Source organism: Pseudonocardia sp. GCM10023141 (genome assembly GCF_042653605.1).
Window position 1 is genome coordinate 112,678 of sequence record NZ_JBHSIR010000068.1, and the last position, 114,184, is coordinate 226,861.

At 72.9% G+C, this 114,184-nt stretch carries 104 protein-coding genes and 1 pseudogene (2 of these 105 running past the window's edge); 49 read left to right on the plus strand and 56 right to left on the minus strand.

The window, feature by feature from the left end; all coding sequences use genetic code 11:
* A protein-coding gene (locus tag ACFPFQ_RS39910; protein WP_379628447.1) for an amidohydrolase crosses the window boundary here: on the plus strand, positions 1-870 show its 3' portion. It extends 702 nt beyond the left edge of the window; only the last 870 of its 1,572 coding nucleotides appear in the window; the start codon falls outside the window, past its left edge; the stop codon is at positions 868-870.
* Positions 871-951: 81 nt separating this feature from the next.
* On the opposite strand, the gene ACFPFQ_RS39915 is transcribed toward ACFPFQ_RS39910, so the two are convergent.
* Positions 952-2,097, minus strand: coding sequence for a dipeptidase (locus ACFPFQ_RS39915; protein ID WP_379628448.1), 1,146 nt, complete (start codon positions 2,095-2,097; stop codon positions 952-954).
* 46 nt (positions 2,098-2,143) lie between these two features.
* Here ACFPFQ_RS39915 and ACFPFQ_RS39920 point away from each other — a divergent pair, with 46 nt between their 5' ends.
* A complete protein-coding gene (locus tag ACFPFQ_RS39920; RefSeq protein WP_379628449.1) occupies positions 2,144-2,626 on the plus strand; it encodes a DUF309 domain-containing protein in 483 nt (160 codons plus the stop codon).
* Here the strand turns inward: ACFPFQ_RS39920 and ACFPFQ_RS39925 are convergent.
* From ACFPFQ_RS39925 to ACFPFQ_RS39935, 3 genes are all read right to left on the minus strand, one after another.
* On the minus strand, positions 2,604-3,740 hold the full coding sequence (locus ACFPFQ_RS39925) for an aminotransferase class V-fold PLP-dependent enzyme (RefSeq protein ID WP_379628450.1): 1,137 nt from the start codon (positions 3,738-3,740) through the stop codon (positions 2,604-2,606). The genes ACFPFQ_RS39920 and ACFPFQ_RS39925 overlap by 23 nt on opposite strands.
* Positions 3,741-3,744: 4 nt before the next feature.
* On the minus strand, positions 3,745-4,533 hold the full coding sequence (locus tag ACFPFQ_RS39930) for a crotonase/enoyl-CoA hydratase family protein (RefSeq protein WP_379628451.1): 789 nt from the start codon (positions 4,531-4,533) through the stop codon (positions 3,745-3,747).
* A gap of 500 nt (positions 4,534-5,033) precedes the next feature.
* Positions 5,034-6,581: a UDP-N-acetylglucosamine 1-carboxyvinyltransferase gene (locus ACFPFQ_RS39935; protein WP_379628452.1), complete on the minus strand. Its 1,548-nt coding sequence runs from the start codon at positions 6,579-6,581 to the stop codon at positions 5,034-5,036.
* A gap of 140 nt (positions 6,582-6,721) precedes the next feature.
* Between ACFPFQ_RS39935 and ACFPFQ_RS39940 the strand changes: the two genes are divergently transcribed.
* Positions 6,722-7,855, plus strand: coding sequence for a GNAT family N-acetyltransferase (locus ACFPFQ_RS39940; RefSeq protein ID WP_379628453.1), 1,134 nt, complete (start codon positions 6,722-6,724; stop codon positions 7,853-7,855).
* 1 nt (position 7,856) lies between these two features.
* On the opposite strand, the gene ACFPFQ_RS39945 is transcribed toward ACFPFQ_RS39940, so the two are convergent.
* From ACFPFQ_RS39945 to ACFPFQ_RS39975, 7 genes are all read right to left on the minus strand, one after another.
* The gene (locus ACFPFQ_RS39945; RefSeq protein WP_379628454.1) at positions 7,857-9,074 is read right to left on the minus strand and encodes a M20 metallopeptidase family protein; all 1,218 of its coding nucleotides are present in this window, start codon (positions 9,072-9,074) and stop codon (positions 7,857-7,859) included.
* 54 nt (positions 9,075-9,128) lie between these two features.
* A complete protein-coding gene (locus ACFPFQ_RS39950; protein WP_379628455.1) occupies positions 9,129-10,292 on the minus strand; it encodes an ABC transporter substrate-binding protein in 1,164 nt (387 codons plus the stop codon).
* A 20-nt stretch (positions 10,293-10,312) separates the two neighbouring features.
* Positions 10,313-11,068 carry an ABC transporter permease gene (locus ACFPFQ_RS39955; RefSeq protein ID WP_379628456.1) on the minus strand — a complete coding sequence of 252 codons (756 nt, stop codon included), beginning with the start codon at positions 11,066-11,068 and terminating at the stop codon, positions 10,313-10,315.
* Positions 11,065-11,865, minus strand: coding sequence for an ABC transporter ATP-binding protein (locus tag ACFPFQ_RS39960; protein ID WP_379628457.1), 801 nt, complete (start codon positions 11,863-11,865; stop codon positions 11,065-11,067). Before ACFPFQ_RS39960 ends, ACFPFQ_RS39955 begins: the two co-directional genes overlap by 4 nt.
* Positions 11,862-12,731, minus strand: a complete 870-nt coding sequence (locus ACFPFQ_RS39965; RefSeq protein WP_379628458.1) for an ABC transporter permease subunit — start codon at positions 12,729-12,731, stop codon at positions 11,862-11,864. Before ACFPFQ_RS39965 ends, ACFPFQ_RS39960 begins: the two co-directional genes overlap by 4 nt.
* Before the next feature lie 650 nt (positions 12,732-13,381).
* Positions 13,382-14,119 (minus strand): SDR family NAD(P)-dependent oxidoreductase, encoded by a 738-nt coding sequence (locus ACFPFQ_RS39970; protein WP_379628459.1) that lies wholly within the window; start codon positions 14,117-14,119, stop codon positions 13,382-13,384.
* 90 nt (positions 14,120-14,209) lie between these two features.
* Entirely contained in the window at positions 14,210-15,439 is a 1,230-nt protein-coding gene (locus ACFPFQ_RS39975) for a PucR family transcriptional regulator (RefSeq protein WP_379628460.1), read from the minus strand.
* A 136-nt stretch (positions 15,440-15,575) separates the two neighbouring features.
* On the opposite strand from ACFPFQ_RS39975, the gene ACFPFQ_RS39980 reads away from it, so the two are divergent.
* Positions 15,576-16,442: an SGNH/GDSL hydrolase family protein gene (locus ACFPFQ_RS39980; RefSeq protein ID WP_379628461.1), complete on the plus strand. Its 867-nt coding sequence runs from the start codon at positions 15,576-15,578 to the stop codon at positions 16,440-16,442.
* Positions 16,443-16,451: 9 nt separating this feature from the next.
* Here ACFPFQ_RS39980 and ACFPFQ_RS39985 read toward each other — a convergent pair whose 3' ends face one another.
* Positions 16,452-17,036, minus strand: a complete 585-nt coding sequence (locus ACFPFQ_RS39985; RefSeq protein ID WP_379628462.1) for a hypothetical protein — start codon at positions 17,034-17,036, stop codon at positions 16,452-16,454.
* Between the two features lie 37 nt (positions 17,037-17,073).
* A complete protein-coding gene (locus ACFPFQ_RS39990; RefSeq protein ID WP_379628463.1) occupies positions 17,074-20,247 on the minus strand; it encodes an acetyl-CoA carboxylase family protein in 3,174 nt (1,057 codons plus the stop codon).
* 42 nt (positions 20,248-20,289) lie between these two features.
* On the opposite strand from ACFPFQ_RS39990, the gene ACFPFQ_RS39995 reads away from it, so the two are divergent.
* Positions 20,290-21,099 (plus strand): shikimate dehydrogenase, encoded by an 810-nt coding sequence (locus ACFPFQ_RS39995; RefSeq protein WP_379628464.1) that lies wholly within the window; start codon positions 20,290-20,292, stop codon positions 21,097-21,099.
* A 330-nt stretch (positions 21,100-21,429) separates the two neighbouring features.
* Here ACFPFQ_RS39995 and ACFPFQ_RS40000 read toward each other — a convergent pair whose 3' ends face one another.
* On the minus strand, positions 21,430-21,999 hold the full coding sequence (locus ACFPFQ_RS40000) for a class I SAM-dependent methyltransferase (protein WP_379628465.1): 570 nt from the start codon (positions 21,997-21,999) through the stop codon (positions 21,430-21,432).
* Between the two features lie 53 nt (positions 22,000-22,052).
* Here ACFPFQ_RS40000 and ACFPFQ_RS40005 point away from each other — a divergent pair, with 53 nt between their 5' ends.
* Positions 22,053-23,429 carry a PLP-dependent cysteine synthase family protein gene (locus ACFPFQ_RS40005; protein WP_379628466.1) on the plus strand — a complete coding sequence of 459 codons (1,377 nt, stop codon included), beginning with the start codon at positions 22,053-22,055 and terminating at the stop codon, positions 23,427-23,429.
* Between the two features lie 8 nt (positions 23,430-23,437).
* Positions 23,438-24,142 carry a DsbA family oxidoreductase gene (locus ACFPFQ_RS40010; protein ID WP_379628467.1) on the plus strand — a complete coding sequence of 235 codons (705 nt, stop codon included), beginning with the start codon at positions 23,438-23,440 and terminating at the stop codon, positions 24,140-24,142.
* Between the two features lie 445 nt (positions 24,143-24,587).
* Here the strand turns inward: ACFPFQ_RS40010 and ACFPFQ_RS40015 are convergent, their stop codons facing one another.
* The 3 genes from ACFPFQ_RS40015 to ACFPFQ_RS40025 are packed head-to-tail and all read right to left on the minus strand — an operon-like array spanning position 24,588 to position 28,134.
* The gene (locus ACFPFQ_RS40015; RefSeq protein WP_379628468.1) at positions 24,588-25,088 is read right to left on the minus strand and encodes a hypothetical protein; all 501 of its coding nucleotides are present in this window, start codon (positions 25,086-25,088) and stop codon (positions 24,588-24,590) included.
* A 23-nt stretch (positions 25,089-25,111) separates the two neighbouring features.
* Positions 25,112-26,797: a dihydroxy-acid dehydratase gene (ilvD, locus tag ACFPFQ_RS40020; protein WP_379628469.1), complete on the minus strand. Its 1,686-nt coding sequence runs from the start codon at positions 26,795-26,797 to the stop codon at positions 25,112-25,114.
* Positions 26,794-28,134, minus strand: coding sequence for an MFS transporter (locus tag ACFPFQ_RS40025; protein WP_379628470.1), 1,341 nt, complete (start codon positions 28,132-28,134; stop codon positions 26,794-26,796). The genes ilvD and ACFPFQ_RS40025 overlap by 4 nt, the downstream gene beginning before the upstream one ends.
* Before the next feature lie 87 nt (positions 28,135-28,221).
* On the opposite strand from ACFPFQ_RS40025, the gene ACFPFQ_RS40030 reads away from it, so the two are divergent.
* A complete protein-coding gene (locus ACFPFQ_RS40030) occupies positions 28,222-29,256 on the plus strand; it encodes a M48 family metallopeptidase (protein ID WP_379628471.1) in 1,035 nt (344 codons plus the stop codon).
* A 118-nt stretch (positions 29,257-29,374) separates the two neighbouring features.
* On the opposite strand, the gene ACFPFQ_RS40035 is transcribed toward ACFPFQ_RS40030, so the two are convergent.
* A complete protein-coding gene (locus ACFPFQ_RS40035; protein WP_379628472.1) occupies positions 29,375-31,168 on the minus strand; it encodes a DEAD/DEAH box helicase in 1,794 nt (597 codons plus the stop codon).
* A 230-nt stretch (positions 31,169-31,398) separates the two neighbouring features.
* Between ACFPFQ_RS40035 and ACFPFQ_RS40040 the strand changes: the two genes are divergently transcribed.
* On the plus strand, positions 31,399-32,091 hold the full coding sequence (locus tag ACFPFQ_RS40040) for a tyrosine-protein phosphatase (RefSeq protein WP_379628473.1): 693 nt from the start codon (positions 31,399-31,401) through the stop codon (positions 32,089-32,091).
* Between the two features lie 56 nt (positions 32,092-32,147).
* Here the strand turns inward: ACFPFQ_RS40040 and ACFPFQ_RS40045 are convergent, their stop codons facing one another.
* The 3 genes from ACFPFQ_RS40045 to ACFPFQ_RS40055 all read right to left on the minus strand — a co-directional run bounded on the left by ACFPFQ_RS40045 (position 32,148) and on the right by ACFPFQ_RS40055 (position 36,397).
* Positions 32,148-34,337 carry a hypothetical protein gene (locus tag ACFPFQ_RS40045; protein ID WP_379628474.1) on the minus strand — a complete coding sequence of 730 codons (2,190 nt, stop codon included), beginning with the start codon at positions 34,335-34,337 and terminating at the stop codon, positions 32,148-32,150.
* On the minus strand, positions 34,334-36,133 hold the full coding sequence (locus tag ACFPFQ_RS40050) for an HSP90 family protein (RefSeq protein ID WP_379628475.1): 1,800 nt from the start codon (positions 36,131-36,133) through the stop codon (positions 34,334-34,336). Before ACFPFQ_RS40050 ends, ACFPFQ_RS40045 begins: the two co-directional genes overlap by 4 nt.
* Positions 36,134-36,235: 102 nt before the next feature.
* A complete protein-coding gene (locus ACFPFQ_RS40055) occupies positions 36,236-36,397 on the minus strand; it encodes a hypothetical protein (RefSeq protein ID WP_379628476.1) in 162 nt (53 codons plus the stop codon).
* 142 nt (positions 36,398-36,539) lie between these two features.
* Here ACFPFQ_RS40055 and ACFPFQ_RS40060 point away from each other — a divergent pair, with 142 nt between their 5' ends.
* Positions 36,540-37,232 (plus strand): haloacid dehalogenase-like hydrolase, encoded by a 693-nt coding sequence (locus ACFPFQ_RS40060; RefSeq protein WP_379628477.1) that lies wholly within the window; start codon positions 36,540-36,542, stop codon positions 37,230-37,232.
* Here the strand turns inward: ACFPFQ_RS40060 and ACFPFQ_RS40065 are convergent.
* The 4 genes from ACFPFQ_RS40065 to ACFPFQ_RS40080 form a co-directional block, all read right to left on the minus strand.
* Positions 37,222-39,402 carry an FUSC family protein gene (locus tag ACFPFQ_RS40065; protein WP_379628478.1) on the minus strand — a complete coding sequence of 727 codons (2,181 nt, stop codon included), beginning with the start codon at positions 39,400-39,402 and terminating at the stop codon, positions 37,222-37,224. The two genes, ACFPFQ_RS40060 and ACFPFQ_RS40065, sit on opposite strands and share 11 nt — an antisense overlap.
* Positions 39,399-40,634 (minus strand): M23 family metallopeptidase, encoded by a 1,236-nt coding sequence (locus ACFPFQ_RS40070; protein WP_379628479.1) that lies wholly within the window; start codon positions 40,632-40,634, stop codon positions 39,399-39,401. Before ACFPFQ_RS40070 ends, ACFPFQ_RS40065 begins: the two co-directional genes overlap by 4 nt.
* A 151-nt stretch (positions 40,635-40,785) precedes the next feature.
* Positions 40,786-43,269 (minus strand): Tex family protein, encoded by a 2,484-nt coding sequence (locus tag ACFPFQ_RS40075; RefSeq protein WP_379628480.1) that lies wholly within the window; start codon positions 43,267-43,269, stop codon positions 40,786-40,788.
* A complete protein-coding gene (locus ACFPFQ_RS40080) occupies positions 43,266-43,571 on the minus strand; it encodes a hypothetical protein (RefSeq protein WP_379628481.1) in 306 nt (101 codons plus the stop codon). Before ACFPFQ_RS40080 ends, ACFPFQ_RS40075 begins: the two co-directional genes overlap by 4 nt.
* 20 nt (positions 43,572-43,591) lie before the next feature.
* Between ACFPFQ_RS40080 and ACFPFQ_RS40085 the strand changes: the two genes are divergently transcribed.
* Together ACFPFQ_RS40085 and ACFPFQ_RS40090 are read left to right on the plus strand one after the other, a co-directional pair.
* Positions 43,592-44,497 (plus strand): glycosyltransferase, encoded by a 906-nt coding sequence (locus tag ACFPFQ_RS40085; RefSeq protein ID WP_379628482.1) that lies wholly within the window; start codon positions 43,592-43,594, stop codon positions 44,495-44,497.
* Positions 44,498-44,839: 342 nt separating this feature from the next.
* Positions 44,840-45,058, plus strand: coding sequence for a hypothetical protein (locus ACFPFQ_RS40090; protein WP_379628483.1), 219 nt, complete (start codon positions 44,840-44,842; stop codon positions 45,056-45,058).
* A gap of 306 nt (positions 45,059-45,364) precedes the next feature.
* Here ACFPFQ_RS40090 and ACFPFQ_RS40095 read toward each other — a convergent pair whose 3' ends face one another.
* From ACFPFQ_RS40095 to ACFPFQ_RS40110, 4 genes are all read right to left on the minus strand, one after another.
* On the minus strand, positions 45,365-45,967 hold the full coding sequence (locus ACFPFQ_RS40095) for a PadR family transcriptional regulator (protein ID WP_379628484.1): 603 nt from the start codon (positions 45,965-45,967) through the stop codon (positions 45,365-45,367).
* A gap of 68 nt (positions 45,968-46,035) precedes the next feature.
* Positions 46,036-46,884: an FAS1-like dehydratase domain-containing protein gene (locus ACFPFQ_RS40100; protein ID WP_379628485.1), complete on the minus strand. Its 849-nt coding sequence runs from the start codon at positions 46,882-46,884 to the stop codon at positions 46,036-46,038.
* 85 nt (positions 46,885-46,969) lie between these two features.
* Complete coding sequence (locus ACFPFQ_RS40105) at positions 46,970-48,172, minus strand: class I SAM-dependent RNA methyltransferase (RefSeq protein WP_379628486.1); 1,203 nt, start codon at positions 48,170-48,172, stop codon at positions 46,970-46,972.
* A gap of 11 nt (positions 48,173-48,183) precedes the next feature.
* Positions 48,184-50,241, minus strand: a complete 2,058-nt coding sequence (locus ACFPFQ_RS40110; protein ID WP_379628487.1) for an APC family permease — start codon at positions 50,239-50,241, stop codon at positions 48,184-48,186.
* A 134-nt stretch (positions 50,242-50,375) separates the two neighbouring features.
* Here ACFPFQ_RS40110 and ACFPFQ_RS40115 point away from each other — a divergent pair, with 134 nt between their 5' ends.
* Together ACFPFQ_RS40115 and ACFPFQ_RS40120 are read left to right on the plus strand one after the other, a co-directional pair.
* Entirely contained in the window at positions 50,376-51,038 is a 663-nt protein-coding gene (locus tag ACFPFQ_RS40115) for a potassium channel family protein (protein ID WP_379628488.1), read from the plus strand.
* Positions 51,039-51,043: 5 nt separating this feature from the next.
* On the plus strand, positions 51,044-51,700 hold the full coding sequence (locus tag ACFPFQ_RS40120; protein ID WP_379628489.1) for a potassium channel family protein: 657 nt from the start codon (positions 51,044-51,046) through the stop codon (positions 51,698-51,700).
* A gap of 161 nt (positions 51,701-51,861) precedes the next feature.
* Here the strand turns inward: ACFPFQ_RS40120 and ACFPFQ_RS40125 are convergent, their stop codons facing one another.
* Together ACFPFQ_RS40125 and ACFPFQ_RS40130 are read right to left on the minus strand one after the other, a co-directional pair.
* Positions 51,862-52,551, minus strand: a complete 690-nt coding sequence (locus ACFPFQ_RS40125; protein WP_379628631.1) for a DUF3159 domain-containing protein — start codon at positions 52,549-52,551, stop codon at positions 51,862-51,864.
* 68 nt (positions 52,552-52,619) lie between these two features.
* Positions 52,620-52,997, minus strand: a complete 378-nt coding sequence (locus ACFPFQ_RS40130) for an OB-fold nucleic acid binding domain-containing protein (protein WP_379628490.1) — start codon at positions 52,995-52,997, stop codon at positions 52,620-52,622.
* A gap of 276 nt (positions 52,998-53,273) precedes the next feature.
* On the opposite strand from ACFPFQ_RS40130, the gene ACFPFQ_RS40135 reads away from it, so the two are divergent.
* Complete coding sequence (locus ACFPFQ_RS40135; protein WP_379628491.1) at positions 53,274-53,903, plus strand: alpha/beta hydrolase; 630 nt, start codon at positions 53,274-53,276, stop codon at positions 53,901-53,903.
* Here the strand turns inward: ACFPFQ_RS40135 and ACFPFQ_RS40140 are convergent.
* Together ACFPFQ_RS40140 and dut are read right to left on the minus strand one after the other, a co-directional pair.
* Complete coding sequence (locus ACFPFQ_RS40140; RefSeq protein WP_379628492.1) at positions 53,888-56,359, minus strand: DUF3710 domain-containing protein; 2,472 nt, start codon at positions 56,357-56,359, stop codon at positions 53,888-53,890. The two genes, ACFPFQ_RS40135 and ACFPFQ_RS40140, sit on opposite strands and share 16 nt — an antisense overlap.
* Entirely contained in the window at positions 56,359-56,814 is a 456-nt protein-coding gene (gene dut / locus ACFPFQ_RS40145; RefSeq protein ID WP_379628632.1) for a dUTP diphosphatase, read from the minus strand. Before dut ends, ACFPFQ_RS40140 begins: the two co-directional genes overlap by 1 nt.
* Positions 56,815-56,921: 107 nt before the next feature.
* On the opposite strand from dut, the gene ACFPFQ_RS40150 reads away from it, so the two are divergent.
* Positions 56,922-57,401, plus strand: a complete 480-nt coding sequence (locus ACFPFQ_RS40150; protein WP_379628493.1) for a DUF3093 domain-containing protein — start codon at positions 56,922-56,924, stop codon at positions 57,399-57,401.
* A gap of 94 nt (positions 57,402-57,495) precedes the next feature.
* On the opposite strand, the gene ACFPFQ_RS40155 is transcribed toward ACFPFQ_RS40150, so the two are convergent.
* Positions 57,496-57,798, minus strand: coding sequence for a DUF4193 domain-containing protein (locus ACFPFQ_RS40155; RefSeq protein ID WP_379628494.1), 303 nt, complete (start codon positions 57,796-57,798; stop codon positions 57,496-57,498).
* Between the two features lie 242 nt (positions 57,799-58,040).
* Between ACFPFQ_RS40155 and ACFPFQ_RS40160 the strand changes: the two genes are divergently transcribed.
* On the plus strand, positions 58,041-59,177 hold the full coding sequence (locus ACFPFQ_RS40160; protein WP_379628495.1) for a phosphotransferase family protein: 1,137 nt from the start codon (positions 58,041-58,043) through the stop codon (positions 59,175-59,177).
* A complete protein-coding gene (cei, locus tag ACFPFQ_RS40165; protein ID WP_379628496.1) occupies positions 59,177-59,836 on the plus strand; it encodes an envelope integrity protein Cei in 660 nt (219 codons plus the stop codon). Before ACFPFQ_RS40160 ends, cei begins: the two co-directional genes overlap by 1 nt.
* 76 nt (positions 59,837-59,912) lie before the next feature.
* On the opposite strand, the gene ACFPFQ_RS40170 is transcribed toward cei, so the two are convergent.
* Complete coding sequence (locus ACFPFQ_RS40170) at positions 59,913-60,779, minus strand: inositol monophosphatase family protein (RefSeq protein WP_379628497.1); 867 nt, start codon at positions 60,777-60,779, stop codon at positions 59,913-59,915.
* A gap of 348 nt (positions 60,780-61,127) precedes the next feature.
* Between ACFPFQ_RS40170 and ACFPFQ_RS40175 the strand changes: the two genes are divergently transcribed.
* Positions 61,128-62,549, plus strand: a complete 1,422-nt coding sequence (locus ACFPFQ_RS40175; RefSeq protein WP_379628498.1) for an RNA polymerase sigma factor — start codon at positions 61,128-61,130, stop codon at positions 62,547-62,549.
* 89 nt (positions 62,550-62,638) lie between these two features.
* Here the strand turns inward: ACFPFQ_RS40175 and ACFPFQ_RS40180 are convergent, their stop codons facing one another.
* On the minus strand, positions 62,639-63,298 hold the full coding sequence (locus ACFPFQ_RS40180) for a TetR/AcrR family transcriptional regulator (protein WP_379628499.1): 660 nt from the start codon (positions 63,296-63,298) through the stop codon (positions 62,639-62,641).
* 106 nt (positions 63,299-63,404) lie between these two features.
* On the opposite strand from ACFPFQ_RS40180, the gene ACFPFQ_RS40185 reads away from it, so the two are divergent.
* From ACFPFQ_RS40185 to ACFPFQ_RS40200, 4 genes are read left to right on the plus strand one after another with little or no spacing between them, the layout of a single operon-like run.
* Positions 63,405-64,382, plus strand: coding sequence for an MBL fold metallo-hydrolase (locus ACFPFQ_RS40185; protein ID WP_379628500.1), 978 nt, complete (start codon positions 63,405-63,407; stop codon positions 64,380-64,382).
* A gap of 1 nt (position 64,383) precedes the next feature.
* Positions 64,384-65,931 carry an MFS transporter gene (locus ACFPFQ_RS40190; protein ID WP_379628501.1) on the plus strand — a complete coding sequence of 516 codons (1,548 nt, stop codon included), beginning with the start codon at positions 64,384-64,386 and terminating at the stop codon, positions 65,929-65,931.
* Positions 65,932-65,957: 26 nt separating this feature from the next.
* On the plus strand, positions 65,958-66,392 hold the full coding sequence (locus ACFPFQ_RS40195) for a hypothetical protein (protein ID WP_379628502.1): 435 nt from the start codon (positions 65,958-65,960) through the stop codon (positions 66,390-66,392).
* Positions 66,389-67,336, plus strand: coding sequence for a fumarylacetoacetate hydrolase family protein (locus ACFPFQ_RS40200; RefSeq protein WP_379628503.1), 948 nt, complete (start codon positions 66,389-66,391; stop codon positions 67,334-67,336). The genes ACFPFQ_RS40195 and ACFPFQ_RS40200 overlap by 4 nt, the downstream gene beginning before the upstream one ends.
* Before the next feature lie 54 nt (positions 67,337-67,390).
* On the opposite strand, the gene ACFPFQ_RS40205 is transcribed toward ACFPFQ_RS40200, so the two are convergent.
* Positions 67,391-67,978 (minus strand): TetR/AcrR family transcriptional regulator, encoded by a 588-nt coding sequence (locus tag ACFPFQ_RS40205; protein WP_379628504.1) that lies wholly within the window; start codon positions 67,976-67,978, stop codon positions 67,391-67,393.
* An 89-nt stretch (positions 67,979-68,067) separates the two neighbouring features.
* On the opposite strand from ACFPFQ_RS40205, the gene ACFPFQ_RS40210 reads away from it, so the two are divergent.
* The gene (locus tag ACFPFQ_RS40210; RefSeq protein ID WP_379628505.1) at positions 68,068-68,961 is read left to right on the plus strand and encodes an alpha/beta fold hydrolase; all 894 of its coding nucleotides are present in this window, start codon (positions 68,068-68,070) and stop codon (positions 68,959-68,961) included.
* 3 nt (positions 68,962-68,964) lie between these two features.
* On the opposite strand, the gene ACFPFQ_RS40215 is transcribed toward ACFPFQ_RS40210, so the two are convergent.
* Positions 68,965-69,816 carry a helix-turn-helix domain-containing protein gene (locus ACFPFQ_RS40215; protein ID WP_379628506.1) on the minus strand — a complete coding sequence of 284 codons (852 nt, stop codon included), beginning with the start codon at positions 69,814-69,816 and terminating at the stop codon, positions 68,965-68,967.
* Between the two features lie 124 nt (positions 69,817-69,940).
* On the opposite strand from ACFPFQ_RS40215, the gene ACFPFQ_RS40220 reads away from it, so the two are divergent.
* Both ACFPFQ_RS40220 and ACFPFQ_RS40225 read left to right on the plus strand, forming a co-directional pair.
* Positions 69,941-70,837 (plus strand): MBL fold metallo-hydrolase, encoded by an 897-nt coding sequence (locus ACFPFQ_RS40220; RefSeq protein ID WP_379628507.1) that lies wholly within the window; start codon positions 69,941-69,943, stop codon positions 70,835-70,837.
* Positions 70,834-72,336, plus strand: coding sequence for a carboxylesterase/lipase family protein (locus ACFPFQ_RS40225; protein ID WP_379628508.1), 1,503 nt, complete (start codon positions 70,834-70,836; stop codon positions 72,334-72,336). Before ACFPFQ_RS40220 ends, ACFPFQ_RS40225 begins: the two co-directional genes overlap by 4 nt.
* On the opposite strand, the gene ACFPFQ_RS40230 is transcribed toward ACFPFQ_RS40225, so the two are convergent.
* The 6 genes from ACFPFQ_RS40230 to ACFPFQ_RS40255 form a co-directional block, all read right to left on the minus strand.
* Positions 72,323-72,784 (minus strand): anthrone oxygenase family protein, encoded by a 462-nt coding sequence (locus ACFPFQ_RS40230; protein ID WP_379628509.1) that lies wholly within the window; start codon positions 72,782-72,784, stop codon positions 72,323-72,325. The genes ACFPFQ_RS40225 and ACFPFQ_RS40230 overlap by 14 nt on opposite strands.
* Positions 72,785-73,018: 234 nt before the next feature.
* Positions 73,019-74,182, minus strand: coding sequence for a PLP-dependent aminotransferase family protein (locus ACFPFQ_RS40235; protein WP_379628510.1), 1,164 nt, complete (start codon positions 74,180-74,182; stop codon positions 73,019-73,021).
* A 237-nt stretch (positions 74,183-74,419) separates the two neighbouring features.
* Positions 74,420-74,812, minus strand: coding sequence for a nuclear transport factor 2 family protein (locus tag ACFPFQ_RS40240; RefSeq protein WP_379628511.1), 393 nt, complete (start codon positions 74,810-74,812; stop codon positions 74,420-74,422).
* 214 nt (positions 74,813-75,026) lie between these two features.
* Positions 75,027-75,413 carry a hypothetical protein gene (locus ACFPFQ_RS40245; protein ID WP_379628512.1) on the minus strand — a complete coding sequence of 129 codons (387 nt, stop codon included), beginning with the start codon at positions 75,411-75,413 and terminating at the stop codon, positions 75,027-75,029.
* Between the two features lie 156 nt (positions 75,414-75,569).
* Entirely contained in the window at positions 75,570-76,205 is a 636-nt protein-coding gene (locus ACFPFQ_RS40250) for a hypothetical protein (RefSeq protein WP_379628513.1), read from the minus strand.
* Positions 76,206-76,291: 86 nt separating this feature from the next.
* A complete protein-coding gene (locus ACFPFQ_RS40255) occupies positions 76,292-77,269 on the minus strand; it encodes a D-2-hydroxyacid dehydrogenase (RefSeq protein WP_379628514.1) in 978 nt (325 codons plus the stop codon).
* A 129-nt stretch (positions 77,270-77,398) separates the two neighbouring features.
* Here ACFPFQ_RS40255 and ACFPFQ_RS40260 point away from each other — a divergent pair, with 129 nt between their 5' ends.
* The 7 genes from ACFPFQ_RS40260 (at position 77,399) to ACFPFQ_RS40290 (ending at position 82,307) form a co-directional block, all read left to right on the plus strand.
* Positions 77,399-77,890 carry a DUF3830 family protein gene (locus ACFPFQ_RS40260; RefSeq protein ID WP_379628515.1) on the plus strand — a complete coding sequence of 164 codons (492 nt, stop codon included), beginning with the start codon at positions 77,399-77,401 and terminating at the stop codon, positions 77,888-77,890.
* A gap of 5 nt (positions 77,891-77,895) precedes the next feature.
* Complete coding sequence (locus ACFPFQ_RS40265) at positions 77,896-78,693, plus strand: Asp/Glu racemase (protein ID WP_379628516.1); 798 nt, start codon at positions 77,896-77,898, stop codon at positions 78,691-78,693.
* A complete protein-coding gene (locus ACFPFQ_RS40270) occupies positions 78,690-79,418 on the plus strand; it encodes a maleate cis-trans isomerase (RefSeq protein ID WP_379628517.1) in 729 nt (242 codons plus the stop codon). Before ACFPFQ_RS40265 ends, ACFPFQ_RS40270 begins: the two co-directional genes overlap by 4 nt.
* Positions 79,409-80,104 (plus strand): GntR family transcriptional regulator, encoded by a 696-nt coding sequence (locus tag ACFPFQ_RS40275; RefSeq protein WP_379628518.1) that lies wholly within the window; start codon positions 79,409-79,411, stop codon positions 80,102-80,104. The genes ACFPFQ_RS40270 and ACFPFQ_RS40275 overlap by 10 nt, the downstream gene beginning before the upstream one ends.
* An 87-nt stretch (positions 80,105-80,191) precedes the next feature.
* Positions 80,192-80,515 (plus strand): putative quinol monooxygenase, encoded by a 324-nt coding sequence (locus ACFPFQ_RS40280; protein ID WP_379628519.1) that lies wholly within the window; start codon positions 80,192-80,194, stop codon positions 80,513-80,515.
* Positions 80,516-80,558: 43 nt separating this feature from the next.
* Complete coding sequence (locus tag ACFPFQ_RS40285) at positions 80,559-81,815, plus strand: MFS transporter (RefSeq protein ID WP_379628520.1); 1,257 nt, start codon at positions 80,559-80,561, stop codon at positions 81,813-81,815.
* 126 nt (positions 81,816-81,941) lie between these two features.
* Positions 81,942-82,307, plus strand: coding sequence for a hypothetical protein (locus tag ACFPFQ_RS40290; RefSeq protein WP_379628521.1), 366 nt, complete (start codon positions 81,942-81,944; stop codon positions 82,305-82,307).
* 24 nt (positions 82,308-82,331) lie between these two features.
* Here the strand turns inward: ACFPFQ_RS40290 and ACFPFQ_RS40295 are convergent, their stop codons facing one another.
* A complete protein-coding gene (locus ACFPFQ_RS40295) occupies positions 82,332-82,931 on the minus strand; it encodes a TetR/AcrR family transcriptional regulator (RefSeq protein WP_379628522.1) in 600 nt (199 codons plus the stop codon).
* A gap of 105 nt (positions 82,932-83,036) precedes the next feature.
* Here ACFPFQ_RS40295 and ACFPFQ_RS40300 point away from each other — a divergent pair, with 105 nt between their 5' ends.
* On the plus strand, positions 83,037-83,999 hold the full coding sequence (locus tag ACFPFQ_RS40300) for a zinc-binding dehydrogenase (RefSeq protein ID WP_379628523.1): 963 nt from the start codon (positions 83,037-83,039) through the stop codon (positions 83,997-83,999).
* Between the two features lie 14 nt (positions 84,000-84,013).
* Here the strand turns inward: ACFPFQ_RS40300 and ACFPFQ_RS40305 are convergent, their stop codons facing one another.
* From ACFPFQ_RS40305 to ACFPFQ_RS40315, 3 genes are read right to left on the minus strand one after another with little or no spacing between them, the layout of a single operon-like run.
* On the minus strand, positions 84,014-85,207 hold the full coding sequence (locus tag ACFPFQ_RS40305; protein ID WP_379628524.1) for an acyl-CoA dehydrogenase family protein: 1,194 nt from the start codon (positions 85,205-85,207) through the stop codon (positions 84,014-84,016).
* 57 nt (positions 85,208-85,264) lie between these two features.
* Positions 85,265-85,936, minus strand: coding sequence for a hypothetical protein (locus ACFPFQ_RS40310; RefSeq protein ID WP_379628525.1), 672 nt, complete (start codon positions 85,934-85,936; stop codon positions 85,265-85,267).
* Positions 85,936-86,499, minus strand: a complete 564-nt coding sequence (locus tag ACFPFQ_RS40315) for a TetR-like C-terminal domain-containing protein (protein ID WP_379628526.1) — start codon at positions 86,497-86,499, stop codon at positions 85,936-85,938. The genes ACFPFQ_RS40310 and ACFPFQ_RS40315 overlap by 1 nt, the downstream gene beginning before the upstream one ends.
* 102 nt (positions 86,500-86,601) lie before the next feature.
* Here ACFPFQ_RS40315 and ACFPFQ_RS40320 point away from each other — a divergent pair, with 102 nt between their 5' ends.
* Positions 86,602-88,836, plus strand: a complete 2,235-nt coding sequence (locus ACFPFQ_RS40320) for an FUSC family protein (protein ID WP_379628527.1) — start codon at positions 86,602-86,604, stop codon at positions 88,834-88,836.
* A gap of 27 nt (positions 88,837-88,863) precedes the next feature.
* Here ACFPFQ_RS40320 and ACFPFQ_RS40325 read toward each other — a convergent pair whose 3' ends face one another.
* The 3 genes from ACFPFQ_RS40325 to ACFPFQ_RS40335 form a co-directional block, all read right to left on the minus strand.
* Positions 88,864-89,649, minus strand: a complete 786-nt coding sequence (locus ACFPFQ_RS40325; RefSeq protein ID WP_379628528.1) for a FadR/GntR family transcriptional regulator — start codon at positions 89,647-89,649, stop codon at positions 88,864-88,866.
* Between the two features lie 81 nt (positions 89,650-89,730).
* Positions 89,731-90,681 (minus strand): hypothetical protein, encoded by a 951-nt coding sequence (locus ACFPFQ_RS40330; protein WP_379628529.1) that lies wholly within the window; start codon positions 90,679-90,681, stop codon positions 89,731-89,733.
* 341 nt (positions 90,682-91,022) lie between these two features.
* Positions 91,023-92,387, minus strand: coding sequence for an aldehyde dehydrogenase family protein (locus tag ACFPFQ_RS40335; protein WP_379628530.1), 1,365 nt, complete (start codon positions 92,385-92,387; stop codon positions 91,023-91,025).
* A gap of 22 nt (positions 92,388-92,409) precedes the next feature.
* Here ACFPFQ_RS40335 and ACFPFQ_RS40340 point away from each other — a divergent pair, with 22 nt between their 5' ends.
* The gene (locus ACFPFQ_RS40340; protein ID WP_379628531.1) at positions 92,410-93,831 is read left to right on the plus strand and encodes an amidase; all 1,422 of its coding nucleotides are present in this window, start codon (positions 92,410-92,412) and stop codon (positions 93,829-93,831) included.
* A gap of 23 nt (positions 93,832-93,854) precedes the next feature.
* Here the strand turns inward: ACFPFQ_RS40340 and ACFPFQ_RS40345 are convergent, their stop codons facing one another.
* Both ACFPFQ_RS40345 and ACFPFQ_RS40350 read right to left on the minus strand, forming a co-directional pair.
* On the minus strand, positions 93,855-94,598 hold the full coding sequence (locus ACFPFQ_RS40345) for a Clp protease N-terminal domain-containing protein (RefSeq protein ID WP_379628532.1): 744 nt from the start codon (positions 94,596-94,598) through the stop codon (positions 93,855-93,857).
* Between the two features lie 64 nt (positions 94,599-94,662).
* Complete coding sequence (locus tag ACFPFQ_RS40350) at positions 94,663-95,079, minus strand: VOC family protein (RefSeq protein ID WP_379628533.1); 417 nt, start codon at positions 95,077-95,079, stop codon at positions 94,663-94,665.
* Positions 95,080-95,101: 22 nt separating this feature from the next.
* On the opposite strand from ACFPFQ_RS40350, the gene ACFPFQ_RS40355 reads away from it, so the two are divergent.
* The 4 genes and pseudogenes from ACFPFQ_RS40355 to ACFPFQ_RS40370 form a co-directional block, all read left to right on the plus strand.
* Positions 95,102-95,770: a GntR family transcriptional regulator gene (locus ACFPFQ_RS40355; RefSeq protein WP_379628534.1), complete on the plus strand. Its 669-nt coding sequence runs from the start codon at positions 95,102-95,104 to the stop codon at positions 95,768-95,770.
* Positions 95,771-95,823: 53 nt separating this feature from the next.
* Positions 95,824-96,516 carry a dienelactone hydrolase family protein gene (locus ACFPFQ_RS40360; protein WP_379628535.1) on the plus strand — a complete coding sequence of 231 codons (693 nt, stop codon included), beginning with the start codon at positions 95,824-95,826 and terminating at the stop codon, positions 96,514-96,516.
* Positions 96,517-96,570: 54 nt separating this feature from the next.
* Entirely contained in the window at positions 96,571-96,744 is a 174-nt protein-coding gene (locus ACFPFQ_RS40365) for a hypothetical protein (protein ID WP_379628536.1), read from the plus strand.
* Positions 96,714-96,989, plus strand: a pseudogene (locus tag ACFPFQ_RS40370) (FAD-dependent oxidoreductase); the annotation flags it as partial. The gene ACFPFQ_RS40365 and the pseudogene ACFPFQ_RS40370, both read left to right, overlap by 31 nt.
* A gap of 126 nt (positions 96,990-97,115) precedes the next feature.
* Here the strand turns inward: ACFPFQ_RS40370 and mftD are convergent.
* Entirely contained in the window at positions 97,116-98,288 is a 1,173-nt protein-coding gene (gene mftD / locus ACFPFQ_RS40375; RefSeq protein ID WP_379628537.1) for a pre-mycofactocin synthase MftD, read from the minus strand.
* 1,057 nt (positions 98,289-99,345) lie between these two features.
* Here mftD and ACFPFQ_RS40380 point away from each other — a divergent pair.
* From ACFPFQ_RS40380 to ACFPFQ_RS40415, 8 genes are all read left to right on the plus strand, one after another.
* Positions 99,346-102,285, plus strand: coding sequence for a ribonucleoside-diphosphate reductase subunit alpha (locus ACFPFQ_RS40380; RefSeq protein ID WP_379628538.1), 2,940 nt, complete (start codon positions 99,346-99,348; stop codon positions 102,283-102,285).
* A 5-nt stretch (positions 102,286-102,290) separates the two neighbouring features.
* Entirely contained in the window at positions 102,291-103,388 is a 1,098-nt protein-coding gene (locus tag ACFPFQ_RS40385; protein ID WP_379628633.1) for a ribonucleotide-diphosphate reductase subunit beta, read from the plus strand.
* A 254-nt stretch (positions 103,389-103,642) separates the two neighbouring features.
* Positions 103,643-104,131, plus strand: coding sequence for a hypothetical protein (locus tag ACFPFQ_RS40390; RefSeq protein ID WP_379628539.1), 489 nt, complete (start codon positions 103,643-103,645; stop codon positions 104,129-104,131).
* Positions 104,131-105,543: a hypothetical protein gene (locus tag ACFPFQ_RS40395; protein WP_379628540.1), complete on the plus strand. Its 1,413-nt coding sequence runs from the start codon at positions 104,131-104,133 to the stop codon at positions 105,541-105,543. The genes ACFPFQ_RS40390 and ACFPFQ_RS40395 overlap by 1 nt, the downstream gene beginning before the upstream one ends.
* A 26-nt stretch (positions 105,544-105,569) precedes the next feature.
* The gene (locus ACFPFQ_RS40400) at positions 105,570-106,820 is read left to right on the plus strand and encodes a vWA domain-containing protein (RefSeq protein ID WP_379628541.1); all 1,251 of its coding nucleotides are present in this window, start codon (positions 105,570-105,572) and stop codon (positions 106,818-106,820) included.
* Between the two features lie 7 nt (positions 106,821-106,827).
* Positions 106,828-107,946: an ATP-binding protein gene (locus ACFPFQ_RS40405; RefSeq protein WP_379628542.1), complete on the plus strand. Its 1,119-nt coding sequence runs from the start codon at positions 106,828-106,830 to the stop codon at positions 107,944-107,946.
* Complete coding sequence (locus ACFPFQ_RS40410) at positions 107,943-110,702, plus strand: hypothetical protein (protein WP_379628543.1); 2,760 nt, start codon at positions 107,943-107,945, stop codon at positions 110,700-110,702. The genes ACFPFQ_RS40405 and ACFPFQ_RS40410 overlap by 4 nt, the downstream gene beginning before the upstream one ends.
* Before the next feature lie 33 nt (positions 110,703-110,735).
* Positions 110,736-111,269, plus strand: a complete 534-nt coding sequence (locus ACFPFQ_RS40415; RefSeq protein WP_379628544.1) for a hypothetical protein — start codon at positions 110,736-110,738, stop codon at positions 111,267-111,269.
* Between the two features lie 485 nt (positions 111,270-111,754).
* Here the strand turns inward: ACFPFQ_RS40415 and ACFPFQ_RS40420 are convergent, their stop codons facing one another.
* Positions 111,755-112,375: a histidine phosphatase family protein gene (locus tag ACFPFQ_RS40420; RefSeq protein ID WP_379628545.1), complete on the minus strand. Its 621-nt coding sequence runs from the start codon at positions 112,373-112,375 to the stop codon at positions 111,755-111,757.
* Positions 112,372-113,793, minus strand: coding sequence for an FGGY-family carbohydrate kinase (locus ACFPFQ_RS40425; RefSeq protein ID WP_379628546.1), 1,422 nt, complete (start codon positions 113,791-113,793; stop codon positions 112,372-112,374). The genes ACFPFQ_RS40420 and ACFPFQ_RS40425 overlap by 4 nt, the downstream gene beginning before the upstream one ends.
* A 149-nt stretch (positions 113,794-113,942) precedes the next feature.
* On the opposite strand from ACFPFQ_RS40425, the gene ACFPFQ_RS40430 reads away from it, so the two are divergent.
* On the plus strand, positions 113,943-114,184 hold the start of the coding sequence (locus ACFPFQ_RS40430) for a class II aldolase/adducin family protein (protein ID WP_379628547.1). 406 nt of this gene lie beyond the right edge of the window; only the first 242 of its 648 coding nucleotides appear in the window; it begins with the start codon at positions 113,943-113,945; its stop codon lies beyond the right edge, outside the window.

Here is a 114,184-nt window from a genome sequence, read left to right on the forward strand (position 1 = left end):
ACCGCGGCGCGTGATGCGGGCGTGCTGACACCGCGGGTGAGCGCGCTGCTGTGGCACACCTACTACGACGCGGCGACGTGGCCCGCCGAGCAACCGGACGCGGCGCGGCTGCAGCTGGCCGGCGTCAAGATGATGCTCGACGGCGCGTTCTCCGGCGGCACCTGCCTGTGCCGGCACCCCTATGCCAGCGCCACCGGCGGCGACAACGGCCTGCAGGTGCTCTCGGACGCCGACTTCACCGCGAGGGTCCGCGACATCGACGCCGCCGGGATCCGCGTGGCGGTGCACGCCAACGGGGACCTCGCGATCGCGAAGGTGCTCGACGCGCTGGAGTCACTCCCTGCGCGGGCCGGGCGCCCCAACCACCGGATCGAGCACTGCAGCATCGTCGACGAGTCGCTGATCGGGAGGATCAAGGCCACCGGCGTCACGCCGGTGCCGTTCGGGCCGTTCATCGCGCTGTTCGGGGAGGCCGTCACGGGCTTCTACGGAGCCGAGCGGGCCGGGATGGCGTGCGCGCACCGATCGCTGCTGGACGCGGGTGTCACGGTCGGCGGGTCGTCGGACTTCCCGATCGTCCCCATCGACCCGCTGATCGCGCTGCAGAGCCTCGTGACGCGGCGCACCGCGGCCGGTCTGGTGGTCGGCGAGCACCAGCGGCTCGACGTGGAGCGGGCGCTGGGCGTCTACACGGCGGGATCGGCGCACGCCACGGGCGAATCCGCGATCAAGGGGACACTGGCGCCGGGGATGCTGGCAGACTTCGTGGTGCTCGACGCCGACCTGACCGAGGTCGCGCCCGACGAGATCGCCGGGGTCGGCGTGCGCTCGACCTGGGTGGGTGGGGAGCAGGTGTGGGCGGCGGGGTGATGCCCTCCCCCACGTCCGGCCCGGGTTGCAGGGGCGCCGGGCGATGCGGCCCCACGGTGACCCGTTGCAGGGCCCGCCGAGCTACCCCGCCGCAACGTCGTCCGACGCCCGCAGCACCCGCAGGGCGTTGCGCCCGGCCAGCTTGATGCAGTCCTGCTCGCTCCAGCCCCGTTCCAGCAGCGCGGTGAAGAGCACCGGGTAGCGCGAGACGTCCTGCAGACCCACCGGGAGCCGGTCGACGCCGTCGTAGTCGCCACCGATGCCGATGTGGTCGATGCCCGCCACCTCGCGCACGTGCTCGACGTGCGCGATCACGTCGTCGAGGGTGGCCTCCGGGCGGGGTGGTCCGTCCCAGGTGGCGAGGAACTCGTCACGGACCCCGCCGTCCTTGCCGTCCCGACCCGATGCGGTGATCGCGTCCTGCACCTGCGACGCCCAGCCCTGCACCGCCGCGGAGACGAAGTACGGCACGAACGTCACCATGCAGACGCCGCCGTTGGCCGGCAGCGCGGCGAGGACGTCGTCGGGCACGTTGCGCGGGTGGTCGGTGACGGCGCGGCTCGACGAGTGCGTGAACATCACCGGCGCGCTGGTGGTGGCCAGCGCGTCCCGCATCGTCGACGGCGCCACGTGCGAGAGGTCGACGAGCATGCCGATGCGGTTCATCTCGCGCACCACGTCGCGCCCGAAGTCGGTGAGGCCGCCGTGCACGGGCTCGTCGGTGGCGGAATCGGCCCAGTCGGTGTTGTCGTTGTGCGTCAACGTCATGTAGCGGACGCCGAGGCGCCGTAGCGCGCGCAGCGTGCCCAGCGAGTTGCCGATGCTGTGCCCGCCCTCCGCCCCGAGCAGCGACGCGACCTTGCCTGCGGCGAACGCCGCCTCCGCGGCGTCGGCGGTGAGCGCGAGGCCGAGGTCGTCTGGGTAGCGCTCCGTGAGCTGGTGCACGAGCTCCACCTGCTCGAACACCGACGTCACGGCGTCGACGGGAGACAGGGTGCTCGGCACGTAGACCGACCAGAACTGCGCGCCGACGTGTCCCTGGCGCAGCCGCGGGATGTCGGTGTGCAGCCCGGGCACGTCGTGGGTGAGGTCGGCGCCGCCGACGGCCGCGCTGGGGTCGGGGCCGGCCAGCTTGCGCAGCGCCCATGGCAGGTCGTTGTGGCCGTCGACCAGCGGGTTGGCCGCCAACAACGCTTCGGCCCGGTCGTGTGCTGTGAGGGTTTCCACCCTGCCATCCTCACCCGCGGGCACCGGCCGTGGCACGGTGGATGCCATGGCGTCTCCCCCGCGCGACCGCGATCCAGCCGGCCGGGCCCGCAACGCCCGCCCCCGCGACGCCGCGGGCCGTCCACTTCCCCGCGGCGCCGCGAGCGGGCTCGAGCGGGTTCCGGACGATCTCGTGCTCACCGCCGACGAGTCGGTCACCGAGGCCCAGCGCCTGCTCGACACCGATCTGCCGTTCTCCGCGCACGAGGTGCTGGAGGGTGCCTGGAAGGCCGCGCCCGAGTACGACAAGCCGTGCTGGCGGGCGCTGGCGCAGCTCGCCGTCGGCCTGACCCACGCCCAGCGCGGCAACGCGCGCGGCGCCGTCTCGCTCCTGGAGCGCGCCGCCGACGGGCTGCGCCGCTGGGCGGGTGACTACCCGGCGGGCGTGGACGGGGTGGCGGTCGCGAACGCCGCCGACGCGCTCGTGGCGCGGATCGCGGACGGCGGCACGCTCGATGCGGCGGACCTCAGGGTGCGGCTACGCCCCTGAGCGCGGTGCGCAGCCGCTCGATGTCGTCCTCGTGGTTGTAGACGTGCACGGCGAGCCGCAGGTTGCCGTCGCGGGCCGCGGCCACGATCCCCCGCTCGGCCAGCTCCCCGAGCAGTGCCGCCGGTTCGTGTCGGCCCAGCGGGACGCTCACGATCGTGCTGCGCTGCGACGCGGGCAGCTCGACGGGATGCCAGCCGGCATCGTCGAGCGCGGTGCGGAGCAGGGCGGCGAGGTCGCGGTTGCGCGCGTAGGCGGCGGCCGCGCCGAGCTCGTCGAAGAGGCTCAGCGCCGCGCGGTTGCCGATCGCCGCGAACCAGCTGATCGAGTTGTCGAACCGCGACGCCGTGCTCGACAGCGCCATCTCGGGGCCGAAGAAGCTGTCCAGCGGCACCGCACCCGCCTTCCAGCCCGCGTTGATCGGCGTGAACCGCTCCTGCGCCGTCGCGGACAGGTAGCAATAACCCATGCCCCGTCCCGCGTTGAGCAGGAACTTGTGGTCCGGCACCACCAGCACGTCGACGTGTTCCAGCTCCGGTGCCACGGGCAGTGCGCCGACCAGCTGCGACCCGTCGACGAACACCAGCGCGCCCACCGCGCGGGCCGACCGGCCGATCGCGGCGATGTCGCAGCGGTGCCCGGTGGCCGTCTGGACGGCGCTGAACGCCACCAGCCGGGTGCCCGCGTCGATGTGCGCGCCGACGTCACCCGCGTCGAGGCCGCCGCCGCGGAACGGGACCTGCCGGACGTCGTAGCCCTTCCCGGCCAGCTGCCGCCACGGGAAGTGGTTGGAGCTGTACTCACGCTCGCCGATCACGACGTTCGCGCCCGGTTCGGCGGTGTCGAACTGGGCCGCGACGAGGCCGGCGGCCGCCGATACCGACGGGATCAGCGCGACGTCCGCCGCCGCGGCCCCGATCAGCCGGGCGACGGCCGAGCGGGCGTCGTCGGCCGCCTGCTCCCCGATCCGGAAGTCGAACCCGGACGCCTCCCAGTCCGCGATCGCGCTCCGGTAGGCGTCGGCGACCCGAACGCTCGCCAGCCCCACCGCCGCGGTGTTGAAGTAGGCCCGCCCGGTCGTGGCCGGGAAGAGGCGGCGCACCTCGCGGATGTCCATCGGGTCAGGCCTCCACGGCGGGCGTCTCGGCCGCGCCGTGGCGCCCTGCCCCTGCCGCGAACCGCGCCGCCCCGGCCAGCGCGTCGGCGCCCAGCGACACCAGCCCGTGCTCGTACTCGGCCGCCAGCGCCGCGGTCTCGTCCAGCCCCTCCTGCTCCAGCACCGCGAGCCGGTCCTGGCGCAGGCAGGTCTGCGGCAGCGCGGCGAGGTCGGTGGCGAGCGCCTGCGCCGCGGCCAGCGCCTCCCCGGCCGGGACGACGCGGTTGGCCAGCCCGATCGCGAGCGCCTCGGCCGCATCGACGGCCCGCCCGGTCAGGATGAGGTCCATCGCCCGGCTCGCACCGATCAGCCGCGGCAGCCGGACCGTGCCGCCGTCGATCAAGGGGACGCCCCAACGCCTACAGAACACCCCGAACACCGCCGTGTCACCGGCCACGCGCAGGTCGCACCACAGCGCGAGCTCCAGCCCGCCTGCCACGGCCGGGCCCTCGATCGCGGCGATCACCGGCTTGGACAGCCGCATGCGGGTGGGGCCCATCGGCCCGTCGCCGTCGGGCGCGACCCGGTTGCCGCGCTCGGTGCCGACGGCCGTCAGGTCGGCTCCCGCACAGAACACCCCGCCCGCACCGTGCAGCACGGCGACGGCCGCCGCGTCATCGGCGTCGAAGGCGCGGAAGGCGTCGGCAAGTGCCGCGGCGGTGGCCCCGTCGACGGCGTTGCGCCGCGCCGGGCGCGACAGCAGGACGGTGGTGACGGGCCCGGCCCGCTCGACCCGGACGGCGGAGGTGGTCATTGCCCCAGCCTAGGGAGCCTGCGGAACGTGCCGAACGCCGTTGCAGAGAGTCCGTCATGGCCTGCGGCCGCCATGAGCAATGAGAATCCGGGCTGTCGGCTGCGGTTGCGGAGCATGCCCCGGTTCTACGGCGCCCTCGCCGGGCGGCCAGATCAGCAGGAAGGGTTCGTGCCCTCCGGCGTGCGCGGCTCGGCAGGCCCGTGACGGCTCGGGTAGGGGTGCGGCGCGGATTCTCCGGTCGAGCCGCACGCCACAGCCCTGCCGGGGGCGTTGTGGTGCGGCTCGCGCGGATCTTGAGCACCGAGCCGCACGGCAGGGCCCCAGTCGGGGCGGTGGTGTGCGGTTCGCGGCCGCTCGGGGTCCGGCGCTCTCTGCGGCCATAGGGCGCCACCGCACGCGCCGATGGCAGGAAAGCCACTTTCCCGCAACCACGTTGCGGGAAAGTGGCTTTCCTGCAACCTCCGCGCGAACTGTCGGGCCGGCCGTCGCGGCACCGAGCCCTACAGGTCCCGGAACGTCTCGATCCGGGCGCCGAGCAGGTTGAGCCGCTGCGCGAGCTGCTCGTAGCCGCGGTCGATCACGTAGACGTTGCGCAGCACGGACGTTCCCTTCGCCGCGAGCATCGCCAGCAGCACCACCACGGCGGGGCGCAGCGCGGGCGGGCAGATGACCTCGGCACCCGACCAGTGCGTCGGGCCCTGCACGTAGACGCGGTGCGGGTCCATCAACGTGACGCTCGCGCCCAGTTTCGTGAGCTCGGTCAGGTACAGCGCGCGGTTCTCGTAGACCCAGTCGTGGATCAGCGTGGAACCGGCCGCCGTCGCCGCGATGAGCGCGAAGAACGGCAGGTTGTCGATGTTCAGCCCGGGGAACGGCATCGGGTGGATCTTGTCGCGCGGCGCCCGCAGCGCGCTGGGCCGCACCGTCAGGTCCACCAGCCGCGTGCGCCCGTTGACGGCCGGGTACTCCGGGGTGCGGTCGTGGTCGAGTCCCATCTCCTCGAGCAGGGCGAGCTCGATCTCCAGGAACTCGATCGGGCAGCGCTCGATGGTGATCTCCGACCCGGTGACGATGGCGGCGGTGAGCAGGCTCATCGCCTCGATCGGGTCCTCCGACGGCGCGTAGTCCACGGAGCGGTGCAGGTCGGGCACACCGTGCACGGACAGCGTGGTGGTGCCGATGCCGTCGATCCGCACGCCCAGCTCGACGAGGAAGAAGCACAGGTCCTGCACCATGTAGTTCGGGCTGGCGTTGCGGATCACCGTGACGCCCGCGCAGCGCGCGGCCGCGAGCAGGGCGTTCTCGGTGACGGTGTCGCCGCGCTCGGTCAGCACGATCGGCCGCGTGGGGCGCACCGACCGGTCCACGTGCACGTGGTAGCGCCCGTCGGCGGCCTTCACCTCGAGCCCGAACGGTCGCAGCGCGCTCAGGTGGGGCTCCACCGTGCGGGTGCCGAGCGCGCAGCCGCCGGCGTAGGGCAGCTCGAACGTGTCCTCGGAGTGCAGCAGCGGGCCGAGGAACATGATGATGCTGCGGGTGCGCCGGGCGGCCTCGACGTCCATCGACGCCAGGTCCAGCCGGGCCGGCGTGATGATCTCCAGGTCGTTGTCGGCGTTGAGCCAGCGGGTGCGCACGCCGATGCTGTGCAGGACCTCGAGGATGCGGTTGACCTCCTCGATGCGCGCCACCTTGCGCAGCACCGTGCGCCCGGCGTTGAGCAGCGACGCGCACAGCAGCGCCACGCCCGCGTTCTTGCTCGTCTTGACGGTGACGGTGCCCGCGAGCCGCGAGCCGCCCACCACCCGCAGGTGCATGGGGCCCGACCGTCCGAGCGAGACGATCTCGGAGTCCAGTGCCGTGCTGATCCGCGTCAGCAGCTCCATGCTCAGGTTCTGGTTGCCCTGCTCGATCCGGTTGATCGCGCTCTGGCTGGTGCCGACGGCGTCGGCCAGCTGCGACTGCGTCCAGCGGTGGTGCTTGCGGGCGTCGCGGACCAGTCCCCCGATGCGGCGCAGCGACCCGGTCAGCAGTTCCGTTCCGTCAGCCATGACGGGAACGCTATCTCACGTGTGACGTCACACTGGCCGTGGACACCGATGGTTCAGCTCGGGAAGCTTCTTCCACCCGCTCCGTGGTGTCGCACGAAATCCCTCTCGACCGCAGGCCACAGCACCCGAGATCATGCCTCATGGCCCTCTCCACCCCGGTCCTCACCGACGGCGTCGTGACGCTGCGCACCCACACCCCCCACGACGTCGACGACATGATCGCGATGGGCACCGATCCCGAGACCGTCCGGTGGACCACCGTCCCGACGCCCTACGAGCGGTCCCATGCCCTCGACTGGGTCGAGCTCTCCGCCGGCGAGCGCCCGAGGGACGCCACCGCGCACCGCTGGGCCATCGAGGCGGCCGACGGCTCGACCCCGCGGTTCGCGGGCAACATCGACCTGCGCCTCGACGGCGCTCCCGACCTCGGCTACGCGCTCGCCCCATGGGCCCGTGGCCGGGGACTCATGCAGCGGGCCGTCCGGCTCGTCACCGCCTGGGCCTTCGACGCGCTCGGCCTGCCGGTCGTGCACTGGTCGGCCCACGCCGGCAACTTCGCGTCCTGGCGGGTCGCGCACGCCTGCGGGTTCACCTACCAGGGCGCCGTGCCGCTGAGCCAGCCGCAGCGCGGCACGCTGCACGACGGCTGGTTCGCCACGCTGCGGCCCGACGACGACACGTCGATCCCGCGCACCACCTGGTGGCCGGTGCCGGTGCTGGAGAACGAACGGGTGCGGCTGCGTCCCTTCACCGACGCCGACGTCCCGCGCATCGTCGAGGCGTGCTCCGACGAGCGGACACGCCGCTGGCTCACGCTGATCCCGCACCCCTACACCGAGGAGTCGGCGCGCGCGTTCATCCGCACCAACGAGCTGGAGGGCTCACTCGGCAAGAAGGTGAGCTGGGCCGTCGTCGACCCGGCCGACGACCTGCTGCTGGCCAACGTCGGCATCTTCCGGCTCGACGGCCCGTTCAACCCGACCGGCGCCGAGATCGGCTACTGGGCGCACCCGCAGGCGCGCGGCCGCGGCGTGGTCAGCACGGCCGTCCAGCTCGTGCTCGACCACGCGTTCACGCCCGTCGAGAAGGCCGGGCTCGGTCGCAGCCGGGTGGTGGTCGGCGCGTCGTGGACCAACACGGCGAGCAGGCGGGTGGCCGAGGCCAATGGGTTCACGCTCTACGCGCACACCCGTATGGAGGGCCTGATCGGGCTGGGCGACGACATGGAGCTCGACGACGGCGCCTGGTACGAGCTGCTCGCCGTCGACCACTGAGTCACCCTGCGCACCGGCTCGCGAGCGCCGCCAGCTTGTGGCTCGCCAGCTCCGCGAGCACCGCGGCGCCGTCACCGAGCACGGCGTCGTCGAACAGGGCCAGCGGCGAGTGGTTGTTGGCGGCTCGGCCCCAGTCGAGGTCGGCGGGGACGGCTCCGAGCGCGAGGAACGCGCCGGGCACCTCGTCGAGCACGCGGGAGAAGTCCTCCGAGGCCGGGATCGGGTTGGCCGCCCACGCGACACGCTGCTCGCCGAGCACCTCGGTGACGACGTCGACGGCGAACTCCGCCTCCGCGGCGTCGTTGACCGTGACCGGGTACAGGTCGGTGTACTCGACGTCGACCGCGACGCCGTGCGCTGCCCCGACACCCTGGCAGACCTGCACGAACCCGTCCCGGACCGCCGCGTGGGACTCCCGGGAGAACGACCGGACCGTCGCCTCGAACACCGCCTCGTCGGGGATGATGTTGAACTGCGTGCCGGCGTGGAACGTCCCGACGGTGACGACGACGGGGTCGAAGACGTCGAACCGGCGCGTGACGTAGGTCTGCAGCGCCGTGACCATCTCCGCCGCCGCGGCGATCGGGTCCTTCGCCCGGTGCGGCATGGAACCGTGCCCACCCGCGCCGCGCACCACGACCCGGACCGTGTCCGCGGCGGCGAGGATCGGCCCCCGCCGCGTCACGAACACCCCCGGCGGCATCCCGGCCGACATCACGTGCAACCCGTAGGCATGGTCGACGCGCGGTCCCGCCGCGTCCAGGACCCCTTCGGCCAGCATCGCCGCGGCGCCGTCGAAACCCTCCTCGCCGGGCTGGAACATGAACACGACCTGCCCCGCCAGCTGCTCCCGGCGGGCGGCCAGCAGCTGGGCGGCGCCGACGAGCATCGACGTGTGCAGGTCGTGGCCGCAGGCGTGCATCGTGTCGCCCGTCTGCGACGCGTAGTCGAGGCCGCTGCGCTCGGCCAGCGGTAGCGCGTCCATGTCGCCGCGCAGCAGCACCGTCGCGCCGGGACGGCCGCCCCGCAGGACGGCCGTCACCGACGTCAGCCCGGTACCGGTCGCGATCTCCAGCGGCAGCCCGTCGAGCGCGTGCAGCACCTTCTCCTGGGTGCGGGGCAGCTGCAGCCCGAGCTCGGGCTCGGCGTGCAGGCGACGCCGCAGCTGCACCAGCTCGGGGTGCAGGCTGCCGGCGTCGTCGACGATACCGCTGGTCATGCGGGAACTCCCTGGGTCGGCGGGCGGGGCTCCCCAGCATGCGCCTCGGGCGGGTCAGTTGCCGCCCGCGGTGAGGGTGACGTCGATGGGCTTGAAGCCCGCTCCGACGACGTCGACGTTCTGGCCCTTGAGCAGCGCGATCGCCTTCGTCACGTAGTCGTTGGTGTAGGCCGTGGCGTCGGGATCCTTGGTGATCACCGTCTGGCCGTCGGCGTTGACGGCGGTGCGGGCGACCTTGACCGTCTGCGCCCACAGCGCCGGGTCGATCGTGCCGGCACCCGCGGCAGGTGACGGCCAGATCAGCTTGTTCACCTCGTTGACCTGCCAGAGCTGGTGGCTCGCGCCGAGCTTCGACCCGGCCTTGACGACGAGGTCACGGCAGGCCGAGGCGTTGTCGCGACAGTAGGCCCAGCCCTTGAGCGACGCGGCGATGAACTTCACCGTCGTGTCCTGGTAGGCGGGGTCGGACAGCTTCTGGGTGTTGGCCCAGATCGCGTCCTGCAGCATCGCCGTACCGGCGGTGTTCCAGTCGATGATGTTGAAGTCCGACGGCTTGTAGAGCTGGCCGGTGGCCGGGTTCTTGGCCTCGAGCACCTGCGCGTACTCGTTGTAGGCCATGGCCTGCGCGGCGTCGATGTCACCGGAGAGCAGCGCCTGCATGTCGAACTGCTGCTGCACGAGCGTCACCCCGGTCGACGGCTTGATCCCGGCCGCCGTCATGCCCGCGAACAGCTCGAACTCGTTGCCGAAGCCCCAGTTGCCGACCTTCTTGCCGGCCAGATCGGCCGGCTTGGTGATGTTCTTGTTCGCGAACGACACCTGGTAGGTGCCGGAGCGCTGGAAGACCTGCGCGACGTCGGTGATGCCCGCGCCCTGCTCGCGGGAGGCGAGCGCCTTGGGCACCCACGCGATCGCGTAGTCGGCCTGGCCCTGCGCCAGCACTGTCTGCGGCACGATGTCGACGCCGCCCTCCTTGATCGTGACGTCGAGGCCCTGCTCCTTGTAGAAGCCCTGGTCGCGGGCCGCGATGTAGCCGGCGAACTGGCCCTGGGTGAACCACTGCAGCTGCAGCGTCACCTTCGTGGTCGCGCCGGCGGCACCGGTGGCGTCCCCGGGCGCGGTGGTGCCGCTGGGGTTCGTCGAGCAGGCCGTGGCGAGTGCGGCCGTGACGGCGGCCGCGATCGCGAGGACACGCAGGCGGCGTGGAGATCGACTCATGGGGTACCTCCGGGGGATTTTCATGTGCGACCGCGGGTGGCCAGCCGCTCGGCGAGCAGCCCGACCAGGTAGAACACCAGCCCCAGTGCGATCGAGGCGGCGACGAAGGCCCACGCACGGGCGTAGGCGGTGTTGGCCGCGGCAGCGGTGATGCGGCTGCCGAGGCCGTTCTGCAGTCCCCCGAAGTACTCCGCGACGATCGCGGCGATCACGGCCGCGGGTGCGGCGAGCCGCAGCCCCGTCATGATGAACGGCACCGCACCCGGCAGCCGGACGAACCGGGCGAACTGCCACGGCGACGCGGCCAGCGCCGACATCAGCTCGGCGTGCACGGGCAGGACCTGTCGCAGCCCGCGCGCCGTCGAGACGAAGACCGGCACGACGACGACCACGGTCACGACCAGGCGCCGCGGGATCTCGGTGGCGGAGCCGAACATGGTGGTGAACACGGGTGCGAGCGCGACGATCGGCACGGCGCTGGCGGCCAGCACCACGGGCGTCGCGAGCTCCTGCACCAGTCGCGACGCCGCCGCGAGCAGCGCCAGCAGCACGCCGAGCAGGAACCCCGCGACGAGCCCGACCAGCGCGTTACCGCCGGTCACGGCCGTGGTGCTGAGCAGCACCGGGAACTGCGCGCCGATCTGGGCGCCGATCGCGCTGGGCGCCGGCAGCAGGAACGCGGGCACGCCGGCGAGCCCGACGACGGCCTCCCAGACCACGAGCAGCGCGATCCCGAACACGACCGGCGGACCGATCGCACGCAGCCGGGCGGTCACAGCTCGTGCCCCTTGCGCAGGGCCTCGCGCACCGCGGTGATGGCGGCGAAGAACGCGCCGGACTCGCGCACGTCGTCGACCTCGTCGGGGTCCAGATCCGCGGCGGCCGCGGCACCGGGACGGCGGCCCGCCACGATCTCCGTGATCCGCCCCGGGCGTGGCGACATGATCACCACGCGGTCGGCGAGCACCACGGCCTCCGGGATCGAGTGCGTCACGAACAGCACGGCGGCGCCGGTCTCGCGGGCGATGCGCAGCAGCTCGGCCTGCATCCGCTCGCGCGTCATCTCGTCGAGGGCGCCGAACGGCTCGTCCATCAGCAGCAGCCGGGGGCTCGGCGCGAGCGCGCGGGCGATCGCGACGCGCTGCTGCATGCCACCGGAGAGCTGGCTCGGCCGGGAGGCGGCGAAGTCGGCCAGGCCGACGAGCTCCAGCAGCTCCGCGGCGCGCGCCCGGCGCTGCACCTTGTCGACGCCGTGCACGTGCAGCGGGAGCTCGACGTTCTCCGCGACAGTGCGCCACTCCAGCAGGCCCGCCTGCTGGAAGGCGATGCCGTAGTCCTGGTCGAGCCGGGCCTGGTGCGGCGACTTGCCGCCGATCGCGACGGTGCCCGCGGTGGGCTGCTCCAGGTCGGCCACGACGCGCAGCAGCGTCGACTTCCCGCAGCCCGACGGCCCGATCATGCTGACGAACTCGCCCGCGCCGATCGTGAGATCGATACCGGACAGGGCGTGGACGTCGCCGAAGGTCTTCTCGACCCCGGCCAGCTCCACCGCGGCCGCGGTGCTGGTGCTCATCGGACACTCCCCCGGTAACGACGCAGCCCGACGTCGAGCAGGCCGACCGCGGCGGCGGCCACCAGCCCGAGCACGGCGGCGCCCAGAATCGCGGTGTACAGCTTCGACGGATCGCCGGTGGCCTGCTGGGCGTACTCGATGATCAGCCGCCCGATGCCGCCGCGGGTGCCCGTCGAGATCTCCGCGACGATGGCGCCCACCACGGCGGCGGCCGCGGCCAGCCGGGCGGCGGGCAGCAGGTGCGGCACCGCGGCCGGCAGCCGCAGGCGCAGCAGCGTGGTCCACCAGCCGGCGGCCAGCGTGCGGAACAGCTCGACGTCGGCCTTGAGCGGTGAGGTCAGCCCGCGCAGCATGCCGACTGCCACCGGGAAGAACGCCAGGTAAGAGGCGATCACCATGACGCTGGCCCACGGCTGCCAGGCCCAGCCGGCGATCACGATCTTGCCGCCCCAGCCGGCTACGAGCGGCGCGATCGCGATCAGCGGCACCGTCTGCGACGCGACGACGTAGGGCAGCGCGGCCCGTTCCAGCAGGCCGAAGCGCTGCATGAGCAGGGCCAGCAGCACCCCGAGCACGCCGCCGAGCACCAGCCCGCCCAGCGAGAGACCGAGCGTGAACAGCGCGGCGGATGCCACCGCGGCCCCGACGGACCGGGTGTCGGCGGCACCGGCGACCTCCGGGTCGCCCAGGCGCGAGAGCACCGTCCAGACGTGCGGCATCGCGGCGTCGTCGGTGCGCGGGAGCAACCGCACGTCACCGACCGTGACGCCCGCAGCGGGCAGGACGAGCTTGGCGAGCTCCCACAGCACGATGAGCAGCACGAACGCCGCGACAGCGGTGAGCACCGTCCGCGATCTGCGCACCATGCGTCGGGCCCCTCTCCTCGGGTGAAAGGCGGATCTTGCAAGCGGGAGATGACCGTAGCGTTACCGGCGGGTATCAGCGCAATAGCGAGAACGCCATCCCGCTCTCCCCGCGGCTCAGCGTCACCGACCTGGCACAGCCAAAGACACGCGCGGCGCCGAATCCGACCAATTCGCAATGGCAGGGCGTAACGAGATATCAACGCAGCGCGATCGCAGGGGGCAGTCTCCCCTCGACAGCCAGGATGGCGCAGATGATCACGAACACCCCGCTTGAGCCACGACCCGAAACACTTCAGGCCGAACCAGCGGGGTCGCCCACCGGCGCACGTCCGGACGCCCGGCGGGTGGCGTGGTGGCCGATATGTCTGGCAGGTCTCGTCGGGCTTCTCATCGGCGCGGGTGGCGTGGCTGCGGCGTTCTTGACCGTCGTGAACCATGCGGGCGGCGGCAGCGTGGGTGTCGGAACCGTCCCGGCGACCGCTCCCCTGCGGCCGTACCCGCCGAGATCGTCGGACTCGCGCAGTTCTTCGGCTGCGACGTCGTCGACTTCTGCACGGCAACGAGAGAATCGACGCGTGCGCCGATACCCTGCTGGCAGCGCCTCTGCCGGCGCGTAGCCCATAGGACAATCCACCGCGGGAATGGCGCACTCAGCGCGGCATCCGGCGCCACAGCCTGCGCGGAGCGTGGCCGAGCACCGCGAAGATCGGCTGCAGCACCGCGGGCACCCAGACCACGCCGCGGCCAGCCGCGAGCGCGCGCACGGTCGCGTCGGCAACCTGCTCGGGGGTGGACGAGAACGGCGCGGGCGCCATGCCCTCGGTCATGCGCCCGATCACGAACCCCGGGCGCACCAGCAGCAGCCGCACCCCGGAGCCGTGCAGGGCGTCGGCGAGGCCGCTGGCGAAGCCGTCGAGGCCGGCCTTCGCCGAGCCGTAGACGTAGTTGGCGCGCCGGACCCGCGCACCCGCGACCGAGGAGTAGACGACCAGGTCACCGCCGCCCTGACCGCGCAGGATCGTGGCCAGCCGGGTGAGCAGCGCGACGTGCGCGACGTAGTCGGTGTGCACGATCTGCACGGCGTGCTCCGGCTCGGCCTCGGCCCTGGCCTGGTCGCCGAGCAGCCCGAAGGCGATGACGGCGACGTCGAGGCGGCCGTGGCGGTCGACGAGGTCCTGCAGGACCGCGGCGTGCGAGGCGAGGTCGTCGGCGTCGAACTCGACGCGGTCGACGGCCGCCGCACCGGCATCGCGGAGCGACTTCTCCTCGGCGTCCAGGTCGGTGCTGCGGCGGGCGGCCAGCACGACCGTCGCCCCGGGGGCGAGGCGCTGCGCCACCGCCACCCCGATCTCGCTGCGGCCGCCGAAGATCACCACTGTGCGTGTCACGGCGGGGAGCGTGGCATGGGTGGTGGGGGTAGAGCGCGCCACCCCCTCGTGCCGCGACGTCAGGAAGGGCGTCCCTGCTGACGTCCAACGTCAGGAGGGCGTCCTTCCTGACGTCCGCGAGGCCGCCGCCCCCATCGCCCGCGCCGCCAGCCCCACCTCGATCCGCGTGACGTCGGCGGCTCGCGTCGGGTCCAGCCCGGTGATCGCCGCGACGCGGCGCAGCCGGTAGTCGACCGTGTTGGGGTGCACGTGCAGCGCGGTGGCCGTCTGGCGGCGGTTCTGCCCGGTCCGCAGGTAGGCCGCGAGGGTGGCCAGGAGGTCCGGCTGGTCGTCCAGCGGCGCGAGCAGCGCGGCCAGGCGGGCGGACGCCGCGGTCGGCCGGCTGAGCTGGTACTCCAGCAGCACGTCGTCGAGCCGCCACAGCCCGGGGCCCCGGCCGAACGCGACGGCGACGGCGCGTACCTCGCCGGCGAGCGCCGCGGCGGCAGCCACCCCGGTGGGTTCGGCGGCGACGGCTCCGACCGTGACGTCGGCGCCCGCCGCACGTGCCATCGCCTCGACGACCGCGGCGAGGCGCTGCCAGTGCTGGTCGGTCAGGGCGTCGGACGCCACGTCGGCCGGGACGAGCACGGTGCCCCCGGTCGCCGACAGCGCGGTGAGCACGGGCTCGCGGGCATGCCGGTCGAGCTCGGTGCGCACCCGCCGCAGCTTGCGGCGCTGCGCCACCGTCGCGTCGACACCCGGCGCGGTCTCGTCGGGATGCGGCCCGATCGCGACGTCGAGCACGAGGTAGGCGCGCGGGAGCCGGAACCGGGCGCGCTGCGCCGCCTCCTCGGCGGGCTCGCCGTCGAGCAGCGCCATCAGCAGGGCGTGCCGGACGGCGTGCTCGTCGCCGAACATGATCTGGCGTTCCTCGAGGTAGCCGCCCGCCACGGCCGTGGTCACCTGCTGCAGGAAGCCCAGCATGAGGCGGCTGCAGGCCATGAGGTCGGCGTGGTCGGCGGCGGTGGCCAGCGCCGCGACGTGGCTCCAGACCGCCTGCACGCCCACGTGGTAGGCCGTGAGCACCGCCTCGACGGGCACGCCCTCCTCCGCCCGGCGCGCCGCGGAGTCGCGCAGCGCCGCCAGCTGCTCGGGGCCGGGCAGGCGACCGGCCCGCAGCGCGTCGACGAACAGGGCGAGGCCGGTCTCGATGGCGCGGGCGATGTCGCCGGTGAGCTCCTCGGCGGGCAACTGGCCGTAGGCAGGCACCGTGACAGGCAGCGCCGCGATCAGGGAGCGCACGAGCACGGCGCGATCCCGGACCAGGAGCCGGTCCACCGGCTGTCCACCAATGGTCAACTTGTGCTCTGTCACAACCGATCCCGCGGATTGTGGGAGTACTCCCAGGACACCGTCCGGGGCACGTGCTCCATCATGTCATCCATCACCTACTCGCCGGTAGCCGGAGGATGCAATGACGCACCGCAGGAATCGCCTGATCGCCGCGGGCGTGGGTGCAGCGCTGGCGCTGTCTCTCGCCGTGCCGGGCGTGGCGTCCGCGACCGCCGGCGGGCCCGTCTACGTCGCACTGGGCGACTCGTCGGCGGCCGGACCGCTCATCCCGCTGCAGAACGACGTGGCCTGCCTGCGGTCCGACCACAACTGGCCGCGGGTCGTCGCGGCGGCGCTCGGGGCGACGATCAAGGATGTGACCTGCTCCGGGGCCAAGGTCGCTGACCTGCCCGGGCGGCAGTTCGGGATCGTCGCGCCGCAGTACGACGCCGTGACCACCGACGCCGACCTCGTCACGATCGCCATCGGGGCCAACGACCTCGACCTCGGCGTCGTCGTGCCCACCTGCGCCAACCCGCTGCCCGAGCCTGCAGGCATCTCGTGCAAGGCCCGGCTGACCGCCGGTGGCACCGATCCGCTCGCGGCGAAGATCGACGCGCTGGCGCCGAGGATCGGCGCGGCGCTCGTCGAGATCCACCGGCGCGCACCGCACGCCCGGGTCGTCGTCGTCGGCTACGGCACCTACTGGAAGCCCGGGGGCTGCTGGCCTGCCGACCCGATCTGGGGCCGCGACGCCGACTACCTGCAGGCCACGTTCGACCGGCTGATGACGATGCTCGCGAACCAGGCCGCGGCCCACGACGCCGGCTACGCCGACATCCGGACGCCGAGCGCCGACCACGGCGTCTGCGCGCCCGTCGGGCAGCGGTGGATGGAGGGCCTGGTGCCGACAGCGGCCGCGGCGCCCTACCACCCGAACGGGACCGGCATGCAGCACGCGGGTGCGGTGGTGGCAGCCGCGGCGGGATCGTCGTCGGGACGGGACTGAGAGAGGCGATCAGGCCCGCTCGAGCCAGGGCCGCAGGTGGTCGAGCACGGCGGGCGTCGGGTCCGGGATGAGGGCGAGCATGCGGCGGACGCGTTCGGAAGCGTCGCGGGTGAGGCGGAAGTCCTCGTCGCGCGACAGCGGGTGCTCGGGGCTGAACTGCTGGGCCGAGGTCACGATCCGGGGCGCGAACGCGCGGAGGTCGTCGGCATCGGCCTCGGCGATGCGCGGATCGAGCCCGGCGCCGATGAGCAGCTTCTCGACGTTCTCCAACTGCTGTGTGAGCCACGTCCACGGGTCGGCCGTGAGCGCGGCGGACCACACGCGGTCGGAGGGCTCCACGCCGTCGAACCGCGGGTGGAAGTGAGCGGCCGAGAAGGAGTCGCTGGGCCGGTCGAGGCGGTTGAACAGGTCTGCACGCCAGAACGGCTGATCGACCACGGTCTGCTGCGCCGCGGACTCGGTTCCGCGGTGCGGCTGCGGTGCCAGCAGGGCGAGCTCGATGCGGGCGCCATGCTCCATCACAGCCTCGGGGGACACCTCGAACCATCGCCGCACGCTCACGGCGACGCCGGTGAAGCTGTAGACGATCAGCACGGTGCGGGATCCTTTCCGGAGGTGCTGGTGGCTGCAATCACCAGGTGTCGATGAACGGCCGCCGGCCTGCCGGCACCACCGCGGCCGCGCTCAGCGCGGCGTCGATCACCTGTCTGGTCCCGGCCGGGTCGATGACGTCGTCGATCTCCATCACCGTGGCCGTGCTCAGCGCCTTGCCCCGCTCGTAGAGCTGCGCCACCAGTTCACGGTAGTGCCGTTCGCGGGCACTGTCATCGGGAAGCGCGTCCAGCTCGGCGCGGTAGCCGAGCCGGACCGCACCCTCCAGCCCCATGCCGCCGAACTCCCCGGTCGGCCAGGCCACGGTGATCACCGGTTCGGTGAAGCCGCCACCGGCCATCGCCATCGCGCCCAGCCCGTAGCCCTTGCGCAGCACGACACAGACCAGCGGCACCGCGGCGTTGGCGGCGGCCACGAACAGCCGCGAGAAGTGCCGGACCGTCGCGGTGCGCTCCGAGGCCGGGCCGACCATGAAGCCGGGGGTGTCGCACAGCGAGACGATCCCGAGGCCGTGGGCGTCGCAGAGCTGCACGAACCGGGCGGCCTTGTCGGCGGCGTCGGCGTCGATCGCACCGCCGAGGTGGCGCGGGTCGTTGGCCATGATCCCGACGGCCCGCCCGGAGATCCGCGCCAGCACCGTCCGGATCCCGACGCCGAATGCCGGGCGCAGCTCCAACACGCTCCCGGAGTCGGCGAGCGTCTCGATCACCGTGGCGACGTCGTAGGCGCGCAGCCGGTTCTCCGGTACCAGGTGGCGCAGCGCGCGCTGGTCGGCGCACGCGCCGTCGCCGGGGGTGCCGGTCACGAGCCCGAGGTAGCGCTTCGCGGCGGCGACCGCCGCAGCCTCGTCGGGCACCAGCACGTCGACCACGCCGTTGCGGGACTGGACGTCCATCGGGCCGACCTCGCCGGGCGGGAAGACCCCCAGCCCGCCACCCTCGATCATCGCGGGGCCGCCCATGCCGAGGCTCGAACCCTCCGTCGCGATGATCACGTCGGCGCAGCCCGCCAGCGCGGCGTTGCCCGCGAAGCAGTAGCCCGAGACGATCGCGACCACCGGCACGGTGCCCGACAGCCGCGCGAAGCCGGCGAACGTCGTCAGCTCCAGCCCGGAGATCGTGGAGTGGTCGGTGTCGCCTGGGCGCCCGCCACCACCCTCGGCGAACAGCACGAACGGCAGCTTCTGCCGGTGGGCGAGCTCGATGAGCCGGTCGGTCTTGCGGTGGTTCTGCATGCCCTGCGTACCCGCGAGCACCGTGTAGTCGTAGGACGCGACGACGCAGCGGCGGCCGTCGATCGCGCCGATACCGCCGACCAGCCCGTCGGCCGGGGTGCGGGCGATGAGGTCCTCGACGCTGCGGCGACGGCGCTGCCCGGCGATGAGCAGCGCGCCGAACTCGGTGAACGTGCCCGGGTCGCACAGGTCGTCGATGTTCTCCCGTGCCGTGCGCTGCCCGGTGCGGCGGCGGCGCGCCACGGCGTCGGGGCGGGCGGCGTCGCGCGTGCCCGCGCGGCGGTCCAGCACCTCGGCGAGGTCGGGGCGGATGTGGCCGAGGTCGACGTCCGCGGCGGCCGCGGCGTCGGCCTCGGTACCCGGCTCGAGCACCGCCAGCACGTCCCCCTCGGCCACGACGTCGCCGACGGCGACGCGCAGCTGGAGCACGCGGCCGGCCCCGGTGACGGGGTGCTCCATCTTCATGGACTCCAGCACGGCGACCACACCGGGCTCGGAGCCGACGGCGACCACACCGGGCTCGGAGCCGACGGCGACCACGACGCCCGCGAGCGGGGCGCGGACGGCGACGGCGCCCTCCGGGATCGCAGGATGGTGGCCATCCTGCGATCCAACGCTTGGATGGCCACCATCCTGCGATCCGGGCGAGGCACCCAGCAGGGCCTCACGATGCTCGTCCACGAACGTGGTCGTCGCCTCCCCCGCCGTGAAGGTCGGGTGCGCGAGGATCGCCGCCAGCAGGTCCCGGTTCGTCGCCACCCCGGCCACGTCGAACCCCGCGAGCGCCCGGACGGCGTGCGCGATCGTCGCGGCCCGGTCGGCGCCGGTGATGATCAGCTTGGCCAGCAGCGAGTCGAAGCGCGGGTCGACCACCGCACCGACCGCGGCGGCCGTGTCCACCCGCACCCCGCGCCCGGTCGGCGGGGCGAAGCGCTCCAGCGTGCCCGCGCCCGGTCGCAGCGAGCCGTCGGCGGCGAGCGTCTCGGCGTTGACCCGCAGCTGGATCGACGTGCCACGCGGCGGCACCGGGGCGACGTCGAGCGGGGCACCCCCGGCCAGCCGCAGCTGCAGCGCCACGAGGTCGAGACCGGTCACCTCCTCGGTGACCGTGTGCTCCACCTGGATGCGCGGGTTGACCTCGAGGAACACGAAGCCCGCCGCGTCCACCAGGAACTCGGCGGTCGCGACACCCCGCAGCCCGGCGGTCAGCCGCACCGCCGCGGCGTGCAGCGCCGAACGGGCCCCGTCGGCGAGCGCGGCGGGCGCGATCTCCACGAGCTTCTGGTGGCGCCGCTGCACGCTGCAGTCCCGGTCGCCGAGCGCGACCACCCGCGACCCGTCGCCGGCCAGCTGCACCTCGATGTGCCGGGCCCCGGTGCGCAGCTCCTCGACGTAGAGCGTGCCGTCGCCGAACGCCGCGACGGCCTCGGAACGGCAGCGCTCGAACGCCGCGGCGAGGTCGTCTCCCCGTCCGACGACCCGCATCCCACGCCCACCGCCGCCGGCCACCGCCTTGATCAGCACCGGCCCGCCCGTGGTCGCCGCGAACTTCAGGGCGCCCTCCACGTCGACGGCGCCGTCGGTGCCGGCCGGCACGGGGACGTCGCAGCGCATCGCGTGCGCGCGGGCCGCGGCCTTGTCGCCGAACAGGGCCAGCAGCTCGGGTGTCGGCCCGACCCAGACCAGGCCCGCATCGAGGCAGGCCGTGGCGAACGTCGCGCTCTCGGAGAGGAAGCCGTAGCCGGGATGCACGGCGTCGCAGCCGGTGCGGCGGGCCACGGCGATCAGCGCGGCCCCGTCGAGGTAGGCGGTGGGACCGCGACCCGGGAGCGGCTCGGCGTCGCCGGGCTCGTCGGCGGCGCGCACCCGGACGGCTTCGACCCGCTGCTCGGCGGCCGCATCGGCGATGCGCAGGGCGATCTCGCCGCGGTTGGCCACGAGTACTCGGGAGACCGGCATGCCTACGGATACTGCCCCACGGGCGGCGGACATACTCGCGTGATGCACGCCGCCGTCCTCGGTTCCCCGGTCGCCCATTCGCTCTCCCCGGTGCTCCACACGGCCGCCTACCGGGCGTTGGGCCTCGACGACTGGACCTACGACCGCCACGAGTGCGACGAGGCCGGGCTCCCGGCCTTCGTCGACGGCCTCGGCTCCGACTGGGCGGGCCTGTCGCTGACGATGCCGCTCAAGCGCGTCGCGTTGGAGGTGGCCGAGGAGGTCGCGCCGCTCGCTGCCGCCACCGGCGCCGCCAACACGCTCGTGCTCACCAGGGGGCGGCGGCGGGCCGAGAACACCGACGTCGCCGGGATCATCGCGGCGCTGCGGGGAGCGCGCGGTCGCGCCGTCGTGCTGGGAGCGGGCGGCACCGCGCAGGCGGCCCTGGCCGCGTTGCGGGAGCTGGGGATCGACGACGTCACGGTCCTCGTGCGGAGCCTGGGGCGCACCGGCGAGCTGCGCGACGCCGCCGAGCGACTCGGGGTGACACCGCAGATCAGCGATGCGCTGGTCGACCCCGCCCGCGCCGCGACCGCCCTGACCGGCGCCGACGTGGTGATCTCGACGCTGCCCGCCGGCGCCCCCGACGCGCTGACGGGCATCGGGGCGGCAGCGGTGCTGCTCGACGTCGTCTACGCGCCGTGGCCCACACCCTTCGCCGCCACCGCCGCGGCGGCCGGCGCGCGGGTGGTGAGCGGGCTGGAGATGCTGCTGCACCAGGCCGCGGCGCAGGTGGAGCTGATGACCGGACGGCCCGGGCCGGTGGCGGCGATGCGGGCGGCCCTGGATGCTGCGGTGGCGGCGCGGGCGTGAGGGGGCGGCAGGCGCTCGGGTTGCAGGAAGGCCACCTTCGCGGGGCCATTGCAGGAAGGTCTTTCATGGCCTGCGCAACCACCGGCGTGCTCGCCGAGGCGCACAGCAGGGCCCGGCGTGGGCCGTGGGTGCGGTTGGGTGATCAACGCCTACTGGTTCGGTGGTGACCATGAGCCAGTGGGCGTTGATCTTCGTGCCGGTGGCCGAGCGCGCACTGGCTCATGATCGAACCGGAACCTGTGGGCGTTGATCACTCGCCCGGCGGCTCTCGCTAGGTCTCCGCTGGCAGGGCCACCTTCGCGGGGCCATTGGGAGCGGGACCCACCACCCTCACCCCGCCCGATGCACCGACACCGCGTAGTCCCCACCCGCGTAGGGCGACCGGTCCCAGGTCGCGTACCGCGCCTCCAGCGCGAGCCCGGCGCACCAGCCGTCGTAGTCGGCGAGCGTCGGCCAGCCGGCCTGCAGCTGGAACCCCGTCACCAGCACCCCGGACGGGGCCAGGTGCCGTGCGCACGCCGCGACCATCTCGGCGCGGCGGCTCGCGTAGGGCACCACGTTGCCGGCGAGCACCACGACGTCGAAGCGGTCGGGGTGGTCCAGGTCGGCCAGATCCGCGCACACCCACTCCAGCTCCGGGGCCTTGGCCCGGGCCGCGGCGATCATGTCGGCGTCGGCGTCCACCCCCAGCACCGTGACGCCCCGGCGGGCCAGCTCGATCCCGACCCGCCCGGTGCCGCAGCCACCGTCGAGCACGCTGCGCGGCGCGAACGTCATCACGAGGTCGACCTCGCCGTGCGGGTTCTCCCCCGCCGCCGCGAGCTGCTTCCAGCGCTCGTCGTAGCGATCGAGGTCGACGTCCGCACGCCACTGCGACCAGTCCTCGGGAAGTGTGCCCATCGCGCCAGGCTACGGATGCAGCGAAGCCGGAGACGGTGAGGCACGATCGACTTGTGAACGTCTTCGAGTCCGTCCTCGACGCCGTCGGCGCCACTCCCCTGATCCGCCTGCGCCGGGTGACCGCCGGGCTGACCGCGCAGGTGTGGGTGAAGGTCGAGTTCGCCAACCCCGGCGGGAGCGTGAAGGACCGCGCGGCGCTGGCGATGGTGCGGGCGGCCGAGGAGCTGGGTGAGCTGCAGCCCGGCGGCACGATCGTCGAGGGCTCTTCGGGCAACACCGGGGTCGGGCTGGCCATGGTGGCTGCCCAGTGCGGCTACACGGCGGTCGTCGTCGTGCCCAACACGATCGCCCACGAGAAGGTCGCGCTCCTGCAGGCCTACGGCGCGCGAGTCGTCGCCACGGAGGGCAAGCTGCCGCGCGAGCACCCCGAGCACGTCAACAACCTCGCCCGGCGCATCGCCGAGGAGACCGACGGCGGCTGGTACGCCAACCAGTACGACAACCCGGCCAACCCGCGCATCCACGAGCTCACCACCGGCCCGGAGATCTGGGAGCAGACCGGTGGGCGGGTCACGCACCTCGTCGCCGGCATCGGCACCGGCGGCACGATCAGCGGCACCGGCCGGTTCCTCAAGCGCCACGGCGTGACGGTGGTGGGCACCGACCCCGAGGCGTCGGTGTACGCGGGCGGCGACGGCAGCCCGTACTTCGTGGAGAGCGTCGGCCACTACCTGCACCCCGACACCGTCGAGGACACCTGGCCCACCGCCTACGACCGGGCGATCGTCGACCGCTTCGAGCGCATCCCCGACGGCGAGTCGCTGCGGGTCGCCCGCCGGCTCGCCGCCGAGGAGGGCCTGCTGGTCGGCGGCTCGGCCGGCACGGCGGTGGCCGGCGCGCTGCGCGTGGCCGCCGGGCTGGGGCCCGAGCACGTCGTGGTCGCGGTGCTGCCGGACTCGGGTCGCAACTACCTGTCGAAGTACTTCGACGACCGCTGGATGACCGGCATGGGCTTCCTCGACGCCACCGAGGGCCCGTTCGTCCGCGACGTCGTGCCGCAGCGGGGCCTGGCCGTGGTGCCTGCCACCGACACCGTCGCGGCCGTGCTGGCCCGCCATGGGTCCGGACCGGTCGCCGTGGTCGTCCCCCGGACGTCGGACGCCCCGACCCGATCGGCGCCGGAGGTCATCGGCAGCGTCGATCCCGCCGAGCTGCGCGCACTGGTCGCGGCCGATCCCGAACGGGCCGCCGACAGCGTCACCCGCCATGCCGGCAGCGCCCCGGCCGCGGTCGGGCACGGTGAGAACGCCGCGGCCGCCACGGCGCGCATCGACGGCGGCAAGGGACCGGTGCTCCTGCTCATCGACGGGCGTGCCGTCGCACTGGTGCCCCGCGCCGTGTTGGAACAACGGCACGAGACGACGGGTTGAACCCACACATGCAGGTGGAGATCTGGTCCGATGTCGTGTGCCCGTGGTGCGCGATCGGCAAGCGACGGTTCGAGAAGGCGCTGGCGCAGTTCGCGCACCGCGACGACGTGCAGGTGCGCTACCGCAGCTTCGAGCTCGACCCGGACGCCCCGCAGGAGCGCACCGAGGACCTCGGCGAGCACCTCGCGGCCAAGTACGGCATCACCACCGAGCGGGCCGAGCAGATGCACGCCCAGATGACGCAGACCGCCGCGGCCGACGGCTGGGACTTCCACTTCGAGCACGCGAAGAGCGGCAACACCTTCGACGCGCACCGGCTGCTGCACCTGGCCGCCGAGCGCGGCGTGCAGGACGCGGTGAAGGAGCGCCTGTTCAGCGCCTACCTCGTGGAGGGTGAGCGCATCGGCGACCCCGAGACGCTGGTGCGCATCGGCGCGGAGGCCGGCCTGGACGCCGACGAGGCACGCTCGGTGCTCGCCGGGCTGCGCTACGGCGACGAGGTGCGCGCCGACGAGCACCAGGCCAGGGCGTACGGCATCAGCGGCGTCCCGTTCTACGTGATCGACCAGAAGTACGGCGTGTCCGGGGCCCAGCCGCCGGAGGCGCTGCTGGAGGTGCTCACCACGGCCTGGGCCGACGCCCACCCGGTGTCGGTGCTCACCCCCGCGGGCGCCGACGGCGACGCGTGCGCCGACGGGAGCTGCGCGGTCTGACGGGCACGCCGCGAACCACGGCAGGAGCGTCGGCAACGCGCGGAGTGCCACCTCGCCGTGCCCGGCACCCGGGATCGGCAGTCGCGTCACGGCGGTGCCGATGGCGCACTCGTGGTCGGCGAACTGCCAGTTCAGAGCGGGTTTGACCAGGGTGTCGGCGTCGCCATGCGCCACCAGCAGCGGCACCGGGAGGCGCACGGCGCCAGGGTGTTCTGCTGCAGCAGCGTCGCCCACGGGCACGTCGCGGTACACGGCGTCGAACGCGTCGAACGCGTAGGCCCCGGCGGTCCAGCACGCGGGAGGGACACCTGCCGCGGCAGGCCGCCTGCAGACCATGCCGACTTCGCACACCGTCACCAGTCCTCGCACACGATCCAACCCGTGCGAAGACGGGAAACGGTGTGCGAGGTCGCTGGTGGCCGGGAGTGACCGGCCACACCGGGGTTCAGGAGGCGTCGTAGTCCACTCCGACGAGCGCGGCCAGCCACCCGACGTCACCCTCGGCGTCCGCCGCGACGACCCCGGCGAGCAGCCACACGAGCGAGGGCAGGAAGTCGTCACCGAGCGCATCGCGGTACTGCAGGATCTCGGTGGCGCCCTCCTCGCTCTGCAGCACCGGCGCGGTGTAGCGCGCCCGGGCCCGGTACCGCTTGCCCAGCGCCTCCTCGACCCAGCCCAGCGCGCGCTCGACGCGATCCGGCTCGTCGTCGAGCTTCGCCCTGGCCACACTCAGCCAGCGGATGAGGATGAGCGTGACCATCAGCCGGGTGGTGCGCCCGTCGCCCTCGGGCTCGGCGGCCCGGCCGATCGCCAGCGTGGCGCTCACCCGCTCCCGGCCCGGCTCCGGCGAGCGCTGCGCGAGCGTCTCCGCCACGGCCGAGATGAGGCGGTCGGCCAGCTGCGCCGCCATCTCCTCGACGTTGTGCTGATCGCTTCTCGTGGCCATCCCGCGAGGATAGGCGGCACCCGCTAGGAGCAGACGGCCCCCTGCGCCGCCGAGCCGACGAGCTTGCGGTACTTGCCCAGCACCCCGGTGCGCAGCGCCGGCTCCCTGGGCTCCCAGCCCTCGCGGCGTCGCTCCAGCTCTGCGGCGTCGACGAGCACGTCGAGCGTCCGGGCGTCCATGTCCAGCCGGATCCGGTCGCCGTCGCGCACGAACGCGATGGGCCCGCCGTCCACGGCCTCGGGTGCGACGTGCCCGACGCACAGCCCGGTGGTGGCGCCGGAGAACCGGCCGTCGGTGAGCAGCAGCACGTCCTTGCCGAGACCCGCGCCCTTGATCGCCCCGGTGACGGCGAGCATCTCGCGCATGCCCGGGCCGCCCTTGGGGCCCTCGTAGCGGATCACCACGACGTCCCCGGCCTGCAGCGTGCCGTCGGACACGGCGTCCATCGCGCCCTGCTCGCCGTCGAAGACCCGGGCGGTGCCCTCGAACGTGGCCGAGTCGAAGCCGGCGCTCTTGACGACCGCGCCGTCGGGAGCGAGCGAGCCGCGCAGGATCGTGAGCCCGCCGGTGGGGTGGATCGGGTTGTCCAGTGCGCGCAGGATCTCCCCGTCCAGGTGCGGCGGGTCGATCGCGGCGAGGTTCTCCGCCACCGTCAGCCCGGTGACGGTGAGCGCGTCACCGTGCAGCAGCCCGGCGTCGAGCAGCGCCTTCATGACGACGGGCACGCCGCCGACCTTGTCGACGGTCGACATGACGTGCGCCCCGAACGGCTTGACGTCGGCCAGGTGCGGCACGCGGTCGCCGATCCGGTTGAAGTCGTCGAGCTCCAGCGGCACCCCCGCCTCCCACGCGATGGCGAGCAGGTGCAGCACCGCGTTCGTCGAGCCGCCGAACGCCATGACCACCGCGATCGCGTTCTCGAACGCCTCGCGGGTGAGGATCTGCCGGGCCGTGATGCCCCGGCGGATCATGCCGATCACGGCCTCGCCGGACGCGCGGGCGATGCCGTCGCGGCGCCGGTCGACGGCGGGCGGGCTGGCCGACCCGGGCATCGCCATGCCGAGCGCCTCGGCCGCGCTGGCCATCGTGTTGGCGGTGTACATGCCGCCGCAGGCACCCTCACCGGGGCAGATGGCGCGCTCGATGGCGTCGACCTCCTCGCGGGTGATCAGCCCGCGCGCACACGCGCCGACGGCCTCGAACGCGTCGGCGATCGTGACCTCCTTCTCCCCCACGTAGCCGGGCAGGATCGAGCCCGCGTAGAGGAACACCGCGGCCAGGTCCAGCCGGGCCGCCGCCATCAGCATGCCGGGCAGGCTCTTGTCGCAGCCGGCGAGCAGCACCGTGCCGTCGAGCCGCTCGGCCTGCACCACCGTCTCGACGGAGTCGGCGATGATCTCGCGGCTGACCAGCGAGTAGTGCATGCCGACGTGGCCCATCGAGATGCCGTCCGACACCGAGATGGTGCCGAACTCCATCGGGAACCCGCCCGCGCGGTGCACCCCCTCCTTCGCCGCGAGACCGAGCCGCTGCAGCGAGAGGTTGCAGGGCGTGATCTCGTTCCAGCTCGACGCGATGCCGATCTGCGGCTTGTGGAAGTCCTCGTCGCGCATGCCGACGGCCCGGAGCATGCCGCGCGCGGCGGTGCGCTCCAGCCCGTCGGTGACGTCGCGGGAACGGGGCTTGAGGTCGTGCTCGGTGTCGCTCATGGAGCTCCTGTCGTGGTGTTGGGTCCACCCTCTCGCGCCGCGACGCCGCGGCGGAGCAGCAACACGACCACACCCGAGAGCACCATGAACCCGGCGACGACGAACATGCCGGCCTTGTTGTTGCCCGTGAGGTCCTGCAGCCAGCCGGTGACGTACGGACCGACGAAGCCGCTGAGGTTGCCGAAGCTGTTGATCAGGGCGATGCCACCGGCCGCGGCGACGCCGGTGAGGAACGTGCTGGGCAGTTGCCAGATCACCGGGATGGCGGCGAACACCCCGCAGGCGCAGACCGTGACGGCCGCGATGATGAGGAACGGGGAGTTCAGGAACAGCGCCACGGCCACCCCGACCGCCCCCACGAACGCCGGGATCGCGACGTGCAGCCGCCGCTCCCCCGTCCGGTCGGAGTGACGCGCGTTGAGCACCATCACGATCGACGCCACGACGTAGGGCGCCGCGGTGATCAGCCCGATGTCGAACAGCGAGAACGTCACGCCGAACTGCCTCTGCAGGTCCGAGATCACCTGCGGCAGGAAGAACGCGAGCACGTAGAGGCCGAACACCACGCCGAAGTAGACGATCGACAGCGCGACGACGCGGCGGTCGGCCAGCGCGGCACGCAGCGTCGGCTCCTTCGCCACCTGGGCGCTGTCCTCGGCCGCGATGCGCTCCTCCAGCGCCACCGCGGCGTCCCGGGCGAGCCAGCGCGCCTTCGTGGGCCGGTCGGGCAGCAGGAACAGCACCAGCACGCCGACGAGCAGCGCCGGGATGCCCTCGACGAAGAACATGAACCGCCAGCCCGCCGCGAAGCCGAGCAGGCCGTCGCCGTTCTGGATCAGCAGCGTGGAGATCGGTGCGCCGAACACCGTGGACAGCGGCACGGCCAGGAAGAACAGCGCGACGACCTTGGCCCGCTGCGCCCGGGGGAACCAGTAGGTCAGGTACAGGATGATGCCGGGGAAGAAGCCCGCCTCGGCCACGCCGAGCACGAACCGCACGATGTAGAAGCTGATCTCCCCGGCGACGAACGCCGTGGCCGACGCCACGATCCCCCAGGTGATCATGATGCGGGCGATCCAGATGCGGGCTCCGACCTTGTGCAGGATGACGTTGCTCGGGACCTCGAAGACGAAGTAGCCGATGAAGAACAGCCCGGCGCCCAGGCCGTACGCGGCAGCCGACAGGCCGAGGTCCGGGTTCATCTTCAGCGACGCGAACCCGACGTTGACCCGGTCCACGTAGTTGAGCAGGTAGCACAACCCCAGTAGCGGGATCAGCCGCCACATCCCGCTCCGGACGGCACCTCTGACGAGTCGGTCCTCGGTCTCTGCAGCCATGGCTCCCCCTCGAGCGCTCAAGGTCCACTTCCTAGCCGCTCAGCGGGCGCGGAACAAGGGGGGCGTCCGCTGTGGCAACCTCGGGTCATGGATGACAGCCGCGCGCTGGTGCCGATGCCGTCGAACCGGGTGCGGTTCCCGGGGATCAGCCCGCGCGCCTACGAGCACCCGGCCGACCGCGGCGCGCTGGCGGCGCTGCGAGCCGTGCCCGGTGGCGCGTCGGTCCTCAAGACGGTGGCCGGGATGTGGAGCGAGCGGGCCGAGCGGCTCGACGCGCTGGCGTCGTCGATCCGGGTCGGGCCCAAGCAGTATCCGACGTTGCACCGGCTGCGCGATGACTGCGTCGAGACGCTGGACCTGCCCACGGCGCCCGACATGTTCGTGTCGCGCCACCCGGTCGCCAACGCCTACACGATCGGCATCGAGCGGCCGTTCATCGTGCTGACGACCGGGCTCGTCGAGGCGCTCGACACCGAGGGGCTGCGCTTCGCGATCGGCCACGAGGTGGGCCATGTCCTGTCCGAGCACGCCGCGATGCGCACGCTGCTGATCCGGCTGCTGACGCTGCAGTCGTCGGTGAGCTGGGTGCCGATCGGGGCGCTCGGGCTGCGCGCGGTGGTGGCCGCGCTGATGGAGTGGTTCCGCAAGGCCGAGCTGACGAGCGACCGCGCCGGGCTGCTGTGCAGCCAGGACCCGGCGGCCGTGCTGCGCGCGCAGCTGTACATGGCGGGCGGCACCAGCACCGACGAGATCGACATCCCGACGTTCCTGCAGCAGGCGCGGGAGTACGAGGAGGTCGACGACGTGCGCGACAGCCTGCTCAAGATCATGAGCTCCGAGGGGATGAGCCACCCGTTCGCGGTGGTGCGCGCGGCGCAGCTGCAGCGGTGGGCGGCGTCGTCGGAGTACCGGGCGATCCTGGCGGGCGACTACCCGCGCCGCGGTGCCGAGGCGCCGACCTCCACGCTGCTCGACGACGTGCGGTCGGCGGCGCGGTCCTACCGCGACACGGTGGCCGGCTCGGCCGACCCCCTGGCGAAGGTCCTCAGCGAGGTGGGTTCGGCGGTGTCCGGTGCGGCCGGGAAGGTGTGGGGGAAGCTCAGCGGGGAGGCGAAGGACTGACGCCGGCTCCGCCGGTTGCAGCCCGCCACCGAGCCAACTGCAGAGACCAGGAAGGCCACCTTGCCGCAAGAATCTTGCGGCAAGGTGGCCTTCCTGCAATGCGTTACCGAGGGGACGGTCAGTCCCGGCGGCTCCGAGCGGGTGCCGCAGCGACCAGCCCGCGGTCGCGGCGCACGTTGGCGCGGCGGCCCTTCAGCGTGGTGGTGCCGCGCAGGCTGCGCAGCACGTCATCGGCGACGTGCTCGGGGATCTCCACCAGCGCGTGGCGCTCGTGGATCTGGATGGCGCCGATGTCGCGGCCGGTGAGGTTGGACTCGTTGGCCAGCGCACCCACGATGTCCTGGGGACGCACACCGCTCGCGCGGCCGGCGTTGACGAACAGCCGGACGCTGCCGGCCTTCGGCGGCCGGATGCCTGCGGCGCCGCCACGGCCGCGGCTCTCGCCCCGGCCCTCGCTGCTGCGGCCCTCGCGGTCGCGGAACGACCCCGTGGCACGACCCGCGGCGACGACGGGGATGTCCTCGCTGTCATCGGGCGCACCCGCGGCCTCCTGCATGAGCCGGATGGCAGCGGCCGCGACGTCGACGGCGCCGAAGTCGGTGGCGAGCTCCACGAGCATGTCGCGGACCCCGTCCGCGACGGTCTCACCGGCGAGCTGCTCGGCCTCGAGCGTCTCGCGCAGCGCGACGGCCGTGCGCTGCAGGCGCGCTGCCCGCAGGTCGGCGGCCGTGGGCACCGGCGCGAACGCGATGGACTGCCCGGTGAGCCGCTCGACGGCACGCAGGGCGTGCACCTTCGACGGCGGCACCAGCGTGATGGCCACACCCTCGCGCCCGGCCCGGCCGACACGACCGATGCGGTGGACGTAGGCCTCCGACGACTGCGGGACGTCGTGGTTGACCACGTGCGTCAGCAGGTCGATGTCCAGGCCGCGGGCCGCGACGTCGGTGGCGACGAGCAGCTCGGTGCGCCCGCTGCGCAGCCGCTCGACCACGCGCGTGCGGTGTTCCTGGTCCATGCCGCCGTGCAGCGCCTCGGCGCGCAGGCCGCGGCCGGTGAGCGTCTCGGTGACGGCGTCGACGTCGAGGCGGGTGCGGCAGAAGACGATGGCGGCCTTGGGCCGCTCGGCCTCCAGCACGCGACCCAGCGCGGCGGTGGTGTGGGTGCGGGGCACGATGTAGGCGGTCTGGCGGACCTTGGGGGCCTCGCCGTCGGGCACGGCCTCGCGGCGGATGCGGATCGTGACCGGCTCACGCAGGTACTTCTGCGCCAGCAGCTCGATGCGCCGCGGCATGGTGGCGCTGAACAGCACCGCCTGGCGGGTGTCGGGCGTGGCGTCGAGCAGCGTCTCGATGTCCTCGACGAAGCCCATGTCGAGCATCTCGTCGGCCTCGTCGAGCACGACGGTCTCGAGCTCGGTCATCCGCAGCGCGCCGCGGTTCATCAGGTCGATGGCGCGGCCCGGGGTGGCCACGACGACGTCGACGCCCTGGTACAGCGACTTGAGCTGCGGACCGACGGGCGCGCCGCCGTAGACGGTGAGCACGCGGGCGTTGACGCCGCGGCCGTAGCGGGTGACCGCCTCCGACACCTGGAGCGCGAGCTCGCGGGTGGGGGCGAGTACCAGCGCGAACGGTGCGTCGCCGCGGTTGCGCGTGGTGCGCTGCTCCGCGAGGCGCTGCAGGATCGGCAGTGCGAAAGCCGCGGTCTTGCCGGTGCCCGTGGCGGCCTGCCCGAGCAGGTCGCGGCCGTCGACCAGCGGGCCGATGGACTCCGCCTGGATCGGGCTGGGGTGGGTGTAGCCGAGCTCCTCCACCACGGCGAGCAGCTCGGCACGCAGCGGGAGGTCGGCGAAGGTGATCTGGTCGGTGGTCAGGTCGAGGTCGTTCGAGGTCCCGGACGGGAGCGTCACAGTCAGTCTTTCGTCGCAGCAAGCGAGAGCACGGATGCGTGCTCCCACGGCGAGCCCGCGGGCCCTCTGCACGAAATCTGCCTGGCCGGTGCGGTCTCTGGTGACGGTTCAACGCATCACCCGACTCATATACTCCCAGGTGACGGTGCTCACGTGCACACCGGGGATCATATTGAGACGGCCGGCACACCGGGCTCCCCCCGTTCACCTGCACCGATCATGCTGATCCGGTGACCTCCGCACCTCCCCCGGCGAACCTGCGCGACGTGGGCGGCCTGCGCTCCGACGATGGGCGCACCGTCCGCAGCGGCGTGCTCTACCGCAGCGAGCTCCCGCACTACGCCGGGCAGCCCGACCTGTTGCCGGTGTGGCCGCCTGCTGCCGTCATCGACCTCCGGCTGCCCTTCGAGCGGCACAGCCGCCACCCGCTGGCCGGCGCGGACACGGTGGTGCACACGGCGATCGTCGGCATCCCGGCCGCGGCTCCGGGCACGAGCCGGGCGACGGACCCCGACCTCACCTGGATCCTCCTGCACCTGCTCCCGTCGGTCGGCGACGAGATCGCCCGGATCGTGCGGATCGTCGCCGACGCACCCGGCCCGGTGCTGGTGCACTGCACGGTCGGCAAGGACCGCACGGGCATCGTCGTCGCGCTGCTGCTGCGCGCGGCCGGGGTGCGCCACGACGACGTGCTCGCCGACTACCTGCGCACCGGCGACGACCTGCCGCGGCTGTGGAACACGCTCCGCACGGCGGGTGTCGGGCCACCGCACAACCCCGGCATGGCCGGCGTGCAGCGCGAGGCGATCGAGGCGGTGCTGGCCGAGGTCGAGGGCGCACCCGGCGGGCTCGCTGGATGGCTGGCGAGCCGCGGGGTGTCCACCGCGGACCTGCGCCGGCTCACCGACCGGCTGGTGGCGTGACCCACGGCTCGCCCATTGCAGGAAGGCAATCCGATCTGGGGCTCGGCGCCGTGCGCTCAGCAGTCGTCTTCGTCGAACCCGTACTCCACGCGCACGGCGGCGGCGTCGACGTCGCGGCCCAGCGCGGCGAGGGCGCGGACCAGCCGCCAAGCCGCCAGGTAGCGGTCGTCGGCGTCGCGGGGCAAGCCCGCGATGGCTGCGCGCAGCATCGGCTCGGCGTCCTCGGGACGGTCCAGGTCGAGCAGGATGTCGGTGTAGAGCAGCTCCGACTCCACGGCCTCGCCGAACGCCTCGATCGACCGCAGGATCCCTGGCACCTCGACGATGCGCAGCAGCGCCTCCACCGGCCGGTCCATGTCGAGCAGCGACCGCGCGGCCTCGTGGCCGAGGTAGGCCACCTCCCAGCGCGCTGCGGGTTCGGCGGCGACGTCCGGGGGCAGCGCGTCGGCCACGCGATCGGCGTCGGCGATGGTGGCCAGCACCGACTCCGGCTCGTCGGCCCACCGCCACGCCACGACGGCCCGGCGCAGCGCGCGCAGCTCGTCGACGCGCAGATCGGCCCGCTGGAAGGCCGCCGCGGCCATCGTGAACCGCAGCGCACCGGCCGCGTCGTCGTTGCGGTGGTAGAGCAGCTCACCGGCGGTCTCGTGGGCGCGCGCGAGCCGCACCAGATCGCCCGTGACGGCGACCGCGGCCACCACCTCGTCGAGCTGGCCGAGCGCGGCGTCGATCTCGTCGAGGTTGCGGTAGACCTCCGACAGCAGCAGGCGACAGCGCAGCACGTCGGCATCCGCGCCGTGGCGCTGCAGCAGCGGCAGCGCCTCCTCCCCTGCCTCCGCGGCGGCCAGCCAGCGGTGGGCGCCCCGGTAGGCCTCGGCGAGGTCGAGTCGCAAGTGGGCGCCCTGTGCGGTGCGTCCCTGCTCGGCGCACAGCGCCACGGCCTCGACGTAGTGGGTGACGGCGTCGCCGAACGTGCCGGCCGCGGCCGCCTCCCTGGCCTGCTCGACGCGGGCCCGCACCGCGTCGACACCGGGGTGATCATCGGGGTGTGAGCGGGCGCCTGCAGCCGTCGCGACCGCCGATCCGATCGGAACCGGCGCCACCACCCGGCGCTGGACGGTGGCCGAGAGCGGCAGGTGCTCGACCAGCGGTTCGGCCGCGAGCACGCCGGCCACCACCGCGCTGCGATGTGCCGTGCCGTTGCGCGCGTCGAACCGGGCCGCGAGGCCCGTGGCCATGGCGGCCAGCTCCGCGGCGAGCTCGGCGACACCGACCTCGGCGACGGCGCGCTCCCCGAAGGCCGGCCTGCGCACCCTCAGCTCGCTGTGCGCGGCGGCGAGGCGGCGCAGGACGAGCGCTCCCGCCGCGGCGAACTCCATCGCGGCGTCGGGGGTGGGGGCCCGGTCGAGCCAGTGCAGGTGCCGCTCGAGGATCTCCAGTCCGCGCACCTCGTTGCCGGTGCGCGCGCAGAACGCGATGTGCTCGGCGATGTCGGCGAGGTCGGCCAGGTTGACGCGCAGCCGCCGGTAGGCCCGCCGGTGCGCCTCGGCCGCCTGCTCGAGGCGGCCGGTGCGGACGTAGGGCACGAGCAGCGCCGTGAGCACACCCTGCGGCTGCTCGGAGCAGCCCAGCTGCCCGGCGAGCACGGGCTCGGCCAGCGCTACGGCCTCCTCGTCGCGCCCCTGCTCGGCGAGGTAGGCCACCTGCGTGGACGGATCGCACCCCGCACAGTCGGACAGGTCGTCGCGCGGAGCGGTGACCCAGCGGCGGTACCAGTGCTCGGCAGCCGCGGTGTCGCCGACGCAGCGCGCGACCATGTGGCGGGACTTGTGCACCGCCGCCAGGCTGTGACCGGCCTCCCGGAAGCGGCGCTCCATGTCGTCGAGAACCGTGCAGGTGCGATCGAGCGGCACGTCGGGGAACGACACCAGCGACCCGATCATCGTCTTGAAGTGCCACATCAGCGAATGTGTGTAGTGCTCGTGGTAGGCCGACGGTGAGCGGTCGAAGTCGGCAAGGCACCACGAGAACGTGACGAACGACTTGCCGCGCTCCCCACCCCACACGTAGGCGACCGTGCCGAGCATGCGGGCCGCGAACCGCAGGTGCGCGTCGCCGGTGGCGTCGGCCCGCCGGATGATCTGCTCGGCCGCCGCGATCTGCCCGGCACCGTAGGGCATGGCGTGGGCCTCGCCCATGGCGCGCCAGAGCTCGTCGGCGCCGCTCCCGTCCCGGTGCCCGGTCACGCGTCGGCCTGCCCCGGGACGGCCCGGCCGAGCAGGCCGAGGAACGAGTTGTTGAGCAGGGCGGCGTCGGCCGGGCGCAACGGATGGTGCCCGTGCAGCAGCGCCTGCCCGTAGAGCGCCTCGACGGCGAGGGTCTCCAGCTCGACGTCGGCGAGCGTGGTGATGCGGCGCACCAGCGGGTTGCGGTGGTTGAGCACCAGTTGCGGGCGTTCCGGTGGTCCGGACGCGGCGAGGGACCCGAGCACGTCGGCCCAGACGTCGTCGACCTGCTCGCCGGTGGTGGCCAGCGCCTCGGCGAACAGCGTCTCGCGGCTGACCAGGTACAGCGCGGGCAGCGACACCGGGTCGTAGGCCCGCAGCACCACCTCGCACCCCAGCCGGTCGAGCACCCGCTGCGCCTGCAGGAGGAACGGCCGCAGCGCCAGCTCGATGCCGGGGTCGACGGAGTCGAACCGCGTGGTCAGGTCGCTGGGCTCGAGCCGCTCGATGAGCACACCCGCGTCGAGGCCGGGCAGGCGCTCGATGAGCTCGGTGTCGTAGGTGTAGCCGCCGTTGATCACCGGCAGGCTCTGCGCGGCCGCGACGCCCGCGAGCTGGCGGAACTCGTCGCTGCTCGTGACGTAGCGCAGCACGCCGTGGCGCTCGCGGAACTCGGCGAGCGTCATGCGCCCGGTGTTGGTCTCCATCGGCCACCACTGCTCGACGAGGCGCAGCATCTCGTCGTCGTGCAGCGCGAGCGCCTGCACGCCCAGGTGGTGGACGCGCAGGAAGTCGGTCAGCCCGGTGTGATCACCCTCGGCCAGCCGCATGAGCCAGCCGCGCAGCTGGTCGCCCAGCGCCTCGCGGGTGGCGGCGAGCAGGTCGTCGGCGTAGAGCGCCTCCCGGCTCGCGGTGGGGCGCAGCTCGGTGGTGTCGACGACACACCGCGCGAAGAACGCCCACTCGGGCAGCAGCCCGTCCACGCCCTCGGCCAGCAGCATCCGCTTGAGGTAGACACGGTGCCCTGGCCGCGACGCCGGGTTGACCGGCGCCGGCAGCACGAACGCGGCGCCGGTGAGCCCCGCCTCCGGCACCGACAGCTCGATGACGTCGAACGGGATGAACCCCAGGTGCTCGCGGGCATAGGCGATCAGGCCCGCGCGCCGGGCCGCCGGGCTCTCCCCGGCCGCGGGCGACCACGGCGGCGGCCCGGACGTGGTGCGCTCGCCCGCCACCGTGACGTCGACGGGCAGCAGCCCGCCGTAGAGGCGGGCGAGCTCGGTGACCGGGCCCGTGCCCAGCCAGTGCTCGGCGCCGGGCCGGGGCACCAGCGTGACGGTGGTGCCGGGCTCGGACCGCTGCTGCGCCGCCGATGTGACGGTGTAGCGGCCGTCGGCGAACCCGGTCCACGACACGGTGGGCCCGTCGCCGTGGCGGGTGTGCACCCGGATCTCGTCGGCCACCAGGAAGCACGAGAGCAACCCGATGCCGAACTGCCCCAGGAACTCGCTGCGGGCGAAGCCCAGCTCGTCGCGCTTGGAGCTGCGACCGATCGTGGCGAGCAGCTCGTGGACCTGCGCCTCGGTGAGCCCGATGCCCGTGTCGTGCACCCGCAGCGTGCCGTCGCCGGTGACCTCGCTGGGCTCGATGTGCACCGCATCGGGTCGCGCCGCATCCGGTTCGGCGGCCCGCCGCGCCGTGATCGCATCGGCGGCGTTCTGCAGCAGCTCGCGCACGTACACCCGCGGGCTGCCGTACAGATGGTGGCTGAGCAGATCCACCACGCCACGTAGATCGACCTGGAAAGTGCGGTTCACCGGCTGTCCGTCCCCCCGACGAAGCGTCCCCCGAGACGGTAACGACCCGGGAAGACGATCAGTCGGGCGGGTGGCGCGTCGACGCTCAGTGCGCGCGGGGACTCAGTGCGCGCGGGCGAACCGCGTCAGCGTCTGGCGCACGTCGCGCAGGTCGTCACCGATCCGACGCCGAGCACCTGAGTGACCTGTGCGGCTGTCCGTGCCGTAGCGCGGCGCCGCAGCGGCCACGACCAGCAGCACCACCAGGATGATCCATCCGACCATGACCCCTCCTCTTTCCGTTGTTGTGTCCACTCACAGTGGACGTAAGGGACAACACGCCACATGAGGCATTCACGTCCCTCGAACGCCCGAAGGAGACCGGAATCTCGCCGATGCTGAGGGGGTGACAGGGCAGGATCGCGGGGTGACCCGAACCCGGCTGCTCATGTGGGACGTCGACCGCACGCTCCTGTGGGGCGGTGGGATCGGCGTGGAGGCCTACGCCGCGGCGTTCACCGCCGTCACCGGGGTGGCGTGGTCCGGGGTGCTCGTCGCGGCCGGGCGCACCGACCTCTCGATCACCCCGGAGCTGTTCGCCCACCACGGCATCGACGACGCCGACCCGCACCTCGAAGCCTTCTTCAACCGGTACGCCGGCGAGTTCGCCACCCGCCACGACCAGTTCGCCACCCAGGGCAGGCTGCTACCCGGGGTCGCCGAGGTGCTGACGGCGCTCGCGGAGCGGCCGGGCGTCGTGCAGACGCTCGTCACGGGCAACATCGCCGCCGTCGGGATCGGCAAGGTGGCGGCGCTGGGGCTGGACCGGTTCTTCGACACCACCATCGGCGGGTACGGCGACGACCACGCGGTGCGCAGCAAGCTCGTGCTGCGCTCCCGCGAGCGGGCCGAGGCCGTGCACGGGCCCATCGCGGACACCGATGTGCTGGTCATCGGCGACACCGTGCACGACGTGGCGGCCGCGCTCGGGGCCGGGGTGGTGGCCGTCGGGGTGGCCACCGGGCCGGCCACGGCGGCGGAGCTGGCGGCCGCGGGCGCCCACCACACGTTCGACGACCTCAGCGACGTCGCCGCCGCCGTCGCCGTGCTCACCGGCTGACGAGGGCTCGTTCCACGTTCTCCAGGTCGGTCACCAGGCTGAACAGCCAGGCCCAGACATCGAACGCGCGCAGCGCCTCTTCCGGTGCCGCGGCGAACTCGCCGCTGAGCCGCTGCGCCGCGATCGCGGCGCGGGCACCGGCGGCGGCGCCGTCCGGAACGACGCCACCGGACACGGCGACGGCCGCCGAGCGGAAGGCCCCGGCGAGCACGACCGCTGCGGCGCGCACGCGGTCGGCGAGCTCCGGCCACGGCAGCGCGTCGGCCTGCGGGTGCTCGGCGCGCAGTACCGCGGAGTCCGTGACGACCCGGCGCACGACCCCGACCAGCACCAGCCAGTCCGGGTCGGCTCCCGGACCGGCGGGCTCGGACCGGTACTGCGCATAGGTGTGGTCGAACAGGTCCGCGAGGCGCCCCAGCTCCGGCGCCGGCGGGCCCGGGGCGTCGGGGCCGGTGAGGAACGCCGCGGTCGCGCCGATCTCGGCGGCGGCGGCGTGCAGCGCGGCGGCGGCCACCCGGCGGACCTCACCGCGGCCGCCACGGGGCCAGACCGCGGCGCCGATCAGCGCCCCGACGAGCCCGCCGACGACGACGTCGAGCAGCCGCGTCTCGGCCAGCCGCCACGTCGCGGGCGCCACCTGGGCGAAGATGACCGCCACCACCACGGTGAAGCCGGCCTGGCCGGCGGCGACGCCGAACAGCGGGCCCGCGGCGAAGGCGACGACCATCAACAGCGGCGCGAGCGCCGCGTAGACCGGGACGTCCGTGCCGAGCAGCGTCAGCACGCCCCCGGCCACGGCCGCGCCCACCACGGTCCCGGCGAACGCCGGCACCAGCGCCGAGCGGCTCGCCACCGCCGACGTCCGCATCAGGCTCAGGGTGGCCAGCAGCACCCAGAACCCGTGCGAGAGGTCGAACGCGCCCGCCACGGCCCTGGCGGCTGCGAGGCCGAGCGCCAGCCGCATGGCGTTCTGCAGGTACACCGAGCGCACGGTGAGGTGCACCCGCAGCCGTCGACGCCACAGCCCGGCCGTCGTGGCGTGCAGGAACCACAGGCCCGCGGGCGTGGCGGCCGCGGCAGGCGGCGGCTGACCCTCGGCGCCGCGGACGGCTAGCACGAGCGTGCGCGTGGACTCGGTGATCGCGGCGACGGCGAGCGCTGCCATCAGCCGGGGCGGTGGGCCGATCCCGCCGGCGAGCCGCTGACCACGCCGTTCGAGGTAACGGTCGAAGGCGGTGTCCAGGTCGGCCGTGTCCAGCGACGCCGTTCCACCCTCGAGCACCCCAGCCTCGAGCACCGCAGCCACCCGCTCCAGCGCCTCCGCGACGGCGCCCACCACGGCGGCCGCCTCCGCGGAGGCCGGGGCGACGTCCGGGGCGCCCAGCAGGTCGGCGTAGCTGCCCAACCGGGCCGTGAGCAGCCGCACCGCGGTCGCCGCCGCCGTCAGGCTCCGGTCGTGCAGCCCGGGACCGGAGGGCCGCATCGGCGTCGGCACCGCGGCCAAGCGCAGCTGCGCCGCGACGTCGTGAGCATCGGCCCGCAGCGCGCCCAGCGACGCCCCGTCCGGCGCGGCACCCGCGAGCAGTGCCCCCTGCAGCGCATGTGCGTAACCGGCGGCTGCGGCCGCGGAGCGGGCGATGCGGGGCACGACGTCGGCGGGGGTCGGGGGCGGCAGCATCACCCGATCGGCCAGCGCGAGCAGTCCCACGCCCAGCGCGAGCCCGATCAGCCGCGCGTCGAGCGTGTCGGGGGCGTACGGCGGGAAGCAGGGCAGCACGTAGAACAGCTGCAGCCCGTTGGCGATCCCGGCCGGTCGCGGCCCACCGATCCCGGCGTACGCCACCGCGAACCCGACCACCAGCATCCCGACCGACGCCGCAACGGTGTCCACCGCCAGCAGCGTCCCGATGGTGACGAGCACGAGCCCGGCGAGCAGTGCGGCCAGGTAGGTACGGGTGCGGGCCGCGGGCGTACCGCTGACGTCGGAGAGCACCCCCATCGCGATCGCCCCGAACAGCGCGTACAGGGCCGCCGTGGCGTCCCCGATGCCGTACCGGCACACCGCGAAGCCGACGGTGGCAGCGACCGTCACGCGCACGGCGCGCCGCACGACGGTGAGGTCCGGGTCGCGGCGCCGCAGCCCTGCCGTCGCGCGCTGCGCGACCGTCATCCGAAGTCGACGACCTGCAGGTTCAGCGGGAGCTGGCGGTGATGTGCCCCGGCCAGCGCGGCCGGATCCACGGCCACGGTGGCGGCGACGGGAGCGAACGGCGGAGCGAGCGCCTCCTCGCCGGTGGCGCGGCCCTGCCCGGTGAACGCGGTGAACACGTAGGGCAGGCTGTTGCTGAGCAGCGGCGACGGGCCGTCCATCACGTGGAAGTGCAGGTGCGGGGCGTCGGTGTTGCCGGTGTTGCCCAGCTTGCCGAGCACATCGCCGGTGCGGACGTGATCGCCCGGGTGCACGGTGAGCGAACCGGGCTGCAGGTGGGCGTAGAAGGCGAACCGGCCGTCGCCGATGTCGACGACGACGTTGTTGCCGCCCGCCGTCTGCACCGTCTGGCCCGCGGGGAGGGCTCCGGGTACCTGCTCGGGCTGACCGTCCTGGGTGCTGACGACCGTGCCGTCGGCCACCGACAGGATGTCGTCACCGAAGTAGGGCCATGACGCGGTGGCGGCCGGATCGCCGGTGTAGAGGTGCCCCGCGGCGTCGACCTGCACGAAGTCGATGGCGAAGCGCTCGGCGACGTGCACGGTGCCGTCGATGGACAGCGTGGCGCCGCGGTGCGCGTTGAGCACGCAGCACCCGTTGCCCACGATCCAGCCCCCGCCCCGCAGCGGTGGTGCGACCTCGACGGCCTCCTGTGGCGACACCGTCACCGGCACGCCGCCGAACGCGACCTGCTGCGCCGCACCCGAACCCGTCAGCGTCATGGCGAAGTGGTGGCGCAGGCCGGTGGGCACCGGCGCGTCGGCGGCCAGCGTGGCGTCGAGGAAGAGGTAGCCCGAACCGCCGGGCGCCAGCGCGGTGCCGGTGCCCGGTCCGGACGGGCGCAGCGCGGCGGCCAGCGCCGGGCCCTCGACGGTGGTGACGACGGCGTCGCCGTGGCCGGCGTCGAGGGTGGACACGCTGGTCAGCGTCACGGTGCTGGCGCTCTGGTTGGCGATCACCAGCTCGTAGGCCAGGTGCACGAGGTTGTCGGCGCCGAGCACGGGTGCCGCGGGAGCGAGCGGGAACACGGCGATCGGGCTCAGCACCGCGGCGGCGTCGTTCCCGGCTGCCGGGGCGGCCGTCGCCGGGGCGGGGGTGGCGGCGGCGGCCACCGAGCAGCCGGTCAGGCCCAGCGCGGCGGCGGCGACGGCCGCCAGCGCACGTCGTCGGGGTGCCCGCGATGGCGTCGGCATGTGAGCTCCTCACGCAGCGCCACCCGGTGTGGCGGACGCCGAGGACTCGCCGGGCGGGACCGGGGTGTTACCCCGCACACACCGCAGGTGCACCGCACACACCGTGCATGGTGTGTGCGGGCACCCGGAGGTGTGTGCGAGCAGCGTCCGCCTACTTGTCCTTGGCCAGTCCGGCCCGGCGCAGCGCGTCGGCCATGGCGCTGTTGCCGAGACCGCCGCCCCCACCGGTGGAGCCGCCGCCCGGTCGCCCACCGCCGCCGCCGCCGCGGCTGTCGCGCCGGTCGCCACCGCGGTTGTCGCCACCCCGCTTGTCGCCCGCCTTGGCGTCGGGACGGCCACCCTTGCCGCCGCGCTTGTCGCCGCCGCGGCCCGGCTGCTCGCCGCCCCGGTTCTCCCGGGGCGCGCCGCCGCGGTCCTGCCGCGGCTGCTTGCCGGCGCCGGGCTCGTCGTCGAGGCGCAGCGTGAGCGAGATGCGCTTGCGGGCCTCGTCGACCTCCATCACCTTGACGCGCACGACGTCGCCGGACTTGACGACCTCGCGGGGGTCGGAGACGAACTGCTTGGACATCGCCGAGACGTGCACGAGCCCGTCCTGGTGCACGCCCACGTCGACGAACGCACCGAACGCGGCCACGTTGGTGACCTGCCCCTCCAGGAGCATGCCCGGCTGCAGGTCGGAGATCTTGTGGACGCCCTCGGCGAACGTGGCGGTGCGGAAGGCCGGGCGCGGGTCGCGGCCGGGCTTCTCCAGCTCGGTGAGGATGTCGGTGACGGTGGGCAGCCCGAACTGCTCGGTGACGAACTGCTTGGGCTGCAGCGACTTCAGCTTCGGCGCGTTGCCGATGAGCGCGGAGATGTCGACCTTGGCGGCGCCCAGGATCTTGCGGACCACCGGGTAGGCCTCGGGGTGCACGCCGGAGACGTCGAGGGGGTCGTCGCCGCCGCGGATGCGCAGGAAGCCCGCGCACTGCTCGAACGCCTTCGGGCCCAGCCGCGGCACGTCGGCCAGCGCCGTGCGGGTGCGGAACGGGCCGTTGGTGTCGCGGTGCAGCACGATCTGCGTGGCCAGGCCCTCGGTGATGCCCGAGACGCGGCGCAGCAGCGGCACCGAGGCGGTGTTGACGTCGACGCCGACGGCGTTCACGCAGTCCTCGACCACGGCGTCGAGCGAGCGCGAGAGCGCCGACTCGGCGAGGTCGTGCTGGTACTGGCCCACGCCGATGGACTTGGGGTCGATCTTCACCAGCTCGGCGAGCGGATCCTGCAGGCGCCGCGCGATGGAGACGGCGCCGCGGATGGTGACGTCGAGGTCGGGCAGCTCGGCCGATGCGTACGCCGAGGCCGAGTACACCGACGCCCCCGCCTCGCTGACGACGACCGGCACCAGCTTGAGCGCGGGGTTCTTGGCCGCGAGCTCGCGGGCGAGCTGGTCGGTCTCGCGCGACGCCGTGCCGTTGCCGATGGCGATCAGCTCGACGTTGTGGGTGGCCGCCAGCCTCGTGAGCGTGGCGAGCGCGGCGTCCCACGCCTTGCGCGGCTCGTGCGGGTAGATCGTGTCCTTGGCAACGACCTTGCCGGTGGCGTCGACGATGGCGACCTTCACACCAGTGCGCAGGCCGGGGTCCAGCCCCATCGTGGGGCGGCTGCCGGCGGGCGCGGCCAGCAGCAGATCGCGCAGGTTGGTGGCGAAGACGCCGATGGCGCCCTCCTCCGCGACCGTGCGCAGCCGCACCCGGATGTCGATGCCCAGGTGCAGCAGGATCCGGGTGCGCCAGGCCCAGCGGACGACCTCGCCGAGCCACTTGTCGGCCGGGCGGCCCTGGTCGGCGATGCCGAAGGCCATGGCGATCGTGCGCTCGAACTCGGTCGGGATGGCGGGCTCCGCGGGCGCGTCGGACGGCTCGAGCGCGACGTCGAGGATCTCCTCCTTCTCCCCGCGGAACGCCGCGAGGATCCGGTGGCTCGGCAGCTTGGTGAACGGCTCGGAGAAGTCGAAGTAGTCGGCGAACTTGGCGCCCTCGGTCTCCTTGCCCTCGCGCACCTTCGTGACCAGGCGGCCCTTCGTCCACATCCGCTCGCGGAGGCCGCCGATCAGATCGGCGTCCTCACCGAAGCGCTCGACGAGGATCGCGCGGGCGCCCTCGAGCGCGGCGGCGACGTCGGCGATCGTCTCGTTGAGGTAGCCGGCGGCCACAGCGGCGGGATCCTGCGCCGGATCGGCCAGCAGCGTGTCGGCCAGCGGCTCCAGCCCGGCCTCGCGGGCGGCCATCGCCTTGGTGCGGCGCTTGGGCTTGAACGGCAGGTAGATGTCCTCCAGCCGGGCCTTCGACTCCGCCGCGAGGATGCGCTCCTCCAGCTCGGGGTCGAGCTTGCCCTGCTTGCGGATCTCCTCGAGCACCGCGGTGCGGCGCTCCTCCAGCTCGCGCAGGTAGGTGAGCCGTTCCTCGAGCGTGCGCAGCTGCGCGTCGTCGAGGGTGCCGGTGGCCTCCTTGCGGTACCGGGCGATGAACGGCACCGTCGCGCCGCCGTCGAGGAGCTCGACGGCCGCTTCGACCTGGTTCGGCCGGACGCCGAGCTCGTCGGCGATGCGCTGCTGGACGGTGAACTTCGTGCGGGGCGCCGTGCTGCTGGTCACGGGTACATGTTGACGGGTGGGACCGACGGAATCACCCCCGGGCCGCCACTTGGGGCCGGATGGCCGCTGACTAACATCCGCGGCGTGCCCCGCAGCGGCCGTCCCCCGTCGTGGGAGACCGCTGTGCGCCCGGCCGTCTCGGTGATCATGCCGGTCCGCGACACCCCGCCGGGGCTGATCCTGCGGGCCGTGCGCAGCGCGATGGTGCAGGACTGCGCGGAGCCGATCGAGGTCGTGGTCTGGGACGACGGGTCCACCGACGCGGCCACCATCGCGTGCGTCAGCGGCCTGACGCGGCTCAACGGCATCCCGACCCGGATCGGTGCGGGCCTTCCGCGACGGGCGCAACCGCGGCATCTCCGCGCCGCGCAACGCCGCGTGCGACCAGGCCACCGGCACCTGGTTCATCTGGCTCGACAGCGACGACGAGCTGCCGGTGTCGTCGATCCGGACGCTGCTGGCCGCCACGCGCTCGGGGGCCCGGTTCGTGCTCGGGCAGTGCGAGGTGCACCGGCTCGACGGCAGCAGGGTCTCCCACCGCAACGACACGTTCATCCACTACTGGCGGCAGCTGCACCGCGTGGTCGGTGATCCGTTGTTCAGCACGGTGTTCGCCGTGCACGGTGCCATCGTCCACCGCGATCTCTTCGGGAAGGTCGACGGTTTCGACCCGCGCGTCCGCTATGCCGAACTCACCGATTGGTTCCTGCGCGTGATGGGCTGGTTACAGCCCGACGACGTCGCTGTGGTCAGCACCGAGACCTACCGCTCTTTCAAGCGCCCCGACTCGCATTCCGCCGATCGCGAGCAGCTCGAATACCACCGGTGCGCCGCATTGCGCCGCTACGGCGAGACGTGGGGCTACTTCACGCTCCCGACCGTGCAATTCGGCCGGCACTGCCCGCTCACGGGCGCCCGGCGGTACAACGTGCTCGCCGCCGACGGCACGGTGCTCGTGTCGGCCATGGACGAGTTCGCGGTGCACGCCGCTACCGCGATCATGGCCCCGTCAGCGATCATGGTCCCCTCAGCCCAGCTGCGTGACCGTGAAGGCCGACATCGGGATGCGGGCCAGCGGTTCCCGGCCCTGCTGCAGGTCGTCGAACCGATCACCCCAGTCCTGCATCCGCGGCCCGAAGTGCCGGTGCCGCAGGCTCGACGTCGAGCGCCTTGTGCCGCGCCTCCGGCGGCGCGCTGCGGCTGCGTTCCTCGACCGGCACCTCGATGAACAACGGATCCGGCCCGAGCCGCTTGTATTCCGGTGGCACCCGATCGCGCCATTTCAGACCGAGAGTGCGCCAGAGCCCTTCGGTCACGACTTCGCAGCGAAGGTAGCGCCGCCGTTCGGCCGTCGGCATTTCCTCGAGGATCGAGGTGGACGGCCGCCGCGTGCTCTCCGAGCATGGCTAACCATATCACGCAGAAATCACACGATGTCCAGTTCGAGTACGGATCCGTACCCCGAATGGACATACCGCCACCAATGTCTGAGAACCGGCCGGAACTGTATCGCGCGCGGTATTGGCCGAACCCCCGGAGACATGTCCCACTGGTCACATCACGAAAGGGTGTGGTGGAGATGCTGAGAAGTGTGGCCAAGGTTCTCGCGACGCTGATCGCTGTCGCGTTCCTGCTGGGACTCGTCCTCGGGCTCTACCGGGGCTTCAGGGCGGGCGCAGCGATGCCCTCGACGACCGCCGTCGGCATGGCCTGGTCCGGCCGGTCCGCACGCCGGTGCGCGCCCGTCGAGAACGACGTTACCGTGATCAACAGGCCCTTTCGATCATGACAACGTCGTTCTCGACGGTCGATCGGGTCAGCTGGTTCCGGCGCTTCGGTGTTGCTCGATCCGCCTCGCCAGGTCGTCGACGCCCCGCTGCAGCCCGGCCCGGCTCACGAGTGCGCCCGCGCGTTCTGGAACGCGCCGATCCGGCACTGGAGCGCATCGGGGATCGAGAGGGTCATGGTGATCCTTTCGTGGACAGGGCCGCGTTAGGCTCACCGGTGCAATCCCGAGCCGTGCCGCGCGGCCACTGGTTTCGTGGTGTGGTTCCGGTCCGGAGCGGCGCGCCAACGCCGCCCCGGACCGTCTTGCTCACTCCGGAGGTGCCACCTCCGGCGTCATCAGGTCGGCGAGGTCGGCCGGCCAGCTCAGGCGCCCGTCCGTCAGCTCGGCCACCACCGACGCCACCCAGTCCCGCTCGGCCGAGACCCTGGCCAGCTCGCACTCGACCTCGAGCAGCACCACGCGCGGCACGGGCGTCTCCGCGAGCGTGCGCTCCATGGCCACGGCGCTCGTCGCGAGCGCGTCGTGGCGGGCCTGCAGCGCCGTCGCCGCGTCGGCCGGGGCGAGGCACCCGACGAACGACAGCGCCGCCACCAGCAGCGTCGCGTCCGCATCGGGCGTGGCCAGCAGCCTCTGCACGCGAGCCACCAGCTCGACCCGGCCGGCGGCGGTCAGCGCGTAGACGATCCGTTCCGGACGGGTGCCGTCGCGGATCGTGTCGGCGATGCCGATCAGCTCATCGCGCAGTAGTCGCTCGACGGAGTGGTACATGCTCCGCGGCAGGCCCGTGACGAAGTCCTTGTGCGTGTCGATCATCATGCGGTGCATCTCGTAGGTGTGCCGCGGGCCGGTCAGCAGCAGCGCGAGCACGGTGAGCCCGGGCAGGTCCCGATCCGCGCGGCGCAGCGTCATCCACGGCGTCCCTGATGCATGCTGCACTAGGGCATGTTGCCATAGTCGCCGCAACGGCCGCCCTGCATTCAGCGGTACGTGACGCTCCCCGTCACCGACGGCGCCCGGCCCGGGGCCCCGGCACTGAGCGGCCCGTCGGGTTCGGCGGCGGCGAGGATCGGCGTGCCCGCGAACGCGGGCCGTTGCAGCCGGTAGGAGAACTCCGCGACCTCCCGCTCCGGCGCGAACCGCCGGGGCAGCTCCAGCAGGAGCAGCGCCAGCAGCGGCCCGTGCACCACCAGCCCGGGATAGCCCTCCACCCCGGTGACGTAGGGCTGGTCGTAGTGGATGCGGTGGGTGTTGTAGGTGAGCGCGCTGAAGCGGAACAGCACCGGCGCGTCGGGTTGCAGCACCACCTGCCAGGGCAGCGCGGTGGGCGCCACCGCGGGCACTTCGACCGGCTGGGCGGCCGTCGGGAGACCGCGCTCGACACCGGCGGGCTGGCTGCGATAGGCGAAGTCCTGCTCCTCGTCGAGCACGACGTCGCCCCCCACCAGGTACTCGTGGCGCAGCTTCACGAACACCATCGACCCGCTGCGCCCGGTCTTCGGCGTCGCCGACACCAGCGACGACCGGCGCGTGACCTCGTCGCCCACCCGCAACGGGGCGTGGATCCGCAGCAGCCCGCCTGCGAACATCCGGCGCCGGTCGGGCAGTGGCGGCAGGAACCGGCCGTGCGCCGGGTGGCCGTCGTCGCCGAGCTCGGCCTGCGCGGGGTGCTCGAGCAGGTGGAACCAGTGCCACATCGGCGGCAGGACGTCACCCGGTGCGGGCTGGTCCAGCAGCCCGGCGAACGCCTCGCCGGGCCAGGCGTCGATGCGGGCGACGGTCTCGACGGGCGCTGGCGCCCATCCGGTCAGGTACGTGCCGAGGTCCACGCCCCCATCCTCGCAAACTCCCGTCGAGAACGTGGTTGCTGTGATCCACAGGACCTGTTGATCACAGCAACCACGTTCTCGACGGTCAGGTGCGGACCAGCAGGGCCACGGACTCGAAGTGATGCGTCATCGGGAAGGCGTCGAACGCGCGCAGCTCGGCGAGCTCGTAGCCCTGCGCCGAGAACCCCGCGACGTCACGGGCCAGCGCCGCCGGGTCGCACGCCACGTAGACGATGCGGGCGGGTGCCCGCAGGCTCAGCGCGTCGACCAGCTCGCGACCCAGGCCGCGGCGGGGCGGGTCGGCCACGATGACGTCGGGGCGCCCGACGAGGCCGCCCAGCACGTTCTCGACGCGCCCGATGCGCCAGTCCACCTGGGGCAGGTCGGCCAGCGCCGCCCGCCCGTCGGCCACGGCCTGGCGCGCCGACTCGACGACCGTGACGGAGCCTTCCGGACCGACCTGACCGGCCAGCACCGCCGCGAACAACCCGACGCCACCGTAGAGATCCCACGCGACACCACCCGCCGGGGCGGCCGCCCACTCCCCCACCACCGCGGCCAGCGCGTCCGGCAGCGCCGGATGCACCTGCCAGAAGACGCCGGGCGAGAGCAGCCACTCGCGGCCGGCGGCGCGCTGCACGGCGGGGCTGCCGTCGTCGGCGTGCACCACACCGTCCACGTCGACGGTGACCTCGACCTCGTCACCGGGTGCGAACTCGTGGTCGAGCACCGGAGCGAGCGTGCCCGCCGGAGCGAGCGAGCAGTCGGCGATCGGGAGCACGTCGTGGCTGCGGTGGGCGCGCAGGCCCGCGCGCCCCTCCTCGTCGACGGCCAGCCGAACCCGGCTGCGCCAGCCGAGCGGGCCGCCCGGCAGCTCCTCCACCACGACGGGCCATGCGACGTCGGCGAGGCGTTGCAGCTGCTCGGCGAGCACCGCGGCCTTGAGGTCGCGCTGGGCCTCGGGGGTGGCGTGCTGCAGGTCGCAGCCGCCGCACCCCCCGGCCCGGGCCCAGGCGCACGGCGCCGAGACCCGCTGCGGTGAGGGCGTGAGCACGGCGACGGCGTCGGCCCGGCAGAACGCGCCGCCGCCGTCCTCGGTGACGACGGCGCGCACGCGCTCACCCGGCAGCGCGTGCCGGACGAACACGACGCGGCCGGGCCCGCTGGGGTCGTCCTCGGGGTGGGCGCGGGCGACGCAGTGGCCGCCGTGCGCGACGGGGCCGACCTCGAGCTCGAGGATGCGGTCGGTCCAGTCGACTGGCGGCCGGACGATCGGGGTGGCTGGCATGGCGATTCCTGTCACGGACTGCGCTTCACGGGCTCGGATTTCACGGGTTCGGCGGGTACGGGCGCCGACGCGGCGCCGACGGGTTTGGTGGCTTCGTAGCCGCGTCGCACCGAGCCGGGCGCGAGCTCCGGACGGCGGGCGGCAGCACGTTCGGACGACTCGAGCTGCCACGGAACGCTCGTGACCATGACACCCGGCTGGAACAGCAGCCTGCCCTTGAGGCGCAGCGCGCTCTGGTTGTGCAGGATCTGCTCCCACCAGTGGCCCACCACGTACTCCGGGATGAACACGGTGACCACGTCGCGCGGGTTGCTCGAGCGGATCCGCTTCACGTAGTCCAGCACCGGCTTGGTGATCTCGCGATAGGGCGATTCGATGACCTTGAGCGTGACCGGGATCTTGCGCTTCTCCCACTCGAGCATGAGCTTCTTCGTGTCGGCCTCGTCGACGTTGACGGTGACCGCCTCGAGCTGGTCGGGCCGGGTGGCACGGGCGTAGGCGACGGCCCGCAGCGTGGGCTTGTGCAGCGTGGACACGAGCACGATCGCGTGGTTGCGCGACGGCAGCACCCCGTCGCCCTCGCCGGCGACGAGCTCGGCGGACACCCGGTCGTAGTGCTTGCGGATGGCCTGCATGAGGACGTAGAAGACCACCATGCCGGCGATGGCGATCCAGGCCCCGCGGGTGAACTTGGTGATCAACACGATCACCAGCACCACACCGGTCATGATCGCGCCGAAACCGTTGATGATCTGGGAACGCCGCATCCGGCGGCGGGCGCCCGGCTCGGTCTCCACGGCGAGCAGCCGGTGCCAGTGGCGCAGCATGCCGCTCTGGCTGAGCGTGAACGAGGTGAACACGCCAACGGTGTAGAGCGCGATCAGCCGCGTGACGTCGGCCTGGAACCCGACGACCAGCACGACCGCGACGCCGGCCAGCACCAGGATGCCGTTGGAGAAGGCGAGGCGATCACCGCGGGTGTGCAGCTGGCGGGGCAGGTACCGGTCCTGCGACAGGATCGAGCCGAGCACCGGGAAGCCGTTGTAGGCGGTGTTGGCCGCCAGCACGAGGATCAGGGCGGTGAACACGATGACGAAGAAGAAGCCGGGCCGGAAGTTGCTGAACACCGCGTCGGCCAGCTGCGCCACCAACGTCTGCTGGACGTAGCCGGCAGGTGCGCCGACGAGCTGGCCGGCCGGGTCCTCCGCCATCTTCGCGCCGGTGATCAGCGCCAGCGTGACGAGCCCGGAGAACATGACCACCGAGATGCCGCCCAGCATGAGCAGCGTGGCGGCGGCGTTGCGCGACTTCGGCTTGCGGAACGCCGGCACGCCGTTGCTGATCGCCTCGACCCCGGTGAGCGCCGCGGCGCCCTGGGTGAACGACCGCAGCACCAGCAGCACGAGCAGGATCCCCGTGTGGTCCTCGCCGTCGGGCGCGAGCTGGAAACCCGCGCTCTCGGCCAGGATGTGGTCACCCAGCAGGATGCGGGTGAAGCCCCAGATGATCATCGCGGCGATCCCGGCGATGAACGCGTACGTCGGGATCGCGAACGCGACACCCGACTCGCGGATGCCCCGCAGGTTCACGGCGGTGAGCACCACGATGGCGCCCACCGCGAACTCGACCTTGTGATCGGCCACCCACGGGATCAGCGCGCCGATGTTGGCAGCGGCCGACGAGATCGAGACGGCGACGGTCAGCGTGTAGTCCACGAGCAGCGCGCTCGCGACCGTCAGCCCCGCCCGCGGCCCGAGGTTGACCGTGGCCACCTCGTAGTCGCCCCCACCGGACGGGTAGGCGTGGACGTTCTGGCGGTAGCTGGTGACCACCGTGAGCATCACGACCACGATGGCGAGACCGACCCACGGCGAGTAGACGTACGCCCCGATCCCGCCTGCCGACAGCGTCAGGAAGATCTCCTCGGGCGCGTAGGCCACCGAGGACATGGCGTCGGATGCGAACACCGGCAGCGCGACACGCTTGGGCAGCAGGTTGTGAGACAGTCGATCACTGCGCTGGGGACGCCCCACCAGTATGCGTTTGACGGCGACGCCGAGCTTGGGCACAGCAGAAGCCTATGCGGTGGGCCGCAGGTCAACGCGATAGCGTTCCCTTTGCGGCGCGCAGGGGTGTGGTGTGCGCCGGGATTGTGCGTACCGTCCGGAATGCGCATCGGACCCATGAGGTGGGAAGGGCCACGATGTACGTCGTGATCATGGGATGTGGGCGGGTCGGCTCGTCCCTGTCCGCAGGGCTCGAACGGCTGGGCCACGAGGTCGCCGTGATCGACAAGGACCCCCAGGCGTTCCGCAGGCTGAGCCCGGAGTTCCGGGGTCGTCAGGTCGTCGGGCAGGGCTTCCACCGCGAGGTCCTCATCGAGGCCGGGGTCGAGAAGGCGCAGGCCTTCGCCGCCGTCTCGAGCGGGGACAACTCCAACATCATCTCCGCGCGGGTGGCGCGCGAGACGTTCGGCATCGAACGGGTCGTCGCCCGCATCTACGACGCCAAGCGCGCCGCGGTGTACGAGCGTCTGGGCATCCCCACCGTCGCCACCGTCCCGTGGAGCACCGACCGCCTGATGCGGATGCTGCTGCCCGACGGCGTGGCGTCGGCGTGGCGCGAGCCCACCGGCACCGTCGCGATCCTGCCGCTGCCGGTGCACGAGCTGTGGGCCGGACGCCCCGTGCGCGAGCTCGAGGCCGCCACCGGCAGCCGCGTCGCGTTCATCGTCCGGTTCGGCACCGGCGTGCTCCCCAAGCCCGACACGGCCGTCCAGGCCGAGGACGTCGTCTACGTCGCGGCCGTGTCCGGCACGGTCAGCGACGTCACCGCAGCTGCCGCCGCCCCGCCGCAGGAAGGCTGATCCGCATGCGCGTCGCGATCGCAGGGGCCGGTGCCGTCGGCCGGTCCATCGCACTGGAGCTGGTGGAGAACAAGCACCAGGTCATGCTCATCGAGCGGGAGCTGTCCCACATCGAGCCCGAGGCCGTCGAGCAGGCCGAGTGGGTGCACGCCGACGCCTGCGAGCTCGCGTCGCTGGAGGAGGCCGGCGTCGAGAGCTGCGATGTCGTCATCGCCGCCACCGGCGACGACAAGGTCAACCTCGTGGTCTCGCTGCTCGCGAAGACGGAGTTCGCGGTGCGCCGCGTCGTCGCGCGCGTGAACGACCCCCGCAACGAGTGGCTCTTCGGCGAGAACTGGGGCGTCGACGTCGCGGTGTCCACCCCCCGGCTGCTCGCCGCGCTCGTGGAGGAGGCCGTGGCCGTCGGAGACCTGGTGCGACTGATGACGTTCCGGCAGGGTCAGGCCAACCTCGTCGAGGTCACGCTTCCCGCCGACACCCCGCTCGCGGGCCGTCCGGTGCGCTCGATCAAGCTCCCCGTCGACTCGGCGCTCGTCGTGATCCTGCGTGGCGGCCGCGTGATCGTGCCGCAGTCCGACGATGCGCTGGAGCCCGGCGACGAGCTGCTGTTCGTGGCCACGTCGGCCGTCGAGCAGGACATCCGGGCGGCGCTGGAGGCCTGAACGACCGCGCCAACCCGTTGGGCACCGCGCCGATGTCGAGACGTTGGCGCGGTGGCCACGGGGTTGGCGCGGTGGGCCCCGGCGGAGCCCCGCCGGGGCCCTCAGCGCGGCCGCGCCAACCAAATCGCCACCGCGCCGATGTCGGGACGTCGGCGCCGTGGCTACTGGGTTGGCGCGGTGGGGTGCGGGGTGCGGTTGGCGCGGTTGACGGCCACCACGGTGCCCAGCAGCGCCAGCCCGAACAGCGGGTAGCCCATGGCCAGGCGCGCGATGCCCAGCAGCGTCTCGGCGTCGGCGTTGTACAGGAATCCCTGCACCACCAGGCGCAGCGCGAACACGATGGTCCAACCCACGCTCGCCCACATGTAGGCGCGCAGCATGCGGGGGTTCTCCCGCCACGACTGCCCCTCGCCCTTGATGCCGTGCCACACCACGCCGGCCAGCGGCCAGCGCACGATCACGGACACGAGGAACGCGAGGCCGAGCGCGGCGCTGGTGATGAGCCCCGGCAGGTAGAAGCCGCGCGCCTCACCGGTCTTGTACGCGATGAACGCCGCCACCCCGACGGCGAACAGGCCGCCGATCGCGGGCTGCAGCGGCTGCCTGCGGACGATGCGGTAGATCGCGACGGCCACGCCGGTGGCCAGCGACGCGATCAGCGCGGGCTGCAGCGACGCGACGATGTTGACCACGACGAACACGGCGACCGGGATGGTGGAGACCACCATGCCCTCGATGCCGCCCATCTGCTCGAGGATCGTCGGGAACTCCCGCTCGGCGGGCTCGTCGACGGGCGCGATCTCCTCCGTGCGCGGCTCCGCGTCGCCGGTGGCCGGCGGCACGGCACGCATCTCCACGGTAGGGGGATCGGCCGGGCGGAGCTCCGTCGAGCGGGGATCCGGTGCGGGTGAACCTGCCGTCACTGGGCCTGGCAGATCTCGTAGAACGGGTTGTAGAGCACCTTGCGCCCATCGCGGATGGCGAGGCGCCCGCGCACCCGCATCGTGCGCCCGGGCTCGATACCCGGGATTCGGCGTCGTCCCAGCCAGATCAGCGTGACTCCCTCGGTTCCGTCGAAAAGCTCGGCCTCCAGGGACGCATCCGCGTCCTGAGGTCCGAACTCCACGCTGCGTAACCTACCGAACACGGTGACTTCCTGGCCGCAGGCACACTCGGCGGCGCGCTGGGCGCCCTCCTGTACAGCGTCTTCGGAGAGGTCATCGGCGTCGAGAACCTCGACGTCGCTCGTCAGCTTGCGCAGCATGCGACGGAACGTGCCGCCCTCGGTGCCGCCCATCTCTCTCCCAAGTCGCTGCGAGCCCCGAACCGGGCCCGATACATTCCCAATGTAACCCGCCGGAAACCTCCCCCGCTGACCCTGGCAGGCACCGATCGCACCGATCGGGTCATGGTTGCCACGTCGTGCGCCGAACGGTCGTTTACCACCATGATCAGTGCTGTTGTCCTGCCCGGTTCCGCATCGGACGAGGTTTTTGTCCGATCCGCGTTCCGGGGCCCGTTGGGCGCGGTCGGGATCACATTGCAAGCTCCGTCACCCCGGCACGGCGCCGATGTGGTCGACGGTTACCGGGCAGCTCTCGACGCGGCGCTGGAGCGGGCGGTCACCCATGGTGAGCGGTTCGTCGCGGGCGGGGTCTCGCTGGGGGCTCACGTCGCGGCGACGTGGGCGGCGCAGCGCCGCCACGACGCGGGCGAGCACCTCGCCGGGCTGCTGCTCGCGCTCCCGGCATGGTCGGGCCCCGCTGCCGGCGCACCCGCCGCGCAGGCCGCCAGAGCCACCGCCGACCTCGTGCGCGCCGGTGGTGTCGAGGCGGCGCTGGCTGCCGCCCGCACCGGGTCACCGCCCTGGCTGGCCGCCGAGCTGAGCCGGGCGTGGCCGGGCTACGGGTCGGGGCTCGCGGCCGCGCTGGACGCCGCGGCCGCCGAGCCGGGACCGCGACCGGCCGCGCTGGCGTCGCTGGCCGTGCCGACCGGGCTCGCCGCGCTCGTCGACGACCCGGTGCACCCGCTGGCCGAGGCGCGGCACTGGCTGTCGCTGCTGCCGCGCGCCGTGCTCCACACCGCGACGCTGGCGGCGTTCGGTGCCGATCCCGAGGTGCTCGGCCGGGCGACCGTGCTGGGCTGGCTGCAGGCCGGGCAGCTCCGCGACGGTCCCCCGCCGGGGCGTCACTCCGGCCGGTAGTGCCGCCCCCTGGGCGGCGGCGCGTGCTCCCGCACCAGCGCAGCCACCGGGGACTCGGACCCGTCCGGCCCGCTGTCGGCCGCGCGGCGGTGGTGCGACCGCTCCCGCACGAACTCGGGCTCCCGTACCGGCCGGACCGCGGGCCAGTCGCCCGTCGAATGGTCGGCGGCGACGGTGCCGTGGCGCCCGAGCGACAGCGTGTACGCCGGCGCCGGCATCGTCTCGGACGTGCGCCCGAACCGGCCACCGTCCTCCTCAGGCTCGGCACCGAACAGGGCGAGCCCCGACAGGCCCGGATCCCGCCGCTGCGAGACATCGGGGTCGGGAGGTGCGTGCCGGGGCGCAGCGAGCGGGGACGGCGACACCGAGTACGGGAGTGCGGCCGCGATCTCGGTGTCGACGGCATGCTCCTCGGCTCGGCGCCGGTTGCGCCGCGGGAGCGCCGCACCCTCCGGGTCCGAACGGACCTCGATGACCGGGGCCGGGGTCGGATCCGGCTCGGCCGCGCGGCGCCGCGACCGGCGGGAGGTGTCGACGGCGAGTCGCTCGGCGAGTGCGAAGACCGACGTGGTGTCGGTACCCGGCGTCGCATGACGGCGGCCGCGGCCGGGCGCGAGCACCGGGAAGGGCTCGGTCCGCGCGTCGCCCCCGACCGGATCGACGGGCGTCGGCTCGATGACGAGGTGCCGCCCGGAACGGCTGCTCACCGGCTCCGGTTCCACCTCCACCGGAGCCTCGACGGGAGGGGCCTCGACGGGAGGGGCCTGCGGAGTGGGCGGCACCGCGAGGTGCCGGGCGGAGCGGGTGGCCTCGGGATCCGCAGCGGCCCGACGGCGACGGCGGGGCGCGGCTGCGGCCGGTTCCTCAGGTTCCGGGGACGTCCCGCTCAGGAGCGCGACCGCGGGCACGGACGGGTCGGCGAGGTGGCGGCGTCCCGTGCTCGACAGAGCGGCCGCGCCCGCGTGCCGGCCGGGCCGGAAGGTGCCGGGCGTTTCGGGGGCGGGCGTGTCGGTGCCGGGCGTTCCGGGGGCGGGCGTGTCGGTGCCGGGCGTTCCGGGGGCGGCGCCCACCGCGAGGTGCCGTCCCGAACCGGTCACCGCCGGCTCCGCGACCGGTGCCGGGGGCGCAGCGGGCGCGGGAGCGGCCCGCAGATGGCGACCCGGAGTCGGGTCGAACGACCAGGGCTGGGTGGCCACCGGCTCCGCACGCAGGCGCCGCCGCCCGGCCCGCGGGGTCGAGTCGGTGGTGACGACGGGCGTCGGCACCGTCGGGAGCTCCGCCTCGGGCACCGCCGGGGACTCGGGGAGTGGCGGCGCGGCGGGTGGGGCCGGTGCGAGGTTGTCGGGGTCGACGTCGAGGTCGAACACCGACGGGTCCTCGACATCCGCGATGACCTGCAGCGGATCGGCCCAGAGCGCGCCGACGTCGGCCTTCTCGAGGTCGACGTCGTCCCGGTCCGGTGTGGGGGCCGGCGCGGCCGGTACCGGCGGCGAGACGGGTGGCCGCAACGGCTCGGGGACCGCGGCGTTCGCCGGGGCGGGTGTGATCGGGATGACCCGGCCGGGAACCTGCCGCACGCGGCCGTTGCGGCCCGACGGGAACAGCTGCGGCCACAGCTCCTGGGTCTCCCCGTCGGCGTCCGCGCCGGCCGGGCGGCCGAAGCCGTTGCGCGGCGCCACCACGTTGGTCGGGACGGCGGCGGTGTCGTCGCTCGGGGCGTACCGCGCCGGCGGGGGCGGCGGGGGTGGTGCCGGCTGTGCCCTCGTGGGTGGGGCAACGGCCTGGGCCGCCGCGGCCTCGGCGACTTCTGCGGCGGCCGCTGCGGCTGCCTCGTTCGCGGCGGCCTCCGCGAGGTGTTCCGGGGTCGTCAGCGGCAGGACCGTGCGCACCGGGTACGGGGCCTTGCCCCGCACGACGACGGTGGCGCTCAACATCCGGCGCAGCTCCACGTCGAGCGGTCCGGCGTCGCGGGTGGGCCCGGTGGCCACGCCGTAGAGCATCCAGCGGGGCCCGTCGACACCGACGAAGACCGACGTGGCGGCGCCGGTGGTGGCGTGCAGCTCGCGGCCCCAGTCACCGGTGAACGTGCGGACCCGGGCGCCGCCCTCGCGCAGGGAGACCTCGATCTCCTTGACCAGCTCCGGCCACAGCGCCGACGACTTCGGGGCGGCCAGCGCGCTCACCGACAGGCGACCCTCCGGCAGGGAGACGTGCACGGCCTGCATCCGCCCGCCCTCGGCGGGCTCGAGCGCGACGGTGCCGCGGGTGGGGACCGCCACGCGGACGGCCCCGAAATCGACAATGCCAGTGGCGTCGGTGGCCTCGGGGTCGATGTCGTCGACGTCGTAGGGTCCGCGCCCGGTGGAGACGTCGTCACCGGGCAGGTACTCCTGGGCCTGGGTGTCGTCGTCCAGCACCGGGTCGACCTGCAGTGCGGCCTGCCGCCGTGCCGCCACTAGGCAGGCCCCTGAGACGCCAGCCGCTCGTGCCCCCCGGTGGAGCCGTGCCCGCCGGCCCCCCGCTCCGACGGCGGCAGGTCGGCGATCTCGACGAACGACGCCCGCTCGACGCGCTGCACCACCAGCTGGGCGATCCGGTCTCCGCGCTGCAGCCGGATCTCCTGGCGCGGGTCGAGGTTGACCAGGCACACGCGGATCTCGCCGCGGTAGCCGGAGTCGACCGTGCCGGGGGCGTTGACGATCGACAGCCCCGCCTTCGCCGCCAGGCCAGAGCGAGGGTGGACGAAGCCGGCGTAGCCGGTGGGGAGCGCGATGGCCACGCCGGTGCCGACGAGCTGCCGCTCCCCCGGCGCGAGCACGACGTCGGACGTGCAGTGCAGGTCGGCGCCTGCGTCACCGTCGCGCGCATAGGCCGGGATCGGCAGCCCGGCATCGAGACGGGTCAGGAGCACCTCGACCGGCCGTTCTGTCGCTGGCGCGACGAGCGGTGCGGCGGGCGGCGCGTACGGGGGAGCATCGACGGGGCCGGGCACGACGGGCGACGCTACCCTCGACCACCGTGACCGAACATCCTTCGCCGCTCCCCGGAGCGACGTCCGGCAGCTCCGGGTTCGACGAGCGGTTGTCGGTGCCGTGGTGGTGGTACTTGCCGGTCATCGGAGTGGCCGTGCTGCTGGGCGCCGAGATTCACATGGGGTACCCGGGTGTCCGGTCCTGGATCGGCTACGCCATCTGCATCCCGGTGTTCGTCGGCGCGCTGTTCTGGCTGGGCCGCACCCGCATCCGGGTGGCCGACGGCGAGCTGCAGGTGGGGCCCGCGCGGGTGCCGCTGCGCCACCTGGGCCGCGCCGAGGTGGTGGCCAAGGCCGACAAGCAGCAGGCGTTGGGCCCCGACCTCGATCCGGCCGCCTACCTGATGCATCGCGCCTGGGTGGGGCCGGTGCTGCGGGTGGAGATCCTCGACCCGGCCGACAGCACGCCCTACTGGATCTTCAGTGTGAAGGACCCCGAGCGGCTGCTGACCGTGCTCGGGCACTGACCCCGGAAAGCGCATCGGGCAGCACGAAGCCCCGGATCGGTGAACCGGTCCGGGGTCGTACCGAGCTTCGGCCGTTCAGAGCAGCAGGTGCTGCTCAGGCCGCACAGTCGCGGCAGATGAACTGCGTGCCGTTGGTCTCGGCGAGCCTGCTGCGGTGGTGCACCAGGAAACAGCTGGCGCACGTGAACTCGTCGGCCTGCTTCGGCAGGACCTTGACGGTGAGCTCCTCACCGGAGAGGTCGGCACCGGGCAGCTCGAAGCTCTCCGCGGTGTCGGTCTCGTCGACATCGACCACGGACGACTGTGCCTCGTTGCGACGGGCCTTCAGCTCGTCGAGCGAGTCCTCGGCCATGTCGTCGGTCTCGTTGCGCCTCGGCGCGTCGTAGTCGGTTGCCATCGTTCCCACCCTCTTACACGTGCACCCAAAATTGCATACGGTCGTCGTCGTGCGGCTGGACAACGTCACAGCACCGGTGTTTGTGCCCGGCGCCGGAGTGACGCGGGTCTCAGCTTCTTGCCTGCCCGGAAGTGGATCTGTATTCGAGCCGGCAGCCCCCTGGCCGCGCAGAGGGTAGCTCAGCGTCGTACGCGCCGCCCGCCGCCCCGGCCGAAGACCACCCGGCCGTTACTGTTCCGGGCGTGGCCGTCACTTCCGAGCCGGGTTCCGCCGGCGCCAGCAGTACCGTCGAACCCGGCGCCGCTGAACATGCCGCCGAGCATCCGGGCGCCGACCCCGGCGCCGTCGGCTCCTGGCTCGCCGAGCGTCTCGACGACCCGCGGTGGCGAGCCAGCACGTTGAGCCCGATCGGCGCCGGGCGGTCGAACCTGACCTATCGCGTGCAGAGCGAGGCGGGTGCGGTCGTGCTGCGCCGCCCGCCGGTCGGGGAGGTCGCGGCCACCGCGCACGACATGGGCCGGGAGCGGCGCGTCATCACCGCACTGGCCGGCACGCCGGTACCGGTGCCGCGGGTGCTGGCGTGGTCGGACGGCGGCCCGCCCGTGGACGCTCCCTGCTTCGTGATGGAACTCGTCGAGGGCGTCGTGCCGCTCGGGGAGCTGCCGCCGGGCTGGGCCACCACCGAGGCGGAGCGCGGCCGCGCCGCCACCGCGCTGATCACCACGCTGGCGCAGCTGCACGCCGTCGACCCGGCTGCGGTCGGGCTCGCCGACTTCGGCAGGCCCGACGGGTTCATGGCCCGGCAGGTCCGGCGCTGGAGCACGAACTGGGAGATGGCGCGCTCCGCGGGGCTCGACTTCGACGACGCCACCATCGCGGATCTCACCCGGCTGGCCGAGTCGCTCGCCGCCGACGTGCCCACCAGCCAGCGCGACACGATCGTGCACGGCGACTACCGCATCGACAACTGCCTGTTCGACCGCGCCGACCCCGGTCGCGTCACGGCGGTGCTCGACTGGGAGATGTCCACCCTCGGCGACCCCATGGCCGATCTCGGGCTGATGCTCGTCTACTGGCACCAGGCCGTCGAGACACCGGCCTGGGAGGCGGCGAGCTACATCGCCACCCCCACGGCGCTGCCCGGTTTCCCGACCCGCGCGGAGGTCGTCGAGGCCTACGCGGCGAGCACCGGGCTCGACATGGCACCGCTGCCTTGGTACGTCGCGTTCGGTGCGTTCAAGCTGGCCGTCGTGCTGGCCGGGATCCTCGCCAGGGTCCGGGCCGGCATGGTGCCCGCGTCGATGGCAGCCGGGCTGGAGGGCAGCGCCGCACCGCTCGTCACGCTCGGGCTGCACGTGCTCACGGAAGGACTGGCCTGATGGGCACCCCCACCCGGCCCTACCAGCGCCGCAGGCGGCGGCCGGTGGCGATCCTCGTCGCGGTGCTGGCCGTGCTGGCCGTCGCCACCTGGACGGTGGTGCTCGTCGCGGCGTCCGGCTCGTCGGGTGCGGGCAAGTGCCCGGTCCCCGTCGCGGGACCCGCCGTCGGGGAGGCGCTCGCGCGGGACGCGCTCACCGCGGTGGCCCCCACCGCGCCGTCCAGCGTGCCGGTGCTGGTGATCAACGGTGGCGGGCAGCGGGGCCAGGCCAACCTGGTGGCCGCGCAGCTCGGGGATCTGGGCTTCGCGCAGTCGGCGCCGCCCGGCAACGACCCCTTCTTCGCCGACGGCACCCTCAAGTGCGTCGGGCAGATCCGCTTCGGCAAGGCCGGTGCGGCCGGGGCCAGCACGCTGGCGCTCGTGGTGCCGTGCGCCGAGCTGATGCGCGACGGCCGCGCCGACACCACGGTGGACCTGGCCGTCGGCACGAGCTTCCGCGACCTCAACCCGACCAAGGCGGTGCGCGACGCGCTCAGCCACCTGACCGTGCCCGGCGGCGGCAGCGACGGGGCCGGCAACGCCGATCCCGGCGCCGCCGACAACCCGCAGGCGGGCATCGATCCCGCCACCCTGGCGACGCTCCGCGCGACCACCTGCTGACCTCGCACACCCTCACGGGTCGTCGCACGGGCTCCACGGTGTGCGACGACCGGTGAACCTGTGCGAGGTCACCGGTCTAGACGCCGGCGGCCCCGTGCTGTCTCGCCAGCTCCGCTAGCTCTGCTGCGACACCGGGGGCGGCGGCGAACAGCGCGTCGTCGCCCAACCCGTCGGCGGGCGGGACGCTGCCTGCAGGTCCCGGGACGCGCACGACGGCCCCGGCCTCGGACGCCACGAGCGCGGCGGCCGCCCAGTCCCACCAGTTGCAGCCGTGTTCGAGGTAGGCGTCGGTCCAGCCGGCCGCCACGGCGCACAGGTCCAGCGCGGCCGACCCGGTGCGGCGCACGTCACGCACCAGCGGCAGCAGCGCACCGACGAGCCGGGCCTGGCGGACGCGACGCTCCGGGCTGTAGCCGAACCCGGTGCCCAGCAGCGACATCGCCGCCTCCGACACGCTCGAGACCCGCAGCGGCTTCCCGTCGAGCGTGGCACCCTCGCCGGCTGCGGCGCTCCACAGGCGCCCGGACGCCGGCTCCACCACGGCGCCTGCCAGCGACTGCCCGTCGCGGGCCGCCGCCACCGACACCGCGTACCAGGGCAGGCCGTAGAGGAAGTTGACGGTGCCGTCGATCGGGTCGAGCACCCAGTGGATCCCATGACCGGACGCGACGCCGCCGTGCTCCTCCCCCACGACGACGTCGCCGGGGCGCAGCTCGGCGAGCCGGGCGCGCAGCAGCGTCTCGACGGAGTGGTCGGATGCCGTGACGACGTCGGTGCGCGTGCTCTTGGTGGCCACGCCGTCGCCCGGTTCGCCGTCCCACGGGCGGGGCAGCCCCCGCAGGTGCTCGGCGGCTTCGAGCGCCACCTGCTCGGCGATCGCCCGCAGTGCCTGCGGGCTGTCAGCTGCGGAAGCGGCTGCGGCGCCGCTGCCGGCCGCGATCACCGGTTCGTCCGTGCCGGGCGGCCGGGGCGGCGGCTGGACCCGCCGGTGGACCCGACGATCATGGGATTGCGCATGTGGCCATTGTGCCGCCGCCCGGCTCGGAGCTGGGACGACCCCATGCAAGCAGTCGCTTACATCCATCGTGGAGGGGCTCGCGTGACGCGCGGAGAAGCCAAGGCGCGTACAGATCCGAACACGCAGTTACAATGGCTCGGTACACCGCACCCGGATCACCTCCGTCGAGCACGAACGGACGGCGATCGGGCGGGATACTCGAACCGATCTCGACCGACAGCCGGTTGTTTGCGTCCCGGCTCCCGGCAGAGCGCACCGTAGCGAGAGGGCCTAGTGGCAGCCGCAGACTCCGCAAGCCGCAACGACACGACCGTCGACCCGATGGACGTTGCACCAGCGCGCCGACCTCGGCCGCGCACAGCAGCGGCCGCGGCGACGAAGACCGTCTCCAAGGCGGCCACCCGGCCCCGCGCCGGAGCCGCCGCCAAGGGAGCTCCGGCCACCAAGGGCAAGGGCGGTGACGACGCCGTCGACCTCGATGGTGGCGATGCCGACCTCGAAGGCGCCCCCGAGGTCGGCGACCTCGAGGAGGTCGACGTCGAGCTCGAGGCCGACCTCGTCGTCGACACCGCAGAGGTCGTCGTCACCGATGGTGCCGACGATGACGATGACGACGACGATGACGACGACGAAGAGGTGGCCAACACCGGCGCCAACCGTCGCAGCCCGTCGGCGCGCGAGCGCTCCTCCACGCCGCAGAAGTCCGGCGACTTCGTCTGGGACGAGGAGGAGTCCGAGGCGCTGCGGCAGGCCCGCAAGGACGCCGAGCTCACCGCCTCGGCCGACTCGGTCCGCGCGTACCTGAAGCAGATCGGCAAGGTCGCGCTGCTCAACGCGGAGGAGGAGGTCGAGCTCGCCAAACGGATCGAGGCCGGCCTCTACGCCGCGGAGCGGATGCGCCGCTCGATCGACGCGGGCGAGAAGGTGTCCCCGCAGCTGCGCCGTGACCTGCGCTGGATCGTCCGCGACGGCGAGCGCGCCAAGAACCACCTGCTCGAGGCCAACCTGCGCCTCGTCGTCTCGCTGGCCAAGCGCTACACCGGCCGCGGCATGGCGTTCCTGGACCTGATCCAGGAAGGCAACCTGGGCCTGATCCGTGCGGTCGAGAAGTTCGACTACACCAAGGGCTACAAGTTCTCGACCTACGCCACGTGGTGGATCCGGCAGGCCATCACCCGCGCGATGGCCGACCAGGCCCGCACCATCCGCATCCCGGTGCACATGGTCGAGGTCATCAACAAGCTGGGTCGCATCCAGCGCGAGCTGCTCCAGGACCTGGGCCGTGAGCCCACCCCGGAGGAGCTCGCCAAGGAAATGGACATCACCCCGGAGAAGGTGCTGGAGATCCAGCAGTACGCCCGGGAGCCCATCTCGCTGGATCAGACCATCGGCGACGAGGGCGACAGCCAGCTCGGCGACTTCATCGAGGACAGCGAGGCCGTCGTTGCGGTCGACGCGGTGAGCTTCACGCTGCTGCAGGACCAGCTGCAGTCCGTGCTGGCCACGCTGTCCGAGCGCGAGGCCGGCGTCGTCCGGCTGCGGTTCGGCCTCACCGACGGCCAGCCGCGCACGCTCGACGAGATCGGCCAGGTCTACGGGGTCACCCGCGAGCGGATCCGGCAGATCGAGTCGAAGACGATGTCGAAGCTGCGCCACCCGTCGCGCTCGCAGGTCCTGCGCGACTACCTCGACTGAGATCCGATTCCGCAAAAGACCTCTGAGCTGCGCAGGCGCGGCTCAGAGGTCTTTTGTTTGCGCTGCACAGCGCTCGCCGGACCTTCCGGTCAGCCGATCAGCAGCCCACGCATGACGATGTCGAGCATCTCCTCGAGCGCCGTCGACAGCTCGAACGGCGCCGGATCCGCGGAGATCCAGCGCAACACCGTCGCGAAGTAGCCCGCAGCCAGCAGCGCTCCGACCTGCACAGCATCGGGCTCGGGCCGCAGCTCGCCCTGCTCCTGCCCGTCCCGAACCACGGCGGTCAGGTCGACGTCGAGCGCCGGGTTGCGCAGCAGCCCACCGAAGCGCACGGACGCGTCCATCAGAACGACCGACTCGTGGCGCGACCCGGTGTTGAGCAACGCCATCTCGTGCAGGTAACAGCTCAGGCGGCGAGTGGCCGGCAGCTCCGCGGCACCTGCCGCAGCCAACGACTCGGCAACGGCGGCACGCCGCCGACGCCCCCATTCCTCCAGGAACGTCACCTTCTGCGGGAAGTGGTTGAACACCGTCGCCCTGGCGAAGTCGGCGCGTTGGGCGATGTCGTTCATGGTCGTGGCCTCGAAGCCGCGTTCGAGATACAGCTCGACGGCGGCCTGGTACAGGCGGTCCCGCGCCTCCTCCCGCTTGCGCTCCCGGCGGCTGGGCTCAGCGCTGCCCGGCGCCCCGCTGCCCGACGCCCCGCTGATCGACGCCCCGCTGATCGACGCTGGCGACTGGCTCATGTCCGCAGTGAAGCAGACGGTTGACCGCCGCGCCGATTGCCCCTACATTACCGTCCATGTTTGGACTTGAGTCCAGATATGGACCAACGTCCAAGTGAGGTGGCGGATGACGACATCGTCGGCGATCGCGGAGGTCCACGACCTGGGGCGGGGATGCCATGCCTGGCTGCAACGCCGGCCGGGCTGGGGCCGCAGCAACACCGGACTGATCGTCGGCCACGGCGAGTCGCTGCTGGTCGACACCCTGTTCGACATCCCGCTCACGACCCGGATGCTCGATGACGTCGCACCGCTGCTCGCCTCGGCCCCGCTCACCGTGGCCGTCAACACCCACGGCAACGGCGATCACTGGTTCGGCAACCGGGCGCTCGCCGACGTCGAGATCGTGGCAGCGACGGCGACGGTGGCCGACATGCGTGCGGTCGGGCCGGCCGAGGTGACCGGCCTGATGAGCCTGCCGACCGCCGCGGGCCGCTTCGCCGGTTCGATCTTCGCCCCGTTCGACATCGCCGGCGTCGCCGAGCTCGGGGTGGCGTACCCGACCCGCACGTTCGACGGCGAGCTGGACCTGGTCGTCGGCGGTGTCGACGTGCAGCTGATCGACGTCGGACCCGCGCACACCGGCGGCGACACCATCGTCCACGTCCCGGATGCCCGGACCGTGTACGCGGGCGACATCGTCTTCGCAGGAGCGACGCCGATCGCGTGGAACGGTCCGATCGCCAACTGGATCGCCGCCTGCCGCCGGATCGTCGCGCTGGCGCCGCAGCGCGTCGTGCCCGGGCACGGACCGGTGATCGCGCCGGGACAGCTGCAGGCCGTCGTCGAGTACCTGGAGTTCGTCACCGAGCAGGCGACGGTCGGATTCCGAGCCGGCTGGTCGTTCGAGGAGACCGCCGCACGGATCGACCTCGGCCGGTACACCTGGCTCCCGGAGCGGGAGCGGCTCGCCGTCAACGTGCACACCGTCTACCGAGAGCTCGACCCCACATTGCCCGCACTGGCGGGCCCCGAACTCTTCGGCTGCATGGCCGCGCTCGACACCGCATTCGAATCCGTGCCAACCCCCGATCAGGAGCGCTGACATGTCATCGACGACAGCACGCCCTTCCACCATCCCCAGCGGCCGCCTACCGGTCGCCACCCTCGTCGCCGGTTGCGCCGCCGTCTTCCTCGCCCAGATCGGCCTGGTCTGGCCGGCCGCGATCAACGGGGTCATCCAGGTGGCTTTCCGTGCCAGCGGCGCGCAGCTGAGCTGGGTCAGCGACGCGTTCCTGGTGCCGATCGCGATGACGAGCCTGACGTTCGGAGTGCTCGGCGACCGCTACGGCCGCAAGAAGATGCTGGTCGGCGGCGCGATCGCGATGGCACTGGGCTACCTCGTCTCCGCACTGGCCGGCACGGTCCAGTTGCTGTGGGTCGGCCAGGCCATCTGCGGTGTGGGAGCCGCGGCGCTGTTCGCGTCGTCCCTGACGATGATCACCGCAGCGACCCCGGAGCCCGGCAGGCGGGCACGTGCACTCGCCGCCTGGACGACAGCGCTGTCCACCGGGGCGCTGGCGGCGCCGGTGCTGTCGGGCGCGGTCGTGGAGATCACGTCGATCAGCTGGGCATTCGCCTTCGTCGGGGTGATCGCGCTCGTCATCGCAGTGCTCTGTGCGGTGCTGGCGCGCGAGTCGAGCGCTCCCGAGGGGCGCGCATTGGACTGGCCGGGGCAGATCAGCATCGCGCTCGCCCTGCTGGCCCTGCTCTTCGCGGTGATCGAGGGCCCCGCACTCGGCTGGGGCTCGCCGCTCGTCATCGCGTCATTCGTGCTCGCCGTGCTGCTGCTGGTCGCGTTCGTCCGGATCGAGCAGCGGTCCCCGGCGCCGATGCTGCGGCTGGGCCTGTTCCGGATTCCCGCGTTCTCCGCGTCCGCCGCCGTCGCCGTCGTGGGCATGTTCGGGTTCCTCGGCGGCGCCTACGTGCTGAGCATCCGGCTCGGCGTCATCGCGCACCTGAGCCCGCTGGCGGCCGCGGTGCCGTTCGTCATCGTGCAAGGCGTCACACCGTTCATCTGGCCGGTACTGGCCCGGCTGCTGCAGCGATTCGGACCACGTCCCATGCTGGTCACGGGGCTGGTGAGCCTCGCCGTGTCGCACCTGTGGCTGCGGGCACTGCCCGCCACCGACACCGCGCTGCCGCCGATGCTGCCGTCGCTCGTTCTGATGGGGCTCGGCTTCGGCCTGGTCGTCTGTGCCCTCACCGCCGCAGCGGTCAACGCCGTCCCCGTGAGCCACGCCGGGATGGCCAGCGGCACGACCAACATGGTCCGCGACCTGGGACAGACGCTCGGGCCGGCCATCATCGGCACCGTCGCGCTGAGCCAGGCAGGCACCCTGCTGGGTGGCAGCCTGGCCGTGTCCGGGCTGCCGGCCGCCCAGCTGGGGGTCGCCCAGGGCGTCCTGGCCGCAGGCGGCCCGCTCGCGCTGGCCACTGCGCCATTGGGACCGCTCTCGACCACCGTTGCTCCGCTCGCCCGTACGGCACTCACCTCCGGCTACGACGCCGGCCTGCTCGTGACGGCCATCGCGTGCCTCGCGGCCGCCGTGATCGCGGCCGTCCTCGTCCGCGGTGGCCAGACCCCCGCGTGAGACCAACCACCATGGAGGTACCTACCGTGAACCAGTACCGGCCGAGCACGACCGTTCGATGGACGGGCGCCGCGCTGCTGGTCGCCGCCGCGATCATCCACGTCGTGCTGATCCCGCAGTACCCGATCCCGGCTCTGCAGATCCTGTTCGTGTTGTCGGCGCTCGGCCTGACGGTCGGCGCCGTTCTACTGGCGGTGGGCGCGCCGACGCTGGGCTGGGTCCTCGGGGGCGGCACGGCACTGCTGACGGCGATCGGGTACGTCGTGCGCAGCACGCTCGGGATTCCCGGTGTCCTGCCCTTCGCGTTCCCGTTCTTCAGCCCGCCGACCGGCCCCATCAGCGTGCTGCTGGAACTGATCGCCGTCGGCCTGGCCGCCAGGGCACTGCGCGGCTCGGCCCGGCCGATCCGGGCCGCCGTGATCGCCGAGATGCAGGACCGCGTCCGCAGCCGGGCATCATGAAGTTCGCCACGGTCGAGGAGGCCGACGGCAGCGTCCGGTGCGGAGTGGTGGACGGCGCGACGCTGCGCCGGCTCCCGGTCGGCACCACCGTGCTCGGGCTGCTGCGCTCGGGCACCCTGCATGAGGCGGGCGCCGCGGCAGGCGACCCGATCGCACTGGCAGGGCTGCGCCTGCTACCGCCGCTGGAGGTTCCGACGGTGCGCGACTTCGTCGCCTTCGAAGAACACATCGAAGCGATGGCCGGCACCACACCGGAGGCCTGGTACGACGCACCCACCTTCTACTTCGGCAACCCGTACGCCATGATCGGCGCCCACGACGACGTCGCCGCGCCGCCGGGTTGCACGTTGCTCGACTTCGAGCTCGAGGTCGCCGCCGTCGTCGGCCGCGCCGGTACCGACCTCACCCCCGACGCCGCGCGCGAGCACATCGCCGGCTACACGATCTTCAACGACTGGTCGGCGCGAGACCTGCAACGGCGCGAGATGCAGGTCAACCTCGGCCCCTGCAAGGGCAAGGACTTCGCCACCACGCTCGGCCCGATGCTCGTCACGGCCGACGAGCTGGAGCACCGTCGCGACGCCGACGGCTTCCTGCGCCTCGCCATGAGCGTGTCGGTCAACGGTGTCGAGGTCGGCCGCGACCTGCTGTCCAACATGGCCTGGCGCTTCGAGGACCTCGTCGCCCACGCCAGCCGTGGCGCCCAGGTCCGACCCGGTGACGTGCTCGGCTCGGGCACCTGCGGCAACGGTGGTTGCCTCGCCGAGCTGTGGGGGCGCTCCGGGGAGCAGCAGCCGCCTGCGCTGCAACCCGGGGACGTCGTCACGATGGCCGTCGAGGGCATCGGCACGATCACCAATCGCGTCGTCGCAGGCAACGGTAGTGCGGTCACGACCGCGCGAGGCCGAAGAGGCGCAGCACGATCAGGCCACCCACGAAGCTGACACCCTCCACGAAGCCGGCATCCACCGCCTCGACCTCATCCCTCCCCCGCCGTTTCACGGCTGCAGCACCCGGTCGAGCAGGTCGTCCAGCGCGTCCTCGGCGCCGGCGAGGGCAGCAGCGGGATCCGCGGCCCTGGCGATCATCACTGCCAGCTCGTTCACCACGGCCAGCAGTGCGTGGGCGAACACGTCGACGTGGCCGCTGCCGAGCACGCCCTGCGCGGCTGCCTCGGTGAGCGCCCCGCGCAGGGCGCCCAGCACGCTGGTCTCGTCGCGCTCGCGCCAGCGCTGCCAGCCGAGCACCGCGGGCGCGTCGATGAGCATGATCTGCTGCACGACCGGGTCGACGGCCTGGCGGACCCAGGCCACGCAGCCGACCCTGATGAGCTCGACCGGCGTGGTCACGCCCACCGCCGCCCGGGCCAGCCCGGCCTCGATCCGCAGCGTGACGTGGTCGAGCACGGCCTCGAACAGCGCGTCCTTGCCGGGGAAGTGGTGGTACAGGCTGCCCTTGCTGACGCCTGCCGCGCGCATCACCGCATCGATCGAGGTGCCGTCGTAGCCCGCGGCCGCGAACAGCTCGGTGGCCACCTCGACGATGTGCTCGCGGGTGGCCCGGCCACGGATCGCGTTCTGGTTCACGGGCACTCCTCCGTTGACAAACAGACGGACGGTCGGTCTACTTGGCCATAGACCGACCGTCGGTCTGCCAATGCTAACGGGGACATCGCATGGCTCTCACGACCCTCGCCGAGTTCGACCGCCGTCGCCACCTGATCGACACCGCCTCCGGACCCACCAGCTACGTCGACGTCGGCAACGGCCCGCCTGCCGTGTTCGTGCACGGGGTCGGCACCAGCAGCTACCTGTGGCGCCGGGTCATCGACCGGGTGTCCGCCCGTCGCCGCTGCATCGCCGTCGACCTGCCGGCGCACGGGTTCACCCCGGCCGCACCGCAGCAGGACCTCCGGCTCGGCGCGCTGGCCCGCTTCGTCGCCGACGTCTGCACGGCCCTGGACCTCGGCAGGCTGGATCTGGTGGCCAACGACACCGGCGGCGCCGTCGCGCAGATCGTCGCCGCCCGCGATCCGGCGCGGCTGCGCAGCCTGACGCTGACCGACTGCGATTCCCACGACCGCGTCCCGCCCAAGGCGTTCCGGCCCACGGTGCTGCTGGCCAGGGCGGGCCTGCTCGCGCCGCTCGGCCGGTTCGCCCACCGGTGGCTGACCGCGGACCGCCTCCGCACGCGGCTCTACGGCACGACCTACCAGGACCCCGGCGTCCTCCCCGACGACCAACTCCGGGTCTGGACGCAGAGCCTGGCGAGCGCAGCGGGGGCCCGGCAGTTCCAGCGCTTCGTGGCCGGCCTGCGCCCCGACGACCTGCTGGCCGTCGAGCCGCAGCTCGCCGCGATGGAGGTCCCGACCCTGCTGGTGTGGGGCACCGACGACGTCTTCTTCCCGATCAGCGACGCTCGCTGGCTGCTCGACACGATCCCCGGCGCCGAGGAGATCGTGGAGATCGACGGCGGCCGGCTCTTCTTCCCCGACGAGCGGCCCGACGAGCTCGCCACCGCGTTGCTGCGCCACTGGGCGGCGCACAGCCCGACCCGCCGGCAGGGCTGACGCTCAGGGTTGGGACAGCAGCCGCAGTGCCGCGGCCGAGGACGTGCCCTTCGGCGCGCTGCAGATCACGAGCGTCTGGCCGGGTGCCTGCACCGACGTGAGCAGCTGCTGGGTGACCGTGAGGCGGCCGACGACCGGATGCCGCATCCGGTAGACCGCCGACTGCGACGGCCGGATCGTGTTGGCCGCCCAGAGGGAGGCGAACTCGGCGCTCTCGACGGCCAGCTGCCCGATCAACGCCAGCAGGCGCGCGTCGTCCGGGAACTGCGCGGCGAGTATCCGCAGGTGCCCGACGCTGGCCAGCGCCTTCTCCTGCCAGTCGAGGTAGAGCTCGCGGGTGTGCGGGTCGAGGAAGACGAGCTCGGTGGCGTTGGGCCGCGTCGCGGGCACCTCGACCGCGCGGGGGTCGAGATGGCCGGCGAGCAGCGCGTGCCCGGCCGCGTTCCACGCGAGGATGTCGCGGCGGCGTCCGAACACCATCGCCGGTGCGTCCCCGACGGTGTCGAGCAGCTCGGCCAGCCCGGCGTCGACCGTCTCGAGAGCGGGCTCGACGGGCGCGGGTCGCCGGTGAGCGGCGCTCGCCAGCAGGTGCAGGTGCTCGCGTTCGGCGTCGGACAGCCGCAGCGCCCGCGACAGCGCGTCGATGACCTGGGCGGACGCGTTGAGCGCCTGGCCCTGCTCGAGCCGCGTGTAGTAGGAGGCGCTGACGCCGGCCAGCATCGCGATCTCCTCGCGGCGCAGGCCGGGCACCCGGCGCGGTCGGTGATCACCGAGGCCGACGTCCGAGGGCGTGAGGCGGGCGCGGCTCGCGTGCAGGAACCCGCCGAGGGTGCCGAGCTCCGACACGGGTGGCATGGCCCCGATCCTCGCAGGTCGCGCGCGGTGGTGCCTGCCACTGGCAGGGGTACCCAACGCGCGGTCTGGTTGCCGGGTGCGGCGGCGGAGATGCTGGTGGAGCCCCATGACCAGAGGAGCACGCATGCACGAGGTCGTACTCGGTGACGTCAGCATCACCCGCATCGAGGAGATGCACGGGCCGATCCTGCCCCCGAAGGTGTTCTTCCCGACCATCCCCGAGAGCGCTTGGGACGAGCACCGGGACATGCTCGTGCCCGACCACCTCGACGCGGACGGTGAGATGGTTCAGGTCGCCATGCAGACCTGGCTCCTGCGCAGCGGCGGTGCCACGATCCTCGTCGACACCGGGGTCGGCAATGACAAGGCACGACCCGCGGTCGAGGTCTGGGACCACCTTCACCTCGACTTCCTCGGCGCGCTCGCCGCGGCGGGCGTCCGCCCGGAGGGCGTCGACCTGGTCGTCAACACGCACCTCCACGTCGACCACGTCGGCTGGAACACCGTTCTGCGCGACGGCGAGTGGGTGCCGACGTTCCCCAACGCGACCTACCTGATGCCCCGCGCCGACTTCGAGTTCTGGAACCCGGCCAACAACGCGAACATCGTGGGCGGGGTCAACGAGAACGTCTTCGAGGACAGCGTGGCACCGGTGCACGCGGCGGGTCAGGTGCAGCTGTGGGAGGGCAGCCACGTCATCGACGCGGCGTTGCGTCTGGAGGCGGCGCCGGGCCACACCCCGGGCTCGAGCGTGCTGAAGCTCGTCTCCGGGTCCGAGCACGCGCTGTTCGCGGGCGACCTGATGCACACGCCGCTGCAGATCATCGAGGTCGACCACGAGAGCTGCTTCTGCGAGGACCCCGCGGGCGCTCGTGCCACGCGGCGCGCTCTGCTCGGCTGGGCGAGCGACACCACGGCGCTGGTGCTGCCGGCGCACTTCAGCGGCGCGGGCGCGCTGGAGGTCGAGCACCGCGGAGACGGATTCGGGATCCGGCGCTGGGCCGGCTTCGACCGGCTGTGAGCATCCAGGCACAGGCACGGGCCGCCGATCCGGTCGTCACGACCACGTCGGGCCGGGTCCGGGGCCTGCAGACCGCGGCGGCCCGGGTGTTCCGTGCCGTGCCCTACGCGGCACCACCGACCGGCGCGCTGCGGTTCGCCGCGCCCCGGCCCCATCCGGGGTGGTCCGGGATCCGGGACGCGACGCGCCCGGGCCCGACGGCGCCGCAGCCCCCGCGAGGGCGCCTCGGGCGCCTCGACGTCTCCCCGTTCTTCGGTGACGGCTGGGTGTCGGGCGACGACTACCTGACCGTCGACGTGTGGTCGCCCCGCGATCCTGCACCCCGCGCCCCCGTTATCGTGTTCGTGCACTGCGGAGCCGCCATCGCCGGGTCCACCCGCGGCCCGGTCCACGACGGCAGCGCCTTCGCCAGGGACGGGGTCGTCCTCGTCACCGTCAACCACCGCCTCGGCATCCCCGGGTTCCTGCACCTGCCCGACGCGCCGGACAACCGTGGGCGCCTCGACGTGATCGCCGCGCTGCGGTGGGTCAAGGACAACATCGACGGCTTCGGCGGCGACCCCGGCAACGTCACGCTGGCGGGCCAGTCCGCCGGGGCGATGACCGTCGCGGGCATCGTGGGCGCACCCGACGCCCGGGGCGCCCACCGGCGCGCCATCATCCAGAGCGGCAGCGGGACCGCCGCCTTCACCCGCGAGCAGGCCGGGATCGTCAGCGCGGCCGTCGGGCGGTCGCTGGGGGTCGAACCGACGGCGGCCGGGCTCGCGGCGTGCTCCGACCGGCAGCTCGTCGACGTGCTGGCGCCGCTCATGGAGCTCGACCTGACCACGGACGACGCCCCCGCGCCGATCGGCGGCATCACGCCGTTCGGGCTCGTGCTCGACCGCCAGCCCGCCGACACCCTCGCCGAGCGTGGGACGGGTGTCGACCTGCTCATCGGGTCCAACAGCGAGGAGAGCAGCCTCTACCTCACCCCGTTCCGCGACCTCGCGGACGCGACCGAGGCCGACCTGCACCTCACCGCGGCCCGGTTCCACCCCGACCCCGCGGGCCTGGTCGCGGCGTACCGGGCGGCCCGCCCGTCCGCATCGCTCGCAGCGCTGCAGGTCGCCCTGCTCGGCGACGGCATGTTCGGGGTCGGAACCCGCCGCTACGCGGAGGCGCACGCGCGATCCGGGGACGGGCGAACCTTCGTCTACGAGTTCACCTGGCGCTCCGACGCCCTCGACGGGCAACTCGGCGCCAGCCACCTCATGGAGCTGCCCTTCGCCTTCGACAACGCCGACCTCGCAGCGCTGCACGGACCCGACGCGCTGCTCGGGACGCGACCGCCCCCGGCCGACCTCGCCTCCCGCATGCACGGCGCCTGGGTCCGCTTCGCCACGGACGGGGACCCCGGCTGGTCGCCCTACTCCCCCGCCCGGCCGGCCGTCGAGGTGATCGGTGAGACCTGGGAATCGGTGATCGGGCGCCACGCAGCGGAGTTCAACGCGTGGTGAACGCCACCGCGACCAGCGCGAAGGCGAACGCCAGTATCGCCGCACCCGAGCGGAAGACGTCGATCCGCTGCCACCGCCGGATCTCGGACTTCCAGTCGTCGGGCGGCCTGTCGACGCTCCACGCGTCCACCTGGATGTTGATCGGAACGGTGCCCAGGAACGAGAACAGGACGAACGCCACCAGCGCGATGACGGTGGCCCACCGGGACGCGATGCCCGGCCCCGTCCCGCTGACGACCAGCACGGCGATCCCGGCCACCACCGTCGGGATCATGATGGTCGGCACCACGACCCACAGGCGCCGGATGAGCGCCTGCCGGGCCAGGATGTGCGACCGGTCGGCCAGCGTGGACAGCGCGGGCTGGATGCCGTAGCAGACGATGAACTCCTCCCCCGCCAGGATGCCGGCGAGGAACAGCCCGACGAACTGCAGCACGGCGACTCCCACGCAGCATCCTTCCCGGGCGCGGCTCGCCGTCGGTGACCGGTGCGGCCGAGTGGCTCCGCGAACGCACGAAGCCGGTTCCCGGTACGTCCCCGCTGGCAGGCCACCTTCGCGCGGCGATGGCAGGAAAGCCACTTTCCCGCAACGTCGTTGCGGGAAAGTGGCTTTCCTGCAACGCGTTCGAGAGTCCGCGCCGAACGTCCCCGAAGCACCGCTGCGGCGTCCGCCAGCGGACCCTCAGGCCACCACGGCATCGGCCAGCCGCTGCACCGCCTCCCGCACGTCGGCATCCGGTAGCGAAGCGAAGCAGCAGCGCGCCGCGGTCGGCAGCGGCGCGTCGACCGCGAACGCGCTGCCCGGCACGAAGCCGACCCCGTGTTCCAGCGCGCGCGGCAGCAGCGCCGTGGTGTCGGTGCCCTCGGGAAAGTCCAGCCAGCAGAACATGCCGCCCGTCGGCGTGGAGCACGTGACCTGTGGGAGCAGCTCCGCAACCGCGGAGGTGAACGTCCGTGCGCGGGCGGCCGTCGCGGCACGGACGCGGTGCAGGTGCGCATCGAACCACGCGGTGTCGCAGAGCAGCTCGGTCGTGATCGACTGCGTCAGCGACGAGGTGCACAGGTCCGCGCACTGCTTGAGCCGCTCGACGGCCGCACAGACCTGCGCCGGGCCCGTCAGCCAGCCCACCCGCAGCGCGGGCGCGAGGATCTTCGACGCGCTGCCCAGGCGCACCACCCGATCGCCGTACGCGGCGACGGGCACGGCCGGGGCGCCGTCGAACGCGAGCAGCCCGTAGGGGTCGTCCTCCACGACGAGGAAGCCGTAGCGGTCGGCGAGGGCGGCCAGCTCGCGGCGTCGCGGCGCGGCCATCGTCACGCCGCGCGGGTTGTGGAAGCTGCTGACGGTGTGCACCAGCCGGGGCCGCAGGCCCACCGCGAGCCGTTCGGCCAGCACGTCCACCCGCATGCCGTCGCCGTCGAGCGGCAGCGGGTGCAGCGCCGCTCCGGCCGCCTGGAACACCTGCAGCGCCCCGACGTAGGCCGGATCCTCGACGACCACGACGTCGCCCGGGTCGAGCAGGACCCGCGCGAGCAGGTCCAGCGCCTGCTGCGAGCCGCTGGTGACGACGACGCGATCGGACGGGATGGGCCGTCCGCAGCGCTGCGACTCGTGCGCCGCCAGCACGTCGCGGAGCCCGGCGAGCCCGGCCGTCTCGCCGTACTGGACCGACGTCGGTTCGGCCAGCGCCACCGCCGCAGCCTCCGCGATGCGCTCGCGGGGCAGCAGGTCGGTGCCGGGCAGCCCGCCGGCGAGGCTCAGCACGTCGGGACGGGCCGTGAGGGTGAGCAGGTCGCGGATGGCGGAGCCGCGGACGGACTCCCACCGGGTGGAGAGGGTGATCACGGGAACCTCGCAGTCGATCGGACGGTGATGGTCACGTCCTGGATCGACAGGGCGGGCGCGTGCGGTGCTGCATCAGGCGGGTGGGCCGGAACCGATGATGGCTGACGGCTCCCGAGATCCGGAACCCGTTTCCCGTAGCGTGGGACGCAACCCGATCCCGGCCACCGCGCCGACCCGTTGGCCACCGCGCCAACGCCATGACGTTGGCGCGGTGGCTACGACGTTGGCGCGATCGCGTCAGGTGGACGCCTTCGCCAGCAGCGGGATCAACTTGCCGCTGTCCATGTATTCCCGGAACCGGACGACCCGGCCGCCAGCCAGCGTCCAGACGTGGGCGAACCCGACCTCGAAGGGCTGGCCACCGATCCGCCCGCGATGGTGGCCCTCCGCGATCACCTGGTCGCCGGCGTCGAGGAGGCGGTCGGGCTCGACCCGCAGGTCGTCGTAGATGCCGGGGAGCGCGCCGAAGAAACCGGCCACCTCCCCCGGCCCGTGGAACGTGCCCCCGCCGGGCAGCTCATCGGGTGCGTACCACTCGATGTCGTCGGCGAAGATCGCGAGCACCGCAGGCACGTCGCCGCGGCCGAACGCCTCGTAGCCGTCACGGATGATGTCGATGTTGGAGGGCATCGTCGCCCCTCTCGTGGGTGGATCCAGCCTCGTGGCTGCTGCAGCGGCCTCCCCCAGGACCGGAGGGCCACCGTCCTCGCCGCGGGCGCCCGGGTCAATCGACCGGTCGGCGGCCGCGCGGCGTCCGGTCGCCCCACCGAGAGCCGGATCCCGCCCGATGAGGAGGCCGGGGTGCTGATCCTCGCAGGCGGCGGCGCGTGCACCGGTTCGCCGGCTATGTCGACTGCGTGCCGGGGCGCCGGTCGGGGCGGTCGGCCAGCAGCGGGAGGGTGGGGTCCCATGTCGTGCCGTCGGCATGGTCGCGACGGCGGCGGGCGATCCTCGACAGCGCCTCGAGCACCACCCGGTTGGCCAGGAACGAGGTGATGTCGGCGTGGTCGTAGGGCGGCGACACCTCGACGCCCACCACCGGCAGCTCGTAGGCGATGATCCGGCCCTGCGGCCCGAACCGCGTGCCGGCGCGGTGCGAGGTGCCGCCGTCGAACGGGCCCCGAGGATGACGACGTCGGCGCCGGCATAGGTCGCCGGCTCCGCCCAGGTCGCAGCGCTCCACGCCGAGGAAGGTGATGTCCGGTCCGAACTGGGCTCCGTAACGGGCCACGTCAGCTGCTCCGATCCTGCTGGTAGGTGTCGAATGCTGCCGCTGGGAAGCCACAAGGTTCCATCAGGCGGTCCGAGACCAGGGGCCGGACAGCCACAGGGTTCCATCAGGCGGTCGGCGGCCACGCCGACAAGGAGCTGCCGCCAGCCACCAGGATCACCCCAGCCGCCAGGCCTCACTGATGTACTTGCTCATGAGGAACTCGCCGAAGGCCGCCACGATGCCCGGATGGCGAGCCTCGAGCGACCACTGCGGCGCTGCTGTCGAGCCGCCCGACACCACGCGCAGCCCGTTGACGAACACGCCGGACCGCTGGAAGTCGCGGACGAGCCCGCTGAGCGCGTCGAGCTGGTCGGGGATCCCCGCGGTGTGACCCGCCACGGCCTCGTGGCAGAGGTGGATGCGGGCGCCGTCGGCGTCCAGGTCGGCCGCGGGCAGCGGCCCCTCGCCGGGCAGCAGCGTCTCGATGCCCATCAGGTTCAGCGTGGCCATGGCGGGGGCGAACCAGCGTTCGAACTCGTCGATGTCCGTGTCGACCAGCGCGAGGTGCCCGCCCGGTCCCGATTCGGCGCGCCGGGACTCGACGGGTGCGACGACCGCGGCCGCCCGGCACAGCTCCGCGACCAGCCGCTCGATCTCGGAGGCGCGGAAGGCCCGCGTGAACGCCTCCTCCTCGGAGAACCCGGCGCGGCCGCGATGGAACTCGGCCTCTTCGAGGGTGCGTTCCTCGGGCTGGCCGCTGTCGAGCACGCCGGGAACCCACGGCGCGCATGCGGGTCGCTCCGCGTCCATCGCACCCCCGCCTGACCGGCCGCAGGACCGGTCGGGCGTCGGCCCGACCAACTGACCACCCTACCGCCGCAACGGGCCGCGGTGACTCAGATCGAGCCGTCCGGCCCATCGGTGACGTACCCCAGGCGCTTGTCGACGACGTTGTGCAGCGGTTGCCCGGCCCGGTACCGGTCGAGGTTCGCGATGAACGCGTCGACGAGCGCGGCGCGCCAGCCGTGGGTGTCTCCGGACATGTGCGGCGAAATGATGACGCCGGGCAGCTCCCACAGCGGTGACGACGGCAGCAGCGGCTCCGTGGCGACCACGTCGAGCGCGGCCCCGCCGAGGCGGCCCAAACGGACCGCGGCCACGAGCGCCGCCTCGTCGACGAGCGCGCCGCGGGCCACGTTGATCACGCGGGCCCCGGCGGGCAGCGCGGCGAGCGCGGCGGCGTCGACCATGCCGCGGGTCTGCTCGGTCAGCGGCGCGGCGAGCACCAGCCAGCCGGCGCGGGGCAGCAGTACCGGCAGCTCGTCGAAGCCGTGGCGCCCGGGCGCCGCCGCCCGCCCGACGAGCTCGACGTGCATCCCGACGGCCCTCAGCAACCGCGCGACGGCCCGCCCGATCGGTCCGCCGCCGACCACCACGGCCGTCGCGCCTGCGACCTGCTCGGCGTCGCGGTGGCGCCATTCGCGGCGCGCCTGCAGCGCCAGCGTGGTGGGCAGGTCCTTGGCCATCGCGAGCACCAGCCCGAGCACGTACTCGGCGATCGGGGTGTCGAAGACACCACGCGAGTTGGTGACCGTGACGGCGGAGCCGGCGAGCCCCGGGAAGCTGAGCCGGTCGACCCCCGCACTGGCCGTGTGCACCCAGCGCAGCCCGGCGTCGGCGGCCGGCCAGGCATCGTGGACGGCGTCGGAGAGGAAGTCCCAGACCAGCAGCACCTCGGTGCCGGGGAGCGCCGCCGCCAATGTCGCGGCGTCGTGGGCGAGACGCACGTGCTCCAGCCCGCTGAGCTGCGGTTGGTCATCACCGTGTAACACGGTGATCGTCGGATGGACCCCTTGACCTGCGGAAACGGACACGATCGTGGTCCTCCCCCGCGGGCACCCCCGCGATTGACACACTCGGAAGCGCTCGTATCATTGTCGACAATCCGCGTCTGCCCTGCTGCTGGGCAGGTGAATCCCGTCGACGCCGGAGTTGGTGTTGTCATGTCGAAGTTGATCCGGATCTCCCTCGAACGCCGCGGCGTCTCGTGCATCGCCGAGCTGCTCGAGAAGGAGGCTCCCCGCACGACCGCCGCGGTGTGGGACGCGCTCCCGCTCGGGGGCGACACGCAGCACGCCAAGTACGCGCGCAACGAGGTCTACACGATCGTTCCGCGCTTCGGTCCCACGATCGGCCACGAGAACACCACCGTCACCCCGATCCCCGGCGATGTCTGCTACTTCGACTTCTCCGGCGGCGTGCTCGATGCGGCGTTCAAGGACGACCAGGGCATCGACCAGGAGTCGGGCGGCATCGACCTCGCGATCTTCTACGGCCGCAACAACCTCCTGATCAACGGTGACGTCGGCTGGGTCCCGGGCAACGTCTTCGCCACGATCGTCGAGAACCTGCCGGCGATGGCCGAGGCCTGCCACGACGTCTGGCGCTCGGGCAGCGTCGGCGAGCGGCTCACGTACGCACGCGTCGACGGTTAGCAACCGTGCCGACCGAACTCTCCGTGGGCTTTGCCGGAGGTCTCACCGAACCCACCAGCCAGCAGGGCATCGGCGTCGTCGCACCGTTCGACTTCGCGCTCGATCGCGAGCTGTGGCGCTGGGTGCCCGATGACGTGTCGCTCTACCTCACGCGGCTGCCGTTCACCACCACGCCCGTCACCGTCGCCATGGCGGTGGCCTGCGGGGATCGCCGGGCCGTGCGCCGCGCCACCCGCGACGTGCTCACCCCCGAGCCCGGCGCCGTGGCCTACGCCTGCACGTCGGGCAGCTTCGTCGAGGGCGCCATCGGGGAGATGGTGCTGCGCCGCACCATGCTCGACATGGGCGCGCCCGCGGCCTGCACCACGTCCGGTGCGCTGATCGACGCGCTCCGCCTGCTCGGGATAAGCCGGGTCGCGGTCGCCACGCCCTACATCCCGGCCGTCACCCGGCGGCTGGTGTCCTACCTGGCCGAGCACGGGGTGCGCACCACCGCGTGCCAGGGACTCGGCCTGCTCGGCCAGATCTGGCGCGTCAGCTACGCCGAGATCGTGGAGATCGTGCGGGCCGCCGACAACGACGACGCGGAGGCGCTGTTCATCAGCTGCACCAACCTGCCCACCTACGACATCATCGCGCCGCTGGAAGCGGCGCTCGGCAAGCCCGTGCTCACCGCCAACCAGGTCACGATGTGGGCGGCGCTGCGGGCAATGGGTCGCGCGGCCGTCGGCGGGGGTTCCCTGCTGCAGGCCGACGCGCTGTCCTCGGTCACCGGGGCACCCCCGACCTCAGGAGCGGCATGACACCGACCGTCGGCATCCTCTACCCCGGCTACTCCGCCGAGGACGACTACCCGCGCGCGGAGGCGCTGCTGGGTGGCCCCCGGCTACCGCTGGTGCACACGGAGATGCGCGAGGACGCCCACCGCGTCGACGCGCTGCTCGACATCGGCTCCGACGACGTGCTCGCCGCGGGCGCGGCCGCCATCCCCGGCCCGCTCGACGCGATCGTGTGGGCCTGCACCAGCGGCAGCTTCGTGTTCGGCTGGGACGGCGCGACGGCCCAGGTCGCCGCCCTCGGCAGCGCGGCGGGCGTGCCCGCGTCGAGCACGTCGTTCGCCTTCGTCGACGCCTGCGCCCAGCTCGGCGTCACCCGCGTCGCCGTCGGCGCCACCTACCCCGACGACGTCGCGGAGCGGTTCGTCGCGTTCCTCGGCCATGCCGGGATCGAGGTGCTGAGCCTGTCGGCGCGCGGCATCGTCACAGCCGCCGAGGTCGGCACCTTGGAACCGGCCACGGTGCTCGCGTTCGCCGCGGCCGCAGACCACGCCGACGCCCAGGCGCTGCTGCTGCCCGACACGGCGCTGCACACCGTCGGGCTGCTCGACGAGCTGGAGGCGCACGTGGGCAAGCCGGTGCTCACGGCCAACCAGGTCAGCGTCTGGCAGGGGCTGCGCATGGCCGGGGCGGCCACCCCGCGGCCGGGGTTCGGGGCGCTGTTCAGCACGGCCGCCATCCCGTGGACCTGACCTCGCTGGAGCCGGTGGAGCGGCGCTCGACGGCAGAGGTGCTCGCCGACCGGATCCGCGAGGCGATCATGCGCGGCACGTTCCCGCCGGGCACCCAGCTCGGCGAGGTCGAGCTCGCCGCCCACCTCGGGGTGAGCCGCGGGCCACTGCGGGAGTCCATGCAGCGGCTCGTGGCGGAGGGCCTGCTGCGCAGCGAGCCCCACCGCGGGCTGTTCGTCCGCTCGCTCGACGCCGCCGACGTCCGCGACGTCTACGTCGCGCGCATGGCCGTCGAGCAGGCGGCCGGGCTGCTGCTCATCGCCGGTGACCGGGCCGCGGCCACGCTGCGCCTGACGCTGGCGCTCGCGGCCATGGAGGCGGCCGCCGGTGATCCGCTGGCGCTCGCTGACGCCGACCAGGCCTTCCACGCCGAGCTCGTGGCGGCATCGGGCAGTCCGCGCCTGCACCGGATGGCCGAGGCACTGCTCGTCGAGACGCGGATGTGTCTCGCCGCGCTGCAGCAGACCGCGCCACCGGCCGGTCCGCTGATCGCCGAGCACCGGGCGTTGCGCGACGCGATCCGCGACGGTGACGCCGCACGCCTCACCGAGGTGCTGGCCGCGCACATGACCGACGCCGTCGACCGCATCCTCGCGCCCACCGCCGTTCCGGAGGCGATCACGGTGGAGCCTGCACTACCCGCATGATCAGGTGCGTCGCTACATGAGACGCCGCCCCGGGCTGTCCCGTGGAAGACTGCGCTCCGCCATGGTCCGACTCCGCGGGAGGCATCCGTGATCCTCATCGTCCTCAAAGCCAAGATCAAGCCGGAGAAGCGCGACGAGTGGCTTGCCGGGGTCAGCAAGTACACCGCCGACGTGCGTTCGGAGCCCGGCAACGTCTCGTTCGACTACTACGAGAACGGCGAGTCCCCGAACGAGTTCGCCATCGTCGAGGTGTTCGCCGACGGTGACGCGGGCTCGGCGCACGTCGCCACCGAGCACGCCACCAACTTCTTCGCCTGGATGCCGGCCATGATCACCGAGCGCCCGAAGATCAACTACCAGGCCCTCGACGGAGAGGCCTGGTCGGAGATGGCCGAGGTCACGCCGGAGTAGTCGGCAAGGCCGGTCGGTGGACGTTCCCGGGTCAGCGTTCGCCGTGTCCACCGCCAGGGAGCCCGAGCTCCCCGTTGCCCTGCGGGATCCGACGGAGCGGGTCGGGATCGGATGGACGAGCAGGCTCTCCCTGAACCTCGTCGGCATGTGGATCGCCTGGTACGCACCCCTGCAGGTGCTGCTGGGCCTGCATGCCGCCGCTATCGCCCCCGCCGGCAAGGAGTTCGTGTTCGGACTGGCGAGCGGGCTGGGCGGATTGACGTCGATGGTGGTCAACCCGCTGGTCGGCGCCCTGTCCGACCGGACGACGTCACGGTTCGGGCGGCGGGTGCCGTGGGTCGTCGGCGGCGGTCTGGTGGCGGCTGCGGGTCTGGTGGTGCTGTCGGTCGCGGACGGCGTCGGCCTCTTCGTGATCGGCTGGTGCCTCACGCAGGCCGGGCTCAACACGATGCTGGGCTCGCTGACCGCGTTCCTGCCCGACCAGGTGCCGCACGCGCAGCGGGCCACCGTCGGCGGTGTCGTCGCGCTGGCCACCACCGTGGGCGTGCTCGCCGGCACCGGGTTGGCGGCCGCGTTCGGCGCCGGCCGTCCGACCGTCGCGTACCTGGTGTGCGCGGGGATCGTGCTGCTGTTCCTGATCCCCAACGTGCTGTTCGGCAACGATGCCGTGCTCCCGAGTGCGTGGCGCCCGCCCGTCGGGGTGCGGGCGATCCTCGCCGGGTACTGGATCAGCCCGCGCGAGCACCCCGACTTCGGCTGGGCATGGCTCTCGCGCCTGCTGATCAACCTGGGCAACGCCGTCGGCACCGTCTACCTGCTGTTCTACCTGCAGGATGCCGTCGGCTACACCGATCCGGCCACCGGCGTGTTCATCCTGACCCTGCTGTACGCGATCGCGGTGGCGGCCACGGCCGTCGTCGCCGGTCCGCTGTCGGACCGGATCGCGCGGCGGAAGGTGTTCGTGATCGTCTCCGGCAGCGGCGTCGCCGCCGCTCTCGTGATCCTCTGCCTGCAGACGTGGACGGCCGCCGTGGTCGGGGCCGTCCTGCTCGGCATCGCCTACGGCACGTACACCGCGGTCGACCTCGCGCTGGTCACCGAGGTGCTCCCGGCCTCGGTGGACCGCGCGAAGGACCTCGGCATCATCGCGATCACGAGCACCCTGCCGTCACTGCTGGCCACGGTCGTCGCCGGCGTCATCGTCACCACGCTCGGCGGTTACCTCACCCTCTACCTCGTGGCCGGCGGGTTGGCGGTCGTCGGGGCGCTGCTCGTGACGAGGATCAGGGGCGTCACCTGATGGGCTCGAGACGGGCGGCGCGGGGCGCGTCACCACCCGTCGACGCGGTGCCGGGCACCACCGAGCGCTAACCTCCCCCGACCGCTGGCCGACCAGGCCGCATCGACGTCGAGGAGCCACCGCCCGATGCGTGCGCCGAGAGCAGTGCTCGCCGTGCTGGTCGCCGCGGCCGTCGGCGTGAGTTCCGGATGCGCCGCCTTCCCGGCAGGCCGGGCCGCCATGACGGGGTCGCCGCAGCACATCACCATCAAGTTCGTGGCCGGCGCTCCCCAGGGGGGCCTGCTCCGGACGCGGGTCCCGCTGGGCAGCAGGGTCGAGCTCTCGATGCGCAGCGACGTCGACGAGAACCTGGTCCTGCACGGCTACGAGCTGGACGCGATGGTGCCGGCGGGCGGAACCGGCACCATCGCCTTCACCGCCGACGTCCCCGGGATCTTCGTGACCGACGCCGAGCGCAGCGGCGTCCACGTGGCGCGCATCGAGGTGCGCTGACGGGGCACGCGTTCGCGACGCGAATCAGGGCGAGCAGCCGATCACCGCAAGCGCCGTGCGGACGGTCTCGCCCAGCTCCGCACGGCCCGCGCCGCCCGCGGCCTGCACAGCGAGACCCATCCCGACTGTCGAGACGAACCGGGCGAGTGCCGCGGGCGGTTGGCCCGCCGGGAGCGGGTCGTCCTCGGCACCGGCCCGCTCGTACCGCTCGTGCAGGGCGATCTCGCCGAGTCCACGGCGCCGGGCGAGCTCGTCACGGATCTCGTGATTCTCCGCGCTGCACGTCAGGCCGGTCTGCACGGTGAAGCAGCCAGCGGGATGCTCGGGATTCGTCAGCTGCAACACCCACCGGCGCAGGTACTCGGCCGTCACCGCGCACGCGGTGGGCTCGTCGAGCGCGGCGACCGTGAAAGCGCCGTAGACCGCCGCGTAGCGGTCGAGCGCGCGCAGGAACAGGCCCTTCTTGTCGCCGAAGGCCAGGTACAGCGCCGGGCGGTTGATCCCCATCGCCTCCGTGAGCGCGGTGAGCGAGGTGCCCTCGTAGCCGTAGCGCCAGAACGTCAGCAGCGCCGCGTCGAGCGCCGCGTCCGTGTCGAAGGCACGCGGTCGTCCCGTCCTCGCCATCTTCCACCGCACTTTCCGACCAATCGGTAGGCCACCTCGACAGCATCCCACACCGATGCTAGGTTCAGTTTCCGACCAATCAGTAGGAAAGACCGGAGCGCGATGATGAGCGGTGTGGTGCGGCTGTACGAGCACGGCGGTCCCGAGGTGTTGCGGTTCGAGGACGAGACGGTGGGCGAGCCGGCAGCGGGGCAGGTGCGCCTGCGGCAGGAGGCGATCGGCGTCAACTTCGTCGACACCTACTTCCGCACCGGCACGTTCCCGACCGGCCCGCTCCCGACGGTGATCGGCGGCGAGGGCGCCGGCACCGTCGACGCGGTCGGTCCCGAGGTGGACGGGGTCGCGCTCGGCGACCGGGTCGGCTACTACTTCACCCCCGGCGCGTACGCCGAGACCAGGCTCATCGCCGCGGCCGACCTGATCCCGCTGCCCGCGGACGTCCCGGCGCCCGATGCGGTCGCGCTGCTCGCCAAGGGGCTCACGGCCTGGGGTCGCCTGCGGCGCGTGCACGCGGTGCAGCCGGGCGAGACGGTGCTGGTCACCGGCGCGACCGGGGGTGTCGGTTCGCTGCTCGCGCCCTGGGCGCAGCACCTGGGCGCCACGGTGATCGGGCTGGTGGCGAGCGCGGATCGCGCTGCCGCCGCGCGTGCACTCGGACTCGAGAACGTGGTGGTCGCGGGCACGGGCGAGCTGGCAACAACCGCGGCCGGGGGCGTGGACGTCCTCTACGACGCCGTCGGGCAGGCGACGTTCGCCGAGGCGGTGGCGGTGCTGCGCGACGGCGCCACGCTCGACCTGCTCGGCGCCGCATCGGGGCCTCCCGACCTCGACACCGCCGACCTGGAGCGGCGCCGGATCGCGGTCACGCAGACCCCCACCTTCACGCACCTGCCGGACCGGGCGACGCTGCTCGACGCCGCCGACGAGGTCTTCCGAGCCTGGCGCGACGGCGTGTTCGGCAAGCGCGAGGTGCGCACCTACCGGCTCGACGAGGCTGCGCAGGCGCACCGGGACCTCGAGGCCCGGGTGCCCGGCGCGGCGATCGTCCTGCTGCCCGGCCGCGCCTGAGCAGGCTCACCACCTCACACGAACGCGCTCTCCCCCGTGATGGCCTTGCCGACGATGAGGGTGTTCATCTCGCGGGTGCCCTCGAAGGAGTAGATTGCCTCGGCGTCGGCGAAGAAGCGGGCGATGTCGTTGTCGAGCACGATCCCGTTGCCGCCGAAGATCTCCCGACCCCACGCCACCACCTCCCGCATCCGGGCCGTGACGAACGCCTTGGCCAGCGCCGAGTGCTCGTCCTCGACGACACCGGAGTCCTGCAGGCCGGCCAGCCTCACGAGCATCCCCCAGGACGCGGTGATGTTGCCGAGGCTGCGCACCAGCAGGTCCTGCACCAGCTGGAACCCCGCGATCGGGCGCCCGAACTGCTGGCGCTGCTTCGCATAGGCCAGCGCCAGCTCGTAGGCGCCGACCATCACGCCCAGCGCCTGCCAGGCCACGCCGCCGCGGGTGGCCCGCAGGATCTCCGCGACGTCGCGGAAGGAGCCGATGTTCTGCAGGCGGTCGGACTCGGGCACCCGGACGCCGGTCAGGGTGATCTCCGCGTTCTCGACGATCCGCAACGCCACCTTGTTCTCGATCTTGACGACGTCCATGCCGGCGGCGTCCTTCGGCACGACGAAGCCCTTGACCTCGTCGTCGTCGACGTCACGGGCCAGCACGACCACCATGTCGGCGAAGGTGGCGTTGCCGATCCACTTCTTGGCGCCGTCGAGGATCCAGGTCGCGCCCTCGCGCCGAGCCGTGGTCTGCATGCCACCCGCGACGTCGGAACCGTCCAGCGGTTCGGTCAGCGCGAAGGCGCCGATCAGGTCCATCGAGGCCATGGCGGGCAGCCAGCGGTCCCGCTGCTCCTGATCACCGCCGAAGTACACGCTGTACATGGCCAACCCGCTGTGGACGCCGAGGAACGTGGCCACCGAGGCGTCGACGCGGGAGTACTCCATGGCCAGCATGCCCGTGAGCAGGTTGGTGGCGGCGGGACGGGGCTCGCCGTAGCCCTCGTAGGCCAGCGCGGCGAACCCGAGCTCGCGGAACCTGCCGATGAGCTCCCGGGGGAACTCCCCCCGGGCCCAGTACTCCGTGACCAGCGGCGCGACCTCGGCCTGCAGGAACTCGCGGGCCGTGACGAGGATCTTGCGCTCCTCGCCGGTCAGCAGCGACTCGTAGTCGTAGAAGTCGGCCACCAGCCGGTCACCCGTACTGCCGCTCATCGGTGCTCCTCCTCGCGCGCACCCCGACGGTGCAGCGTTGCCGGGGGGTTCCCGTTCTCAGGGCGCGGGAACCGGCTCCGGCGTCCGGTTCCGCTTCTGCACCCGGCTCATCGCCACGGCCAGCTGGATCAGCCCGGCGGCGAGGATGACGCCGTGGACGACGCGCAGCGCAGGCGGACCGAAGAACTGCGGGATGAACAGCGCAAAGCCGACGGCGAACAGGACGGCGCTCCCGCGCGCGAGCACTCCGGAGCGGGTGACGGCGATCGCGGCGAGCACGGCACCGCCGCCGAGCGACAGCAGCCCGAGCGCGAACGTCGTGGCGGCGACAGGGCCGAAGCGCACCGCGTCGGCCATGGCGGGCAGGTCGAACCCGCCACCGGCGGCCTGGCCCGCGATGGCGTGCAGGGCGAAGTCCTCCGCACCGTAGTAGGGCAGCGTGAGGCCGGCCCCGATCCAGGTCACGAGCACCGCGGGTAGGGCCAGCGACTCGCCGCGGGTGCCGCGGACGAGCGGGACCAGCGCGAGCAGACCCAGCGGTACGAGGATGAAGCCGATCATGGCGAACAGGTGGGCCGCGACCCAGGCGCCGGAACCCATGGACGCGAGCGCGCCGGCGGCGGTGGTCTCGTCGTTCCACGGCCGCAGGGCCGGGTAGAGCAGGAACAGGACACCTGCTACGGCGAGTGCGAGCGCGCCGAGGCGGGTGCGTGAGGACGTGGTGGACATCAGTTCTCCCTGGTGGACAAGTCGGTGACGTACATGTGGATCAGTTGCTCGAACGTGTCGTCGAGGCCTTCCGGGAGGCCGAACCCGCCGGCCGCCTCGATGGACACGAAGCCGTGCACGATCACCCGCAACCGCCGGGTGGCGTGCACGGCGGCGGAGTCGTCGAGGCCGTAGCCGCGCAGCGTGGCGAAGACGACCTCGAGCAGCCGCGTGCCCGCGGCCTGCAGCGCCGCGTCGTGCAGCGGGTCCATCGGCACGGCGGCGTAGCGCCCCGGGTGGGCGGTCACGTAGGACCGGCAGGCCCGCATCAGCGATGCGACGGCGTCGGCGCCGCTGCGTCCCATGACCGCCGCCGTGTACCGCTCGGTCATCTCGTCGAGGATCCGCACGGCGACGAGCGTGCCGAGGTCGGCGAGACCGCGGACGTGCTTGTAGAGCGACGGCGCCGCGACCCCGGTTCGCGCGGCGACGGCGGCCAGCGTCAGCCCCGACACACCCTGCTCGTCGATCACCGCGACCGCGGCGTCCACGACGGCGGACGTGGAGAGGCCGGCCCTAGGCACAACGACGCTTGCTATTGCTCATAGCTAAAAAGCTACGCTCCATAGCTTCGGGCCGTCAAGCGTGTTGCTGGTGCCCCGCGCGGACCGTGCGAGACTGCCAGGGTGCACTGGCGGTCGCGGCTCACCGAGCTCCGCACGACGCTGACGGGGGTCGACCCCGGTCTCGTGCGCCTGCGCTTCGGCGGGATCGCGGCGCTGTCGATGGCGCTGGCCGTGGTCATCATGTCCGTGATCAGGGCGCTCACCGGCGAGCCGATCACGGTGGTGCTGATCGCCGGCGTGCTCGCGATGGCCAGCAACCTCGCCGTCAACGAACCCGAGCTCGGACGGCTGCGCGTCACCACCGCCCTCATGCTGCTGCCGGCGCTCGGGGCGGTGGCCGGTGGCACCCTGCTCGCCCCGCACCGCATCGTCGCCGACGCCGTGTTCGTCGTGGTCATGGTGGTCGCGGCCTACATCCGCCGGTGGGGCCCCCGCGGCAACGCGCTGGGCATGGCGGCCTTCTTCGGCTACTTCTTCACCCAATTCCTGCAGGCCGCGGTCGCCCAGCTGCCGTCACTGCTGGTGGCCACCGTGATCGGTATCGGCTCCACGCTGCTGCTGCGCGGCTTCCTGTTCACCGAGCACTCCGAGCGCACGCTCGCGCGGCTCTCCCGCGCGTTCCGGGCGCACGTGCACGCGCTCGTCGAGGCCGTGGCCGGGTTGCTGCAGCTGCCCCCCGACGCGACCGCGGCCGACATCGAACGCGAGCTCGTCGACGTCCGCAGCGCGCGCACGAAGCTCAACGAGACGGCGCTGCTGGTCGTCGACCGGCTGGAGCGTGACGACCACCCCGGCGCCGAGCACGACGAGGCGCTGGAGCTGCGGGTGCTCGATGCCGAGCTGGCCGCGGAGCGGCTCTCGGTGGCCACCCGCCGGCTCGTGCAGGGTGAGCCGTTCCCCGACGACGTCCGTCGCACGCTGGCGGCGGGGTTGCAGTCGCTGGGCGCGGCCACGGCCACCGGCACCGAGCCGAGCGTCGTGTCGGCACTGCTCGACAGCTCCCGCCGCAGCGTCGCGTCGATCGTGGCCGAGACCGACGGGCTCGGCGACCGCGCCCAGCGCGTGGCGTTCGCGATCGTCCGGCTGTCCAACGCGCTGGAGTCCTCGGCGGCGGCCGCGGCACCGGCGATCGCCGGGCACCGCGGCGTCGCCGCTCACGACGACCCCCACCCCGACCGCCCCGCCGATCGCCCAGCCGACCTGCACGCCGACCTCCCCGACGAGCCCGAGCCCCGCCGCGACCCCGTGGCGGCCACCACCACGACCCCGGGGCTGCTGCCCACCACCCGCGTGGCCGTGCAGGTGGGCGTCGCGACGAGTCTCGCGATCGTGCTCGGCGAGCTGATCTCCCCCGCCCGCTGGTACTGGGCGGTGATCGCGGCGTTCGTCGTGTTCGCCGGCACCACCAGCCGGGGCGACGTGCTGAGCCGCGGCACCCAGCGCGTGATCGGCACGATCGGCGGGGTGGCCGCGGGCATGGGACTGGCGCTGCTCGTCGGCGACGCGGCCGTCCCCGCCCTGATCCTGATGTTCGGGTGCGTGTTCTTCGCGCTCTACCTGGTGCGGGTGTCACAGGCGCTGATGGCGTTCTGGGTCACCGCCGTGCTGGCGCTGCTGTACGGCCTCATCGGCCAGTTCAGCGTCGAGACGCTGCTGCTGCGCATCGCCGAGACGGCCGCCGGCGCGGCGCTGGGCATGCTCGCCGGCTACCTCGTGCTGCCGACGGGCACCCGGGAGGCGTTCGGCGACGCGCTCGACACCCTGGTCGACTCGGCGGATTCCACGCTCGACGCCGCCGTCGACCGGCTGGTGGGGCGCGAGCCCGAGACGGCACCCGTCGAGCTGGCCAGGGCGATGGACGACGCGCTGGGCGTGCTGCGGCTGCGCGCGAAGCCGCTGGACAACCCGCTGCCCCGCCGCCGCGGGCGCGGCAGCTACCAGCGCGCGCTGCGGGTGCTCACCGGTGTCGACCACTACATCCGGCGCATCGCCCGCATCTCCGACAGCGGCGCCGCGCCGGGCTGGGCGACCACGCTCGAACCCGCCGTCGAACGGGTCCGGTCCAACCTGGACGCGCTGCGCCAGCTGCTGCGCCACCGCGACCCCGGCCCGTTCCGGTCGGCGGAGGAGGTGGTGGACGCCGCCGAGGCGTTCGCCGCGCGCACCGAGGAACTCCCCCGCCGGGCCCAGCTCCTCACCGTCGCCCGGATGCTGCGGCGCATCGACCAGGCGGTGGTCGGCTTCGCCGCCGACATCGGGGGCAAGGTCCCCGACGATCAGCAGCGCCCTGCTTGAGGTCGTTCCTCCCCCGTTGCCGGAAGGTCAGAAGCTGCCGTTGCGCCGGGAAGCCTTGGGCGCCAACGACTTCAGCAGGCTGTGCATGCTGCGCCCGGTGCGCTCCACGTGCTCGCGCATCAGCGACTCGGCGGCGTCGCCGTCCTGCTCGGCGAGCGCGGCGAGCACGCCGTCGTGCTCCTCCACCGAGAGCCGGTGCCAGGCCGGGCTCTCCGGCAGCAGCGCGAGCAGCGCGTTGAGGTGCAGGCGCGTCTGCTCCAGCGCCGCGAAGACGAAGCGGTTGCCGGTGGCACGGGCGATCGCGAGGTGGAACGCGGTGTCCTCGCGCATGAACTCGGCGTCGTTGGTCGCGTCACCGAGCCGCTGCGCGGCGAGCCGGATCTCCGCGAGCTGCGACTCGGTGCGCAGCCGCGCCGCGATCCGGGCCGCGGCGGGCTCGACGACCATGCGGTACTCGATGGCCTCGCGGATCAGGTCGGCCGACTGGGCCACCTCGAGCACGCGGTAGTCGAGGGTGCCCTCGCGCTTGGACGGCGCGAGCACGAACGACCCGCCGCCGCGCCCGCGCCGCGTCTCGATCAGCCGATCGGCCTCCAGCACGCCGACGGCCAGCTGCACCGTGACGCGCCCGACCCCGAACAGCCGGGCCAGCTCCCGCTCGGGCGGCAGCGCCTCGCCCGGGGCGATGATGCCCAGCCCGATCTGGCGCCGGATCTGCTCGGCGACGTACTCGTGCGCGCGCTGCTGCTCGATCACCCCGAACTGCGGGCGCGGGCCCTCGGACTCGGTCGCGCGGGCCTGTCGTGCTGTCACAGCGCGCCATGATGCCACGTCACGTTGGCGCATTGGACTCGTCTCGACCACGAACCCACCGCATGGCCGACGGTTGCACGGTCAGATCGGGCGGGCACCCGCCCGGATGCGCGCGGCCACCGGACCGAAGTCGTCGATCTCGTCCCAGGCCCACCGGACCATGTGCTTGTCCGTGGCGCGGATGCGGTCCTCGCGCACCTTCTCCCGGTACACGGCGGCTGCCGGATCCTCCCCGGGCAGCAGCAACCGCCCGTACTTGACCTTGCCGTCGAACTCACCGACAGTGCGCAGCTGCGGCCAGTAGAAGTCGACCTGATCACCGCCGACGGCGTTCCACTGCAGGATCGGCGCGGGGAGACCCGCGCGGGCGATCGCGATGCGGCTGCGCGATTCGCCGACGCTCTGGCTGCCCGGGTCGGCGAACGCGAACACCCGCCGCGCAGCCGGCACCCCCGGCCACCGACGCATGCTCGCCAGCACCTCCTGCAGTTCCGCCGGGCTGACGCGGTGCTTGTGCAGCGCCCCGTCGGTCATGGCGACGGCGGTCTCGAAGCCTGCCGACCGGGCGATGTCGGCCAGGGTGCGTCCGATCGACGTGACCGGCGCACCGCCGATCCGGACCACGTCCGACGCGGCGAGCCGCGCCGTGTGGACGTGCACCCGTCCGCCGGGCCGGCTTCCGGAGCGGCCGCGGTGGCGCGTGACGTGCACCCGCCCGAGCGGCAGGCCCCAGATCGGCAGCCGGTGCAGAACGGCGGCGGACACGTGGCTCACGACGGAGTTCTCGGCCAGGTGCTCCAGCTCGGCCTCGAGCAGGAGCAGGTGTCGCGCCTCCGGCTCGCCGGGCGGGGCACCCGGCACGTAGGCGCCGGGCCGGACGACGCTCAGCTCGCCACGCCGTCGCAGGCGACGCAGCTCCTTGTCGGTGTATCCCTCGGTCAGCAGTTCGGGGCGCAGGTACACGGATCGCATGCCGAACAGCATCGACGCCGACGCCCGCCGGCGGGCCCGATCCGCGAATCTCGCGGTCACCCACCCCACCGCGCCAACCAGATGGCCACCGCGCCAACGTCCCGACATCGGCGCGGTGGCCACTACGTCGGCGCCGCCAGCACGCCCCCACCGCGCCAACCAATTCGCCACCGCGCCAACGCCCCGACATCGGCGCGGTGGCCACTACGTCGGCGCCGCCAGCACGCCCCACCGCGCCAACCAGATAGCCACGGCGCCGACGTCCCAGCATCGGCGCGGTGGCCACCACGTTGGCGCCGCCAGAAACGCCCGCCCGGCCCGCACCACCGCGCCAACCAAATCGCCACCGCGCCAACGTCCCGACATCGGCGCGGTGGCCACCACATCGGCGCGGTCGGGCGCTACTCCTGCGTGCTCAGGAAGACGTTCTTGACCTCCGTGAAGGCCGCCACCGCATCCGGGCCCAGCTCGCGCCCCAGCCCCGACTGCTTGAAGCCGCCGAAGGGTGTCCAGTAGCGCACCGACGAGTGCGAGTTGACCGAGAGGTTGCCGGCCTCCACCGCGCGGGAGACGCGCAGCGCGCGGCCGAGGTCGTTGGTCCAGATCGAGCCCGAGAGCCCGTACTCGGTGCTGTTGGCCATCCGGATCGCGTCGGCCTCGTCGGTGAAGCGCACCACCGCGACGACCGGGCCGAAGACCTCGTCGGTGATCAGGGGATCATCGGGTGCGGTCGGGGTGACGACCGTGGGCGGGAACCAGAAGCCGGGCCCCTCCGGCGCGCTGCCGCGGAACGCGACGGGCGCGTCGGCGGGGACGTACGACGACACCGACCGCAGGTGGTGCGCGGAGATCAGCGGGCCCATCTCGGTCTGCTCCGACGCCGGGTCGCCCACCACCACCCCCTTGACGGCAGGCTCGAGCAGCTCCATGAACCGGTCGTAGACGCTGTCCTGCACCAGGATCCGGGAGCTCGCGCAGCAGTCCTGCCCGGCGTTGTCGAACACGCCGTAGGGCGCGGTGGCGGCGGCCCTCTCCAGGTCGGAGTCGGCGAAGACGATGTTGGCGTTCTTGCCTCCGAGCTCGAGCGTCACGCGTTTCACCTGCGCCGCGCAGCCCGCCATGATCTGCTTGCCGACGTCGGTGGAGCCGGTGAAGACGACCTTGCGCACCAGCGGATGCGTCACGAACCGGTTGCCGACCACCGAGCCCTTGCCCGGCAGCACCGTGAACACGCCGTCGGGGAGGCCGGCCTCGCGGGCCAGCTCGCCGAGGCGGACGGCCGTCAGCGGCGTCAGCTCGGCGGGCTTGAGCACGACCGTGTTGCCCGCGGCGAGCGCCGGCGCGAAGCCCCAACCGGCGATCGGCATCGGGAAGTTCCACGGCACGATCACGCCGACGACGCCGAGCGGCTCGTGGAAGGTGATGTTGACCCCGCCCGGCACCGGGATCTGACGTCCGGACAGCCGCTCGGGCGCGGCGGCGTAGTAGTGCAGCACGTCGCGGACGTTGCCGGCCTCCCAGCGCGCGTTGCCGATCGTGTGGCCGGCGTTGCGCACCTCGAGCTGCGCGAGGTTCTCCCGGTCGGCATCCACGGCGTCGGCGAAGCGGCGCAGCAGCCGGGCCCGATCGCCCGGCGCCACCGCGCGCCAGCCCGCGAATGCCGCCTGCGCCGCAGCGATCGCGGCATCGGTCTCCTCGAGCGACGTCAGCGCCACGGACTCGACGACGTCCCCGGTCGCAGGGTTGATCACATCGAAGGCAGTCATGGACGGAATCTAGGCTCTCCCCATGCAGGTACCCGACCTCGGTTCCGCCACCATCCCGCACCTGCAGGAGCTGCGCGACGGCGGCGAGCTCACCGCCGTCGCGCTGACGCTGGCCTACCTGCAGCGCATCGAGGAGCTCGACGACCGGATCCGGGCCGTCATCGCGCTCGACCCCACGGCCTCCGGGCAGGCCGCCGCCAGCGACGCGCGGCACCGGGCCGGCACCCTGCGCGGCCCGCTCGACGGCATCCCGGTGCTGCTCAAGGACAACATCGACACCGCCGACCTGCCCACCACCGCCGGGTCCCGCGCCCTCACCGGCGCCCCGCCCGCCCGCGACGCCGCGCTCGTGACGGTGCTGCACGCCGCAGGGGCCGTCGTGCTCGGCAAGACCAACCTGTCGGAGTGGGCCAACTTCCGCTCCACCCACTCGACGTCGGGCTGGTCGAGCGTGGGCGGGCAGACGGTGAACCCGCACGTGCTCGACCGCTCCCCGTGCGGCTCGTCGTCCGGCTCCGGCGCGGCGGTGGCGGCCGCTCTGTGCCAGGTGGCGATCGGCACCGAGACCGACGGCTCGATCGTCTGCCCGGCCGGGATCAACGGGATCGTCGGGCTCAAGCCGACCCTCGGGCTCGTCGACGGCACCGGCATCGTCCCGCTCAGCGCGGAGCAGGACACGGCCGGACCGATGGCGCGGCACGTGATCGACGCCGCCCTCACCCTCGGCGTGCTGGCCGGTCGCGCCTACCCGATCGGCCCGGATGCGTTGCGCGGCACCAGGATCGGAGTGTGGCGCAAGGCCGGGGCGGACGCCGACGCCGACCGGGTGTTCGCCGCTGCGGTGGACACGGTGGTCGCGCAGGGTGCCACGGTGATCGACGTGGTGCTGCCGTTCGCCCGCGAGATCGACGAGGCCGAGTACCCGGCGATGCTCACCGAGTTCCGCCGCGACCTCGAGCCGTACCTGCGCACCCGGCCCGACGCACCGCAGACCCTTCCCGCACTCATGGCGTTCAACGAGCAGGACCCGGTGGCGCTCGCGCGCTTCGGCCAGGAGCTCTTCGAGCACTCCGCGGCCGCCCCCGACGGCGATGATCCCGACTACCGCAGGCAGCGCGCCACCGTCACGGAGCTGGCCCGGCGCTGCATCGACGAGACGCTCGCCCGGCACGACCTGATCGCGATCATGGCGCCCACCAACGGCCCGGCCTGGGCGATCGACTACGAGGCGGGTGATGCCGGCAGCGTCGGCTCCTCGCGGCCGGCCGCGGTGGCGGGCTACCCGAACATCGCGGTACCGGCCGGAGCGGCCGGGCCACTGCCGATCGGGGTCTCGTTCTTCGCGGGACGCGGCACCGAAGCGACGCTGATCGACCTGGCGGCCGCGTTCGAGGCGGCAACGCGGGCGCGCCGGGAGCCCCGGCTGCTCCCGACGCTGCCATAGGGCCCGCGCTCAGCCCGCCTCGCTCAACCGGCCGAGCCCACCCGATCCTCCAGCACCGCCAGCCGCTCGACGACCGGCGCGAGCTGCCGACGGACCGCGTCGCCCACGAGCGCCTCGACGGACGTCGCGGCCGGCTGCGACTGCCCCTGCTCACGCAGGTGGGAGTAACCGGCCAGCGCGGCGACGACAGCGCGCCGGACGGTCCGGTGCTCGGCACCCTGGGCCCGCAGGAGCGCGCCGGCCTCGCCGTCGGGATCGGCGGTCAGCCCCAGCAACAGGTGCTCGCAGCCGACGAAGTTGTGTCCCAGCGAGATCGACTCCGTGACGGCGGCCTCCAACGCCGCGGCCGCCGCAGCGGTGAGACGGCGGGCTTCGGAGCCCGCCGTCGGCTCTCCACCCCCGGCTCGGCGTAGCTCGACCCGCAGCTGATCGAGGTCGACCTCGACGGCGCGCAGCACGCGGATCGCGAGGTTGGAGCCTTCGGCGAGGATGCCGCCGAGCAGGTCGGTGGTGGCGACGCCCGGGGTGGCGCGGGCGCGCGCCTGCTCCGCGGCGAGTGCCACCACCTTCTGGGCCCGGGCCGTGAAGCGAACGAGCCCGGCGGCCGGGTCGCCGGCGTCGAGATCGGCCGCCGCCACCGCCCGCACCGTCGCGATCTGGCTCACGGCCTGCTCCAGCGCGCGCTGGCAGACGGGTGAGACGGGCACGCCTGCGTCCTTGATCGCGTCGGAGAGCTCGTCGGACACATACACGTTGATCTTCGGCATCGCAGCCTCCTCGTTGGCGTATAACCCCAATCTATACCACCGCCAGAGATTTTTGGGGTTATAGCTAGGTGGTGAAGACCTGAGCGTCGTCGGCGAAGGCCTTGAACTCCAGCGCGTTGCCGGCCGGATCGGCGAGGAACATCGTCCACTGCTCGCCGGGCTGCCCGGCGAAGCGCAGGTAGGGCTCGATGACGAAGGCCGTGCCGAGCTCACGGAGCCGCGCCGCCAGCGCGTGGAACTCCGCCACGCCGAGCAGCAACCCGAAGTGCGGCACCGGGACGTCGTGCCCGTCGACCGGGTTGCTGACCCGCGGCGGCACCGGCGCGAGATGGGTGACGAACTGGTGGCCACGCAGGTTCCAGTCGATCCAGCGGTCCGAACTGCGTCCCCGCTCGCACCCCAGACCCTCGCCGTAGAAGCGGGCGGCGGCGGCCAGATCGTCGACGGGAACGGCGAGGTGGAACCGGGGAAGCTCAGGCATGCCATAATGTTAACATTCAGACATGAGTACATCCGGTATGGCGCCGGCCCGTCGCCGCGGCATGGCCGACGAGATCGCCGACCGGATCCGCGACGCGATCTTCACCGGGATCTACGCCCCGGGCGCGCCGCTGCGCGAGGTCGAACTGGCCACCACGCTCCGGGTCAGCCGCGGACCGGTCCGGGAGGCGCTGCTGCGCCTGGAACGCGAAGGGCTGGTCCACAGCGAGTGGCATCGCGGCACCACGGTCACCACCCTGTCCCCCGCCGACGCCGAGGAGCTCGACAGCCTCCGCGGCGCGCTGGAGGAACTGGCCGTCACCCGGCTCGTCCAGCACGCCGACGACCAGGACCTGCACGCCGTGCAGGCGGCGGCCGACCGGATGGGCGATACGGCCGACCCGCACGCCTCCGTCGCGCTCGATCTCGCGTTCCATGACGCCGTTTACGCGGCCGCCCACCATCGCCGCCTGGAGGCGGCCTGGCAAGCGATCCGCTCACAGGTCCACCTGTTCCTGCTGATCCGCATCGGCGTCAGCGACAAGGGTTACAGCGCGCACGTGACGGCCGAGCACGGCGCGCTCGCCGCGGCTCTGACCAGCCGCGATGCGACGAGGTCACGCCGCCTGTTCGCCGAGCACCGGCAGCACGCGTTCGACATCGTCTCCGGATCTCACCATTCCGGCGGATAGCGACAAATTGTCGAATATGCTATAGTGCATTACGCTCTCGCTATTGTTCGAGAATGAATCCTCTGCGTTATCAGGATGGTCGGACGCCTCTCACCGGCCACCTGGTCGACCGGCACCGCAACCCGGGCCCCGGCGTACTCGTCGTGCACGGCGGCGCCGGCCTCGACGACCACGCCCGCACCCAGGCCGAGCGCATCGCCGACCTCGGCTACGTCGCACTGGCGTGCGACATGTACGGCGACGGCGTCGCGGGCGACCGCGACCGCACCATGGCCGTGATCACCGCGCTCACCAGTGACCCGGCGGCCCTGCGCCGCCGGGCCGGCGCCGGGTTGCGCGCCCTCGTGGCCCACCCTGGCGTCGACGGCCGGATCGCCGCGGTCGGCTACTGCTTCGGCGGCATGACCGTGCTGGAAATGGCCCGCGGCGACACGGCTCTCGCCGGCGTCGCGAGCATCCACGGCAGCCTCGCCGCCCGCCACGGCGGCGCCGCCGCGATTTCGGCGCCCGTCCTCGCCTGCCACGGCGCGCTCGATCCGCACGTCCCGATGGCCGACGTGCTGGCCTTCACCGCCGAGATGAGCGCGGCGGATGCCGACTGGCAACTGCTGGTGCTCGGCGGTGCGCAGCACGGCTTCACCCACACGACCCCGTCGCCCGGCCCGGGCGTCGCCTACGACGCGGTGGCCGACGCGCGGTCGTTCGCGGCACTCGCAGCGTTCCTGGAGGACGTCTTCTCCGAATAGTCGACATCGACTATTCGGTATCGCACAGTCGATCCCGACCAGAGAGGTGGCGACATGACCCGTCGTGCCGTGGGCAACCCGCTGGCGCTCGCCGTGCTGGCCGGCCTGCTCACCGGACCGATGCACCCGTACGAGATGGCGCGCCGGTTCGTCGAGTACGGCAAGGAGCGCGACATCAAACCGGTCTACCAGCAGGCATGGACCGAGACGTTCGGAGGACAGCAGTGAGCATCGAGCACGCAGCGATCATCGGCGCCCTGCCCTGTCCCCCAACGGCCGCAACGCGCTGCGGCAGATCGGCGCCGACGACGTCCTGCTGGAGGACATCCCGACCGTGCGGACGTGGCACCCGCGGGCGCGTCGTCCTCGTCGGCGACGCCGCCCATCCCACCTCGCCCAGCTCGGGCCAGGGTGCGTCGCAGGCGATCGAGAGCTCGCTGGAACTCGCCCGCGCGCTGCGCGATCGCCCGACCGTCGACGGCGCGTTCGCCACCTACGAGTCGACGCGCCGGACCCGCGTCGAGAAGATCATCGCCGGGGGTGCGCGCGTCAACGACGACAAGGCTGCAGGCCCGGTGGCCCGGGTCCTGTGTGACCTGCTACGGCGTCTTCGTGAACCCCGGCGGCACGATGATGTCCGACGGCACGAGGTCGTGGATCGACGCCCGGCCCAGCCCGAGCAGGGCCTCGTCGATGCCGCTGCGCAGGATCTGCAGCACGTTGGCCACGCCCGCTTCGCCATTGGCGGCCATGCCCCACAGGTAGGCGCGGCCCACCAGCACGGCCTTCGCGCCGAGCGCCACGGCCTTGACGACGTCGCCGCCGCGGCGGATGCCGCCGTCGAGCAGCACCTCCACCTGGTCCCCGACGGCCTCGACGACCCCGGGCAGCGCGCGGATCGAGGCCGGCGTGCCGTCGAGGTTGTTGCCGCCGTGGTTGGACACGGAGATCGCGGTGGCTCCCGCATCGACGGCCCGGCGGGCGTCGTCGGGATGCATGATGCCCTTCACCATGAAGGGACCGCCCCACTCCTTGCGGAGCCAGGCGATGTCGTCCCACGTGGGCAGCGGGGTGCCCATCCACTCGCCGTAGGCGCCGAAGAACGTGGGCGCCTGCTCACCGGGGTCGGCGAGGTTGGGCGTGGTGAGATCGGGCAGCGCGCCGCTGCGCAGCCAGTCGGCGAGGTAGCGCGGCCGCGAGAGGCCCTCCGGCGCGAACTTCAGCATCGCCTTGAAGTCGAACTTCTCGGGGATGGCGGGGCTGCCCCAGTCGCGGCGGGTGGCGAACGTCCAGTCGAGCGTGACGATCAGTGCCTGCGCGCCGGCCTTCTTGGCCCGCTCGGCCCTGGCGAGGATCCGCTCCCGGGTGCCCACCCAGTACATCTGGAAGAACGTCTTCGGGTTGGCCGCGGCGACGTCCTCGATCGCCTTGCTGGCGAACGAGCTCAGCCCGATGGCCGTGCCGGCGCCGGCAGCCGCGCGGGCGACTGCCACCTCCCCCTCCGGGTGCACGGCCTGCACGCCCGTCGGGGAGATGATCACCGGGAAGGAGATGTCCTGGCCCAGCACGTGGGTGGACTGGTCACGCGTCTGCGGCAGGTCGGCGATGTGCGGCCGGAACCCCAGCTCACCGAACGCCGCGACGTTGTCGTCGAGCGTGACGCCCGACTCCGAACCCGCCACGAGTGCCAGGTAGACCGACTTCGGCAGCCGCTTCTTCGCCCGCCGCTGCGCCTCCGCGACGGTCTCGAACCACTCCCTGGTGCTGGCCATCGCCATCCTCCCGATCGGCAACCGCAGTCTGCTCGAGCCGCAGCCTAGCGGCCCGGGCGGCAATTGTGGCACTCAGTGCGAAAATCCCGTCGGCGGCCTGCCCGGACGGAGGGGCGCCACCCGGGAGGACGTCCGGGGCCGGCCCCTCGCCGTCCGGACACCCATCGACGCGGAACGGCCATCCCGGGTTCACCGGCCGGGTACCCACAATTCCGGCGAAACCCACTCGCCCACCCCTCGGGGCGCCGCGGTGCGCCCGTCCGGCAATAGCCCGCGAACCACCGGAAGCCCGGCGCCGGGGCGCGCCCGCAGCGCGAGAACCTGGGCACTCGCCGCCGGCACGATCAGCGATCCAGTGGTGATCAGCAATACCCGACACCATTCCGGAAAGCGTCTCGACGCGCCCGGTCAGGCACTTCCCCTTTTCACGGTAGCGCCATGAACGGCGAGCGGAGAATCCCGATTCACCGGATCGGACAGCGGTGCCACTCCCTCGACAGCGCGCTCGATCGGCGCCGCTCCGGGCGGGCGCGACCCGGCCGAACCGGATCCGGACGGCCTGCCGGGCGAGCAGCCCGTCCCGCGCGCAACCGTCGTGGTCCACCGACCGTCACCGACCGTGCACAGCGAGCCCTTCGCACCTCACAGGCCCACCATGAGGTCAGCTGTGAGTCGCCTCTCGCCACGCGCTGTAAGCGACACGCCACACGCTATAGGGGTGTTCCGGCCCCTGCACCACTACATGTAGTCTTCGACGAGTTGATGGCTTCGGTCCCATCCGCTTGGGTAGGACCGGGACAAGTGGGCTTCGGAGCGCATCCGGAACACCTCACAGCGGTGAACGGGAGAGGGTCTCGTCACCGCTTCGGGAGCGGTCGGACGCGCATATCGATCCGCTGCCACCAGCGCGCGCAGCCCACCGATGCGCGTCCGGTCGTCGAGCTCGGACAGCCGAGCCCGCAAGGAGAACACTGTGACCCCTGGAACGGCCCTCACCGATCCGAGTTCGCCCCCCGTCGATAGCGATGCGGATCGAATCCTTTCCGCGACACTTCGCGTGATTCGCCGCGACGGCACCGTCTCGGCATTCGACCCGTCCAAGATCTCCGTCGCGATGACGAAGGCATTCCTCGCTGTCGAGGGTGACGGCGCCGCCGCCTCGTCGCGCATCCACCACGCCGTGACCGAGCTGACCGGGCAGGTGCAGGCCGCGCTGCAGCGCCATGCCGGCCCCGAGACGGCCGTGCACATCGAGCAGATCCAGGACCAGGTCGAGCTGGCGCTGATGCGCGGCGAGCACCACCAGGTCGCCCGCTCCTACGTGCTGTACCGCGACGAGCGCAGCCGGGCCCGCCAGGTGGGGAAGCCTGCCGGTACCAGTAGCGCCCTGCACGTCGTCGGCATCGACGGCACCCGCCGCCCGCTCGACTGGGACCGCGTCACGCACGTGGTCGGTGAGGCCGTTGCGGGCATCGAGGACGTCTCGGCCGAGCCCGTGCTCACCGAGGCCCGGCGCAACCTCTACGACGGCATCAGCGCCGACGAGCTCGCGCTCGCGCAGATCATGGCGGCGCGCACGCTCGTCGAGTCCGAGCCCAACTACTCGTTCGTCAGCGCCCGGCTGCTGCTGGACAAGCTGCGCGGTGAGGCCACGAGCTACCTGGCGGGCACGCCGCGGCTGGTCAGCCACCAGGAGATGGTCACGGAGTACCCCGCGTACTTCCGCAGCTACCTCACGCGCGCCATCGAGCTCGAGCTCGTCGACCCCGCGCTCGCCGAGTTCGACCTCGACCGCGTCACGGCCGCCATCCGCCCCGAGCGCGACCTCGACTTCGGCTTCCTGGGCCTGCAGACGCTCTACGACCGCTACTTCCAGCACGACCACGGCACGCGCTTCGAGCTGCCGCAGGCGTTCTTCCTGCGCGTGGCCATGGGGCTGGCGGTGCGCGAGCGCGACCGCGAGGCCCGCGCCATCGAGTTCTACGAGCTGCTCTCGTCGTTCGACTTCATGGCCTCCACGCCCACGCTGTTCAACTCGGGCACCACCCGCCCGCAGCTGTCGTCGTGCTTCCTCACCACCGTCGACGACGACCTGGACTCGATCTTCCAGGCGTACAAGAACAACGCGCTGCTCGCCAAGTACTCAGGCGGCCTGGGCAACGACTGGACCCCGGTCCGCGGGCTGGGCGCCCACATCAAGGGCACCAACGGCCAGAGCCAGGGCGTCGTCCCGTTCCTGAAGATCGCCAGCGACACGGCCGTGGCGGTCAACCAGGGCGGCAAGCGCAAGGGCGCGGCGTGTGCCTACCTCGAGACGTGGCACATCGACATCGAGGAGTTCCTCGACCTCCGCAAGAACACCGGTGACGACCGGCGCCGCACCCACGACATGAACACGGCCAACTGGGTGCCCGACGAGTTCCTGCGCCGCGTCGAGGCCGACGCCGGCTGGACGCTGTTCTCCCCGGACGAGACGCCCGACCTGCACGACCTCTACGGCACGGCGTTCGCCCGCCGCTACCGCGAGTACGAGGCCGCCGCCGACCGCGGCGAGATCGGCGTCTTCCGCCGGGTCCGCGCGGTCGAGCTGTGGCGCCGGATGCTCACCATGCTCTTCGAGACCGGCCACCCCTGGATCACGTTCAAGGACCCGTGCAACCTGCGCTCGCCGCAGCAGCACGTGGGCGTCGTGCACTCGTCGAACCTGTGCACCGAGATCACGCTGAACACCAGCCCCGGCACCGAGACCGGTGAGGTCGCGGTCTGCAACCTGGGCTCGGTCAACATGCTGGCGCACGTGAACGCGGACGGTCTCGACACCGCGAAGCTGCAGCGCACCGTCACCACGGCGGTGCGGATGCTCGACAACGTGATCGACATCAACTTCTACACGATCCCGGAGGCGCGCCGCTCCAACCTGCGCCACCGCCCGATCGGCCTGGGCCTGATGGGCTTCCAGGACGCGCTGTTCGAGCTGGGCATCCCGATGGCCAGCGACGCGGCCGTCGAGTTCGCCGACCGCAGCATGGAGCACCTGTCCTACTACGCGATCGCGGCCTCCAACGCGCTCGCCGGCGAGCGCGGCCAGTACCAGACGTTCGAGGGCTCGCTCTGGAGCAAGGGCATCCTGCCGATCGACTCCCTCAAGCTGCTGGCCGACGCGCGTCGCGGTGACGCGCTCAACGTCGACTACTCGACCACGCTGGACTGGGAGTCGCTGCGCCAGCGCGTCCGCACCGGCGGGATGCGCAACTCCAACGTGATGGCGATCGCGCCGACGGCCACGATCTCCAACATCTGCGGTGTCGGGCAGTCCATCGAGCCGCTGTTCCGCAACCTGTTCGTCAAGTCGAACATGTCCGGCGACTTCACCGTGATCAACCCCCACCTCGTGCGCAGCCTCAAGGAACGCGGGCTGTGGGACCAGGTCATGGTGTCGGACCTGAAGTACTTCGACGGCAGCCTCGGCGAGATCGACCGCGTCCCGGCCGACCTCAAGGCGCTCTACGCCACCGCGTTCGAGATCGAGAGCCACTGGCTCATCGACTCGGCGTCGCGCCGCCAGAAGTGGATCGACCAGGCGCAGTCGCTCAACCTCTACATCGCCGCCCCGAGCGGTCGCAAGCTCGACGAGCTGTACCGCTACGCCTGGCACGCGGGGCTCAAGACCACGTACTACCTGCGGGCCCAGTCGGCCACGCACGTGGAGAAGAGCACGCTGAAGGGCACCGACGGCAAGCTCAACTCGGTGCAGGCCGCGGTGGCCCCGCCTGCCGTCGCCGCTCCCCCCGCCCCGCCTGCGGTCGTGGCCGCGGTTCCCGCGGTGGTCGCCCCGGTCCCGTCGCCCGCGGCGGCCGTGCCGGTCATGCCGGTGGTTCCCGCACCGGTCGAGCAGGCACCGGTCGCCATGCCGGCGTCGGCGCCCGACGTCGACTTCACCGCCACCGACGGCGCCTCCTGCCGCATCGACGACCCGGACTGCGAGGCCTGCCAGTGACCACCATCGAGAACGCGCTCGACATCGACCCCGCCGAGGTCGGCGAGGACGGCGGCACCGGGCTGGGCGAGATCACCCGTGGTGCCGCCCGGATCGACGCCGACAGCAAGCGCATGATCAACGCGCGGGCCGACGTCAACCAGCTGCTGCCGATGAAGTACCGGTGGGCGTGGGACAAGTACCTCGCGGCGTGCAACAACCACTGGATGCCCACCGAGGTGGCCATGCAGGCCGACATCGCGCTGTGGCGCTCCACCGACGGCCTCACCGAGGACGAGCGGCAGATGCTCAAGCGCAACCTGGGCTTCTTCGCCACGGCGGAGTCGTTGGTGGCCAACAACATCGTGCTCGCGGTGTACCGGCAGATCACCAACCCGGAGTGCCGCCAGTACCTGCTGCGCCAGGCCTTCGAGGAGGCCGTGCACACCCACACGTTCCAGTACATCTGCGAGAGCCTCGGCCTGGAGGAGGGCGAGCTCTTCAACATGTACCGCGAGGTCCCGTCGATCACCGACAAGGACGCGTGGGCGCTGCGCTACACCCGCTCGCTGGAGGACCCGGAGTTCCAGACGGGCACGCCGGAGGCCGACCGCAACTTCCTGCGCGACCTCGTGGCGTTCTACGTGATCTTCGAGGGCATGTGGTTCTACACCGGCTTCGCGCAGATCCTCTCGCTCGGGCGCCGCAACAAGATGGTGGGCATCGCCGAGCAGTACCAGTACATCCTGCGCGACGAGTCGATCCACCTGAACTTCGGCATCGACTGCATCAACCAGATCAAGATCGAGAACCCGCACCTCTGGACGCCGGAGTTCGCCGAGGAGATCCGGACGATGCTGACGGAGGCCTGCGAGCTGGAGGTCGCCTACGCCCGCGACACGATGCCGCGCGGCGTGCTCGGCCTCTCCGCCGAGCTGTGCGAGCAGTACATGCACTTCATCACCGACCGCCGGGCGCAGCAGATCGGGCTCGCCCCGGTCTACGGCGAGCAGGAGAACCCCTTCCCCTGGATGTCGGAGGCGATGGATCTGAAGAAGGAGAAGAACTTCTTCGAGACCCGCGTCATCGAGTACCAGTCGGGTGGGGCGCTGGACTGGGACTGACGCAGGCGACAATGCGCCTATGAGCTCTCCCTCGAACCGGTCCGGCCCCAGGCCGGGCCGGTTCGCGCTCGTTCTGGGCGCGATACTGCTGCTGGTCTTCCTCTTCGTGCTGTTCTGGATCGTGCTGCCGCACTGAGGCGCCCTGCCCCCGCGCCGTCTGCCCCGCGCCGGCCTGCCGGAACTGTCGGGGTAGGCCGGTAGCTTTGCCCTCGACCACTGCGGGACACACCGCGCAGGGTCACGTGGGGGGTCACGTGGAGAGCCGTAGCGTCCTGCGCGTCGTACCGCCGGTGCGGCCGCGCAAGCTGGCCAAGGTCCCGTTCGTCGAGCTGGCGGGCGGGCGGCTGCGCGGGGTGGTGTCGAGCGGATCGGATCCGGCGCGCGTCTACGTGTCGGCGATCGCCGCCGGCACCCACGGGTTCAGCTGCAGCACCAACAACAACCGCCCGTGCGGCGGGCTCGGCGCCACGCTGTGCAACCACCTCCGCACGCTCGTCGACGAGGCGGTGCTGCAGTACGGCCTCGATCGCGTGGCCCGGTACCTGCGGGTGGAGGTGGCCGAGGGCCAGGCCCTCACGGCAGCGCTGCGGGGCCACCGGGAAGCAGCCGACGCGGCCGGGGTGTTCAGCAGCTTCCTGCGCCATCTCACCTACCTGGAGCTCCCCGCCACCACCGAACCGCTGCCCGAGCTGGCCTGGTTTCCCAGCGGAGCCGTTCCGATCATCGACGGGACCGGTCGCTGATGCTCGGCATGCAGCTCGCCGCCCTGCAGGCCGGCCCGCCCGCGCACCTCGACGAGGCACTCGCCGCCGTCACCGGCTTCGACGATGCGCTGGAACACGGCTTCGCCCGCCTCGGACCGCAGCGGGGGGCCGCCCTCGACGCGCTGGCAGCGGCCACGGCCGGCACCGCGCTCGGGCCTGCCGCGGCCGAGGCCGCGGCGAAGGTCGCCGTGGGCACGCCTGCCGACACCCACCTCGCAGCGCTCGCCGGTGCCCGCACCGCGCTGTTCGGCGCCGCCCACGACGCGCTGTTGGAGCGGCTCGACGCCGCTCTCGGCCGGGAGCGCGCCGTGGCCGCCCCAGCACCGACCCCGGCACCGGCACCGGAGGGCGAGCACCTGCTGCTGGGTGGTTGCCGCGCCTGGCTGCACGAGGTGGCCACCGCAGGCTGGCGCGGGGTCGACCACGACCTCGTCGCCGCGTCCGAGCAGGTGGTGGCCGCGCTGCTCGCCGCCCCGGCCCGGCGTCGGCTGGGGGTGCTGATCGACGGGCTCGCCGCGGAGCTGCGGGCATGCAGCCCGGTCGTCGCGATGGACGAGGTGCCGGCACGCCGGTGGGCCGATCTGTGGGCGCGGGCGCTGCTGCTGGCGCATGCGCCGGTTGCCCCCGAGTCCGCCGCAACCGTGTCAGGCCGGCTGTTCGTGCTCGGCGTCGACGTCCACGAGCACGCCACGGCCGTGCAGGTACAGGTCCACGCCGTGCTCGACGGCAACGGCCCGCCGCGGCTGGTGCGCGCGAGCATCGCGGCGGCGAAGGTCGACACGATCGTCGGGCCCGCGGTCTGGCGGCTGCTGCAGCGCTTCCCGGTGCTGCTCGCGGCGCTCGCACAACACCGCAGCGCCACGCTCACCGACATGCCGTTGCTGCCGAGTGGCGATCTGCTGTGGCAGGAGCAACGGGCCGCGCTCGGTGAGCCTGCCGAGCCGTTCACCACGGCTCGGGTGCTGTTGCCCGATGCCACGGCCACCGCCGCCCCGCCGCTGGATCGCCATCCCGTCGGCATCGCCGAGCCCGTGCTCGTCGAGGGCTACACCGCCGCCCCGGCCACCGACTCCCCTGCCACCGACTCCCCTCCCACGCTGACGCTCGACAGGAGCACGATCGAGATCGACATGTCCCGGTTGCCCACCTGCGGCCCGCTCACGCCGGGGCTGGTCACGGCGTCGAGCGCGTGTCTCGGGTTGCTGCGCTGGGACGGCCGGTGGCTGCTGCAGCCGCTCGCCGTGCAAGCCACCGTCAAACGCAAGCCCGTCGAGGCCCACACCGGCGACTGGGCGCTCGGCCCCACCGATCCCAAGGTCGTCAAGGCCGAGGCCAGGGCCGGTGACGCCGTGGCGGTGCTGCGCGAACGGGCCGGACGGCTGCTGCGATGACCGGCCCCGAGTTGTCCGGAGCTGCGATGTCAGTAGCTGCGAGCAGCCGCCGGCAGGCCCTCTACTGGCACCTGCTGGCCAGGGTCTTCGACCCCGACGAGCAGCCCACGCTGGAGGCGGCGAGCGTCGCGATCGTCGACGATCTCGGGTTGCCACCCGCGCTGCTCGATCCGCAGGTGTCGGTCGACAACCTGGTGCAGCGCTTCCCCGAGCTCGGCCCGGCCTTCGCCACACCGGCAGGCGACGATCCGGTCCGCACCGCGGCGCTCGTGTCGAAGCTGCTGCAGAGCGTGTTCGCCACCGGCACGGGCAGCGTCACCACCACGCAGCTGGCCGACTGGCAGCAGGACGCCGCGCGGCTGGGCGCGGCGCTGGGCAGCGAGTCGGAGCTGGCGAAGCCGCTGGCCGAGATCGAGGGCGAGCTGGTGCGGCGGATGCGGCTGCGCGAGGTGCTGGCCGATCCCACGCTCGCGCGGCGGCTCACGCCGAGCATGTCGCTCATCGAGCAGCTGCTGCGCGACAAGTCCAACCTGTCGGGGGTGGCACTGGCCAACGCGAAAGCGCTGATCCGCCGGTTCGTCGACGAGGTGGCCGCGGTGCTGCGCACGCAGGTGCAGCAGACGAGTGCGGGCACGATCGACCGCACGGTGGCTCCCAAGCGGGTGTTCCGCAACCTCGATCTCGATCGCACGATCTGGAAGAACCTCGTCAACTACAGCCCCGAGCACGAGCGGCTCTACGTCGACAAGCTCTTCTACCGCCACACGGCCCGGCGCACCGCTCCGGCGCGGATGATCGTGGTGGTCGACCAGTCGGGTTCGATGGTCGACTCGATGGTCAACTGCACGATCCTGGCGTCGGTCTTCGCCGGACTCCCGAAGGTCGACGTGCACCTGATCGCGTTCGACACCCGCGCCGTCGATCTCACCCCCTGGGTGCACGACCCGTTCGAGGTGTTGCTGCGCACCAACCTCGGCGGCGGCAACGACGGTCCGGTCGCACTGGACATGGCCCGCCCGAAGATCAGCGATCCGCGCAACACCGTGCTGGTGTGGATCTCCGACTTCTACGAGTTCGGCCGCTCCCAGGCGCTCTTCGACGGCATCGAGGCCGTGCACCGCTGCGGGGTCAGGTTCATCCCGGTCGGCTCGGTCAACAGCTCCGGCCACCAGAGCGTCGAACCCTGGTTCCGCAGGCGCTTCAAGGAGATGGGCACGCCCGTGATCTCCGGCCACATCCGCAAGCTCGTGTTCGAGCTCAAGAACTTCCTCGCCTAGGAGACCCGTGACCAGCCCCGTACTGCGCGCCCCGGCAGAACTGAAGTACGCAGAGGAGCTCGACTGGCTCGAATCGGTCGACGACGCGCCCAAACCGTTCTCGTGGCGCCTGAGCCCCAGGATGGTGCGGCTGTTCGTGCTCGGCTCCGAGCGTTCCGACGGCCTGGAGCGGGAGATCCCGCAGAAGTGGTTCGGCGATCGCAGCTTCGTGGAGCGCAGCATCGTCACCCTCGCCAGCGACCGCGGCCTGCTGCTGATCGGCGATCCGGGCACCGGCAAGAGCTGGCTCGCCGAGCTGCTGTCGGCGGCGATCAGCCGCAACTCCACGCTGGTGGTGCAGGGCACCGCCGGCACCACCGAGGATCACATCAAGTACTCGTGGAACGTCTCGATGGTGATCGCCAAGGGGCAGTCGCGGCAGTCGATGATCCCGTCGCCGATCATGACGGCGATGGAGCAGGGCTCGATCGGACGCTTCGAGGAGCTCACCCGGTCCACGAGCGACGTCCAGGACGCGCTGATCTCCATCCTGTCGGAGAAGTACGTGTCCATCCCCGAGCTCGACGAGGACAACATCGTCTTCGCCAGGCCGGGGTTCTCGATCATCGCCACGGCCAACAGCCGCGATCGGGGCGTCAACGACCTGTCCTCGGCACTGAAACGGCGCTTCAACTTCGTGCGGATCCCGATCGTCACCAACAAGCGCAGCGAGTCGGAGATCGTGCGGTTCCGCACCGTCGAGCTCCTGCGCCGCCACCGGATCGAGCTGGAGGTGCCACCCACCCTGCTCGACATCCTGCTGCAGAGCTTCGCCGATCTGCGGGCCGCCGCGGCCGCAGCCAGCAGCGACGACGAGCGGCTCGAGTCGGCGCTGTCCACCGCCGAGCAGATCGGCGTGTTGGAGGACGCCATCCTGCACAGCCAGTTCTTCGGCGACCGCACGTTGCGCGCGGCCACACTGGCCGGTTCGCTGGTGGGTTCGCTCGCCCGGCGCAGCCCGGAGGATCTGGCCATCCTCAACAAGTTCTGGCACGGCGTGGTCGAGCCGCGCAGCAAGCAGGACGAGGGCGGTCCGTGGACGGAGTTCCTCCACGGCGGCCGCGAGGCGATCGCCACGCTCTCGTGACGCCGCCGCTGTTCGACGCGCTGCGCGAGCAACTGCTCGGTGCCGCCGCGGCGTTCGGCGAGGGTCCGGCCGCGGAGATCCTCGCCGGCATGGTCGACGACGTCGACCGCGCGCTGAGCGAGGAGCTGGAGATCTTCCCGGTCTGCCACCACTCGCCCGCCTCGGCGCTGGCCATGGTGCGGCGGCTGCGGGAGAAGCAACCGAAGGTCATCTACCTGGAGCTGTGCGAGGATCTCCGGCCGCTGCTCGACGAGCTGCGCCACTGCCGGCTCCCGGTGGCGTTGCAGGCGTTCGCCGGTGAGGTCTCGGGGTTTCCCGCCGAGCTGGCGCCGCTCAGCGTCGTCGCGCCCATCACCGAGTCCTCGGCGGAGTACCAGGCCATCGCCTACGCCCTCGAGACGCCCGGCGTCGAGATCGTGCTGGTGGACCGCTCCGTCGACCATGTCTTCCAGTGGAGCCCAGAAGTCGGCAGCACAGAGGTCGGTCCAGGAGTCGACCCCGACGCGGGCAGCGACATGGGCAGCGACACCGGTTTCCACGGCGACGCGGTCGGTGTCGAGATCGGTGACCTGCGACCCGGTTTCGCCGAGCTGGAGGAGCACCTGCTGCACCACGGCAAGGTCCGGCACTGGTCGGAGTGGTGGGATCAGTACGTCGAGCAGCCACTGGCGGGGGCGGATCACCACACCTACCGGCAGGTCATGGTGCTGATCGGCAGCCTGTTCCGGCGTCTCGGCGGCCCTCGGCGCCCCACCGAGGCGGGCGACGAGCAGCGCGAGCGCCACATGTGGACGCGCATTCGGGAGCACCTCGCCACGTCCGGGGCCGACCCGGCGCAGTGCCTCCACGTCTGCGGCGCCTACCACGCCGCGAGCCGCGTCGAGCAGTTCGGCCTGGGCGGCGCGAGCGACTACGTGATCACCCCGCGCACCGCCACCCGCTGGCAGTACGGGCTCATCCCGTCGAGCCACTCGGCCATCGAGGCGCAGTTCGGGCTGGCGCCGGGGTCGGTCTCGATCGCCTCGGGCACGTGGGCCAAGGCCGTCGCCCGCGCGGGCGCCACCCCGTTCCGGCTCGCGGGGCAGCAGGGCGCTCGCCCGAAGCGCGTGCGGGCCCCGGTAGCGGCGGCCCCGGCCACCGATCGGCTCTCCGGGTTCCTGCAGGAGGCTCCCGCCCTCGATGCGCTCGACGAGGCCGAGCTGCTGGGCTGGTGCGTCGACATCGTGGCGCTGGCCCGGCACAGCGGCTACCTGGCCAGCACGGCCGACGCCATCGCGATCTTCGAGACGTCGATCCTGCTGGCGGGGATGCGCAACCGCTCGCGGCCCACGCCCTACGACTTCCAGGACGCCGCGATCACGTGCATCGAGAAGGAGACCGTTCCCGGCCGCCGCGACGTGCGCAGGCTCTGCGAGATCATGCTCGGCGGCGATCGGGTCGGCACGGTCGGCTACGCGTCGCTCCCGCCACTGGCTCGCGACGTGCTCGACCGGCTCGCTCCGCTCGGGCTCCCGCTGGAGAAGCGCGTGATCCACCGGGCGCTGCTGGATCTGCAGGCGCACCCGGAGCTGCGGCCGTGCTCGCACCTGCTGTGGATCCTGCGCCGGTTGCTGCCCGCCGACGCCGTGCGACCGATCATGGGGTCGCGCCGGCTGGGCGAGTCGTCGATCCAGGAGAGCTGGGACATCGCGATCGGACGCCACCAGCGGGCTCTCGTCGAGCTCGGGTACGAGGGCGTCACGCTCGAACAGGTGCTGGAGCGGCGGCTGCGGCAGGCCGTGTTCGGGCCGCAGGCCACCGCGGCCGGCGCGCTCGACGCCGTCGAGGATGCGCTCGTGTTGCTGGGCAGCAGGCGCTTCACCGACGAGCTGGGCGCGCGTGCGGTCGAGCTGCTCACCGCGGAGCGCAGCGTCGCCGGCGCACCCGAGGTGCTGCGGCGGATCCGCAAGCTGCTGGCGCACTACCGGGCCACGGAGGCGGAGCTGCCGCCGTGGTGCACGGCGTTCGTCGTGGCGGGTTACGCCCACTACTGCACGCTGCTGCCCACGGCGTTCGTCGACGACGACAGCGGCGTGCGGCAGGTCGCCGCCATGCTCGGGTTCCTGTTCGGCATGGAGAGCCTCGCGGTGTCGCTGGGGTGCGAGCGCTCCCAGCTCGAGATCGCCGTGGCGCAGTCGCACCCGGAGACCCCCGCCAAGGTGGCGCTGCTCTGGGTGGCGCGCACGCAGCTCGGGGTCATGGCCCTGGCGGAGCTGCGGTCGCGGTGCCGGGAGCTGCTCGCCAACCCGCTCGTCGTCCCGGCCCTCCCGCAGTACCTCAGCGGGTTCGTGCTGGCGCTGGAGCCGGTGCCGGCGCTGGCACCGATCGTGGTGGAGCTGATGTCGTCGGCGTTCGCGACGCTGCCCGACACCGTGCTGCTCCCCTGGCTGCCCACGCTGATCATGACGCTGCGCGAGCATGCGCGGGAGCTGGTTCCCGTGCTGGTGCGGGAGGCGGGCCGCACGTTCCCGGCCGGGCTCGCCGCCCTCGACGCGTGGGTGCCGCCGTGGGAGGCGCCCACCCCGGCACCGCGGCCGTCCGGACCGGCGCCGGATCCCGCGTCGGGGCTGCTGGCCGTCCACCCGGCGGTGGCGGCGGCGGTGGCCGGCCTGCTCGGCTACGCGTCCGCGCCGGTTCCCGCCGGTGGTGGTGCCGGTGCGCTGCTCACGCGCCACCCCGACACCGCCGACGCCGTGGCGGAGGTGGTCATGCGCTGAGGCGGTCCCGAGGCGCTGCGTTGTGCCACGGCGATGTGGGCGGCGTGGGAGCGCGGCGGCCGGCTCCCCGCTGCCTGGTTGGCGATGCCGGCGGCCGCGGTCGCGCTGTCGCGCGGCCTGCAGGGCGACGGTACCGGCTTCACGCTGTGGCGCTCCCGCGCGGTCGGGGTGGCGCGGGTCGACGACGCGGCCGAGTCCCCGCTGCTGGCCGCGTTCGCCGACGCGCGGGTGGCCGTCCACTCCGGAATGTTCGAGGCGGCCGAAACGTTGGTGGCGCGCGCCTTCGCTCCGTTCCCCGACGGTCGCTTCGGTGCGTACGCGCGCGCGGCGGGTGCCGAGCTGGCGGTGGCCGCCGGGTCGGCCGATGCCGCAGACCGGTTGGTGGGCGCCGGTGCCGCGGAGAACGACTGGGCGCTGGCGTGCGTGGCCCGCGCCACGGGCCGGCTGCACGGCGATCCGGCCGCGTTCGCCGCGGCGATCGAGGGCTTCCGCGCCCTCGGCGCCCGGTTCGAGGAGGACGCGACGCTGGCGCTGCGCCGAGCGTCCGTGCGGGCCACCCGGGGTTGAAGGCGGGCATGGACGGCGCCGAGGAACTCGCGGAACGCGGGCTCGCCTGGCTGCTCGCCTCCGCGCGGGCGACGGGCGGCACCGATGGCGGGACGTCGGCGCGGTGGCCACGGGGTTGGCGCGGTGGGGGCGGGCGACGGCGCCAACCAAATGGCCACGGCGCCGATGGCGGGACGTCGGCGCGGTGGCCACCGGGTTGGCGCGGTGGGGGCGGGCGACGGCGCCAACCAAATGACCACGGCGCCGATGGCGGGACGTTGGCGCGGTGGCCACGGGGTTGGCGCGGTGGGGGCGGGCGACGGCGCCAACCAAATGGCCACGGCGCCGATGGCGGGACATCGGCGCGGCGGCTACCGGGTTGGCGCGGTGGGGGGCGGGCGACGGCGCCAACCAAATGACCACGGCGCCGATGGCGGGACGTTGGCGCGGTGGCCACCGGGTTGGCGCGGTGGGGGCCACGGCGCCGACCTCCCGATGAGGAGGGCTCAGCTGCCGCTCGTCGGCACGTTCAGGCAGAGCAGGGCGGGTAGGGCCGAGGGGTCGGCGGGCACCCGCAACCGGGTGATGGCGGCGTTGTCGAACTGCGGGAACACGTCGCGGTAGCGCGCCAGCGGGATCCCCAGCCAGCCGCACAGCGCCAGCCGCAGCGCGGTGCTGTGCGCGACCACCAGCACGCGGGACCCCCGGCGGCGCTCGACGAGCCCGCGCAGCGCACCGAGCGTCCGGGCGGCGGCCCGGTCCAGCGGTTCACCCCCGGGGAACGGGTGGCGCACCGGGTCGGCGACGAACAGCTCGGCCGCCACCGGGTCCGTGACGCGCAGCTCGGCCATCGTCCGTCCCTCCGCCACCCCGAAGTCCACTTCGGACAGATCCGCCAACAGCTCGGGTTCGCGCCCGAGCGCCGCGGCCACGGGCGCGATGGTGTCGCGGGCACGCGCCAGCGGCGAGCACGCCAGCACGTCGTGCGGGTGCACGCGGGCCCACTCCCCCAGCCGCGCCGCCTGCGCGCGTCCCGTGTCGGTGAGCGGGATGTCGCTCACGCCGCAGTAGCGGTTCTCGGCGTGCCAGACGGTCTGGCCGTGGCGGACGATCGTCAGCTCGGTCATGCCGGCCGGCCGAACCGGCGCAGGGCCTCGACGAGCCGGTGGTAGCCGTCGTCCAGCTCGGCGGCATTCGCTGCGCGCGGCTCGAACCGCCGCCCCATCCGCACCATCGACGCCGCCGTCGCGCCGAGCCGCCCGACCGGCGCGGCCGCGAGCACCGCGGAGCCGAACGCCGAGCCCGACCGCTGCGGCACCGCGAGTGGCCGCTGCAGCACGTCGGCGCGCAGCTGGGTCCACCAGTCGTTGCGCGTGGCGCCGCCGGTGACCACGACCTCGCCCACCGCGTGGGCGCCCAGTGTCGCGAGCGCGTCGAACGCCATCCGCTCGACGTACGCGACGCCGTGCGCAACGCGCTGCAACCGGGTGGCCGCATCGGCGGTCGCGGGCGCGCCGGCGTCGAACCCGACCGCGTCCGCGGCGACGAACGGGAACCGCTCGCCCCGTCCGACCAGCGGGTACGTGGCGCCGCGCGGCACGCCACGGTCGCGGGCCTGCGCGGTGAGCGCATCGAGATCGGCACCGGGCAGCTCGCGCGCGAGCACCCCCGCGCCGATGCTGGACGCACCGCCGGGGAGCCAGCCGCCATCGGGGTTGAGATGGGAGTAGATCGCGCCGGCCGGGTCGTGGAGCAGCTGCGCGGTAGAACCCTTGAGCACCAGCGTGGTGCCCAGCGCCGAGCTCCACTGCCCGGGGGCGAGTGCGGCGGCCGCCACCTGGGCGGCGCAACCGTCGGTCATGCCGGCGACGATCGGGGTGCCGGCCGGGACGCCGGTCAGCTCGGCCGCAGCACTACCGACCTCCCCCACCCGCTCGCCGGGCAACACGACGTCGGGCAGCAACGCGGCGTCGACGCGCAGCGCCGCGAGCACGTCGGCGGGCCACTCCCGCGCCAGCAGGTCGTACCCGGACTTCAGCGCGTGGCTGGTGTCGCTCGCGACCGGACGCCCGGCCAGCCGGGCCCCGATGTGGTCGGCCTGGTGGGCGAAGCGGTGCCCGGGAGCCACGGACGCGGCCGTCGCCACGATCTTCGGCAACGCCCAGCTCGCCTGCATCCGGTACCCGAGCCGAGCCCACAGCGCCGCACCGGCCTCCTGGACGCGGGCCAGCTCGCCGCGGCCGCGAGCGTCGTCGTAGAGCAGGCCCGGCCCGACCGGCAGCCCGGCCGCGGTCTGCACCACGACGGTGCCGGACGTCGAGTCGATCGACAGACCGTCGATCGGCCCCGACGCCCCCGCCGTCGCGGACCGCAGCGCGACGCACGTGGCCGTCCACCACTGCTCGGGGTCCTGCTCGTGGCGCCCGTCGGCACGCACGTCGATCGTGAGCGGGGCGCTGCCGCTCCCGAGCAGCGAACCGTCGGCGGCGACGAGCACGGCCCGCACCCCTTGGGTGCCGACGTCGACCCCCAGCCACTGCGGCACCGACGGCTCCTCCCGCTCATCCACCTCGCCGGGCCCACGATTTCACAGTGCCGACGTCACAGGGCCGACGTCACAGGGCCGAACACCATCTTCACAATGCTCATCGACGGATTCGGATCACGCCGCCCGACCCCCGAGAGGATCGCCCGATGCTGTTGCACGACGAACGGGTCCAGCTGGTGGAGTACTGCCTGCGGATGCAGGCCGACGACCTGACCGTCGGCACCTCGGGGAACCTGAGCATCCGCTCCGGGGACCACATCGCGATCACCCCCAGCGGGGTGCCGTACGAGCTGCTCACACCCGAGTCGATCTGCGTGATCGACCTCGACGGCAGCCAGGTCGAGGACGGGCTCCGGCCGTCGACGGAGGTGCCCATGCACACGTCGGT

Bases quoted from the DNA above. Each gene is read 5' to 3' on its own strand.
- ACFPFQ_RS39920 (WP_379628449.1), top strand. From the start codon at position 2,144: ATGGCGTCTCCCCCGCGCGACCGCGATCCAGCCGGCCGGGCCCGCAAC.
- ACFPFQ_RS39925 (WP_379628450.1), bottom strand. From the start codon at position 3,740: ATGGACATCCGCGAGGTGCGCCGCCTCTTCCCGGCCACGACCGGGCGG.
- ACFPFQ_RS39930 (WP_379628451.1), bottom strand. From the start codon at position 4,533: ATGACCACCTCCGCCGTCCGGGTCGAGCGGGCCGGGCCCGTCACCACC.
- ACFPFQ_RS39935 (WP_379628452.1), bottom strand. From the start codon at position 6,581: ATGGCTGACGGAACGGAACTGCTGACCGGGTCGCTGCGCCGCATCGGG.
- ACFPFQ_RS39940 (WP_379628453.1), top strand. From the start codon at position 6,722: ATGGCCCTCTCCACCCCGGTCCTCACCGACGGCGTCGTGACGCTGCGC.
- ACFPFQ_RS39945 (WP_379628454.1), bottom strand. From the start codon at position 9,074: ATGACCAGCGGTATCGTCGACGACGCCGGCAGCCTGCACCCCGAGCTG.
- ACFPFQ_RS39950 (WP_379628455.1), bottom strand. From the start codon at position 10,292: ATGAGTCGATCTCCACGCCGCCTGCGTGTCCTCGCGATCGCGGCCGCC.
- ACFPFQ_RS39960 (WP_379628457.1), bottom strand. From the start codon at position 11,865: ATGAGCACCAGCACCGCGGCCGCGGTGGAGCTGGCCGGGGTCGAGAAG.
- ACFPFQ_RS39965 (WP_379628458.1), bottom strand. From the start codon at position 12,731: ATGGTGCGCAGATCGCGGACGGTGCTCACCGCTGTCGCGGCGTTCGTG.
- ACFPFQ_RS39980 (WP_379628461.1), top strand. From the start codon at position 15,576: ATGACGCACCGCAGGAATCGCCTGATCGCCGCGGGCGTGGGTGCAGCG.
- ACFPFQ_RS39990 (WP_379628463.1), bottom strand. From the start codon at position 20,247: ATGCCGGTCTCCCGAGTACTCGTGGCCAACCGCGGCGAGATCGCCCTG.
- ACFPFQ_RS39995 (WP_379628464.1), top strand. From the start codon at position 20,290: ATGCACGCCGCCGTCCTCGGTTCCCCGGTCGCCCATTCGCTCTCCCCG.
- ACFPFQ_RS40000 (WP_379628465.1), bottom strand. From the start codon at position 21,999: ATGGGCACACTTCCCGAGGACTGGTCGCAGTGGCGTGCGGACGTCGAC.
- ACFPFQ_RS40010 (WP_379628467.1), top strand. From the start codon at position 23,438: ATGCAGGTGGAGATCTGGTCCGATGTCGTGTGCCCGTGGTGCGCGATC.
- ACFPFQ_RS40015 (WP_379628468.1), bottom strand. From the start codon at position 25,088: ATGGCCACGAGAAGCGATCAGCACAACGTCGAGGAGATGGCGGCGCAG.
- ilvD (WP_379628469.1), bottom strand. From the start codon at position 26,797: ATGAGCGACACCGAGCACGACCTCAAGCCCCGTTCCCGCGACGTCACC.
- ACFPFQ_RS40025 (WP_379628470.1), bottom strand. From the start codon at position 28,134: ATGGCTGCAGAGACCGAGGACCGACTCGTCAGAGGTGCCGTCCGGAGC.
- ACFPFQ_RS40030 (WP_379628471.1), top strand. From the start codon at position 28,222: ATGGATGACAGCCGCGCGCTGGTGCCGATGCCGTCGAACCGGGTGCGG.
- ACFPFQ_RS40055 (WP_379628476.1), bottom strand. From the start codon at position 36,397: ATGGTCGGATGGATCATCCTGGTGGTGCTGCTGGTCGTGGCCGCTGCG.
- ACFPFQ_RS40065 (WP_379628478.1), bottom strand. From the start codon at position 39,402: ATGACGGTCGCGCAGCGCGCGACGGCAGGGCTGCGGCGCCGCGACCCG.
- ACFPFQ_RS40070 (WP_379628479.1), bottom strand. From the start codon at position 40,634: ATGCCGACGCCATCGCGGGCACCCCGACGACGTGCGCTGGCGGCCGTC.
- ACFPFQ_RS40095 (WP_379628484.1), bottom strand. From the start codon at position 45,967: ATGACGCTGCGCCGCGCGGATCGGGACCTGCCCGGGCTCACCGTGCTC.
- ACFPFQ_RS40105 (WP_379628486.1), bottom strand. From the start codon at position 48,172: ATGCCAGCCACCCCGATCGTCCGGCCGCCAGTCGACTGGACCGACCGC.
- ACFPFQ_RS40115 (WP_379628488.1), top strand. From the start codon at position 50,376: ATGTACGTCGTGATCATGGGATGTGGGCGGGTCGGCTCGTCCCTGTCC.
- ACFPFQ_RS40120 (WP_379628489.1), top strand. From the start codon at position 51,044: ATGCGCGTCGCGATCGCAGGGGCCGGTGCCGTCGGCCGGTCCATCGCA.
- ACFPFQ_RS40125 (WP_379628631.1), bottom strand. From the start codon at position 52,551: ATGCGTGCCGTGCCGCCGGCCACCGGCGACGCGGAGCCGCGCACGGAG.
- ACFPFQ_RS40130 (WP_379628490.1), bottom strand. From the start codon at position 52,997: ATGGGCGGCACCGAGGGCGGCACGTTCCGTCGCATGCTGCGCAAGCTG.
- ACFPFQ_RS40155 (WP_379628494.1), bottom strand. From the start codon at position 57,798: ATGGCAACCGACTACGACGCGCCGAGGCGCAACGAGACCGACGACATG.
- cei (WP_379628496.1), top strand. From the start codon at position 59,177: ATGGGCACCCCCACCCGGCCCTACCAGCGCCGCAGGCGGCGGCCGGTG.
- ACFPFQ_RS40180 (WP_379628499.1), bottom strand. From the start codon at position 63,298: ATGAGCCAGTCGCCAGCGTCGATCAGCGGGGCGTCGATCAGCGGGGCG.
- ACFPFQ_RS40185 (WP_379628500.1), top strand. From the start codon at position 63,405: ATGACGACATCGTCGGCGATCGCGGAGGTCCACGACCTGGGGCGGGGA.
- ACFPFQ_RS40190 (WP_379628501.1), top strand. From the start codon at position 64,384: ATGTCATCGACGACAGCACGCCCTTCCACCATCCCCAGCGGCCGCCTA.
- ACFPFQ_RS40200 (WP_379628503.1), top strand. From the start codon at position 66,389: ATGAAGTTCGCCACGGTCGAGGAGGCCGACGGCAGCGTCCGGTGCGGA.
- ACFPFQ_RS40210 (WP_379628505.1), top strand. From the start codon at position 68,068: ATGGCTCTCACGACCCTCGCCGAGTTCGACCGCCGTCGCCACCTGATC.
- ACFPFQ_RS40215 (WP_379628506.1), bottom strand. From the start codon at position 69,816: ATGCCACCCGTGTCGGAGCTCGGCACCCTCGGCGGGTTCCTGCACGCG.
- ACFPFQ_RS40220 (WP_379628507.1), top strand. From the start codon at position 69,941: ATGCACGAGGTCGTACTCGGTGACGTCAGCATCACCCGCATCGAGGAG.
- ACFPFQ_RS40240 (WP_379628511.1), bottom strand. From the start codon at position 74,812: ATGCCCTCCAACATCGACATCATCCGTGACGGCTACGAGGCGTTCGGC.
- ACFPFQ_RS40250 (WP_379628513.1), bottom strand. From the start codon at position 76,205: ATGGACGCGGAGCGACCCGCATGCGCGCCGTGGGTTCCCGGCGTGCTC.
- ACFPFQ_RS40260 (WP_379628515.1), top strand. From the start codon at position 77,399: ATGTCGAAGTTGATCCGGATCTCCCTCGAACGCCGCGGCGTCTCGTGC.
- ACFPFQ_RS40270 (WP_379628517.1), top strand. From the start codon at position 78,690: ATGACACCGACCGTCGGCATCCTCTACCCCGGCTACTCCGCCGAGGAC.
- ACFPFQ_RS40290 (WP_379628521.1), top strand. From the start codon at position 81,942: ATGCGTGCGCCGAGAGCAGTGCTCGCCGTGCTGGTCGCCGCGGCCGTC.
- ACFPFQ_RS40295 (WP_379628522.1), bottom strand. From the start codon at position 82,931: ATGGCGAGGACGGGACGACCGCGTGCCTTCGACACGGACGCGGCGCTC.
- ACFPFQ_RS40300 (WP_379628523.1), top strand. From the start codon at position 83,037: ATGAGCGGTGTGGTGCGGCTGTACGAGCACGGCGGTCCCGAGGTGTTG.
- ACFPFQ_RS40305 (WP_379628524.1), bottom strand. From the start codon at position 85,207: ATGAGCGGCAGTACGGGTGACCGGCTGGTGGCCGACTTCTACGACTAC.
- ACFPFQ_RS40310 (WP_379628525.1), bottom strand. From the start codon at position 85,936: ATGTCCACCACGTCCTCACGCACCCGCCTCGGCGCGCTCGCACTCGCC.
- ACFPFQ_RS40335 (WP_379628530.1), bottom strand. From the start codon at position 92,387: ATGACTGCCTTCGATGTGATCAACCCTGCGACCGGGGACGTCGTCGAG.
- ACFPFQ_RS40340 (WP_379628531.1), top strand. From the start codon at position 92,410: ATGCAGGTACCCGACCTCGGTTCCGCCACCATCCCGCACCTGCAGGAG.
- ACFPFQ_RS40345 (WP_379628532.1), bottom strand. From the start codon at position 94,598: ATGCCGAAGATCAACGTGTATGTGTCCGACGAGCTCTCCGACGCGATC.
- ACFPFQ_RS40350 (WP_379628533.1), bottom strand. From the start codon at position 95,079: ATGCCTGAGCTTCCCCGGTTCCACCTCGCCGTTCCCGTCGACGATCTG.
- ACFPFQ_RS40355 (WP_379628534.1), top strand. From the start codon at position 95,102: ATGAGTACATCCGGTATGGCGCCGGCCCGTCGCCGCGGCATGGCCGAC.
- ACFPFQ_RS40360 (WP_379628535.1), top strand. From the start codon at position 95,824: ATGAATCCTCTGCGTTATCAGGATGGTCGGACGCCTCTCACCGGCCAC.
- ACFPFQ_RS40365 (WP_379628536.1), top strand. From the start codon at position 96,571: ATGACCCGTCGTGCCGTGGGCAACCCGCTGGCGCTCGCCGTGCTGGCC.
- mftD (WP_379628537.1), bottom strand. From the start codon at position 98,288: ATGGCCAGCACCAGGGAGTGGTTCGAGACCGTCGCGGAGGCGCAGCGG.
- ACFPFQ_RS40395 (WP_379628540.1), top strand. From the start codon at position 104,131: ATGCTCGGCATGCAGCTCGCCGCCCTGCAGGCCGGCCCGCCCGCGCAC.
- ACFPFQ_RS40400 (WP_379628541.1), top strand. From the start codon at position 105,570: ATGTCAGTAGCTGCGAGCAGCCGCCGGCAGGCCCTCTACTGGCACCTG.
- ACFPFQ_RS40415 (WP_379628544.1), top strand. From the start codon at position 110,736: ATGTGGGCGGCGTGGGAGCGCGGCGGCCGGCTCCCCGCTGCCTGGTTG.
- ACFPFQ_RS40420 (WP_379628545.1), bottom strand. From the start codon at position 112,375: ATGACCGAGCTGACGATCGTCCGCCACGGCCAGACCGTCTGGCACGCC.